At 69.2% G+C, this 112,528-nt stretch carries 109 protein-coding genes, 1 pseudogene and 2 riboswitches (2 of these 112 running past the window's edge); of the genes and pseudogenes, 60 read left to right on the top strand and 50 right to left on the bottom strand.

From position 1 onward, the window contains the following. Together nbrcactino_RS07230 and nbrcactino_RS07225 are read left to right on the top strand one after the other, a co-directional pair. On the top strand, positions 1-3,348 hold the 3' portion of the coding sequence (locus tag nbrcactino_RS07230) for a multifunctional oxoglutarate decarboxylase/oxoglutarate dehydrogenase thiamine pyrophosphate-binding subunit/dihydrolipoyllysine-residue succinyltransferase subunit (RefSeq protein WP_371864561.1). 408 nt of this gene lie to the left of the window's left edge; the window shows 3,348 of its 3,756 coding nt (coding positions 409-3,756); the start codon falls outside the window, past its left edge; it ends in the stop codon at positions 3,346-3,348. Positions 3,349-3,376: 28 nt separating this feature from the next. After that, complete coding sequence (locus nbrcactino_RS07225) at positions 3,377-4,324, top strand: MFS transporter (RefSeq protein ID WP_161926745.1); 948 nt, start codon at positions 3,377-3,379, stop codon at positions 4,322-4,324. On the opposite strand, the gene nbrcactino_RS07220 is transcribed toward nbrcactino_RS07225, so the two are convergent. Beyond that, the gene (locus nbrcactino_RS07220; protein WP_161926744.1) at positions 4,321-4,950 is read right to left on the bottom strand and encodes a TetR/AcrR family transcriptional regulator; all 630 of its coding nucleotides are present in this window, start codon (positions 4,948-4,950) and stop codon (positions 4,321-4,323) included. The genes nbrcactino_RS07225 and nbrcactino_RS07220 overlap by 4 nt on opposite strands. A 166-nt stretch (positions 4,951-5,116) precedes the next feature. Between nbrcactino_RS07220 and nbrcactino_RS07215 the strand changes: the two genes are divergently transcribed. Both nbrcactino_RS07215 and nbrcactino_RS07210 read left to right on the top strand, forming a co-directional pair. Then, on the top strand, positions 5,117-6,667 hold the full coding sequence (locus nbrcactino_RS07215) for a flavin-containing monooxygenase (RefSeq protein WP_161926743.1): 1,551 nt from the start codon (positions 5,117-5,119) through the stop codon (positions 6,665-6,667). 76 nt (positions 6,668-6,743) lie between these two features. Beyond that, complete coding sequence (locus nbrcactino_RS07210; protein WP_161926742.1) at positions 6,744-7,577, top strand: SDR family NAD(P)-dependent oxidoreductase; 834 nt, start codon at positions 6,744-6,746, stop codon at positions 7,575-7,577. A gap of 13 nt (positions 7,578-7,590) precedes the next feature. Here nbrcactino_RS07210 and nbrcactino_RS07205 read toward each other — a convergent pair whose 3' ends face one another. Continuing rightward, a complete protein-coding gene (locus nbrcactino_RS07205; protein WP_186343375.1) occupies positions 7,591-8,166 on the bottom strand; it encodes a type 2 periplasmic-binding domain-containing protein in 576 nt (191 codons plus the stop codon). Between nbrcactino_RS07205 and nbrcactino_RS07200 the strand changes: the two genes are divergently transcribed. The 3 genes from nbrcactino_RS07200 to nbrcactino_RS07190 all read left to right on the top strand — a co-directional run bounded on the left by nbrcactino_RS07200 (position 8,073) and on the right by nbrcactino_RS07190 (position 11,085). Next, positions 8,073-9,200, top strand: coding sequence for a magnesium and cobalt transport protein CorA (locus nbrcactino_RS07200; protein WP_161926740.1), 1,128 nt, complete (start codon positions 8,073-8,075; stop codon positions 9,198-9,200). The two genes, nbrcactino_RS07205 and nbrcactino_RS07200, sit on opposite strands and share 94 nt — an antisense overlap. A 2-nt stretch (positions 9,201-9,202) precedes the next feature. Continuing rightward, entirely contained in the window at positions 9,203-9,562 is a 360-nt protein-coding gene (locus nbrcactino_RS07195) for a gamma-glutamylcyclotransferase family protein (protein ID WP_161926739.1), read from the top strand. Between the two features lie 197 nt (positions 9,563-9,759). After that, a complete protein-coding gene (locus nbrcactino_RS07190; protein WP_161926738.1) occupies positions 9,760-11,085 on the top strand; it encodes an HNH endonuclease signature motif containing protein in 1,326 nt (441 codons plus the stop codon). Between the two features lie 122 nt (positions 11,086-11,207). On the opposite strand, the gene nbrcactino_RS07185 is transcribed toward nbrcactino_RS07190, so the two are convergent. Genes nbrcactino_RS07185 through nbrcactino_RS07160 form a run of 6 tightly spaced genes read right to left on the bottom strand, consistent with a single transcriptional unit; the run spans position 11,208 to position 16,655 of the window. Continuing rightward, positions 11,208-11,840 carry a suppressor of fused domain protein gene (locus nbrcactino_RS07185; RefSeq protein ID WP_161926737.1) on the bottom strand — a complete coding sequence of 211 codons (633 nt, stop codon included), beginning with the start codon at positions 11,838-11,840 and terminating at the stop codon, positions 11,208-11,210. After that, positions 11,837-12,955, bottom strand: a complete 1,119-nt coding sequence (locus tag nbrcactino_RS07180; protein WP_161926736.1) for an ABC transporter ATP-binding protein — start codon at positions 12,953-12,955, stop codon at positions 11,837-11,839. The genes nbrcactino_RS07185 and nbrcactino_RS07180 overlap by 4 nt, the downstream gene beginning before the upstream one ends. A gap of 4 nt (positions 12,956-12,959) precedes the next feature. Continuing rightward, the gene (locus nbrcactino_RS07175; RefSeq protein ID WP_161926735.1) at positions 12,960-13,772 is read right to left on the bottom strand and encodes a carbohydrate ABC transporter permease; all 813 of its coding nucleotides are present in this window, start codon (positions 13,770-13,772) and stop codon (positions 12,960-12,962) included. Between the two features lie 4 nt (positions 13,773-13,776). Further along, on the bottom strand, positions 13,777-14,658 hold the full coding sequence (locus nbrcactino_RS07170; RefSeq protein WP_161926734.1) for a carbohydrate ABC transporter permease: 882 nt from the start codon (positions 14,656-14,658) through the stop codon (positions 13,777-13,779). Continuing rightward, a complete protein-coding gene (locus tag nbrcactino_RS07165; RefSeq protein WP_161927644.1) occupies positions 14,655-16,112 on the bottom strand; it encodes an extracellular solute-binding protein in 1,458 nt (485 codons plus the stop codon). Before nbrcactino_RS07165 ends, nbrcactino_RS07170 begins: the two co-directional genes overlap by 4 nt. 57 nt (positions 16,113-16,169) lie before the next feature. Beyond that, positions 16,170-16,655 (bottom strand): YflT domain-containing protein, encoded by a 486-nt coding sequence (locus nbrcactino_RS07160; RefSeq protein WP_161926733.1) that lies wholly within the window; start codon positions 16,653-16,655, stop codon positions 16,170-16,172. A 42-nt stretch (positions 16,656-16,697) separates the two neighbouring features. Here nbrcactino_RS07160 and nbrcactino_RS07155 point away from each other — a divergent pair, with 42 nt between their 5' ends. From nbrcactino_RS07155 to nbrcactino_RS07140, 4 genes are all read left to right on the top strand, one after another. Then, positions 16,698-18,002 (top strand): magnesium transporter MgtE N-terminal domain-containing protein, encoded by a 1,305-nt coding sequence (locus tag nbrcactino_RS07155; RefSeq protein ID WP_161926732.1) that lies wholly within the window; start codon positions 16,698-16,700, stop codon positions 18,000-18,002. Next, positions 17,999-18,538, top strand: coding sequence for a DUF1003 domain-containing protein (locus tag nbrcactino_RS07150; protein WP_161926731.1), 540 nt, complete (start codon positions 17,999-18,001; stop codon positions 18,536-18,538). Before nbrcactino_RS07155 ends, nbrcactino_RS07150 begins: the two co-directional genes overlap by 4 nt. A gap of 125 nt (positions 18,539-18,663) precedes the next feature. Next, the gene (locus nbrcactino_RS07145; RefSeq protein WP_161926730.1) at positions 18,664-19,815 is read left to right on the top strand and encodes a lytic transglycosylase domain-containing protein; all 1,152 of its coding nucleotides are present in this window, start codon (positions 18,664-18,666) and stop codon (positions 19,813-19,815) included. A 42-nt stretch (positions 19,816-19,857) separates the two neighbouring features. Next, positions 19,858-20,997, top strand: a complete 1,140-nt coding sequence (locus nbrcactino_RS07140; protein ID WP_161926729.1) for an Mrp/NBP35 family ATP-binding protein — start codon at positions 19,858-19,860, stop codon at positions 20,995-20,997. Positions 20,998-21,008: 11 nt separating this feature from the next. On the opposite strand, the gene tatB is transcribed toward nbrcactino_RS07140, so the two are convergent. From tatB to sigE, 4 genes are all read right to left on the bottom strand, one after another. Continuing rightward, on the bottom strand, positions 21,009-21,425 hold the full coding sequence (tatB, locus tag nbrcactino_RS07135; protein WP_161926728.1) for a Sec-independent protein translocase protein TatB: 417 nt from the start codon (positions 21,423-21,425) through the stop codon (positions 21,009-21,011). 10 nt (positions 21,426-21,435) lie between these two features. Continuing rightward, a complete protein-coding gene (locus tag nbrcactino_RS07130) occupies positions 21,436-22,932 on the bottom strand; it encodes a S1C family serine protease (protein ID WP_161926727.1) in 1,497 nt (498 codons plus the stop codon). Then, the gene (locus tag nbrcactino_RS07125; protein ID WP_161926726.1) at positions 22,932-23,333 is read right to left on the bottom strand and encodes a hypothetical protein; all 402 of its coding nucleotides are present in this window, start codon (positions 23,331-23,333) and stop codon (positions 22,932-22,934) included. The genes nbrcactino_RS07130 and nbrcactino_RS07125 overlap by 1 nt, the downstream gene beginning before the upstream one ends. A 98-nt stretch (positions 23,334-23,431) precedes the next feature. Continuing rightward, positions 23,432-24,031: an RNA polymerase sigma factor SigE gene (gene sigE, locus nbrcactino_RS07120; RefSeq protein ID WP_161926725.1), complete on the bottom strand. Its 600-nt coding sequence runs from the start codon at positions 24,029-24,031 to the stop codon at positions 23,432-23,434. A 201-nt stretch (positions 24,032-24,232) separates the two neighbouring features. Between sigE and nbrcactino_RS07115 the strand changes: the two genes are divergently transcribed. Continuing rightward, positions 24,233-24,841 (top strand): O-methyltransferase, encoded by a 609-nt coding sequence (locus nbrcactino_RS07115; protein WP_308470337.1) that lies wholly within the window; start codon positions 24,233-24,235, stop codon positions 24,839-24,841. 13 nt (positions 24,842-24,854) lie between these two features. Here nbrcactino_RS07115 and manB read toward each other — a convergent pair whose 3' ends face one another. The 3 genes from manB to rfbD are packed head-to-tail and all read right to left on the bottom strand — an operon-like array spanning position 24,855 to position 27,686. After that, positions 24,855-25,928: a mannose-1-phosphate guanylyltransferase gene (gene manB / locus nbrcactino_RS07110; protein WP_161926724.1), complete on the bottom strand. Its 1,074-nt coding sequence runs from the start codon at positions 25,926-25,928 to the stop codon at positions 24,855-24,857. After that, positions 25,925-26,800: a glycosyltransferase family 2 protein gene (locus tag nbrcactino_RS07105; protein ID WP_186343315.1), complete on the bottom strand. Its 876-nt coding sequence runs from the start codon at positions 26,798-26,800 to the stop codon at positions 25,925-25,927. The genes manB and nbrcactino_RS07105 overlap by 4 nt, the downstream gene beginning before the upstream one ends. Positions 26,801-26,810: 10 nt before the next feature. Continuing rightward, positions 26,811-27,686, bottom strand: a complete 876-nt coding sequence (gene rfbD / locus nbrcactino_RS07100; RefSeq protein WP_161926722.1) for a dTDP-4-dehydrorhamnose reductase — start codon at positions 27,684-27,686, stop codon at positions 26,811-26,813. Between the two features lie 127 nt (positions 27,687-27,813). On the opposite strand from rfbD, the gene nbrcactino_RS07095 reads away from it, so the two are divergent. Next, entirely contained in the window at positions 27,814-29,772 is a 1,959-nt protein-coding gene (locus nbrcactino_RS07095) for an LCP family protein (RefSeq protein ID WP_161926721.1), read from the top strand. 56 nt (positions 29,773-29,828) lie between these two features. Continuing rightward, positions 29,829-30,536 carry a TIGR03089 family protein gene (locus tag nbrcactino_RS07090; RefSeq protein ID WP_161926720.1) on the top strand — a complete coding sequence of 236 codons (708 nt, stop codon included), beginning with the start codon at positions 29,829-29,831 and terminating at the stop codon, positions 30,534-30,536. Here the strand turns inward: nbrcactino_RS07090 and nbrcactino_RS07085 are convergent. Then, entirely contained in the window at positions 30,523-30,837 is a 315-nt protein-coding gene (locus nbrcactino_RS07085) for a LysR substrate-binding domain-containing protein (RefSeq protein ID WP_267130403.1), read from the bottom strand. The genes nbrcactino_RS07090 and nbrcactino_RS07085 overlap by 14 nt on opposite strands. Before the next feature lie 29 nt (positions 30,838-30,866). Here nbrcactino_RS07085 and nbrcactino_RS18150 point away from each other — a divergent pair. After that, a pseudogene (locus nbrcactino_RS18150) lies at positions 30,867-31,007 on the top strand (malate:quinone oxidoreductase); the annotation flags it as partial. A 148-nt stretch (positions 31,008-31,155) separates the two neighbouring features. Continuing rightward, on the top strand, positions 31,156-32,481 hold the full coding sequence (locus nbrcactino_RS07075) for an HNH endonuclease signature motif containing protein (protein ID WP_161926717.1): 1,326 nt from the start codon (positions 31,156-31,158) through the stop codon (positions 32,479-32,481). 163 nt (positions 32,482-32,644) lie between these two features. On the opposite strand, the gene nbrcactino_RS07070 is transcribed toward nbrcactino_RS07075, so the two are convergent. After that, positions 32,645-33,238, bottom strand: a complete 594-nt coding sequence (locus nbrcactino_RS07070; protein WP_228460724.1) for a GNAT family N-acetyltransferase — start codon at positions 33,236-33,238, stop codon at positions 32,645-32,647. A gap of 54 nt (positions 33,239-33,292) precedes the next feature. Here nbrcactino_RS07070 and nbrcactino_RS07065 point away from each other — a divergent pair, with 54 nt between their 5' ends. Beyond that, on the top strand, positions 33,293-33,982 hold the full coding sequence (locus nbrcactino_RS07065; RefSeq protein ID WP_161926715.1) for a YdcF family protein: 690 nt from the start codon (positions 33,293-33,295) through the stop codon (positions 33,980-33,982). Positions 33,983-34,080: 98 nt separating this feature from the next. Here the strand turns inward: nbrcactino_RS07065 and nbrcactino_RS07060 are convergent, their stop codons facing one another. Both nbrcactino_RS07060 and nbrcactino_RS07055 read right to left on the bottom strand, forming a co-directional pair. Further along, positions 34,081-35,241 (bottom strand): acyl-CoA dehydrogenase, encoded by a 1,161-nt coding sequence (locus nbrcactino_RS07060; protein ID WP_161926714.1) that lies wholly within the window; start codon positions 35,239-35,241, stop codon positions 34,081-34,083. Positions 35,242-35,291: 50 nt separating this feature from the next. Further along, positions 35,292-35,876: a TetR/AcrR family transcriptional regulator gene (locus nbrcactino_RS07055; protein WP_161926713.1), complete on the bottom strand. Its 585-nt coding sequence runs from the start codon at positions 35,874-35,876 to the stop codon at positions 35,292-35,294. An 87-nt stretch (positions 35,877-35,963) separates the two neighbouring features. On the opposite strand from nbrcactino_RS07055, the gene nbrcactino_RS07050 reads away from it, so the two are divergent. The 3 genes from nbrcactino_RS07050 to nbrcactino_RS07040 are packed head-to-tail and all read left to right on the top strand — an operon-like array spanning position 35,964 to position 37,880. Next, on the top strand, positions 35,964-36,341 hold the full coding sequence (locus tag nbrcactino_RS07050; protein WP_161926712.1) for a nitroreductase family deazaflavin-dependent oxidoreductase: 378 nt from the start codon (positions 35,964-35,966) through the stop codon (positions 36,339-36,341). Continuing rightward, positions 36,342-37,163, top strand: coding sequence for a dienelactone hydrolase family protein (locus nbrcactino_RS07045; protein WP_161926711.1), 822 nt, complete (start codon positions 36,342-36,344; stop codon positions 37,161-37,163). A 30-nt stretch (positions 37,164-37,193) separates the two neighbouring features. Continuing rightward, entirely contained in the window at positions 37,194-37,880 is a 687-nt protein-coding gene (locus nbrcactino_RS07040) for a GNAT family N-acetyltransferase (protein WP_161926710.1), read from the top strand. 7 nt (positions 37,881-37,887) lie between these two features. Here the strand turns inward: nbrcactino_RS07040 and nbrcactino_RS07035 are convergent, their stop codons facing one another. Genes nbrcactino_RS07035 through nbrcactino_RS07020 form a run of 4 tightly spaced genes read right to left on the bottom strand, consistent with a single transcriptional unit; the run spans position 37,888 to position 41,005 of the window. Then, positions 37,888-38,325 carry a TM2 domain-containing protein gene (locus nbrcactino_RS07035; protein WP_161926709.1) on the bottom strand — a complete coding sequence of 146 codons (438 nt, stop codon included), beginning with the start codon at positions 38,323-38,325 and terminating at the stop codon, positions 37,888-37,890. Between the two features lie 46 nt (positions 38,326-38,371). Beyond that, on the bottom strand, positions 38,372-39,307 hold the full coding sequence (locus nbrcactino_RS07030; protein ID WP_228460723.1) for an SMP-30/gluconolactonase/LRE family protein: 936 nt from the start codon (positions 39,305-39,307) through the stop codon (positions 38,372-38,374). Continuing rightward, a complete protein-coding gene (gene purE, locus nbrcactino_RS07025; RefSeq protein ID WP_161926708.1) occupies positions 39,304-39,825 on the bottom strand; it encodes a 5-(carboxyamino)imidazole ribonucleotide mutase in 522 nt (173 codons plus the stop codon). The genes nbrcactino_RS07030 and purE overlap by 4 nt, the downstream gene beginning before the upstream one ends. Beyond that, a complete protein-coding gene (locus nbrcactino_RS07020; RefSeq protein ID WP_371864560.1) occupies positions 39,809-41,005 on the bottom strand; it encodes a 5-(carboxyamino)imidazole ribonucleotide synthase in 1,197 nt (398 codons plus the stop codon). The genes purE and nbrcactino_RS07020 overlap by 17 nt, the downstream gene beginning before the upstream one ends. Before the next feature lie 141 nt (positions 41,006-41,146). On the opposite strand from nbrcactino_RS07020, the gene nbrcactino_RS07015 reads away from it, so the two are divergent. Then, positions 41,147-41,725 carry a GtrA family protein gene (locus nbrcactino_RS07015; RefSeq protein WP_161926706.1) on the top strand — a complete coding sequence of 193 codons (579 nt, stop codon included), beginning with the start codon at positions 41,147-41,149 and terminating at the stop codon, positions 41,723-41,725. Positions 41,726-41,745: 20 nt separating this feature from the next. On the opposite strand, the gene nbrcactino_RS07010 is transcribed toward nbrcactino_RS07015, so the two are convergent. The 3 genes from nbrcactino_RS07010 to nbrcactino_RS07000 are packed head-to-tail and all read right to left on the bottom strand — an operon-like array spanning position 41,746 to position 44,314. Next, positions 41,746-43,083, bottom strand: coding sequence for a sensor histidine kinase (locus tag nbrcactino_RS07010; protein WP_228460721.1), 1,338 nt, complete (start codon positions 43,081-43,083; stop codon positions 41,746-41,748). A gap of 29 nt (positions 43,084-43,112) precedes the next feature. After that, positions 43,113-43,790, bottom strand: a complete 678-nt coding sequence (locus tag nbrcactino_RS07005) for a response regulator transcription factor (protein ID WP_161926705.1) — start codon at positions 43,788-43,790, stop codon at positions 43,113-43,115. Next, entirely contained in the window at positions 43,787-44,314 is a 528-nt protein-coding gene (locus nbrcactino_RS07000; protein WP_161926704.1) for a PH domain-containing protein, read from the bottom strand. The genes nbrcactino_RS07005 and nbrcactino_RS07000 overlap by 4 nt, the downstream gene beginning before the upstream one ends. A 23-nt stretch (positions 44,315-44,337) precedes the next feature. Between nbrcactino_RS07000 and nbrcactino_RS06995 the strand changes: the two genes are divergently transcribed. Continuing rightward, a complete protein-coding gene (locus tag nbrcactino_RS06995; protein ID WP_161926703.1) occupies positions 44,338-44,955 on the top strand; it encodes a hypothetical protein in 618 nt (205 codons plus the stop codon). A 3-nt stretch (positions 44,956-44,958) separates the two neighbouring features. On the opposite strand, the gene nbrcactino_RS06990 is transcribed toward nbrcactino_RS06995, so the two are convergent. Then, positions 44,959-45,741 carry a biotin--[acetyl-CoA-carboxylase] ligase gene (locus nbrcactino_RS06990; protein ID WP_161926702.1) on the bottom strand — a complete coding sequence of 261 codons (783 nt, stop codon included), beginning with the start codon at positions 45,739-45,741 and terminating at the stop codon, positions 44,959-44,961. Positions 45,742-45,819: 78 nt separating this feature from the next. Here nbrcactino_RS06990 and nbrcactino_RS06985 point away from each other — a divergent pair, with 78 nt between their 5' ends. The 8 genes from nbrcactino_RS06985 to nbrcactino_RS06950 all read left to right on the top strand — a co-directional run bounded on the left by nbrcactino_RS06985 (position 45,820) and on the right by nbrcactino_RS06950 (position 53,415). Next, complete coding sequence (locus nbrcactino_RS06985; protein WP_161926701.1) at positions 45,820-47,442, top strand: acyl-CoA carboxylase subunit beta; 1,623 nt, start codon at positions 45,820-45,822, stop codon at positions 47,440-47,442. After that, positions 47,439-47,666 carry an acyl-CoA carboxylase subunit epsilon gene (locus tag nbrcactino_RS06980; protein WP_161926700.1) on the top strand — a complete coding sequence of 76 codons (228 nt, stop codon included), beginning with the start codon at positions 47,439-47,441 and terminating at the stop codon, positions 47,664-47,666. Before nbrcactino_RS06985 ends, nbrcactino_RS06980 begins: the two co-directional genes overlap by 4 nt. Then, positions 47,663-48,298 (top strand): Maf family protein, encoded by a 636-nt coding sequence (locus nbrcactino_RS06975; RefSeq protein WP_371864500.1) that lies wholly within the window; start codon positions 47,663-47,665, stop codon positions 48,296-48,298. Before nbrcactino_RS06980 ends, nbrcactino_RS06975 begins: the two co-directional genes overlap by 4 nt. A 50-nt stretch (positions 48,299-48,348) precedes the next feature. After that, positions 48,349-49,251, top strand: coding sequence for a sulfurtransferase (locus nbrcactino_RS06970; protein WP_161926699.1), 903 nt, complete (start codon positions 48,349-48,351; stop codon positions 49,249-49,251). Next, complete coding sequence (locus nbrcactino_RS06965) at positions 49,248-49,670, top strand: SufE family protein (RefSeq protein ID WP_161926698.1); 423 nt, start codon at positions 49,248-49,250, stop codon at positions 49,668-49,670. The genes nbrcactino_RS06970 and nbrcactino_RS06965 overlap by 4 nt, the downstream gene beginning before the upstream one ends. Positions 49,671-49,679: 9 nt before the next feature. Continuing rightward, a complete protein-coding gene (locus nbrcactino_RS06960) occupies positions 49,680-51,194 on the top strand; it encodes a condensation domain-containing protein (protein ID WP_161926697.1) in 1,515 nt (504 codons plus the stop codon). 111 nt (positions 51,195-51,305) lie between these two features. Further along, positions 51,306-53,087: an acetyl/propionyl/methylcrotonyl-CoA carboxylase subunit alpha gene (locus nbrcactino_RS06955; protein ID WP_161926696.1), complete on the top strand. Its 1,782-nt coding sequence runs from the start codon at positions 51,306-51,308 to the stop codon at positions 53,085-53,087. A gap of 16 nt (positions 53,088-53,103) precedes the next feature. Then, positions 53,104-53,415, top strand: coding sequence for a hypothetical protein (locus tag nbrcactino_RS06950; RefSeq protein ID WP_161926695.1), 312 nt, complete (start codon positions 53,104-53,106; stop codon positions 53,413-53,415). Here nbrcactino_RS06950 and nbrcactino_RS06945 read toward each other — a convergent pair. Continuing rightward, positions 53,390-54,358, bottom strand: a complete 969-nt coding sequence (locus nbrcactino_RS06945) for a hypothetical protein (RefSeq protein WP_161926694.1) — start codon at positions 54,356-54,358, stop codon at positions 53,390-53,392. The two genes, nbrcactino_RS06950 and nbrcactino_RS06945, sit on opposite strands and share 26 nt — an antisense overlap. 101 nt (positions 54,359-54,459) lie before the next feature. On the opposite strand from nbrcactino_RS06945, the gene nbrcactino_RS06940 reads away from it, so the two are divergent. Beyond that, on the top strand, positions 54,460-55,902 hold the full coding sequence (locus tag nbrcactino_RS06940; protein WP_161926693.1) for an acyltransferase family protein: 1,443 nt from the start codon (positions 54,460-54,462) through the stop codon (positions 55,900-55,902). Next, positions 55,869-56,085: riboswitch (cobalamin riboswitch) on the top strand. (Overlaps the previous gene by 34 nt.) A gap of 151 nt (positions 56,086-56,236) precedes the next feature. Then, a complete protein-coding gene (gene metE / locus nbrcactino_RS06935; RefSeq protein WP_161926692.1) occupies positions 56,237-58,546 on the top strand; it encodes a 5-methyltetrahydropteroyltriglutamate--homocysteine S-methyltransferase in 2,310 nt (769 codons plus the stop codon). Positions 58,547-58,630: 84 nt separating this feature from the next. Here the strand turns inward: metE and nbrcactino_RS06930 are convergent, their stop codons facing one another. The 5 genes from nbrcactino_RS06930 to prpD all read right to left on the bottom strand — a co-directional run bounded on the left by nbrcactino_RS06930 (position 58,631) and on the right by prpD (position 66,268). Continuing rightward, positions 58,631-59,122, bottom strand: a complete 492-nt coding sequence (locus tag nbrcactino_RS06930) for a hypothetical protein (RefSeq protein ID WP_161926691.1) — start codon at positions 59,120-59,122, stop codon at positions 58,631-58,633. Between the two features lie 222 nt (positions 59,123-59,344). Further along, positions 59,345-62,725 carry a pyruvate carboxylase gene (locus tag nbrcactino_RS06925; RefSeq protein ID WP_161927639.1) on the bottom strand — a complete coding sequence of 1,127 codons (3,381 nt, stop codon included), beginning with the start codon at positions 62,723-62,725 and terminating at the stop codon, positions 59,345-59,347. Between the two features lie 3 nt (positions 62,726-62,728). Beyond that, on the bottom strand, positions 62,729-63,853 hold the full coding sequence (locus nbrcactino_RS06920; RefSeq protein WP_161926690.1) for a bifunctional 2-methylcitrate synthase/citrate synthase: 1,125 nt from the start codon (positions 63,851-63,853) through the stop codon (positions 62,729-62,731). A gap of 4 nt (positions 63,854-63,857) precedes the next feature. Then, complete coding sequence (gene prpB / locus nbrcactino_RS06915; RefSeq protein WP_161926689.1) at positions 63,858-64,766, bottom strand: methylisocitrate lyase; 909 nt, start codon at positions 64,764-64,766, stop codon at positions 63,858-63,860. Continuing rightward, positions 64,766-66,268, bottom strand: a complete 1,503-nt coding sequence (gene prpD, locus nbrcactino_RS06910) for a 2-methylcitrate dehydratase PrpD (RefSeq protein ID WP_161926688.1) — start codon at positions 66,266-66,268, stop codon at positions 64,766-64,768. The genes prpB and prpD overlap by 1 nt, the downstream gene beginning before the upstream one ends. Positions 66,269-66,377: 109 nt before the next feature. On the opposite strand from prpD, the gene nbrcactino_RS06905 reads away from it, so the two are divergent. Together nbrcactino_RS06905 and nbrcactino_RS18145 are read left to right on the top strand one after the other, a co-directional pair. Next, on the top strand, positions 66,378-67,808 hold the full coding sequence (locus tag nbrcactino_RS06905; RefSeq protein WP_161926687.1) for a short-chain fatty acyl-CoA regulator family protein: 1,431 nt from the start codon (positions 66,378-66,380) through the stop codon (positions 67,806-67,808). Positions 67,809-68,226: 418 nt separating this feature from the next. Beyond that, complete coding sequence (locus nbrcactino_RS18145; RefSeq protein ID WP_228460719.1) at positions 68,227-68,580, top strand: DUF3887 domain-containing protein; 354 nt, start codon at positions 68,227-68,229, stop codon at positions 68,578-68,580. Here the strand turns inward: nbrcactino_RS18145 and nbrcactino_RS06895 are convergent. Continuing rightward, positions 68,566-68,724, bottom strand: coding sequence for a hypothetical protein (locus nbrcactino_RS06895; protein ID WP_161926685.1), 159 nt, complete (start codon positions 68,722-68,724; stop codon positions 68,566-68,568). The genes nbrcactino_RS18145 and nbrcactino_RS06895 overlap by 15 nt on opposite strands. Before the next feature lie 179 nt (positions 68,725-68,903). On the opposite strand from nbrcactino_RS06895, the gene nbrcactino_RS06890 reads away from it, so the two are divergent. The 3 genes from nbrcactino_RS06890 to nbrcactino_RS18500 all read left to right on the top strand — a co-directional run bounded on the left by nbrcactino_RS06890 (position 68,904) and on the right by nbrcactino_RS18500 (position 71,580). Then, positions 68,904-69,554: a lasso peptide biosynthesis B2 protein gene (locus tag nbrcactino_RS06890; RefSeq protein WP_161926684.1), complete on the top strand. Its 651-nt coding sequence runs from the start codon at positions 68,904-68,906 to the stop codon at positions 69,552-69,554. After that, positions 69,554-71,326, top strand: coding sequence for an asparagine synthase-related protein (locus nbrcactino_RS06885; RefSeq protein WP_161926683.1), 1,773 nt, complete (start codon positions 69,554-69,556; stop codon positions 71,324-71,326). The genes nbrcactino_RS06890 and nbrcactino_RS06885 overlap by 1 nt, the downstream gene beginning before the upstream one ends. Before the next feature lie 83 nt (positions 71,327-71,409). Next, positions 71,410-71,580, top strand: coding sequence for a lasso RiPP family leader peptide-containing protein (locus tag nbrcactino_RS18500; RefSeq protein ID WP_161926682.1), 171 nt, complete (start codon positions 71,410-71,412; stop codon positions 71,578-71,580). Between the two features lie 14 nt (positions 71,581-71,594). Here nbrcactino_RS18500 and nbrcactino_RS06875 read toward each other — a convergent pair whose 3' ends face one another. Both nbrcactino_RS06875 and nbrcactino_RS06870 read right to left on the bottom strand, forming a co-directional pair. Further along, the gene (locus nbrcactino_RS06875; RefSeq protein WP_228460718.1) at positions 71,595-72,029 is read right to left on the bottom strand and encodes a DUF6636 domain-containing protein; all 435 of its coding nucleotides are present in this window, start codon (positions 72,027-72,029) and stop codon (positions 71,595-71,597) included. 78 nt (positions 72,030-72,107) lie between these two features. Next, the gene (locus nbrcactino_RS06870; protein ID WP_161926681.1) at positions 72,108-73,310 is read right to left on the bottom strand and encodes a PucR family transcriptional regulator; all 1,203 of its coding nucleotides are present in this window, start codon (positions 73,308-73,310) and stop codon (positions 72,108-72,110) included. A gap of 109 nt (positions 73,311-73,419) precedes the next feature. Between nbrcactino_RS06870 and nbrcactino_RS06865 the strand changes: the two genes are divergently transcribed. Then, a complete protein-coding gene (locus nbrcactino_RS06865) occupies positions 73,420-74,919 on the top strand; it encodes a flavin-containing monooxygenase (RefSeq protein WP_161926680.1) in 1,500 nt (499 codons plus the stop codon). 13 nt (positions 74,920-74,932) lie between these two features. Here the strand turns inward: nbrcactino_RS06865 and nbrcactino_RS06860 are convergent, their stop codons facing one another. Beyond that, entirely contained in the window at positions 74,933-76,162 is a 1,230-nt protein-coding gene (locus nbrcactino_RS06860; protein WP_161926679.1) for an acyl-CoA dehydrogenase family protein, read from the bottom strand. A 101-nt stretch (positions 76,163-76,263) separates the two neighbouring features. Between nbrcactino_RS06860 and nbrcactino_RS06855 the strand changes: the two genes are divergently transcribed. From nbrcactino_RS06855 to nbrcactino_RS06845, 3 genes are read left to right on the top strand one after another with little or no spacing between them, the layout of a single operon-like run. Further along, a complete protein-coding gene (locus nbrcactino_RS06855) occupies positions 76,264-77,469 on the top strand; it encodes a serine hydrolase (protein ID WP_161926678.1) in 1,206 nt (401 codons plus the stop codon). A gap of 30 nt (positions 77,470-77,499) precedes the next feature. Then, positions 77,500-78,345 carry an SDR family NAD(P)-dependent oxidoreductase gene (locus nbrcactino_RS06850; protein WP_161926677.1) on the top strand — a complete coding sequence of 282 codons (846 nt, stop codon included), beginning with the start codon at positions 77,500-77,502 and terminating at the stop codon, positions 78,343-78,345. Positions 78,346-78,402: 57 nt separating this feature from the next. Continuing rightward, on the top strand, positions 78,403-78,819 hold the full coding sequence (locus nbrcactino_RS06845) for a globin (RefSeq protein ID WP_161926676.1): 417 nt from the start codon (positions 78,403-78,405) through the stop codon (positions 78,817-78,819). On the opposite strand, the gene nbrcactino_RS06840 is transcribed toward nbrcactino_RS06845, so the two are convergent. From nbrcactino_RS06840 to nbrcactino_RS06830, 3 genes are read right to left on the bottom strand one after another with little or no spacing between them, the layout of a single operon-like run. Beyond that, positions 78,801-79,361 carry a histidine phosphatase family protein gene (locus nbrcactino_RS06840; RefSeq protein WP_308470336.1) on the bottom strand — a complete coding sequence of 187 codons (561 nt, stop codon included), beginning with the start codon at positions 79,359-79,361 and terminating at the stop codon, positions 78,801-78,803. The two genes, nbrcactino_RS06845 and nbrcactino_RS06840, sit on opposite strands and share 19 nt — an antisense overlap. Beyond that, positions 79,336-80,130, bottom strand: coding sequence for a CbtA family protein (locus nbrcactino_RS06835; RefSeq protein WP_161926675.1), 795 nt, complete (start codon positions 80,128-80,130; stop codon positions 79,336-79,338). Before nbrcactino_RS06835 ends, nbrcactino_RS06840 begins: the two co-directional genes overlap by 26 nt. Positions 80,131-80,149: 19 nt before the next feature. Further along, positions 80,150-80,368 carry a CbtB domain-containing protein gene (locus tag nbrcactino_RS06830; RefSeq protein WP_161926674.1) on the bottom strand — a complete coding sequence of 73 codons (219 nt, stop codon included), beginning with the start codon at positions 80,366-80,368 and terminating at the stop codon, positions 80,150-80,152. Positions 80,369-80,400: 32 nt separating this feature from the next. Continuing rightward, positions 80,401-80,562, bottom strand: a riboswitch (cobalamin riboswitch). Positions 80,563-80,645: 83 nt separating this feature from the next. Between nbrcactino_RS06830 and nbrcactino_RS06825 the strand changes: the two genes are divergently transcribed. The 3 genes from nbrcactino_RS06825 (at position 80,646) to nbrcactino_RS06815 (ending at position 86,505) form a co-directional block, all read left to right on the top strand. Beyond that, positions 80,646-85,247, top strand: a complete 4,602-nt coding sequence (locus nbrcactino_RS06825) for an ATP-dependent helicase (protein WP_161926673.1) — start codon at positions 80,646-80,648, stop codon at positions 85,245-85,247. A 60-nt stretch (positions 85,248-85,307) separates the two neighbouring features. Further along, positions 85,308-86,108 carry a DNA-formamidopyrimidine glycosylase family protein gene (locus nbrcactino_RS06820; RefSeq protein ID WP_161926672.1) on the top strand — a complete coding sequence of 267 codons (801 nt, stop codon included), beginning with the start codon at positions 85,308-85,310 and terminating at the stop codon, positions 86,106-86,108. Between the two features lie 103 nt (positions 86,109-86,211). After that, positions 86,212-86,505, top strand: coding sequence for a hypothetical protein (locus tag nbrcactino_RS06815; RefSeq protein ID WP_161926671.1), 294 nt, complete (start codon positions 86,212-86,214; stop codon positions 86,503-86,505). A 77-nt stretch (positions 86,506-86,582) separates the two neighbouring features. On the opposite strand, the gene nbrcactino_RS06810 is transcribed toward nbrcactino_RS06815, so the two are convergent. The 3 genes from nbrcactino_RS06810 to nbrcactino_RS06800 form a co-directional block, all read right to left on the bottom strand. Continuing rightward, entirely contained in the window at positions 86,583-87,011 is a 429-nt protein-coding gene (locus nbrcactino_RS06810; protein ID WP_161926670.1) for a pyridoxamine 5'-phosphate oxidase family protein, read from the bottom strand. Between the two features lie 83 nt (positions 87,012-87,094). Continuing rightward, the gene (gene glpD / locus nbrcactino_RS06805; RefSeq protein WP_161926669.1) at positions 87,095-88,837 is read right to left on the bottom strand and encodes a glycerol-3-phosphate dehydrogenase; all 1,743 of its coding nucleotides are present in this window, start codon (positions 88,835-88,837) and stop codon (positions 87,095-87,097) included. 25 nt (positions 88,838-88,862) lie between these two features. Then, complete coding sequence (locus nbrcactino_RS06800) at positions 88,863-90,983, bottom strand: MMPL family transporter (protein ID WP_371864499.1); 2,121 nt, start codon at positions 90,981-90,983, stop codon at positions 88,863-88,865. Positions 90,984-91,024: 41 nt separating this feature from the next. Between nbrcactino_RS06800 and glpK the strand changes: the two genes are divergently transcribed. Beyond that, positions 91,025-92,557 carry a glycerol kinase GlpK gene (gene glpK, locus nbrcactino_RS06795; protein ID WP_228460717.1) on the top strand — a complete coding sequence of 511 codons (1,533 nt, stop codon included), beginning with the start codon at positions 91,025-91,027 and terminating at the stop codon, positions 92,555-92,557. Here the strand turns inward: glpK and nbrcactino_RS06790 are convergent. Further along, the gene (locus nbrcactino_RS06790; RefSeq protein ID WP_161926667.1) at positions 92,549-93,667 is read right to left on the bottom strand and encodes a hypothetical protein; all 1,119 of its coding nucleotides are present in this window, start codon (positions 93,665-93,667) and stop codon (positions 92,549-92,551) included. The genes glpK and nbrcactino_RS06790 overlap by 9 nt on opposite strands. A 486-nt stretch (positions 93,668-94,153) precedes the next feature. On the opposite strand from nbrcactino_RS06790, the gene nbrcactino_RS18495 reads away from it, so the two are divergent. From nbrcactino_RS18495 to nbrcactino_RS06770, 4 genes are all read left to right on the top strand, one after another. Continuing rightward, positions 94,154-94,753, top strand: a complete 600-nt coding sequence (locus tag nbrcactino_RS18495; RefSeq protein WP_371864558.1) for a DUF3558 family protein — start codon at positions 94,154-94,156, stop codon at positions 94,751-94,753. Positions 94,754-94,824: 71 nt separating this feature from the next. Continuing rightward, complete coding sequence (locus tag nbrcactino_RS06780) at positions 94,825-95,202, top strand: ArsR/SmtB family transcription factor (protein ID WP_161927635.1); 378 nt, start codon at positions 94,825-94,827, stop codon at positions 95,200-95,202. Between the two features lie 9 nt (positions 95,203-95,211). Continuing rightward, positions 95,212-95,706, top strand: a complete 495-nt coding sequence (locus nbrcactino_RS06775) for an SRPBCC family protein (RefSeq protein ID WP_161926665.1) — start codon at positions 95,212-95,214, stop codon at positions 95,704-95,706. Positions 95,707-95,739: 33 nt separating this feature from the next. Then, on the top strand, positions 95,740-96,255 hold the full coding sequence (locus tag nbrcactino_RS06770) for a glycine cleavage system transcriptional repressor (RefSeq protein ID WP_161926664.1): 516 nt from the start codon (positions 95,740-95,742) through the stop codon (positions 96,253-96,255). A 22-nt stretch (positions 96,256-96,277) separates the two neighbouring features. Here the strand turns inward: nbrcactino_RS06770 and nbrcactino_RS06765 are convergent, their stop codons facing one another. Further along, positions 96,278-97,681 carry an NAD(P)H-quinone dehydrogenase gene (locus nbrcactino_RS06765; protein WP_161926663.1) on the bottom strand — a complete coding sequence of 468 codons (1,404 nt, stop codon included), beginning with the start codon at positions 97,679-97,681 and terminating at the stop codon, positions 96,278-96,280. Between the two features lie 190 nt (positions 97,682-97,871). On the opposite strand from nbrcactino_RS06765, the gene nbrcactino_RS06760 reads away from it, so the two are divergent. Continuing rightward, positions 97,872-98,363 carry a gamma-glutamylcyclotransferase family protein gene (locus nbrcactino_RS06760; protein WP_371864498.1) on the top strand — a complete coding sequence of 164 codons (492 nt, stop codon included), beginning with the start codon at positions 97,872-97,874 and terminating at the stop codon, positions 98,361-98,363. A gap of 16 nt (positions 98,364-98,379) precedes the next feature. Here nbrcactino_RS06760 and nbrcactino_RS06755 read toward each other — a convergent pair whose 3' ends face one another. Continuing rightward, complete coding sequence (locus nbrcactino_RS06755; protein WP_161926661.1) at positions 98,380-99,087, bottom strand: enoyl-CoA hydratase/isomerase family protein; 708 nt, start codon at positions 99,085-99,087, stop codon at positions 98,380-98,382. Between the two features lie 39 nt (positions 99,088-99,126). Here nbrcactino_RS06755 and nbrcactino_RS06750 point away from each other — a divergent pair, with 39 nt between their 5' ends. Genes nbrcactino_RS06750 through nbrcactino_RS06730 form a run of 5 tightly spaced genes read left to right on the top strand, consistent with a single transcriptional unit; the run spans position 99,127 to position 103,465 of the window. Then, on the top strand, positions 99,127-99,993 hold the full coding sequence (locus nbrcactino_RS06750; RefSeq protein ID WP_161926660.1) for a purine-nucleoside phosphorylase: 867 nt from the start codon (positions 99,127-99,129) through the stop codon (positions 99,991-99,993). Beyond that, positions 99,983-101,491, top strand: coding sequence for a phospho-sugar mutase (locus tag nbrcactino_RS06745; RefSeq protein ID WP_161926659.1), 1,509 nt, complete (start codon positions 99,983-99,985; stop codon positions 101,489-101,491). Before nbrcactino_RS06750 ends, nbrcactino_RS06745 begins: the two co-directional genes overlap by 11 nt. A 10-nt stretch (positions 101,492-101,501) precedes the next feature. After that, on the top strand, positions 101,502-102,185 hold the full coding sequence (locus tag nbrcactino_RS06740; protein ID WP_161926658.1) for a hypothetical protein: 684 nt from the start codon (positions 101,502-101,504) through the stop codon (positions 102,183-102,185). 36 nt (positions 102,186-102,221) lie between these two features. Continuing rightward, a complete protein-coding gene (locus nbrcactino_RS06735) occupies positions 102,222-102,527 on the top strand; it encodes a type VII secretion target (RefSeq protein WP_161926657.1) in 306 nt (101 codons plus the stop codon). Then, the gene (locus nbrcactino_RS06730; protein WP_161926656.1) at positions 102,524-103,465 is read left to right on the top strand and encodes a C40 family peptidase; all 942 of its coding nucleotides are present in this window, start codon (positions 102,524-102,526) and stop codon (positions 103,463-103,465) included. Before nbrcactino_RS06735 ends, nbrcactino_RS06730 begins: the two co-directional genes overlap by 4 nt. A 62-nt stretch (positions 103,466-103,527) precedes the next feature. On the opposite strand, the gene nbrcactino_RS18140 is transcribed toward nbrcactino_RS06730, so the two are convergent. The 3 genes from nbrcactino_RS18140 to nbrcactino_RS06720 all read right to left on the bottom strand — a co-directional run bounded on the left by nbrcactino_RS18140 (position 103,528) and on the right by nbrcactino_RS06720 (position 106,808). After that, complete coding sequence (locus nbrcactino_RS18140) at positions 103,528-104,358, bottom strand: alkyl sulfatase dimerization domain-containing protein (RefSeq protein ID WP_228460716.1); 831 nt, start codon at positions 104,356-104,358, stop codon at positions 103,528-103,530. A 158-nt stretch (positions 104,359-104,516) separates the two neighbouring features. Continuing rightward, positions 104,517-105,566, bottom strand: a complete 1,050-nt coding sequence (locus tag nbrcactino_RS18135) for an MBL fold metallo-hydrolase (RefSeq protein WP_228460715.1) — start codon at positions 105,564-105,566, stop codon at positions 104,517-104,519. Between the two features lie 96 nt (positions 105,567-105,662). After that, complete coding sequence (locus nbrcactino_RS06720; RefSeq protein ID WP_161926655.1) at positions 105,663-106,808, bottom strand: AI-2E family transporter; 1,146 nt, start codon at positions 106,806-106,808, stop codon at positions 105,663-105,665. A 104-nt stretch (positions 106,809-106,912) separates the two neighbouring features. On the opposite strand from nbrcactino_RS06720, the gene nbrcactino_RS06715 reads away from it, so the two are divergent. Next, positions 106,913-108,235 (top strand): SatS C-terminal domain-containing protein, encoded by a 1,323-nt coding sequence (locus tag nbrcactino_RS06715; protein WP_161926654.1) that lies wholly within the window; start codon positions 106,913-106,915, stop codon positions 108,233-108,235. Positions 108,236-108,250: 15 nt separating this feature from the next. Here nbrcactino_RS06715 and nbrcactino_RS06710 read toward each other — a convergent pair whose 3' ends face one another. Beyond that, positions 108,251-109,411 (bottom strand): adenosine deaminase, encoded by a 1,161-nt coding sequence (locus tag nbrcactino_RS06710; protein ID WP_161926653.1) that lies wholly within the window; start codon positions 109,409-109,411, stop codon positions 108,251-108,253. A 257-nt stretch (positions 109,412-109,668) separates the two neighbouring features. Between nbrcactino_RS06710 and sdhC the strand changes: the two genes are divergently transcribed. The 4 genes in view from sdhC to nbrcactino_RS06690 are tightly spaced (at most 46 nt apart) and all read left to right on the top strand, a layout consistent with a single transcriptional unit that may run on beyond the window. Further along, complete coding sequence (sdhC, locus tag nbrcactino_RS06705) at positions 109,669-110,073, top strand: succinate dehydrogenase, cytochrome b556 subunit (RefSeq protein WP_161926652.1); 405 nt, start codon at positions 109,669-109,671, stop codon at positions 110,071-110,073. Between the two features lie 14 nt (positions 110,074-110,087). Further along, a complete protein-coding gene (locus nbrcactino_RS06700; RefSeq protein ID WP_161926651.1) occupies positions 110,088-110,534 on the top strand; it encodes a succinate dehydrogenase hydrophobic membrane anchor subunit in 447 nt (148 codons plus the stop codon). Between the two features lie 46 nt (positions 110,535-110,580). After that, the gene (gene sdhA / locus nbrcactino_RS06695) at positions 110,581-112,335 is read left to right on the top strand and encodes a succinate dehydrogenase flavoprotein subunit (RefSeq protein ID WP_161926650.1); all 1,755 of its coding nucleotides are present in this window, start codon (positions 110,581-110,583) and stop codon (positions 112,333-112,335) included. After that, on the top strand, positions 112,335-112,528 hold the 5' end (the start) of the coding sequence (locus nbrcactino_RS06690; RefSeq protein ID WP_161926649.1) for a succinate dehydrogenase iron-sulfur subunit. Its footprint extends 592 nt past the window's final position; only the first 194 of its 786 coding nucleotides appear in the window; it begins with the start codon at positions 112,335-112,337; its stop codon lies off the right edge, out of view. The genes sdhA and nbrcactino_RS06690 overlap by 1 nt, the downstream gene beginning before the upstream one ends.

Below are 112,528 nucleotides of genomic sequence, written 5' to 3'. Positions count from 1 at the left end.
ATGAACGCGTCCCTGACCCTGCCGACCGCCACCAGCGTGCGCGCGGTGCCGGTCAAGGCGATGATCGACAACCGGATCGTCATCAACAACCACCTGGCGCGCACGCGCGGCGGGAAGATCTCGTTCACCCACATCCTCGGGTACGCACTGGTCCAGGCGATCAAGTCGTTCCCCAACATGAACAACCACTTCGCCGAGATCGACGGCAAGCCCAACGTCGTCTCGCCCGCGCACACCAACCTCGGCCTGGCGATCGACCTGCCGGGCAAGGACGGCAGCCGCTCGCTCGTCGTCGCCGCCATCAAGGAGTGCGAGGACAAGAACTTCTACCAGTTCTGGGCCGCCTACGAGGAGATCATCCGCCGGGCCCGCGAGGGTGCCTTGACCGCCGACGACTTCTCCGGCGTCACGATGTCGCTGACCAACCCGGGCACCATCGGCACCGTTCACTCGGTACCGCGGCTCATGCCCGGCCAGGGCGCGATCATCGGCGCCGGTGCGATGGAGTACCCGGCCGAGTTCCAGGGTGCCTCCGACGAGCAGATCGCCGAGCTGGGCGTCGGCAAGCTGATGACGCTGACGTCGACCTATGACCACCGCATCATCCAGGGTGCGGAATCCGGCGACTTCCTGCGCAAGGTGCACCACCTGCTCCTCGACGACGAGTTCTGGGACTCGATCTTCACTGCGCTGCACATCCCCTACGAGCCGATCCGGTGGCGCCAGGACGTGCCGCCGGGCCTGGTCGACAAGTCGACCCGCGTCCTGGAGTTGATCGCGGCCTACCGCAGCCGCGGCCACCTCATGGCCGACATCGACCCGCTCATGATGGACAGCGACGCCCGTCGCGCCCACCCCGACCTGCGCATCGAAACCTACGGGTTGACCCTGTGGGACCTCGACCGGACGTTCCGGGTCGGCGGCTTCCACGGCAAGGAGCGCATGAAGCTGCGCGACGTGCTGTCCATCCTGCGCGACGCGTACTGCCGCCACGTCGGCGTCGAGTACACGCACATCCTCGAGCCCGAACAGCAGCGCTGGCTGCAGGACCGGGTCGAGATCAAGCACGTCAAGCCGTCGGTGGCCGAGCAGAAGTACATCGTCTCCAAGCTGAACGCGGCCGAGGCCTTCGAAACCTTCCTCGCGACGAAGTACGTCGGGCAGAAGCGCTTCTCCCTCGAAGGTGCCGAGTCGGTGATCCCGATGATGGACGCGGTCATCGACCAGAGCGCCGAGCACGAGCTGACCGAGGTTGTCATCGGGATGCCGCACCGCGGCCGCCTCAACGTGCTCGCCAACATCGTCGGCAAGCCCTACTCCAAGATCTTCACCGAGTTCGAGGGCAATCAGGACCCGTCGCAGGCGCACGGCTCCGGTGACGTCAAGTACCACCTCGGCTCGGAGGGCAAGTACTACCAAATGTTCGGCGACAACGAGATCACCGTCTCGCTGACCGCCAACCCGAGCCACCTCGAGGCCGTCGACCCGGTCCTGGAGGGCCTGGTCCGCGCCAAGCAGGACCTCCTCGGCGACACCGCCGGCGACTTCCCGGTGCTCCCGCTGATGCTGCACGGCGACGCCGCATTCGCCGGCCAGGGCGTGGTCGCCGAGACGCTCAACATGGCGCTGCTGCCCGGCTACGGCGTCGGCGGCACCGTCCACATCGTGGTGAACAACCAGGTCGGCTTCACCACCGCGCCGGAATACTCGCGGTCCACCGAGTACTGCACCGACGTCGCGAAGATGATCGGCGCGCCGATCTTCCACGTCAACGGCGATGATCCGGAGGCCTGCGTGTGGGCCGCCAAGCTCGCCGTCGACTACCGCGAGACCTATCACAAGGACGTGGTGATCGACCTCGTCTGCTACCGCCGCCGCGGACACAACGAGGGCGACGACCCGTCGATGACGCAGCCGGCGATGTACGAGGTCATCGACACGATGCGCGGCGTCCGCAAGTCCTACACCGAAGCGCTGATCGGCCGTGGCGACATCTCCACCAAGGAGGCCGAGGACGCCCTGCGCGATTACCAGGGCCAGTTGGAGCGCGTCTTCAACGAGGTGAAGGAGCTCGACCGCTACACCGCGGAGCCCAGCCCGTCGGTGGAGGCGGAGCAGACGCTGCCGTCGAAGCTGGTCACCGCGGTGTCCGAGCAGACCCTGGCCCGCATCGGCGACGCCTTCATGACCCTGCCCGACGGCTTCAACGCGCACCCGCGCGTCTTGCCGGTGCTCAAGCGCCGCCAGTCCAGCGCCCGTGATGGCGGTATCGACTGGGCCTTTGCCGAGCTGCTGGCCTTCGGCTCCCTCGTGCTGGAGGGGCGCACCGTCCGGTTGTCCGGTCAGGACTCCCGCCGCGGCACGTTCACCCAGCGCCACTCGGTGCTCATCGACCGGGAGAACGGTTCGGAGTACACGCCGCTCAACCACATCCCCGGTGAGGACGAGGACCACGCCGGCCGATTCCTGGTCTACGACTCGCCGCTCTCGGAGTATGCGGTCCTCGGCTTCGAGTACGGCTACTCGGTCGGAGACCCCGACGCGCTGGTGCTGTGGGAGGCACAGTTCGGCGACTTCGTCAACGGCGCCCAGTCCATCGTCGACGAGTTCATCAGCTCCGGCGAGGCGAAGTGGGGCCAGACCTCCGGCGTGGTCATGCTGCTCCCGCACGGCCACGAGGGCCAGGGCCCCGACCACACCTCGGGGCGCATCGAACGCTTCCTGCAGTTGTGTGCCGAGGGATCGATGACGGTGGCACTGCCGTCGACGCCGGCGAGCTACTTCCACCTGCTGCGCCGCCACACCCTCGACGGCATCGAGCGCCCGCTGGTGGTGTTCACGCCGAAGTCGATGCTGCGCAACAAGGCCGCGGTGAGCCCGGTCTCCGATTTCACCGATTCGAAGTTCCTCTCGGTCCTCGACGACCCGGCCTTCGCGTCGGGCGGTGCCGACCGGTCGAAGGTGCGCCGGGTGATCCTGGTCAGCGGCAAGCTCTACTACGAGTTGGCCGCCCGACGCGACAAGGAGAACCGCGACGACGTCGCGATCGTCCGCATCGAGCAGCTCTACCCGGTCCCGCACCGGCGGATGCGGATGACCTTGGAGCAGTACCCCAATGCCGAGGACTTCGTGTGGGTCCAGGAGGAGCCGGCGAACCAGGGTCCGTGGCCGTTCCTGGGCCTGTGGCTCCCCGAGGTGCTGCCGGACATCCTCGCCGGCCTGCGCCGGGTGTCGCGACGGGCCATGTCGGCGCCGTCGTCGGGCTCGAGCAAGGTCCACGCCGTGGAGCAGCAGGAGATCCTCGACTCGGCCTTCGGCCCGAAGTCCGAGACCCCCCTCACGTCGTAGCCGGGCGGGGCCGAATACGATCAGCCCGATGGTCTACCACCACGACGGAATCGCTCCGACGGCCCCGACGGGCGAAGCCCATATCCGGGGGGCCGCCCCCAAGAGCTGGCGGGGATACATCATCGCCGCTTCGATCGCGGGCGGTCTCCTCCTGGGGGCGGTGGTGTGTTTGGCGCTCGGTTTCATGGGCGGATTCTGGAACCTGGGCCTCTTCGGTGTGATCATCGGAATCGGCGTTGCGATCGCGGCGTTGCCGCAACTCGCGATCGTCGGGCGCATCTTCGTCACCGCCGGTCCGCAGGGCCTGCACACGCTGGTGTTCGACCTCCCCTGGGCCGACGTCAGCGCCTATGAGTTCGTCGATCAAAACTCGACTTACAACACGATCAACGCGGCGAAAACGAAGGCGGACCAGGTGCGCCGGCGCTCGATCGTGATCACCCGGAAGGCCACCGACCAGAACGGCCGACCGATCCAGTGGGGCTACACCCTGCCGGTCAACCACACGACGAACTATGACGAGTTCCATGCGGCTGTCCGCGCGTATGCGCCACAGGTGCGGGTTGGATCGGCGCTGGGGGCCGGCGCCTATCAGCAGGACCCGGGGGTGACGGCCCAGCTGCGGGCCCTCCTCGCCCAGTACGGTTACCTCGACATCAGCCGGGGCAGGGGCAAGACGGCGCTGCAAATCAGCCCGACGGGCATGGCGGTCGGCGAGAACTCCCTGCCGTGGAACGCGATCACCGCGTTGGCCGCCGTCACCGACGTGCACACCACGTCCTACAACGGCGTCAAGTCCACCGAGCGCACGCCGCGCCTCGTCGTGATCACCAATCACATCGACCCGAAGACCGGCGAACCGGTCGTCCTGCGCCCGGCCTATCCCACCCACTACCAGCCGACGATCGAACAGATCGTCCCGCTCATCGTGGAATTCGCGCCGCACGTCACCTTCGGCGACCGCCGGACCGGCTAGCGGTTCGGGGCACCGTCCCAGCGCAACCGCGGCACCGGGGCCACTGGGTCGACCGGCTGCGCCGAGACCACCGAGCCGATGGCGAACAACGACTCCACGATCAGGTCGAGCACCTCGTCGCGGGGCATCTCGGACCCGTCGAGCCAGGTCAATGCGGTTTCCTCGACGAAGGCGATCCAGCCGCGGACGGCCAGCTCGACGGCCGGCGTGCGGTCGATCCCGAAAACCTGGGTGCGGTCGAGGATTCGGTCGGCGATCACCGTGCGCGTGTCGTCGGCGACGCGGCGCATCTGCGGATCGCCCGAACCGGTTCCGCGCAGGAACGTCGTGTAGGCGTGCCGATGCTCGCTGATGAAGTCGAGGAAGCCGCTCATCGAGGAGCGGAGCACGTCGACGGCCTCGCCCAACGAATCATCGGGCGCGGTGACCGCGAGCAGTTCGTCGGCCTGGGCCTGGGCGAGCGCGACGTGGAAGTCCTGCTTCGACGAGAAGTAGTGGAACACCAGCGCGCGGGACACCCCCGCGGCCTGCGCAACCGCCTCGATCGAGACGTTGTCGATGGCCACCTTCTTGACCAGGTCGCGCCCGAGTGCGATGAACTGCTCCCGGCGCGCCGCCGGACTCATGCGCGTCCGCTTCCTCCCCGACACGGGCTTTCCACCGGACACGGATGTGCCCGGCGAATCGCCGTTCGACGCTGCCGACCTCGCTGCCATGGGACTCACCGTAGCACTATTGACTAATAGTCGAATAGCTATTGACCCATCGTCAATAGTTGGCTACCGTGCCAATATGACAATCGACACTGTCACGAAGACCGACGTCCAGATCGCCATCATCGGAGCCGGGTTCTCCGGCTTGGGCGCCGCGATCAAACTCACCCAGAACGGTTTCACCGATTACGTCGTGATCGACCGCGGCGCCGACTTCGGCGGCACGTGGCGCGACAACACCTACCCCGGCGCCGCCTGCGACGTGCCGTCGAACCTCTACTCCTACTCGTTCGCGCTGAACCCGGGCTGGACGCGCACCTACTCCCACCAGGCGGAGATCCACTCCTACATCAACGACGTGGCCAAGCGCCACGACATCGCCTCGCACACGCGGTTCGGCACCGAGGTCGTCGACGCCCGCTGGGACGAGGCGAGCCGGCGCTGGCTGGTCGACGTCGACACCTCCGGGGTCCGCACGCAGATCCGTGCCGAGATCCTCGTCGGCGCCGTCGGCCCCCTGTGCGAGCCCAACCTCCCCGACATCGAGGGCATCGACAGCTTCGGTGGGACGATCGTCCACTCGGCCCAGTGGAACCACGACTACGACTACGACGGCAAGCGCATCGCGGTCATCGGCACCGGCGCGTCGGCGATTCAGATCGTGCCCCAGATCGCCAAGATCGCCGGTCACCTCGACGTGTACCAGCGCACCGCACCCTGGATCGTGCCCCGCACCGAGCGGCCGTACACCACCGCCGAGCACCTGGCCTTCCGCTTCCTCCCCGGTTACCAGAAGCTCTCCCGCGGCCTGATCTACTCCGGCGCCGAGGCCGTCGCCTTCGGCATGACCTACGCTCCGTCGGCGCTCAAGCCGGTCGAGATGATCTGCAAGGCGAACATCGCCCGCGGGATCTCCGACCGCGAGCTGCGCCGCGCGGTCACCCCCGACTACCGGGTCGGCTGCAAGCGCATCCTCAAGTCCAACGACTGGTACCCGGCGCTGGATCGCGACAACGTCGACTTGGTGACCGATTCGATCACCTCGATCAACGAGCGCGGCATCGTCACCGCCGACGGCACCGAGCGCGAGGTCGACGTCATCGTCGTCGCCACCGGCTTCCACGTCACCGACTCCCCCGTCTTCGACCACATCGCCGGCGTCGGCGGACGCACGCTGGCCGACGTGTGGGCCGAGCGGGGCATGCAGGGCTACAAGGGTTCGTTCATCCACGGCTTCCCCAACATGATGCTCATGGTCGGACCCTCGACCGGGCTGGGCCACACCTCGATGGTCTACATGATCGAGTCGCAGTTGAACTACCTGGTCAGCTACCTCAAAACCGTTCGGGCACAGTCGATCACCCGGACCGACGTGCGACTCGACGCCCAGGACGGGTATAACGACTTCATCCAGCGCCGACTGCGCCGCAGCGTCTGGCTCGGCGGCGGGTGTGCGTCGTGGTACCAGGACTCCCACGGCAACGTGACCACGCTGTGGCCGGGCTTCACCTTCGACTTCCGCCGCCGCACGCGCCACTTCGACGTCGCCGCCTACGACATCAGCCGGGCACTGCCCGAGCCCGCCGGCACCGACACGCGGCCGCGGGCCGACGAGTCGGCGACCGTCTGACCGCCCCCCGGACAACCACCACAGCGATACACCACACCTACACCTACAGAAACACCACCTACAAAGGGACACAGCCATGAAGGATTTCCGCAACAAGGTCGTCGTCGTCACCGGCGCCGCCTCGGGCATGGGCCGCGAGCTGGCGATCAAGCTGGGTCAGCGCGGCGCCAAGGTCGCGATCAGCGACGTCGACCCCAACGGGCTCGCCGAGACCGAGCGCCTGGTGAAGGCGACCGGCGCCGACGTCCACTCCCAGCTGCTCAACGTCGCCGAGCGCGAGGCGGTGCTCGAGTACGCCGAGACCGTGGCCAAGCACTTCGGCCAGGTGAACGCGATCTTCAACAACGCCGGTATCGCCCACCACGGCGAGGTCGAGAACATGGAGTTCAAAGACATCGACCGCGTCATGGACATCGACTTCTGGGGCGTCGTCAACGGCACCAAGGCGTTCCTGCCGCACATCATCGCCTCCGGTGACGGCCACATCGTGAACACCTCGTCGCTGTTCGGCCTGCTTTCCGAGCCCGGCCAATCCGCCTACAACTCGGCCAAGTTCGCCGTCCGCGGGTTCACCGAGGCGCTCAATCAGGAGATGATCGTCGCCAAGCACCCGGTCAAGGTCACCTGTGTGCACCCCGGCGGCGTCAAGACGGCCATCGCCCGCAACGCGACCATCTCCGGCGACAACGACGACCGGTCGCTGACCGAGGCGTTCGAGAAGTACTTCCTGCGCATGAGCCCGGAGAAGGCGGCCGACATCATCCTGCGGGGCGTCGAGCGCAACCGGGCCCGCGTCCTCGTCGGCAACGACGCCAAGTTCCTCGATCTCTGGGTCCGGTTGGTCGCCTCCGGCTACCAGGGCATCGCCGCCCGCGCGACCGGAGCCGCGATGAAACGCTTCGGCGGCTGACCGACGACTCTCGTCACCCCAGGCCGTGCTGGCTGAGCCAATCGCTCACCAGCGCGGCCTGGTCTTTTCCGCCCTGCCAGGCCCGCGTGAGGGCCGCCAGGTCGGGCAGGCTCAGCTCGCCGGCCACCTTGTTGAGCGCCTTGACGTCGTTCCGGCCGAACCGCAGCGCGCGGTAGACCGGCACCAGCTGCTCACCCGAGACCGGGTCGCCGACCGCCGCGCCGACCGGGAGCGAACGACTCAGCAACGTGTAGGCGGCGTCGCCGAACTCGGTCGGCTCGCCGTTGGCCGTCTCCGTCGCAATCCGGCCCTCCGGGAGGACCACGGCGAGGAGGACCGGGACCGTCGACGGGAACAGATCGATGTCGTCGGCGCTCATCGCATCCAACTGGGCACGCTCCCCGGCGATGCGGATCGGCGTTTCCACCGCCATCCCCTGGGCACGCAGCGCACCCCGGTACAGGGCGGCGGCCATCTGCATCTGCGGATCCGACGATGCACCGATCCGGACCGGGTCTGGACCGGCCTGAGCCGAGCATCCACAGAGGATCAGACCAACCACGCCGATCACCGTCAGCCATCGCACCATGCCCACACGGTAACAATGACCTAGTATCTGCAGTCGTGTCCGTTGATCCGGTGGTCGATTGTGGTGTCTACGTCAACGGCGTCCGCGACCCCGCACACCGCCACTACACCGACGCCTTGGCCCACGTCCGATCGACGGGGCAGGGGTTCGTCTGGCTGGGCCTGCATGCTCCGGACGACGCCCAGATGGCTGCCGTCGCCTCGGTCTTCGACCTGCACGAGCTCGCCGTCGAAGACGCCGTCGTCGCCCACCAGCGCCCCAAACTCGAGGTGTACGGGGATTCGCTGTTCATGGTGTTCCGCACGGTCGCCTACGTCGATCACCTGTCCATCGCGGAGACGGCCGAGGTCGTGTCCACCGGTGAGATCATGGTGTTCGTCGGTGCCGACTACGTCATCACGGTCCGCCACGGCGACCAGACCGAACTCTCGTCGCTGCGCCACCGCATGGAGGCCTCCCCCGACCTGCTGGCCCTCGGCCCCACGGTCGTGCTGCACGCGGTGGCCGACCGCGTCGTCGACAGCTACCTCGTCGTCGTCGACGAGATCGACACCGACATCGAGGAAATCGAGGAAGACGTCTTCGGCGGAAGCACCGTCGCCATCGACCCCGTCTACCTCCTCAAGCGCGAGGTGATCGAATTCCGACGCGCCGCCACGCCGCTCGCGGCGCCGTTGGCACGCCTGACCGCACCCAACCCATGGTTGTCCGACGAGGTCCGCACCTACCTGCGGGATGTCGCCGACCACCTGACCACCGTCAACGAGCGCGTCATCGACTACGACAACCTGCTCTCCTCGATGCTCGACGCCGCAACGGCGAAGGTCGGCATCCAGCAGAACACCGACATGCGCAAGATCACCGCCTGGGCCGCCATGGCCGCCGCGCCCACCATGATCGCCGGCATCTACGGGATGAACTTCGACCACATGCCCGAATTACACTGGCGCTACGGATATTTCGTCGTCATCGGAGTGATGGTCGCCATCAGCCTCACGTTGTGGCGGACCTTCAGAAAGCACGGATGGTTGTGACCATGGCAAAGCCCTCGCCCGCCCACAAGCTGTTCTCCTACGGCACGCTCCAACTGCCCGAGGTGCAGCGTGCCACCTTCGGCCGGCTGATCCCCGGCCAAGCCGACGCCATCGTCGGCTACCGCAGCGAGATGCTGACCATCACCGAACCGATGGTGATCGAACGCAGCGGCACCGACCAACACCCGGTCTTGGTACCCGGTGCCGAGACGGACACCGTCGAGGGCACCACCTTCCTCATCGACGACGCCGAGCTGGCGGCCGCCGACGAGTACGAAGTCGACGACTACACCCGCATCGAGGTGCCGTTGCGCTCCGGTGGATCCGGGTGGGTCTATGTGCTCGCCGACGGCGCACACTGACCCCCAGATTTTCGACGATACTCCATAGCCCCGCCTCGACAGACGGGGCGCCCTGTCACATCATTTCCGCAGGTCAAGCTGCCAATTCGCGGATGTCAGACCCCTGATCTAGTGTAGGATGTAGATAGAAGGTCAGCAGCACATAGTTTCTATTCGGGTCCGCGCACCACGATGCGAACCCGGGCCTGGGGGGCTACATGAACCACGACGAACTCGTCGGAATCGTCGCCGAGCTGGCCGACGACCTGGCGCCGACGGCGGTCGGATCTGGCACCGGCGTGGGTGCGTTGTTGGCCTCGGCGGAAGCGATCGCCGATGACAAGGCTCTGTTGGGGGTGATGGTCACCGCGGTGCGGATGGGCAATATCGCCTCCTATCTCTTGGCTGCTGCGACCGCCCGGGCCGAGGCCATCGGTATCCCGGTTCGGAATCGGTTGAAGAACGGGCGAGACCTGTTGCGGGAGTTGCCGTTGGCGCCGGCCACCGTCAACCGGGTGGCCCGGTTGGCCCAGCATCTGAATGATCTGCCGAACGTGGTGCGCGAGGTCCGTGACGGTGACTTGGGTATCGAGCATGCGGATGCGGTGATCCGGGGCCTGGACCACATTGCCACCCGCATGGGGGCTGATGGATTCACCGAGGTGCGCGACAAGACTGCGACGATGTTGTTGGCGCATGCCCGGATCGATCAACCCGCCCAAGTCCTGGAGAAGGCCCGCGAACTCGGCCACGAGTTGGCGCCACTCGATCCACCATCCACTCCCGCGGCCGACAATCCGTCGTTGAACCAGGCGGCAATCAACCGCACTGACGAAGGGCGTGTGACGCTCGAAGCCGATCTGGATCAATTGTCTGGGGAGAAGCTCCACACCGCCCTGGATGCCCTGGCGAAGCCCATCCCCGCTCCCGACGGCTCCCCGGATCCACGCCCCCGGGCGCAACGCACCGCCGATGCCCTGGTCAGCGTGATCACCGCATACCTGGCATCACGCAACCGTCCGACCGTGGGTGGGATCGTCCCGCACATCACCATGACCGTGCCACTACCGACGCTGGTATCTGACAGCCCCCTGGGGGAGGCTCATGCCGCACGCCTGGGGTTCACCGGCTCGGTATCAGCGAAGACGGCCCGTGAAATCGCCTGCGGCAGCACTGAAGTCGCGGCCCTGCTCACTGCGGACTCGGTGCCGTTAGATGCCAAACGCACCCAGCGGTTTGTCACCGGCACCCTGCGCAAAGCACTTGAAGCCCGCGACGGCGGATGCCAATTCCCCGGATGTGGCAGACCACCAGCCCGGTGCGAAGGCCACCATATTCAACATTGGGCTGACGGCGGGGAGACAAACCTCAAAAACACCGTGTTGCTCTGCTCGCTGCATCACCACACCTACATCCACGGCAAAGGCTGGAACATCCAGATCGGGTTCGACGGACACCCCTGGTTCCAACCACCTGAAGGAGGTGACTGGATCCGCTGCCACAACCGACGCACCCTCACCCTCACCGACCACGCCGCCGCCTAACCACAGCCGCCGCCTGAGCCGCAGGCACCGTCCAGAACTAGTCCGCTAACCCAGCGCAGCACATTCGGCCCCCGGGCCACACACGTACCTTGAGAACTTCATATCGGCGCTCCCCGGAACCGTCAGCCGCCCAGGGTCGCGGCCACGCGCCGCGGATCTGCGGGGTCGATATCGGCCTCGGTCCAGGCCTCGCGCAGCGCCGGCGCACCTCGCAGACGGACCCAGGCCGCCTCGTTGGCGGTAATCGGGACCGCGCGCAGGAACACCACCGGATCGGCCGGCTCGGGCAGCGGCATCGGCTCGAGGTCGTCGCCGTCCAGCAGGACCGCGGTGAACGGGGCACCATCCCAGAGCGGGGTCCCCAGGTCGACGAGCGCATCGGCGCCCAGCACCAGCCCCTCCACCATCGGTGTCGCGGCCAACATCGCCATCGACCGGTGCAGGTTGCGCAACTGCTCGTCGGGTGCCGTGACGGTCAGCCGCACGACCAACTCCGCTCGCGGCCCCCGCACCGGGGCGGGGTTCAGGTCGGCCGGGTCGGCCATCGGGTGGCGCGAGGCACCGGCGGTCACGAATACCAACCGGCTGCCACCCCCATCACTCGCGGCCCCATCACTCACACCCGCACCGGCGAAGCGCAGCACGTCGATCGGCTCGGCACCGAGAAACGTGACCGACGCCCGCTGGGGATCGACGCCGATCGCCGCCGCGGCGTGCGCCGCCACCGCATCGGTCGACCAGGCCGCCGTGCTCACCGTGACAGGTTGACGCCGGTCCGGGCGTCGAAGACGGCAATGTCGGTGGTGTCGAAGCACAGGGTGGCACGGTCGCCCCGTCGGATGTGCGACCGCGGCGAGAGTCGGGCGACGATCTCCCCGCCCGGCAACTGCAGGTGCGCGTAATTGTCTGACCCCAACGACTCCAGGACGTCGACGGTGGCCAGAATCTCCTGGCGGCCGCCCGGCCCGCTCGCCGGCGACACCAGCGCGGCGTCGTGCAGGTGCTCGGGACGGATGCCGACGACCACGTCACCGTCGCCGTGCACCCTCGTCGCGTTGCGCCCGACGAGACCGGCATCGGGCAGCGCCAACATCCCAAAGTCCGTCTGCACCCCGTCAGCCGTGAGCCGACCGGTGAGCGTGTTCATCGCCGGCGATCCGATGAAGCCGGCGACGAAGAGGTTCGCCGGATTGTTGTACAGATCGTCGGGGGTACCGACCTGCTGGACGTGGCCGTCGCGCATGACCACGACCCGGTCGCCCAAGGTCATCGCCTCGGTCTGGTCGTGGGTCACGTACACCGTCGTCGTCCCCAACCGCGCCTGCAACCGGGCGATCTCGACCCGCATCGCGCCGCGCAGCTTGGCGTCGAGGTTGCTCAGCGGCTCATCCATCAAGAACGCCTTGGGCGACCGGACGATCGCGCGCCCCATCGCCACGCGCTGACGCTGCCCGCCGGAGAGCTGGGCCGGCTTGCGGTCGAGGTAGTCGTCGAGCCCGAGGATCTCCGACACCTGGGCCACCTTGGCGTCGATCTCCTCGCGGCTGGGCTTGGGGCGCATCAACGTCAGCGGGAACTCGATGTTTCCGCGGACGGTCATATGCGGGTACAGCGCGTAGTTCTGGAACACCATCGCGATATCGCGGTCCCGCGGCGCCTTCTCGTTGACCCGCTCGCCATCGATGCGCAGTTCGCCGTCGGAGATCTCCTCGAGTCCGGCGATCATGTTCAGCGTCGTGGACTTGCCGCAGCCCGACGGCCCGACGAGGATGACGAACTCCCCGTCGGCGATCGTCAGATCCAGCTCGGCGACGGCGACCGCCCCGTCCGGGTATCGCTTGGTGATGCCGTCGGCGACGATTTCTGCCATGGGGCTACCCCTTCACCGCGCCGGAGGTCAGCCCGGCCACGATTCGACGTTGGAAGATGAGGACGAAGATGATGATCGGGATCGTGATGACCACGGCGGCCGCGGCGATCTGCCCGGTCGGCTCGGTGAACTCGGACACCCCGGTGAAGTTGGTGATCGCCACCGGCGCGGTGATCGCCCGTTCGCTCGACGTCAGCGACAGGGCCAGCAGCAGCTCGTTCCACGAGAAGATGAAGACCAAGATCGCCGCGGTGACCACACCCGGCGCCGCGAGCGGCACGATGACGCGGCGGAAGGCCTGCGCGCTGGTGGCCCCGTCGAGCTTGGCGGCCTTCTCCAGGTCCCACGGGATCTCGCGGAAGAACGCCGACAACGTGTACACCGCCAGCGGCAGGGCGAAGGTGATGTAGGGCAGGATCAGCCCCGGCCAGGTGTCGAACAGACCGAGGCGCCGCTCGATGTTGAACAGCGGGGTGACCAGGGAGATCTGCGGGAACATCGCGATCAGCAGCGTCGCGCCGACGAGCAGCTTCTTCCCGCGGAAGTCCAGCCGCGCAATCGCGTAGGCGGCCATCGTCCCGATGACGACGGCGATCACCGTCGTGATGAGTCCGATCCCGATCGAGTTCACCAACGCGCTGGTGAATCCCCGGTAGGCGAAGGCGTCGCGGTAGTTGGCCAACGTCGGGTCGGCCGGAAACAGCCGTCCATCAGTCGGATTCGACTTGAACGACAGGCTCAAGATCCACAGCAGCGGGATGAGGGCATAGCAGATCACCACCAGGTTGATGACCGACCAGGTCAGCTTCTTGTTCACGCCGTCACCGCCCCTCGTCTGCGGCACCCGGGGCCGACGCGCCGAAACCCTTGATGAACAACGCCGCAATCAACGCCACGCAGAGAAACACCAGCACGCTGATCGCCGAACCGGTACCGAGGTTGAACGCCTTGAACAGGTTGTCATAGCCCAAGATCGACACCGAACCGGTGCCGCTGGCGCCCTTGGTCAGCACGTAGATGTTGTCGAAGATCCGGAAGGCGTCCAGCGTGCGGAACAACAACGCCACCAGGATCGCCGGCTTCATCAGCGGAATCGTGATGCGCCACAACCGGGTCCATGCGCCGGCGCCGTCGACCTGCGCGGCGCGCAGCAGCTCGTCGGGCACCAGCGCCAATCCGGCGAGCAGCAGCAACGCCATGAACGGCGTCGTCTTCCACACCTCGGCGAGGACGATGATCCCCAGCGCCGGGATCTGCTGGGTCAGCGGGGCCGAACCGTCGGGCAACAGGTTGGCGAGGTAGCCGGTACCCGGCGTCCACGCGTAGTACCAGGACATCGCCGCCACCACGGTCACCACGCCGTAGGGCAACAACACCATCGTGCGGACGGTGCCGCGCCCCACGATGGTGCGGTGCATCACCAACGCGATCGCCATCCCCAAGACGAGCTCGAGGACGACGGAGACGATGGTGATCGCCAGCGTCACCGCCAGTGCGCTCCACCAGTACCCGTCACCCAGGACGGTCAGATAGTTCGAGAGCCCGACGAACTCGGTGTGATCGGGCTCGGTCAGCGACGCCTTGTTCAGCGAGAGCCAGAAGGCATAGCCGATCGGATAGGCGGTGACCAGCGCCATCAACACGGCCGCCGGGGTGATGAGCAGGTAGGCCAACCGGCGGTCGCCGGCAGCGCGTGCGGTCACGGAACGAGCCCCTCTCCGGCGAGCGCCTTGCGGGCGGCCTCGGCGAGTTCATCGGCCAGCTTCTCCGGATCCCACGCACCGACCGGGTGCAGCTTCGCCGCCAACATGGTCGACAGCGTCGAGTACACCGGCGTCGCCGGCCGCGGCGCGGCATGCTCGTCGCCGAGCTGGCGTCGCAACAGATCGGCCATCGGGAAGGCGGAGCGCAGGTCGGCATCGTCGTACAACGCCGCGAGCGCCGGCGCCTGGGAGGCCTTCAACGCGTACTGCCGCTGGGCGGCCGCGCTCGTCAGGCACCGCACCGCGCGCCACGCGCGATCAGTCTTGTGGGAACGGGTCGACACCGCGAGGTTCATCCCGCCCAGCGTCGAGCGGGCCGGCAGCGCCGTCTCCACGCCCGGATAGGGCGCGAACGCGAAACGCTTCGCCAACACCCGGTTGGCGCGGGCCAACTGGTCCGCGCTCGGCGCCGGCGCCCCCTCGGCGAACAGCCCGGCGAACCGCCGCATCTCCGGGAAGAAGGGCACCTGCTGGTTCTCGTCGGTGCCGGTGGAAGCATTGGACCGCATCGACGAGTACACATACGGCCAATTCACCGCGAAGGTGGCCTGGCCGCGTTCCATCCCCAGTCGCGCCGGATCCTCGGTGTTGTTGGACAGCGACGGATCGGCGCCGGGCGCGGTCGCCACCGCTTTGAGGACGCGCAGCGCGCGCACGGTCGCCGCCCGGTGCTCGGGGGTGTCGGTCAGGGTCACCCGCGTCGGGTCGGCCGGGTCGAGTACCGAGCCCCCGGCGCTGGCGAGCACCGAGTTGAACCAGACGACCAACCCCTCGTACTGGGCACCCTGGACCATGATGTAGCTCGGCACCGCGATGCGCTGGGCCCGCGGGAGCGTGGCATTGTGCGCGGCCACCCCGCGGGCGACCTCGGCGTTGTCGGCGAGCAGCTGGTCCCACGTCCGCGGTGCTGTCCCACGCTTGACATAGCGGCGCAGCAGGTCGCTGCGGTACCAGAGCAACTGCGTGTTGGTCCACGTCGGCACCGCATACGGCCGGGGTTCCCGGTCGCCGTCCCGGCGCCAGGTCGCGGTCTTCAACGGCCCGCCCAACGTGGTCGTGCGCAGCGCGGCCGCCAGGTCTTCGGGCACGGGGGCCGCCCACCCGGCGTCGGCGAACTCTGCGGTCCAGGTGACGTCCATCGTGAACACGTCGACCGACGCGTCCCCGCCGGCCAGCCGCCGGGCCAGTTGGAGGCGTTGTCCGTCGGCATCCTTGGGCAGGCGCACCACCGAGATCCGGTAGCCGTCGGAGCACCCGGCGGCCACCGCCTCGATGGCGGCGGCATCGTTGCCCGGCACATACGCGGTGACGGTGTCGGCCGGAACCGACGACCCGCAGGCGGCCGCCAGCGGCGCCACTGCGACGAGCACGGCCGCGAGCGCGGCACGGCGCATGACCACCGGTGAACCTCCTCGGACTTCCCCTCGACGATGCCGCCTGCTCGACAACCGCTACAGAGACAGCCGCGCCAGCATATCCCGCCCCTGTTCGGCGGTCGTCGGCTCACACAGGACGTCGTAACGCCCGGCGACGAGCTGCATCGTCGACGCGAAGTCGCGCTGGCCGCGCATCATCGCGTACGGGACAGCCGAGGAGACCACGCCGAACACGATGCCGAACGCCACACCCACCAGCAGCGCCGTCGAGGCCGGGGTGAGGACGAAGGAGGCGATCAAGCCGATGAACAGGCCCAACATGGCGCCGCCCGCGACACCCTGGGCGAGCACACGACCCCAGGTCAGGCGCCCGGTGACCCGCTCGACCTGCATCAGGTCCACCCCGACGATGGTCACGTTCTGGACCGGAAACCCCTCGTCGGACAGGTAGTCCACCGCCTTCTGCGCCTGGGCATAGGTCGGGTAGGAACCGATCGGCCACCCCGACGGCGGCGTCGGCAGACCGGGGGTGGTCGCACGGTTGGGTTGCTGCGGCTGCATGGCTTGCCCTTTCTCCGCCCACCCGCCCATTAGGCTTGACCCATGTCGGTGAGCAAGGTCTTCGTAGCCAGACTAGTAGGACTGGCCGTCCTTGGCCCCGATGGTGAATCAATCGGGCGGGTCCGCGATGTCGTGATCTCCATCCGGCTCTCCGGTCTGCCGCCGCGCGTACTCGGCCTGGCCGTCGAGCTGACGACGCGGCGCCGCATCTTCGTCCCCATCCTGCGGGTCACCGCCATCGACCCGCACAAGGTCACCCTCACCACCGGAACCGTGAGTCTGCGCCGGCTGCACCTGCGCCCGGGCGAGGCCCTGGCCGTGGGCCAGGTCCTCGACACCCACGTCCGCATCACCGACCCCGACCTGGCCGAACTGCACGGCGAGGACCTGACCGTGGTCGACCTCGGGATCGAGCAGGGCCGTACCCGCGACTGGCTGGTCAACCGGGTCGCGGTGCGCGCCAACCGCCTGCGGCTGGCCCGGCGCGGCGACGTCCACGTCGTCGACTGGGGCCACGTGCAAGGGCTCACCCAAACGGCACTGAACCTGCCCGGCCAGGGCGTGGCGGCGGTCCTGCTGCAACTCGACGGGATGCGCCCGGCCGACGCGGCGACCGTGTTGCGCGAACTCCCGGCCAAGCGCCGCGAGGAGATCGCCGCCGCGCTGGACGAGGAGCGGCTGGCCGACATCCTCCAGGAGATGCCCAGCGACGACGCACAGTCACTGATCGCGGTGATGGGCACCAGCCGGGCCCGCAACGTGCTCGGCGCGATGGAGCCCGACGACGTCGCCGACCTCGTCGGCGAGTTGCCCCCGGGCGAGGCCGAACGGCTGCTCTCACTGATGGACCCCGAGGAGTCTGAGCCGGTGCGCCGCCTGCTCACCCACTCCCCCGACACCGCCGGCGGCATGATGACGCCCGAACCATTGATCGTCACCGCGGCGACCACGGTCTCCGAGGCCCTGGCCCGCGCCCGCGACCCCGAGGTCACCCCGGCCGCGGCCAGCATCGTGTTCGTCGTCCGGCCGCCCACCCAGACACCGACCGGCAAGTACCTCGGCTGCGTCCACCTGCAGGTCCTGTTGCGCAACCCCCCGGCGACACTCGTCGGCGACCTCCTCGACACCGACCTGGGCCACCTGCGCCCGGAGGACTCGGTGGAGTCGGTGACCCGGTACTTCGCCACCTACAATCTCGTGTGCGGTCCCGTCGTCGACGAGGACGGGCACTTGATCGGCGCGGTCAGCGTCGACGACCTGCTCGACGAGATCCTCCCCGACGACTGGCGCGAAACCGAACCGGAGGCCGACGAGCCTCTCAACCTCACGGCGGGGGGCGATCGTTGAGCAACAAGGGACGCGGACGTCGGCTCGACCAGCCGTCCGACCGGCGTCGGCCGTCGTTCTTCAGCCTCGACGCAGACGTGGTCGGCGTCTACAGCGAACGCCTCGCCCGCTTCCTGGGCACCGGGCGGTACCTGGCGATCCAGACCGTCGTCGTCGTCGTGTGGATCATCCTGAACCTGGTCAGCTTCATCAGCCACTGGGACCCGTACCCGTTCATCCTGCTCAACCTGGCCTTCTCCACCCAGGCCGCCTACGCCGCGCCGCTGATCCTGTTGGCACAGAACCGCCAGGAGAACCGTGACCGAGTGGCATTGGAGGAGGACCGCGTCCGAGCCGCCGAGACCAAGGCCGACACCGAGTTCCTGGCGCGCGAACTCGCGGCGGTCCGGCTGGCCGTCGGCGAGACCGTCACCCGCGATTACCTGCGCAAAGAGCTCGACGACCTCCTCGACGAGTTGACCCAGCGCCTCCGCGAATCCCCGGACGACGCCGCGGAAGCGGCCCGCGACACCGACGGCGGCGGGCGGCGCGCCTGACGCTCGGCCGGTACCCAATCTCGGGTTCACCACCATCAACTTTTTCCACCTCGGTATGCTGCAGTGGTATTGGACACACCGGTTGACATTTGACCGGTGGTCACCACGGGGTGAGGAATCGTCATATGAGTGGCATCGCGTTTTGGCGACGCGCGCAGGGGCCCACGCGCCCGCGCCGCATCGTCGGCCGCGTCATGGCCGCGGGGTTCGGCACGACGGTGCTGGGGGCAATGGTGCTGGGAACCACCTCCTCGAGTGCTATCGCGGGGGACCGGCCGACCGACGCGACCGCTGATGCGCCGGTCAGTGTGACCAGTGTCGTCGGCGTGGCACCGGCCGAATACAACACCGCGGCGTGGTTCGTCCCGCCGAAGCCGGTGGGCAACCCCATGGTCTCGCCGCAGTTCCGCCTCGCAGCCGGAATCCCCTCGGGTCCCCTCGGGATTCCCGGCGTCGTCCTGCAGGCCTACAAACTCGCCGCGACCCGGGTCGGCGCCGAGACGCCGAACTGCAAACTGCCCTGGAACCTGTTGGCCGGGATCGGCCGCATCGAATCCGGCCACGCCGGCAACGGCAACGTCGACGAGTACGGCAACACCCGCAGCCAGATCCTCGGCCCCGCCCTGGACGGCAGCCTGCCGGGCAATGCCATCATCCACGACGCCAGCGGCAACGCGGCCCGGGCCATGGGGCCGATGCAGTTCATCCCCAGCACGTGGGCCTCGTGGGGCTCGGACGCCAACGGCGACGGCAAGGCCGACCCCCACAACATCTTCGACGCGACCTACTCGGCGGGACGCTACCTGTGCGCCGGGGTCACCGACATCACGGCGGGCAACAACGCCGTCTCCGCGGTCTTCCGGTACAACCACTCGATGGCCTACGTCACCAACGTGCTGGCCTGGTCGGCGGCCTACGCCGTCGGCGTGATGCCGACCCAGGGCATCCCGGAAATGCACTCGACGCCGGCCGACGAGAAGACCAAGAAGGACAAGGACGACAAGGACAAGGCGGACAAGGACCGCAAGGACGGCAAGGACGACGACCGGCCCGGCACCGAGCGCGATCCGAACGGCACCAAGCCCGAACGCACCGACCGCAAACCCAAGGCGAGCCAGCCCCAGTGCTTCATCGTGTGCCTTCCGCCGCAGCTCGGCGGGCCCCAGCGCGCCCCGGCCGCCCCGAAGAAGCCGGCGCCGAATCGGGCACCGCAACAGCCCCAACAGGCACCGAACCAACCCCAGCAGGCACCGAACCGGCCGAGCACGGCGCGCTGAGCGGGCGAGAGGCTCCCAACGCACCGGACTAAGGTGGAGGTTGTGAATGTCGCAGCCCCCTCCGAATCCGCCATTCGCTCGGCGTTGAGCAAGGTCGACGACCCCGAGATCGGCAAACCCATCACCGACCTGGGCATGGTCAAATCGATCGACATCGGCGACGCCGGCGAGGTCGACGTCATCGTCTACCTGACCACCTCCGGATGCCCGATGCGCACCGAGATCAGCGACCGGGTGCGGACCGCCGTCGCCGACGTCCCCGGCGTCGGGGCGATCACCGTCGGCCTCGACGTGATGAACGACGAACAGCGGACCGAGTTGCGCAAGAAGCTGCGCGGCGATCGTTCCGAGCCGGTCATCCCCTTCGCCCAACCCGGGTCGCTCACCCGCGTCTACGCGGTCGCCTCCGGCAAGGGTGGCGTCGGCAAGTCCAGCGTCACCGTCAACCTGGCCGCCGCGCTCGCCCAGCGCGGCCTGTCGGTCGGGGTGCTCGACGCCGACATCTACGGCCACTCGGTGCCGCGGATGCTGGGCAACGGCGCCAAGCCGACCCAGGTCGACCAGATGATCATGCCGCCGATCGCCCACAACGTCCGCTTCATCTCGATCGGGCAGTTCACCGATGGGAACACGCCGGTGACGTGGCGCGGGCCGATGCTGCACCGGGCGCTGCAGCAATTCCTCGCCGACGTCTATTGGGGCGACCTGGACATCCTGTTGCTCGACCTACCGCCCGGCACCGGTGACGTCGCCATCTCGATCGCCCAGTTGATCCCCGGTGCGGAGATCCTGGTCGTGACCACCCCGCAGCAGGCCGCGGCCGAGGTCGCCGAGCGAGCCGGTTCCATCGCCCTGCAGACGCGGCAGAAGGTTCTCGGCGTGGTGGAGAACATGTCGTGGCTCGAACTGCCCGACGGTACCCGGATGACCCCGTTCGGCGAAGGCGGCGGGGCGCAGGTCGCCGAGCGGCTCAGCCGGGCGATCGGCGCGAATGTCGAACTGCTGGGCCAGGTTCCGCTGGAACCGTCGGTCCGCGAGGGTGGCGACGCGGGCGTTCCGGTCGTCCTGTCGGCGCCGGAGTCGGCAGCCGGCTCAGCACTGCGCGCGATCGCCGACAAGCTGGCCGTCCAGCGGCGCGGCTTGGCCGGGATGAGTCTGACCATCGACCCGGCGGGACGCTAAGCCGTTCGGTACTACGTGGCGTCCCAGTCGGTGACGTTGTGCCGCGTGCCGCCACTCGACGGCCGCGGCGCACCGCCCTCATCATCGTCGGGGATCGCCGACCCGAGCGGCGGGTCCTCGCGACCCGGCAGCGCGGTATAGGTCTTCGGGTCCAACAGCGAGTCGTCACCGCCGAGAAGGTGCTTGGTCACCAGGGCGCGCGGCGAGGTCGAGCGCAGCTCGTTGAGCTGCTGCAACGGCTCGCGGAACTCGTCGAAATCCGAGCCGAGCTCCTCGCGCAGTTCGGCGGTGGCCCCGGTCGCGTACTCGCGCGCCTGCTTCAGCCACCGCATCGAGCTGGAGATGGCCCCGGGGAGCCGCTCCGGCCCCAAGATGATCAGGGCGGCGGCCACCAGCACCAAGATCTCGCCCCAACCAAGGTTGAACATGGTCCGCAGTCTAGTCGCCGGCGGGCACGATCGACCCGGAGAAGGTCCGGCCGTCGCGCCAATACGAGTAGTCGACCTTTTCGCCAATCTTGGTGCCGCGGATCGCCACCGCCAGTTCGTCGGAGGACTCGATCGGCCGACCGTTGAACTTGGTGATCACGTCGCCCTCGCGGACCCCGGCTTTTTCCGCCGGACTGCCGGCGACCACGTTCGCGACGCGGGCGCCCAGGACCTTCTGGTTGCGCACGGAGACCGCGTTCAACCCGATCGACGGGTGGACGATCTTGCCGTGCGCGATGATCGTCTGGGCGATCGGCCGGACCTGGTTCACCGGGATCGCGAACCCGAGGCCCATCGAGCCGCCGCTGGTCGTCTGGATCATGGTGTTGATCCCGATGATCCTGGCCTGCGAATCGACCAGCGGACCACCGGAGTTACCCGGGTTGATGGCCGCGTCGGTCTGAATGGCGTCGATGACCGCGTCGGTGTCGGACTCGTCGCCCGGCGGCAGGGCCAGCGCACGGTTCACGGCGCTGACGATGCCGCTGGTGACGGTGCGGTCCAGACCCAGCGGCGACCCGAACGCCACCACGTTCTCGCCGATCTGCACCTTGTCCGAGTCCCCCAGGGTCGCGACGGTGATGTTCTTGACGTTGTCGACCTTCACCACGGCCAGGTCGCTTTTCGGGTCGCGTCCGACGATGCGCGCCGGAACACGGGTGCGGTCGTAGAAGACGACCTCGGTGGTGGCGTTCTTGTCCTGGGCGGCCATCGCAACGACGTGGTTGTTGGTGACGATGTAGCCGGACTTGTCGATGATCACGCCCGAACCGGTGCCGGCCGCAGTCTCGGTGCGGATGTCGATGGCGACCACGGACTTCTCGACGGCGCGGACGACCCGGGCCACCATCGACCGCGGCTCCTCGCCCCCCTTGCCCTTGTCGACCGGAAGGGTCACCGTCTGCCCGGTGCTCGACGAGCCGTTCCCGGTGAGGAAGGCGCCGAGGAGTGCGCCGAGCAGTCCGATGGTGACCGCGACAGCGGCCAGCGACAGCAGCGCCGTCCAGGAGATCCGATGGCCCAGAAGTACTTCGCGCACCCCGAGCTTGGGGCCCGGCTCCACCGGGTCGACGGATTCGGGCCGCGACTTCGCCGGCGCCGACAGGTGCGCCGGGCTCTCGGGGTCGCGCCACGGATCGTTCGGCTCCTCGGCCTCTTCAACCTCGCCGTAGCGGGCGTCGGGATCGCGGGACAGCGTTTCGGTCGACCCGGTCGGCCGGCTGAACGCCTCGGCGAGGACGGGGTCGGGAGCCGCCACCGTCGGCTGCGGCCGATGGGCCGTCGCCGCGGCCGAGGCCGCGGCGGACTCGAAGGATCCGGCGACCCCCTCCGGGCGCCCGAATACCGCGGTCGTCTCCGGTGACACCGGGGCGTGTCGGGGGGCGGGCAGCGGCGCGGGGGTGCGCGGCGGGATCGCCGTGTGGGCGGCCCAATCTTCGTTGGTCACTAACGGCCTCGTCGAAAGAATCCTCGCGGGCGCGGCGGCGATTGCTCGGCGCGCGCCGCGACCTGGTTGACATCGAACTCGCGGGTCGGGATCTGCGAGAGCTGCCCGAGCAGATCGAGCGGTGCGGTGATCGCCGAACCACTCCCGCGCAGCGCGGCACGGGCGGCCTTCTGCGCCTCGACGGCGGTCGAACAGGGTCCGCACACCTTCAGATGAGAGTTGGCCCGCGATACCGCGGTGTCGCCGAGCTCGCCGTCGGCATAGGCCGCGACCGCCTCGGGAGACAGATGCTCGGTGGAGGCGAACGGCCGTCCGCCCAGCGTGCCCGGAGGCCGGTAGTCGGTGTTGGGACGCAACGACGACGTCGTCGGGGTCCAACGACCCGGATCCAGAAAGTTCACCACCGCTCCTACCTGTGCCTCACCTGCTCACTGCAGCTTATCCGAAGCTACAACGATTACCGGTGCGGCGCGGTTCCCGGGTCAGCCGAACGATGGGTTCACCGGGATGGCGCGCACTCGGCCTGGTTGGCGACGAGGTAGTCGCGAATACTCTGCCGACCACGGTGGATGCGGCTGCGCACGGTGCCCAGCTTCACATCGAGGGTGGCGGCGATCTCCTCATAAGACAGCCCCTCGATGTCACAGAGGACCACCGCGGCACGGAACTCCGGGGCCAGCCGGTCCAGCGCGGCCTGCAGCACCGGGTCCAGATTCGCGTCCGCGTAGATCTGCTGCGGGTCCGGGGTGTCGCCGGGAACCCGGTCATAGTCCTCGGGCAGCGCCTCCATCCGGATCTTGGCGCGGCGGCGCACCATGTCGAGGAAGAGGTTGGTGGTGATGCGGTGCAGCCAGCCCTCGAAGGTGCCCGGCTGGTAGCTCGACAGCGAACGGAACACCCGGATGAACGTCTCCTGGGTCAGGTCCTCGGCGTCGTGCTGGTTGCCGGACAAACGGAAGGCCAGTCGGTAGACGCGATCGGCGTGCTCGGCGACCAATTCCTCCCATGAGGGCATCAAGGCCGCATCCCCGGTGGCGTCGAAGCGCGCGGTGCCGGTGATGTTCTCGTCGGTGGAGTAGTCCGCGGACGGGATCGTCATCGTGTGGCTCGTGTCCCCTCTTGGCTGCCGGTGGGCCCGGTCTGCCTCGTCGAGTTCCAACACCGCCACCCGGAACAGGTATTCCGGACTTCTCGTCGGCGTTGGTTCCCCCTTACCTTTGCCGACCCGATTGTGGTGGCTGTATGAGCGGCCTGAGTGTTGTCTAAGGATCGTCGAACGCGGTGGCCTACCCTCATAGGCGTGACGGACAACACCTACGTCGAATCGGCGATCGTCGAGGACGACGCCCTGGTCGCCGCCCGGGGCCGGGCCGAGGAATTGGGCGCCCCCACCATCTCCCCCGCAGTCGGGGCACTGTTGGCGCTGCTGGCCCGCGCGACCGGGGCCAAATCGGTCGTGGAGGTCGGCACCGGGGTCGGCGTGTCCGGGTTGTGGTTGCTGGCCGGCATGGCCGAGGACGGCGTCTTGACCACCATCGACCCGGAGTTCGAGTACCAGCAGGCCGCACGCGAATCCTTCGCGGCCGCCGACATCCCGATCGGCCGCGCCCGGTTGATCAACGGATCCCCCATCGAGGTTTTGCCCCGGCTGGCCGACGCCTCCTATGAACTGGTCTTCCTCGACGGCGAGATCCTCGACCACCCCCGCTACCTGACCGACGCGATCCGCATCCTGCGTCCGGGCGGCGTGGTCGTCCTCCACCATGCCGAAGGTCTGGATCCGAGCCAGTCGGGACCGGTCGCCGAGGCCGTGCGGCAGGCCGCGCTCATCGTTGCCGACGACGACCGCTTCCTACCCGTGGTGATCCCGCTGGGCGCCGGGGTGCTGGCCGCCGCGAAAGCCGGATAACCCGCGCCGCCGCTTACACGTCGGTGGAGAAACGCACCCCACCGTCGGGGATCTGCACGCCGGGCCACACCCGCGCCCCGCGCAACAGCTCGCAGTCCGCGCCGATTCGCGCGTTGTCACCGATGACGGTGTCGCGCACGAGCGCGCGGCGGCCGATGCGCGCGCCGCGGCCGATGATGCTGCGTTCGACAACGGCTCCGTCGTCGATCACCGCGTCGTCGAACACGACCGCGCCGTCGAGCCGGGCCCGACGGCCGACCGAGGCGCCGGCGCCGACGACGGTCCCGCCGATCAACACCGCACCCGGCCCGACCGAGGCGCCGTCTTGCACCAGCGACTCGCCGTGTCGGTCACCCAGTGCCGGCGAGGGCGCGATACCGCGGACCAGGTCCGCCGATCCCCGGACGAAGTCTTCCGGCGTCCCCATGTCGCGCCAGTAAGACTGGTCGACGTGGCCCTGGACGTGGCGCCCACGGGCCAGCAGTTCGGGGAACACCTCGCGCTCGACCGACACCGGCCGCCCGGCCGGGATGGCCTCGATGACCTCGCGCCGGAACACGTAGGTGCCGGCGTTGATCTGGTCGGTCGGCGGGTCCTGCGTCTTCTCCAGGAAGGCCGTGACCCGGCCGGTCTCGTCGGTCGGCACGCAGCCGAAGGCGCGCGGATCGCCGACGCGGACGAGGTGCAGGGTCACGTCGGCGCCGGATTCGCGGTGGGTGGTCAAGACGTCGCCGACGTCGGTCCCGCCGAGGACGTCGCCGTTGAACACGAGGATGTCCGGCGCGCTCAGCTCCGGCAGGACGTTGCGGATACCGCCGCCGGTCCCCAGCGGCTCGACCTCGGTCACGTACCGCAGGTTCATGCCGAGTGATTCACCCGAGCCGTAATAGTCCTCGAAGACCTCGGCCTGGAACGACGTGCCGAGCACGACGTCATCGATCCCGGCCGCCTTGATCCGCGACAGCAGGTGGGTCAGGAAGGGCTTGCCCGCCGTGGGCAGCATCGGCTTGGGCGCCGACAGGGTCAGCGGACGCAGCCGCGTGCCCTTGCCGCCGACGAGGATGACGGCCTGCACGTCCTTGCTCACGATTGCCTCCTGTTGAGTTCGCGTCGCGCCGCTTTGACCGCGACGCGGGACCGGACTGCCAACCCGGCCCGCAGGGCCCAGCGCAGCGGCGCACGCAGGGCACCGGGGTTGCGGTCGGCCTGGAAGCGGTAGGCGCTGCGGTGGTGGGCCGGCAACATCAGCTCGGGGTTCTTGCTGGCCGCATGGCCCTTGGTGTGCAGGATCTCCGCGGTGGGCACGAAGACGTTCTGCCAGCCGGCCTTGCCCAGGCGGTCGCCAAGGTCGACGTCCTCCATGTACATGAAGTAGCGCGAGTCGAAGCCGTCGATCTCGTCGAAGGCCGTGCGCCGCAGCAGCAGGCAGGACCCGGACAGCCAGCCGACCGGGCGCTCGAGGTCGGCGCGGTCGGCGTCGAGGTAGGCCCGGGTGAACGGGTTGTTCTTCCACACCGCACCAAGAACCGCGTGGCCGGTGCCCGCGACGAGCCTCGGCACCTGCCGGGCGGAGGGGTAGACCGAACCGTCGGGCTCGCGGATCAGCGGCCCCAACGATCCCGCCTGCGGCCACCGCGCCGCGGCCGCCAACAGTTCGTCGAGGGAGCCGGGGCCCCATGCGACGTCGGGATTGGCGACGACGATGAACTCGACCGCCGGGTCGATCTCGGCGACGGCGCGGTTGATCGCCCCGCCGTAGCCGAGGTTGGCCCCGGTGTGGACCAGGGTGACCCGGTCGTAGTCGCGCTCGGCCGCCTCGGGGGCGCCGTCGTCGGATCCGTTGTCGGCGATGACGACGCGCGGCGCCGCCTCGGTGGCGAGGGCCAGGGTGTCGAGAAACGACTTCAAGTAGTCGCCTGACGAATAGGTCACCGTCACGACTGCGAGCTGATCAGTCACGCCGGACAGCCTAACGAACCAACGCTTCACCGACGGCATCACGCCACTGCCGGAGTGGCGTGAGTCGCAGGTCGCGCCAGGAACGCGTCGACAGCACCGAGTACGCGGGGCGCGGCGCGGGACGCGGGAAGTCGGCCGTACTGCAGGGTTCCACCCGCGTGGCGTCGAGCCCGAGCTCCTCGAATACGGCCTTGGCCAAGCCGCACCACGTCGTCTCCCCGCCGTTGGCCGCGTGGACCGTCGCCGCACGACCGGCGTCGGTGACGACCATCTCCCAGAGGCCGCGCGCCAGATCGGGCGCGTAGGTCGGCGAGCCGTGTTGGTCGTCGACGACGGTGAGCCGGTCCCGCTCGCCGGCGAGCCGGCGCATGGTCGAGACGAAGTCGACGTCGTCGGTGCCGCCGGTGTACAGCCACGACGTGCGCACGACGGTGGCCGACGGGTCGGCTTCGCGCAGGCGGCGTTCGCCGTCGAGCTTGGTCCGCCCGTACACGCTGGGCGGTTCGCCGCCGGTCTCGTCGGGTTCGTAGGGGGTGGTCCGCGTCGGCGGTTCGGGTGCGGCGGGACCGTCGAAGACGTAGTCGGTGGACAGGTGGATCAGGCGTGCGCCTGCCGAGGCTGTTTGCGCGGCGAGCAGTGCCGGGCCGGTGGCGTTCACCGCGGCCGCCCGCTCCGGTTCGCGTTGCGCGTCGTCGACGCGCGTATAGGCCGCACAGTTGAGGACCACATCATTCCCGGTCAGCCGACTCCCCCAGGCGGCCACCGCCGCGGCGTCGGAGATATCGAGATCAGCCGAGGTCAAGCCGATGATTCCGAGCCCATCGGGCCGGGTCGACGCCAAGGCGCGGCCCAGCTGACCGCCCGAGCCGGTGACGAAGACTGTCATTCCCCCATCATGACCGATCCGCGTCGCCCGGCGTTGCGCTCCCCCGCTATACCCATTCGCATCAGTAAAGTGTTTTGAGACCACCAGTCACAATTGCCACTGGAGAAACAAGGAGAACGGGTCAGTCGTGGACAAAGCCACCCCGACGCGCCGTGCCGATCGGCAGCGCGAATCGCAGCGCCGCGACGACCGGCAGCGAGGCGAACGGCGTCCACAGGAGCGGCAGCGCGGCGAACGGCACCCCCAGGACGGACAACGCACCGAGCCCCGCCCCGAGGCGCGCGAGGGCCGTCGGCGTCCCGCTCCCCAGACGGTTCCCGGCCGCCGAGAGCGTCCGACGCGGACCTCCTCCGGTGAGATCCACACCCCCGAACGCCGGCCCGGACCCGCCAAGCGCGCCGCGCCACCGGCGAAAAAGGCCCGCGGTGCGCAAGCCCCCGCTCCGAAGCGGCCAGGTTCGAAGCGTCCGGGTCCGCAGCGTCCGGGTCCGCGCCCGCCGAAGGCCCAGTCTTCGAAAGCCCAGTCGTCGAAGGCCCAGCCGTCGAAGGCCCAGCCGGAGACCGACGGTTCGACGCCACCGCCGACCAGTCCGCCGCGATCGCTGCGCAGCTACTTCGGCGGCGGCCCGAGCCGCAAGGCGCTGCACCGCGTCGGGCAAGTCGTGGTGACCCTGATCTCGGTGGCGGTCCTGGTCGTCGGCGGCTACTCGTGGCGGTCGGCCACCGGGGTGACCGGATCGATCACCCAGCTTGCCGGCTTGAACCTCGGCGGCGGCAACGACGGCGCGGTCGACCTCCTGCTCGTCGGCACCGACTCCCGCACCGACGCCAAGGGCGTGCCGCTCACCCCGCGGGAGTTGCGCTGGCTCCGCTCCGGGGATGAGACCGCGATGAACACCGACACGATCCTGCTCATCCGCATTCCCAACAACGGCTCGTCGGCCACCGCCATCTCCATCCCGCGCGACGCGTACGTCAACGTGCCGGGATTGGGCATGAGCAAGATCAACGCCGCCTACGGCGCCACCAAGGAACGCGTGCGCCGCACCCAGGTGGAGCGCGGCGGAAATCCGGATAAAGCCGAGCGGGACGGCACCCAGGCCGGCCGCAAGGCCCTCATCGACACCGTCGCCACCCTGACCGGCGTCGAGGTCGACCACTATGCCGAGGTCGGACTGCTGGGGTTCGCGCTGCTGACCAACGCCGTCGGCGGCGTCGACGTCTGCCTGAAAGCACCTGTGCGGGAACGGTATTCAGGAGCCAAGTTCCGCAAGGGCCGTCAGACGCTGAACGGGCCGCAGGCGTTGAGTTTCGTGCGCCAACGCCATGGCCTGCCCCGCGGCGACCTTGACCGCATCACCCGTCAGCAGGTCTTCATGGCTTCCCTGGCGCAGAAGATGCTCTCCGCCAAGGTGCTCACCGACCCGAAGACGATGGGCAAGCTCGAGACCGCCGTCTCCCGCTCGGTGGTCATCGACGACAACTGGGACGTGCTCTCCTTCGCCGAGAAGCTCCGCGACCTGTCCGGCGGCAAGGTCCGCTTCGCCACCATCCCGATCGTCACCGAGGAGGGCTGGAGCGAAGAGGGCCAATCGATCGTCAAGGTCGACCCGCGGGCCGTCCACACCTTCACCGACCAGTTGCTCTCCGGCGACGAGCCCAAGAAGCAGCGGGCCGGCAAGGAGTCCTACACCGTCGACGTAGTCAACGCGGGAACCATCGACGGGATGGCGGCGAACGTGTCGAACATCCTGACCGCCAAGGGCTTTGGGCCGGGCAAGACGTCCACGAAGCCGATGAACGAGCGGGACTCGATCATCTTCGCCCGCAATGCCGACGACGCCACGGTCAAGCAGCTCTCGCAGGACCTGGGCGGCGTCGCGATCCGCGCCGACAGTTCGCTGTCCGACCGCCAGGTGCGCGTCGTGTTGACCAACACCTACTACGGCCCCGGATCGATCATGGACACCGGCCCGCAGCCCGACGCCCAGCGCGTCGCGGACAACAAACGGCGTGCCGCTGCACGCGCCGGTTCCGCCCGGGCGCCGATCACCGCGGCGACCAATGGCCCCATGTGCGTGAACTGACGTCGGCGTCGGCTGCCCGCTGACCTGCGTTGAGCGGATCGCGCTACCCTGCCAGCGTGGCCTCGATTACCGCTGCGGTCCTGACCGCGACCCCCGACCCGACGCGCCCGATGCTGACCTTCTACGACGACGAGACCGGCGAACGCACCGAGCTTTCCGCGCTCACGCTGGGCAACTGGGCGGCGAAGACGGCCAACTTCTTCCGCGACGAACTGGGACTGGCGAGCGGCGACACGATTCTCGTCGACCTCCCCGAGCACTGGCAGACGGTGGCCATCCTGTTGGGCGCGTGGTGGGCCGGGGTCGGTGTGGTCACCCCCGGTGCCGACGCCGATGACGTCCGCGCCGTCGTCACCTCGTCGGCACGCGTCGACGACTATCCCGACGCGGAAGAGACGGTCGTCGCCTCGTTGGACCCGTTCGGCATCGGCGTACCCGGACTCCCCGTCGGGGTGATCGACTATGGCCCGTCGGTCCGAATCCACAGCGACAACTTCACCCCCGGTGCCGACGCCCCGCACCCGTTGCCCGGGCGCACCACCGGACAGGTGCTCGACGCGGCACGAGACGCGGCGGCCGACGCCGGCATCACGTCGGGTTCGCGCGTGCTGACGACGCTGGGCTGGCACGACGCCGACGGCATCGCGGTGAACCTCGTCGCACCCCTCGCCGTCGGTGCGAGCCTGATCGTCGTCGCCCATCCCGACGAGTCCAAGCTCGAGTCCCGAGCCGCCACCGAGCGAGCCGACGTCATTCGACGCTGAGCCCCGATATCCCCCGTTCGACGACGAAGTCCCGGAACCTGCGCGCGATAGGCGAGAGTGACGGCATGGTGGTCGCCAAGGCAACAGTCCGCGCGTAGCCATCACCGCGCAACGGCACGTCGACGACGCCCGGGAAACGGCGCGCGGGCAATGGCAGTAGTGCAACGCCCAGGTCACGACTGACGAAGTCCCTCGCCGTTCCGAACTCCGTGACTTCGATGGCGATCGACGGCTCGAAACCCGCTGTTGCACACCACTCCTCGGTACGTCGGCGGAGGTCGTACGACGACGGGTTGGCGATGAACCGCTCCCCTTCGAGATCGGCCAGGTATCGGGCGCTTGGAGCAAGGGGCCGAGATGGTTGTCTCAGCGGACCGCACCAACGCCGGCCTACTCGGGGCTTCACCGGGAGCATCGACAGCGGCGCCGATCATGAGCGATCTCATCGAGCAGTGCTTTAGCGACGAGTAGCGCTGAACTACCCATCTGCGCAGTTCAGCGAGTCTTCTGACGCTTGTCAGACGATCGGCGTACACTGGTCATTAGATATAAAACCACAGCACACAGTTTCTAACAGCGGTCCGCACAACATGATGCGAACCCGGACCTGGGGGGTCTCATGAACCACGACGAACTCACCACATTCGTCACCGAACTGGCCGACGACCTGGCGCCGACGGCGGTCGGATCTGGCACCGGCGTGGGTGCGTTGTTGGCCTCGGCGGAGGCGATCGCCGATGACAAGGCGGTGTTGGGGGTGATGGTCACCGCGGTCCGGATGGGCAACATCGCCTCCTATCTCTTGGCCGCCGCGACGGCGCGCGCCGAGGCCATCGGTATCCCGGTGCGGCACCGGTTGAAGAACGGCCGTGACCTGTTGCGGGAATTGCCGCTGGCGCCTGCCACCATCAACCGGGTGGCCCGGTTGGCCCAGCACCTGGATGATCTGCCGAACCTGGTGCGTGACGTCCGCGACGGCGACCTCACCGTCGAGCATGCGGATGCGGTGATCCGCGGTCTCGACCACATTGCCACCCGCATGGGTGCCGATGGATTCACCGAGGTGCGGGACAAGACCGCATCAACCTTGTTGGCGCATGCCCGGATCGATCAACCCGCCCAAGTCATGGAGAAAGCCCGCGAACTCGGCCACGAGTTGGCGCCCCTGGATCCACCCAGCACACCACCGGCCGACAACCCGTCCTTGAACCAGGCGTCGATCAGCCGCACCGATGAAGGGCGCGTGACGGTGGAGGCCGATCTGGATCAGCTGTCCGGGGAGAAACTCCACACCGCCCTGGATGCCCTGGCGAAGCCCACGCCGGCACCCGACGGCTCCCCCGATCCGCGTCCCAGGGCCCAACGCACCGCCGACGCCCTGGTCAGCGTGATCACCGCATACTTGGCATCACGGAATCGTCCGACCGTCGGCGGGATCGTCCCCCACATCACCATGACCGTGCCCTTGCCTGTCCTGGTACCCGACAGCCCTCTCGGCGAGGCTCACGCCGCACGCCTGGGATTCACCGGATCGGTATCAGCCGACACCGCACGGGAAATCGCCTGCGGCAGTGCTGAAGTCGCCGCGTTGATCACTGCGGACTCGGTGCCGCTGGATGCCAAACGCACCCAACGCTTCGTCACCGGCACCCTCCGCCGCGCCCTGGAGGCACGCGACGGTGGCTGCCAATTCCCCGGATGCGGCAGACCACCAGCCTGGTGCGAAGGGCATCACATCAAGCATTGGGCTGATGGGGGCGAGACGAACCTCAAGAACACCGTGCTGCTCTGTTCGCTGCATCACCACACGTATGTCCACGGCAAAGGCTGGAACATCCAGATCGGCTTCGACGGCCACCCCTGGTTCCAGAGTCCCGAAGGAGGTGACTGGATCCGCTGCCACAACCGACGCAGCCTCACCCTCGCCGACCACGCCGCCGCCTAACCCCGGCCACACCCACCTGAAAATTCCACCAGCGCAGCACCTTCGGCCCCCGGGCCACCCACGTACCTTGAGAACTTCATAACGAAAACGGCCCCGGTCGGGGCCGGTCCACTACCCCGGCAGCCGATGCCTGGTGCACGAACGGCCCCGACCACACGGCGCGCTACACGTCCGGCCAGATCTGCGGAATGCGCTCATCACCGGCGTGTAGTTCCGCGGTGACCACTTGCTCGTCGCGGCCGCCGGCGGTCTCCGTCCGCACGCCGGTGTACCGAAACCCGGCCCGAGCTGCGAGTCGCGCGGATAGCAGGTTGGCGGGCAATGCCGACCAGGTCAGCCTCGTGAGACCGAGTCCGTCGGAGCTCAACGCCTCGTCGACCACGGCAGCCAAGGCCTCGGTCATGTAGCCGCGCCCGCGGTGTTCGGGCACGCTCCAGTAGCCGACCGATCCGCCGGCGTCGCGCAGCGCGACGCCGATACATCCGACGAGGACGTCGTCAGCCGTCGTGATCACCCGCGTCACCGAATCGGGGGACGGCGCCGTGACGCGGACGAATTGCTCCGCGTCAGACCGCCGATACGGAACTGGGACGAGAGTGAACCGCTGGATGTCAGGGTCTTGGCAGGCTCGGTACACAGCATCGACATCGTGCTCCCCTGGAGGCCGGAGAAGTAGCCGCGCGGTGCGCAATGTCGAGGTCACCGCCCCAGCCTGGCAGCACTCCGGCCGCCTCACAAACGGATTACGCCGCCGCATCGATTGACCATCGCCCCTCGCCGCGGCCCGTGACGCCTGGTTACGTTGGGACTCGTGTTGTTCAGAGTGAAGCTCGGGATCGCCTGTCTGGCCACCGCAGCCTCCGTTGCGGGCATCGGCGCCAGTGCCGACGTCGCACCGCAAGCGCGCGCGGATGGGCCGGTGCTCTACAACGGCCTGTTGTCCACGACGGGCTGCCTGATCCCGAACTACCAGGTGATCAAGACCTGTTCCAGCCTCGAAGTCCTGAGTCCCCGCGCACCGGTCATCTTGAACATCAACCCGGTCGGCACCCGCCTGGTCGTGCTCGGCGCACGGCTCAACAACAACGGCAGCGTCCCCCGCGTACTCGTGCCTCGCCTCCAGGCCGCGCTCGCCCTGGCCCGCGGCTTCCCCACCGCCGGCATCATCACCACGGGCGGCGTCACCAATCGCCGCGCGCGCAAGAGCGAGGCTCAGGCGATGAAGAACTGGCTGGTCAAGCACGGCGTCGCCCCCAATCGGATCGCGACGGAGAACCGCTCCCGGTCCACCGCGGAGAACGCCAAGTTCGTCGCACCGATGCTGTTCCGCGGCGGCGCCACCGGTGTCGTCGTGGTGACCAGTCACAACCACCTGCGTCGCGCGATGATCAACTTCCGCTCAGCGGTGCACGGCGGAATGCCGGTTGCCGGGGTCGTCCCCGGGCCGGGCAATGGCAGCGGGTCGAGCTCCGGTGGGCTCGGCTCGATGGGCTCGAGTTAACCTTCAGCACACCCGACTGACTCGAGCAGACAACGGCCGCCGCGAATTCCTTCGCGACGGCCGTTGTCGATTGCGTCTATAGCGGAGAGCGCCGGGAATCAGCGCAGCAGCGCGCGGCTCATCACGACGCGCTGGATCTGGTTGGTGCCCTCGTAGATCTGGGTGATCTTCGCGTCGCGCATCATGCGCTCGACCGGGAAGTCGGTGGTGTAGCCGGCACCGCCGAACAACTGGACGGCATCGGTGGTCACCTCCATGGCGACGTCGGAGGCCATGCACTTCGACGCGGAGCTGATGAAGCCGAGGTTGGGCTCACCGCGCTCGGCGCGCGCCGCAGCGGTGTAGACCATGAGGCGCGCAGCCTCCACCTTCATCGCCATGTCGGCGATCATGAACTCGACGCCCTGGAACTGGCTGATCGTCTTGCCGAACTGCTTGCGGTCCTTGACGTAGGCGATGGCGGCGTCGAGGGCGCCCTGCGCAACGCCGACGGCCTGGGCGCCGATGGTCGGACGCGTGTGGTCGAGCGTGGCGAGCGCGGTCTTGAAGCCGGTGCCCTCGTCGCCGATGATCCGGTCCTCGGGAATCGTGCAGTTCTCGAAGTACAGCTCCGCCGTCGGGCTGCCCTTGATGCCGAGCTTGTGCTCGAGGGGGCCGACGGTGAAGCCGGGGTCGTCCTTGTGGACCATGAAGGCCGAGATGCCGTTGGCACCCTTCTCCGGATCGGTCACCGCCATGACGGTGTACCAGGTCGACTGGCCGCCGTTGGTGATCCAACACTTGGACCCGTTGATGACCCAGGTGTCGCCGTCCTTGCGGGCGCGCGTCTTCATCGACGCGGCGTCGGAGCCGGCTTCGCGCTCGGACAGCGCGTAGGAGGCCATCGCCTCACCGGAAGCGATCGACGGCAGCACCTTGGACTTGAGTGCGTCGTCGCCGGACAGGATGAGCCCCATCGTGCCGAGCTTGTTCACGGCCGGGATGAGCGAGGCCGACACGTCGACGCGGGCAACCTCTTCGATGACGATGCACGCGGCAACCGAGTCGCCGCCCTGGCCGTCGAACTGCTCCGGGACGTGAATGGCGTTGAACCCGCTCTCAACGAGGGCCTTGCGCGCCTCCTCGGGGAAACGCGCGTTCTCGTCGACGTCCTTGGCGTAGGGGGCGATCTCCTTCTCGGAGAGGGCGCGAATCGCCTCACGCAGCGCTTGGTGCTCCTCGGGCAGCTGGAACAGGTCGAAATCCGGGTTGCCGGCCATCTTCTCACTCCTTCTTGGCACTGAGTGCCAGCTTGTGTGTTACCAGTTCATCACGGGACCAGCGCATCGCACAACAACCGCAGTTCCGCGTCGAGGTGGTCGGCGGTGGCACCGGGCTCGCCGCGCAGCAACGAACGCAGCAGGAAGTTGTGGACGGCGATCACGGCGGCCGAGAACGCAATGATCCGCTCATGGGCGGCGTCGGGCAGCCGATCGCGCAGAAAATCCTCGAACAACCGCTGGTAGCGGTAGGTGGTGACCAACTCGCGGTCGCGCAGCGCAGGGGTCTGAGACACGACGAGGTAGCGCTGCACCGCCAGTTCCCGGTGCCGGTCGTAGTGGGCGAAGACGAGTTCGGCCCCGTTGCAGACCGACCGCCACGGATCGACACTCGACGCCGCCAGCAGCCGGTCCACCTCGGTCAGCAGCAGCTCGTGGTCGACGAAGATCAGGTCTTCCTTGGAGTGGAACATCCGGAAGAGCGTCCGGCGCGACGTACCGGCCGCGTGGGCCACCTCGTCGACCGTCGTCGCGTCATAGCCCTGCGCGGCGAACAAGCGGGTCGATTCCGCCACCACGTGCATCCGGAAGTCGACGTCGGTGCTTGCCTGCGGTCCCGAGTCGGTCGCGGTCATGCGACCAGTATCGCGCATCGGCCGCAAACCGCGTCCATCGCGACACCTTCCCGCACCTCCACAAGCGACATGGGTCACACTGGGTCCATGAGACTGCCGAACTCGCTTGCCCGCCTCAACAAAGTGGTGACCAATCCGATCCAGCGCCTGTGGGCGCCCCATTTCGCTCCATTCATCATGCTCGAACACGTCGGCCGCAAGTCGGGGAAGCGCTACTCCATCCCCGTGGTGGCGTTCGTCGACGGGGACAAGCTGTCCATCGTCCTGACGTACGGACCCAAGACCGACTGGGTCCGCAACGTCCAAGCGGCCGGACGGTTCGACATGGTCCGCAAGAACAAGCGCTACACCGTCGTCGGACCGCGGCTCGTCCCGTCGGACTCCCCCGACATCGTGAAGGCCGCACGGATCCCGGCGCGGGCCTTCGACTACGTCCTCAACGGCACGATTCGAGAGGGCGACTGAATGCCCCGCGACGCGCTCGCCGATTTCGCCACCGAGGAGTTCACCGCCGAGGGCAAGACGCACCTCGTTTACACCAAAGGGACCGGCCCGGCGGTGATCGTGATCTCCGAGATCCCCGGCATCACCCCGCTGGTCGCCGACTTCGCCCGCCGCGTCGCCGACGCCGGGTGCACCGTGTTCATGCCGTCGCTGTTCGGCCTGGACGGCCAATCGATGGTGCCGGGCAGCGCGGCCGACGTCGCCGCCGGGGCCCGGGTGGCCGGCAACCTGGTCCGCAAGGTGTGCGTCAGCCGCGAGTTCACCATCCTCGCGACCGGCCGCAGCTCCCCCGTCGTCACCTGGTTGCGGGCACTCGCCCGCGAGGCCCACGCGCGCTGCGGTGGCCCCGGGGTCGGGGCCATCGGCATGTGCCTGACCGGCGGATTCGCCCTCGCCATGGCCGTCGACGACACGATGATCGCACCGGTGCTGTCCCAGCCGTCGCTGCCACTGCGCCCGATCGGCAATTCCCGCAACATCGACATCTCCGACGACGATCTGGCCCGGGTCAAGACCCGCTGCGCCGCCGGTCTCCAGGTGTTGGGACTTCGATTCGAGGGCGACCGACTGTCCCCGCCCGACCGGTTCGCCTTCCTCCGCGAGCAACTCGGCGACGCGTTCATCGGCGTCGAGCTCCCCGACTCCGCGGCCAACCCGAAGCCGGTCAACCCGCCGCACTCGGTGGTGACCGAGCACCTCATCGACGAGCCGGGCCAACCCACCAGACAGGCTCTGGACCAAGTGCTCGCGTTCTTCACCGACAAGCTGGACGTGGCGCGCTGACTGCCGACCAGATACGAGCCACGCTGGGTCATGCGTTCTGATCACCCGCCCCTCACCACCGACCCGGTGGGGGCGTCGTTGACCGGCGCGCACGCCGGGTACGCGCTGCGCCGCGGCCGGATCAGCCGATACGACCCGGAGGTCTCGGTCTTCTATGCCCACCCGGCCGAACTGACCGAAGACGACTGGGCCGACCTCGCCGAGCTCGCCGGGACCGGCGCCACCGTCGGGCTGCGGGGTCGGCGAACCCCGCTCCCCGACGGGTGGACGGTGCTGCGCACCTTCGAGCTCGTGATGTACTCCGGCGCCGGGTTGGTGACGCGACCCGACGACGAGGCCGTCGTACTCGGACCCGATGACGTCGACGACATGCTGGACCTCGTCGCCGCGGCGCAGCCCGGACCGTTCGCGCGGCGCACCGTCGAACTCGGCCGGTACCTCGGATTCCGCGACGACGACGGCCGACTCATCGCCATGGCCGGCGAACGAATGCGGCCACCGGGGTGGGGCGAGATCAGCGCGGTGGCCACGGCGCCGCACGCACGCGGAAAGGGCTTGGCGCAACGGCTGATCCGGGCGGTCGGCGCCCATATCGTGCAGCGCGGGGACCTGCCGTTCCTCCACACCTCCGCCGACAACCCGGCCCGCGCACTCTACGAGCGGCTGGGGTTCGAGTTGGTCGACGAGGTGGACTTGGAGATCGTCCAGGTTCCCTGACGCGCGATCAGTCGCGCAGCTTGCGCCCGTCGGAGTCGGGGACGTTGCCGATGAAGATCAGGATCGCATCGATCAGCGGCCAGATACCGCAGGTGAGCCAGGACAACAGCAACATCGCGACGCCCATCCCGGTGTAACCGAGGTAGAACCGACCGATGCCGAACGAGCCGAGGAAGAGTTGCAGGAGGCCGGCCACCAACTTGCTCTTGTCCGACAGCGGGTTGCCCCACTCGTCGACCTGGGGAGGACCGTAGGCATACCCCTGCTGCGGATAGCCCTGCTGGTAGCCGCCCTGTTGGTAGCCGCCCTGCGGGGGGTAGCCACCTTGCTGGGGGTAGCCACCCGGCTGCGGGTAGCCGCCCACCTGAGGCTGTCCCGGGCCGGGCGGGGTTGCCCCGGGCTGGCCGGCGTCGGACGGGTTGGCGAACGGATCAGGCGTGGTCACGGCGCCAGCCTATACGGGTCGCGCCCCGACGGCGAGGGGGCCGCGGCTACAGGTCGACGACCCCGACCGCGTCGGTTTCCAGGCTGCCGAGCCACACCCGGCCGCCGTGTTCGCGCACCCCGGTCACGAGGTGGAACTCGGCCGAGTCGCCGTGGACGTCGTGGCGCAACACGCCCTGCTCGTCGAAGGCCTGCACCCGGACCGTCCGCTTCGGCTTCGGCTGCAAAAACCCCGGTACCCGTCCCGCAGCCCGGCGCACCAGCATCGGCGCGTGGTGGACGCCGGACATGACGGGTTCGGTCGGCGAGGCGATCGCCACCCAGATCAACCCGTCGCTGCCGCGGGAAATGTTGTCCGGGTAGCCGGGCAGGTCGGTGGCCAGGAAGTCGCGGGTACCCGCCTTCGGGCCGGTCAACCACCACCGCACCAGCGTGCGGGCGGTCGTCTCGGCGACGCAGACGAACGACTCGTCGGCCGCCAACGCCACCCCGTTGGAGAACGCCAACCCGTCCAGCACCACCGTGACGGTGCCGTCCGGGGATCGCCGCAGCAGCTTGCCGGTGCGGGTGTCTTCGATCATGTCGTTTTTCCAGCGCTCGATCGGGTGCACCGTCGACGAGTCACTGAACCAGATGTCCCCGCCCGCGGAGACCGCTGCGTTGTTGCAGAACACCATCGGCCGCCCGCCGACCTCGGTGACCAGTTCCTCGACCTCGCCGGTCGCCGGGTCCACCGCCAACACCCCGCGGTGCGCGTCGCAGACCAGGAGCCGGCCGTCGGGGAGCAGTTCGATGCCCAACGGCCGCCCGCCGGTGTGACCGATCCGGGTCACCGCGCCGGTGGCGGGATCGACCGACAACAGGGTGCCGTCCTCCAGCCCGGTGTACACCGTCCCGTCCTCGCCGACGACGACGTCCTCGGGCCCGCGACCACCGAGGTCGATGAGCCGAACCGGCCGCACCGCCACGCCCGCCACCGTCACTCCCCCATCAGCGTGCGACGCAGGGCCGCGTCCTTGTCGGCGACCATGGCCGCCAAGTCCGCCTGGAACGCGGTCATCCGTTGCTGCAGCGCCGGATCGGCGGCCGCGAGGATCCGCACCGCGAGCAGCCCGGCGTTGCGCGCGCCGCCGATCGAGACCGTCGCCACCGGCACCCCGGCCGGCATCTGGACGATGGAGAGCAGCGAATCCATTCCGTCGAGGTGCTTGAGCGGCACGGGCACACCGATCACCGGCAGCGGCGTGGCCGAGGCCACCATCCCGGGCAGGTGGGCCGCGCCGCCGGCGCCGGCGATGATGACCGAGATGCCGCGACCGGCGGCCTCCTGCGCGTAGTCGAGCATCAGCTGGGGGGTGCGGTGGGCCGAGACGACCCCGACCTCGAAGGGCACGTCGAATTCGGCGAGCGCCTCCGCGGCTGCCGTCATCGTCGGCCAATCAGAATCGCTGCCCATGATGAGGCCGACCCGCGGCCCCGCATTCTCACTCACCGTGCTCATCCCATCCGTCGGTCCAGGTCGCGGTCGACAGCCAGGTCGCCGCCCGCTCGGCGCGCTCGCGCACCTCGTCGATCGAGGCCCCCGGCACCCCCACGATATTGACATGTCCGACCTTGCGATCGGGTCGTTCGGACTTCCCGTACAGGTGGATCTTCGCCTCGGGGATCCGGCCCATCAGATGGTGGATGCGTTCATCCATCGACATCGACGGTGCCTGCGCGGCACCCAGGACGTTCGCCATGACCACCGGGCCGGCGACCGCGTCGGTCGCCCCCAGCGGGTAGTCGAGCACCGCGCGCAGGTGCTGCTCGAACTGCGAGGTGATCGCGCCGTCCATCGACCAGTGCCCGCTGTTGTGGGGACGCATCGCCAGCTCGTTCACCACCAGCTCGCCGTCTGAGGTCTCGAACAGCTCCATCGCCATCACCCCGACGACGCCGAGTTCGTCGGCCAGCCGCAGCGCCATCTGTTGGGCTCGCTCGGCGACCTCGGCGGACAGCCCCGGTGCCGGCGCGAGAACCACCGCGCATTGCCCGTGGCGCTGGATCGTCTCGACCACCGGCCAGGCCGCCCCCTGGCCGAAGGGCGAGCGCGCGATCAACGCCGACAGCTCACGCCGCATCGGCACCTTCGCCTCGGCCATGAGCTGGGTCGCATCGTCGGCGCCGTCGATCACCGCCAGGGCCGCCGCCTCGTCGTCGAGCAACCACACCCCTCGGCCGTCGTAGCCGCCGCGCACCGCCTTGACGACGATCTGCCAGTCGTGGCGCGCCCCGAACTCGCGCAACGCGGCGCGGGCGGCGACCCGGTCGCCGGACAGGTCGACGAAGTCGGGTACCGGCAATCCCAGCGCCGAGAGCCGCGTCCGCATGGCCAGTTTGTCCTGCGCGAAGTGCAGTGCCTTCGACGGCGGGTGCACGGTCACCCCCTCGGCTTCGAGGGCCTGCAGGTGCGCCAACGGCACCCCTTCGTGGTCGAAGGTGAGCGCGTTGGCCCCCGCCGCGGCGCGGCGCAGGTCATCGAGGCTGTCATGCGATCCGATGACCACGTCGGCGCTCACCGTCGCAGCCGGATCGTCGGTGTTCGAGGCCAGGACTCGGAGGCATTGTCCCAGTTCAATAGCTGATTGATGGGTCATCCGGGCGAGCTGTCCGCCCCCGATCATGGTGACCACCGGCATCGTCGTACTGCGTCTGTGCACGTCGTCCATCCTGCCGTATGTTTTTTGACTCGCTCATCGAGCCCGTACACTAGATCTTCGTGCCCTGTGCCGGTGCAGCGTTGTGAATGCTCGGCACCCGGGGCGGAGAAGGGACCACCCATGTTGACCAACCTGTACGACCGCTACGCGAACACACTGCGCCAGCTGGTCAAGTTCGGTGCGGTCGGCGGCTCCGGCGTCCTGGTGAACATGGTGGTCACCGTCATCATGAACAAGCTCAACGGCGGCTCCATCAACGCCCAGAACGTGTTGTGGAGCATCCCCGGGACCGACTTCAACGTGCGCTTCACCGCGCTGGTCTGGATCGTCGCCTTCTTCGTCGCCAACCTGTACAACTTCCAGCTGAACCGCTCCTGGACGTTCCAGTCCAGCAAGCACGCCACCTGGTGGGGAGAGTTCTGGCCGTTCCTCGCGGTCGGTTCGGTGGCCGCCGCCGTCGGCCTGGTCATCAAGATCGCGCTCACCAACCCGTCGAGCCCGCTGTTCCTCCCCGACCCCTACTTCCACGAGGCGGCCGGGCTCAACTCACGCGAGTACTGGGCACAGCTGATCGCGATCCTCATCACGATGCCGATCAACTTCGTCGTCAACAAGCTGTGGACCTTCCGCGCGGTTCGGTCGAGCCGGCTGCACGCGCTCGCCGACGAGCCCGTCGCCGAACCCGCCGACGCGGCCTGACCGACCCCTCCCGGCGAACCTCACCGGTGCGGCGCGCGGTCGCGTGCCACCGTCTCGACGGGGGCACTCGCCGGCACCACGATCGAGAACACCGGCGGGCGCCGTGAACTGAGTTCTAATCGCCCACCGTCGGCCTCCACCAGCGCCCGGGCGAGTGACAGCCCCACCCCGGTCCCGGTGGCCACCCCTCCGGTGAAGCCCCGTCGGAAGATCTTGTCGACGAGTTCGTCGGGGACACCGTCCCCCTCGTCGGTCACCTCCAGGCGCAGCATCCCGGTGGCCGGCAGGGTGTCCAAGACCACGGTTGCCGTTCCCCGACCGTGGTGCAACGCGTTGTCCACCAACACCGCCACCGCCTCGCGCAGCCGACTGGGCTGCGCGGTCCACGCCATCGCCGGCATGCCGCCTTGCGTGACGATCCGCAGTTGGCGGTCGGAGGCGATGAACGCCGGGGCGAAATCGGCGACCAGCGTCCGCACCATGGTGTCCACGCGCACCGCTTTGGCCGGCGCGCCCTGGCTCACCCGCGATGCGACGACCATCTGGTCCAGGTCCCGGGTGAGCCGCTCCACCTGACCGGCCGCCGCCTCCGCCTCGGCCACCACGTTCTCATCGGGGTACATCGCGAGCTCGTCCAGGCGCAGCTGGATCGCCGTCATCCGGCTGCGCAGCTGGTGCGAGACCTCTCCGACTATTCCGGCCTCGCGGTCGAGCCGAGTGGCGATCTCGGTGTTCGCCGCCCCGAGCGCGCGCGACACCCGGTCCAACTCCGGGATGCCGTACTCCGGCCATTCGGAGCGGAAATCGCCGCGCGCCATCGCCGTTGCCCGATCGGCGACGCGGGTCAGCGGGTCGGCCAGGCGCCGCGCGGTCACCGTGGCCACCGCGACTCCCCCGCCGACCGAGCCCAGTACGACGACGGCGACGATCATCACCCCCAACCACTGGTCGCGCCGGACCTGGCCGAGCGGGACGGCCAGTTCAACGGCGCCGGCCTCGCCGAGGTTGATCGAGTCGGTGAACTCGCGGCCGCCGATCGGCGGCCCCAGCTTCGTCGTCACGACGGTGGGGGTACCGCCCACCCCCGCGCGCGACGGCACATGATGGGTGACGCGCAGCACGCCCCCCTCCGGGATGAGCATCCCGAACCGCTCCTCTGTGATGGCAACGGAATCGAGCTCGCCGCCCGGGCCCTCCATCTGGATCAGTTCGCTGGCGATGTGCTTGAGCCGCAGGTCCAAGTCTTGGTGGGCGTTGTCGGCCGTCCACCACCAGGCGATCACCGACAGCGGGGCACCGAGCAGGATCCCGACGACCAGCAGCATGCCGATCATCGAGGTGCGGATCCGGCGACGCATCTCAGCCCGCCGGGCGGGCGGTCATCGGTTCACGCATCGAACCGGAAACCCATCCCGCGCACGGTGACGATGTGGCGCGGCCGATCGGTGCGGTCGTCGCCGATCTTGCGGCGCAGCCACGACACGTGCATGTCGAGGGTCTTCGACGAGCGCAGGTCGACCGATCCCCACACCTGCGAGACCAGTTCCTCGCGGCTGACGACCTGCCCCGGCCGCTCCATCAGGAACTGCAACAGGTCGAACTCGCGGTTGGCGAGGACGACGTCCTCGCCGGCGACCAACACCCGCCGGGCCCGGGTGTCGAGAACGATCTCCCCGCCCACCAGGACCTCTTCGGCGACCGCAGGTTTGCGCCGCAACAGCGCGCGCACCCGCGCCAAGAGCTCGGCGAGGCGGAACGGCTTGCCGACATAGTCGTCGGCCCCGGCGTCGAGTCCGACGACGAAGTCGACCTCGTCGGTCCGCGCGGTGAGCATCAACACCGGAAGATCGGGGCGCAGGTTGCGCAACTCCCGGCAAACCTCGAGCCCGTCCATCTTCGGCAGCCCCAGGTCGAGCACCAGCAGTTCGAACCGAGGGTCGACCGCCTGCTCGAGGGCCGCCGCCCCGTCGTCGACGACGACGCAGCCGTAGCCCTCCCGGATCAGCGCCCGGGCCAGCGGCTCGGCAATCGCCGAGTCGTCCTCGGCGAGCAACACCTCGGTCATGAGGTCGGCGCCTCGTCGTGCTCGTCGAGCACTTCTTCGTAGAGCAGCGCATGAACCCGCTCGACGTCGGGGATGTTGTGGAAGGTCAACGGATCATCAGAGGCCGACTCGATCACCAGGTTGCCGGTGCGCAGCATCCGGTCGAGGAGTCCGTGCCGGAACTCGACGGTGTTGATGCGCGAGAGCGGGATGTCGATGCCCGAGCGCGTGACGACGCCGTTGCGGTAGATCACGCGGCGATCGGTGACCACGAAATGCGTGGTGGCCCAGCTGACCAACGGGCGCACGAAGCACCAGAAGAAGGCGAGCGCCCAGAACACCGCGATGGCGATGAAGGCCGCACTGCGGCCGGCCCCGGTCAGGGTGGACCCGCTGACGATGCCGATCAGCACCCCCGCGAGCAGGGAGACGACCGCGAACAGCAGGAACGGCCCGATCAGCAGCTTCCAATGCGGGTGGCGGTGCAGCACGACGGTCTCACCGGGCGCCAGGTTGTGTGCGCGATAGCCCATGCCGATGAGCATATGCCGCGCCTAGACTGGGGGCCATGACCTACCGAGACCCGCGTGACGAGTTTCCCGGTACCAGGGCCTATACCCGCCCCAACCCGCTGGACGACCCGCCCCTGTACCCGCGGGAAGAGCTGTACCCCCGTGAGGACGCCTACCGCGGCCGTACCGAGCCACAACCGGCTCCGGCGCCCCAGCCGGCGCCCGCGCCGCGGCGCCAGCCGTCGGTGACCGCGCCCGACGTGAACCCCGTGATGTTCGTGGGTGGCGTGGTGATGACCGGGGTGGTGGTCGCCCTGGCCGTGTGGCTGGTCGCATGGATCATGCGCACCGTCGCCAGCCGGGTGAACGAGACCGGCACCCTGGGCGTCTGGAATCCGCTGGAGCAGTCCGAGGTGTGGTTCGCCCTGGTCGGCTTCCTGTGCGCCCTGCTCGCCGCCGCTCTGTGGCACGTCCTGCAGTTGATCACCCCGGCGCCCGGGAGCTTTTTCGCCTGGATCGTCGGGCTGCTGATCGTCGCCGCCGTCGTCGTCCCGCTGCTCCTGACGACCCACGACCTGGTCGCGGGCATCTGCACGTCGTTGCTGCACCTGGTGATCGGACTCCCGATCCTGGCGCTGATCCCGATGGTGGGCAATCAGTCCAAACGCCGCTGAGGCTCAGCTCTGCGGATGGGTCCGCAGGTGGGTGACGTCGCCGGCGGCGATGGCCGTCGTCGACCCGCCGTCCGCGGCCACCAGCAGTCGGCCCTGGGTGTCGACCTCGACCGCGGTGCCGATGAGTTCGCGGTCGCCGGGCAGCACCAGGCGCACCCGCTGGCCCAACGTGACGCACTTGCGGCGGTACTCCTGGGCCAGTTCGTCGAGCCGCGCCGGCCACAGTGCCAGCTCCGCATCGAGCTCCCGGAGGATGTCGACCACCAGCTCGTCGTCGTCGATCACGCGGCCGGTCTCGACGAACACCGACGTCGCCTGCGGAACCGGCAGTTCGTCGGGGCGCATCGACGTGTTGACCCCGATCCCGATGATCGCCTGGCCCCCGGCCGCCCCGGTGGTGTATTCCGACAGCACGCCGGCCACCTTGCGCTCACCGATCAGCACGTCGTTGGGCCACTTCACCCCGGGCGCCGCGTCGAACTTGATCGTCCGGGCCAACGCATCGGCCACCGCGACACCGGCGAGCAGCGAGAGCCAGCCCATCGACTCGGTCGCCTCGCCCACCGACACCCCGACGGAGAAGGTCAACGCGCCCGACGGGCCCGTCGTCCACTCGCGTTCGTGGCGGCCCCGCCCCGCGGTCTGGTGCCGTGCGATCAGCACCCGACCGTCGATATCCTCGGTCGCGGCCGCCGCGGCGAGATCGGCATTGGTCGATCCGGTTGCCGCCACGACATCGGCCCGGTGCCACCGGGTTCCGCCCAGCTGATCCACGAGGCTGCTCATGCCACCGACTCTAACCGCTGATCGCCGCGGTCGGGGGTGGTGGCGCCGCGGCACGAACGCTCGTTAGCATGAATCCCCATGACCACCGCATCGCAGGATTCGTCGACTCCCGACCTCCACACGACAGCCGGCAAGCTCGCCGATCTGCGCACCCGCCTCGAGGAGGCCCAGCACCCAGTCGGCCAGGCCGCGGTGGAAAAGGTCCACGCCAAGAACAAGCTGACCGCCCGCGAGCGCATTACCCACCTGCTCGACGAGGGTTCCTTCGTGGAGATCGATGCGCTGGCGCGGCACCGGTCGACCAACTTCGGCCTCGGCGAGAACCGTCCCCTCGGCGACGGCGTCGTCACCGGCTACGGCACCATCGACGGCCGCGAGGTCTGCGTGTTCTCGCAGGACTTCACCGTCTTCGGCGGCAGCCTCGGCGAGGTCTACGGCGAGAAGATCGTCAAGGTCATGGACCTGGCGCTCAAGACCGGCCGCCCGCTCATCGGCATCAACGACGGCGCCGGTGCCCGCATCCAGGAAGGCGTCGTCTCGCTGGCCCTCTACGGCGAGATCTTCCACCGCAACGTCCGCAACTCGGGCGTCATCCCCCAGATCTCGCTCATCATGGGCGCGGCCGCGGGCGGACACGTCTACTCCCCCGCCCTGACCGACTTCGTCGTCATGGTGGACCAGACCAGCCAGATGTTCGTCACCGGCCCCGACGTGATCAAAACCGTCACCGGCGAGGACGTCACCATGGAGGACCTCGGCGGCGCGCACACCCACATGGTGCGGTCGGGTGCGGCCCACTACGTCGCCCCCGACGAGGAGGACGCGCTCGAGTACGTCAAGGAACTCCTCTCCTACCTGCCGAGCAACAACCGCGCCGAGCCGCCGCGCATCCCGGTGCCCGTCCCCACCGGATCCATCGAGGACAACCTGACTCCCGAGGACCTCGAACTCGACGTGCTGATCCCCGACTCGGCGAACCAGCCCTACGACATGCACGAGGTCATCCGGCGCATCCTCGACGACGACGAGTTCCTCGAGGTCCAGGCCGAGCGCGCGATGAACGTCATCGTCGGGTTCGGCCGGGTCGACGGCATGAGCGTCGGCATCGTCGCGAACCAGCCGACCCAGTTCGCCGGCTGTCTGGACATCGACGCCTCGGAGAAGGCGGCCCGCTTCGTCCGCACCTGCGACGCCTTCAACGTGCCCATCGTGACGCTGGTGGACGTCCCCGGCTTCCTGCCCGGCACCGAGCAGGAATACAACGGCATCATCCGCCGCGGCGCCAAGCTCCTCTACGCCTACGGTGAGGCGACGGTCGGCAAGATCACCGTCATCACCCGCAAGGCCTACGGCGGCGCGTATGACGTCATGGGCTCCAAGCACATGGGCGCCGACGTGAACCTGGCTTGGCCGACCGCCCAGATCGCGGTCATGGGCGCCTCCGGAGCCGTCGGCTTCGTCTACCGCAAGGAGATCAAGGAGGCCAAGGCCAACGGCGAGGACGTCGACGCCTTGATGCTGCAGTTGCAGGACCAGTACGAGCAGACGCTGGTCAACCCGTACGTCGCGGCCGAGCGCGGATACGTCGACGCCGTCATCCCGCCGAGCCACACCCGCGGCCAGATCGCCACCGCCCTGCGCCTGCTCGAGCGCAAGGTCGTGGCGACGCCGCCGCGCAAGCATGGGAACATTCCGCTATGAGTGACGCCGCCAAGAACGATGCCGAGAAGAAGCCGCTGCTGACGGTGGTCAAGGGCAACCCGACGGCCACCGAGCTCGCCGCTCTCACCGCCGTCGTGGTCGCGCGCGCCTCCGGCGGCGCCGGCGAATCCCGCCCGGCGGTCCGCAACGACTGGGGCCGCCCGGTCGACCGGCTGCGCCGCAACTGGGCCTCGCCGACCAGCTTCTACCACGAACTCTGGTGACCGGCGCCCCGGCGGTCATCCTCGGTTCCGCCTCGCCGGCCCGGCTGCGCGTCCTGCGGCAAGCCGGCGTGCACCCCGACGTCCTCGTCGCCGACATCGACGAGGATGCGTTGGCCGAGAAGCTGGCCGCCGCCCCGCCGACCGAGATCGTCACCCGGCTCGCCGTCGCCAAAGCCGACGCCCTGATCCCCCGGGTGACGGCATCCGACGCAGTCCTGCTGACCTGCGACTCGATGCTGCACATCAACGGCACCCTCGTCGGCAAGCCGCACACCGCCGAGGTGGCCCGAGCGCGGTGGCAGGAGATGTCGGGCGGATCGGGCGTGCTGCTGACCGGGCACTGCGTGACGCGCGTCGTCGACGGGGCACCGGTGGCGCAGGCAGTGGACTGCGAGTCGACGCAGATCCGATTCGGCACCGTCGACTCCGCCGCCGTCGACGCCTATGTGGCGACCGGGGAGCCCCTCGCCGTCGCCGGATCGTTCACCCTCGACGGCTATGGCGGTTGGTTCGTCGACGGCATTGACGGGGACCCCTCGTCGGTGATCGGGATCAGCCTTCCCCTCACCCGCCGCTTGCTCGCGCGGATCGACGTCGACGTCACCGCGCTGTGGTCGTCGCCGTCGCGGTAGTCTCGCAATCACTCCCCTCGCCACTCCTTCGCGATGAAAGGCTCCCCATCATGGGTGTTGAACTCGACCCGAATCTGGCTTTCGCCGACTACGCCCACCCGGAGCGGTTGGTCAGCACCGCATGGCTCGCGTCGCGGCTCGGAACCCCCGGCCTGAAGGTCATCGAGTCCGACGAGGACGTGCTGCTCTACGACATCGGCCACATCCCGACGGCGCAGAAGGTCGACTGGCACCTCCACCTCAACGACCCGGTCACCCGCGACTACATCAACGGCGAGCAGTTCGCCGAACTGATGCGGTCCAAGGGCATCAGCCGCGACGACACCGTCGTCATCTACGGCGACAAGTCCAACTGGTGGGCCGCCTATGCCCTGTGGGTGTTCACGCTGTTCGGCCATCCCGACGTCCGCCTGCTCGACGGCGGCCGCGACGCCTGGTTCGCCGAGGACCGCGACACCTCCTTCGACGTCCCGGAGTTCCCGCGCAGCGATTACCCGGTCGTCGAGCGCCACGACTCGGCGATCCGCGCCTATGCCGACCAGGTGCTCGACATCCTCGGCCGGCAGCCGCTCATCGACGTCCGATCGCCGCAGGAGTACACCGGCGAGCGCACGCACATGCCCGACTACCCCGAAGAGGGCGCGCTGCGCGGCGGACACATCCCGACGGCGGTCTCCATCCCGTGGGCCAAGGCCGCCGCGCCCGACGGCCGGTTCCGGTCGCGCGCCGAGCTGGAGGAGGTCTACGCCGGCTTCGACCCGGCGACCCCGACGGTCGCCTACTGCCGCATCGGCGAGCGCTCGAGCCACACGTGGTTCGTGCTCACCCACCTCCTCGGCTTCGACAAGGTCCGCAACTACGACGGTTCTTGGACCGAGTGGGGCAACCGGGTGCGCGTGCCGATCGCCGTCGGCGAGGAGCCGGGCACGATCGGCGGGTCTGGCGCCCCGTGACCGGTCTGCCCGCGCCGCTCGCCGAGATCGTCGACGACTTCACCGCCCTGTCCGAGTCGGACCGGGCGACGCTGCTGCTGGAGTTCGCCGACGACTTGCCGCCGCTGCCCGAGCACCTGGCGCCCGAGGCGATGGAACCGGTGCCCGAGTGCCAGTCGCCGATCTTCCTCTCGGTCGATGCGTCTGACCGCGGCGCGGTGCGGCTCTATTTCAGTGCCCCCCGCGAGGCCCCGACGACGCGCGGTTTCGCGGCGATCCTGCACCAGGGCCTCGACGGCCAGCCCGCCGAGGTGATCACCGCGGTGCCGGCCGACTTCGGCCACGAGCTCGGGCTCGCATCGGTGGTGTCGCCGCTGCGACTGCGCGGCCTGGCCGGGATGTTGGCGCGCATCAAGGCCGCCATCGCCCGCGCCGGGTAACGCGGGGCGATGGATTTCCTCCAGATCCTCGATCTGCCGCTGGCCCCGGGCGGACTCGTGGAGTGGACCCCGAAGCTGCCGGGCCCGTCGTCGTTGCACGCCGATCCACGGCCGACCTCGCACAACCACGAACGCCACCTGTGCGAGGCCGTGGCCTACCAGCGGGAGACCGGGCACACCGGCGGTCGCGAGTCCTGGCTCGGGGTGGCGATCGAATTCGACGAGCCGCTGTCCATCCCGGCCATCCGGTCGGCACTCACCGCGTGGATCGACCGGCATGAGGTGCTGCGCTCCCACGTCCTGATCTCCGGCGACCTGGAGCACCCGCAGCTGCGCCGCTACACCGCCGATCCGGGCTCGGTGTCGCTGAAGATGAGCCGGATCGGCTGGTATCACGACCCGACGCTGCTGGTGGAGCAGATCGCGGGTTGGTTCGACCGCAGCACCGCCCCGGTGCGGTGGCCGGCGTACTGCTTCGCCACGGTGGGCCGGGAACACTCGTTCACCCTGCTGTTCGCGGGCGACCACTCACTCCTTGACGGCTATTCGCTGATCATGCTGGTGTCGCAACTGCGCGCCCACTACCACGCGGCCGTCGTGGAGCTGGGCCGCACCACGCGGACCGCCGCCACCCCGCTCATCCCGGCCGCGACCGTCGGCAGCTACATCGACTTCAGCGCCACCGAACGCGACGAGGCCGACGGGTCCGACGCCTCCCACCCGGCCGTCGACGCGTGGGCCTCCTTCCTCGCCGAGGGGATGCCGCGCTATCCGACGCTGCCCCTCGACGATCCGGCCGCCCACCCCGCCCGGGCGCACGAGCAAGTCCACGGATTCGCCGTCGGCGGCTACGAGGAAGGATCGGAGGCCGCCGCCGAGGCGCAACCCCAGCAGTCCCTCTACGCGCTGCTGGCCGACGACACGACGACCAACGAGTTCACCGCGGTCTGCGCCGAGGCGGGGACGACGCTGTTCGCCGGGGTGATGGCCGCGCTGGCCTTCGCCTCCTACGAGCGCACCGGGTCGACCCGGTTCCGCGCGGTCTTGCCCCGACACACCCGGCACGAACCGCAATGGCAAACCGCACTGGGCTGGTTCGTGTCGTTGTCGCCGTTCGAGTTGGACCTCACCGGCGTGACGACCTTCGCCCAACTCTCGATCCGCGCCTCGGCAGAGTTGCGCCGCGGACGGATCGCCGCGTCACTCCCGCTGCTGCGGGTGGCGCAGATCGTCCACGCGGTGGACTCGCCCCAGTTCGTCATCTCTTTCCTCGACAGCCGCGGGGCACCGGGTGCCGCGGCCGACGACGCCGGTGCGGCCCGAGTCCTGCGCTCGCACCGCTACGCCGACGACGAGGTGTACCTCTGGGTCAACCGCACCCCGGCCGGATTGCGGTTGTCGGCGCGCTACCCCGCCGACCTCGATGCGGATGTCCGCGGATTCGCCTCTGCCATTTCCGATCTCATCGCCGATGTCGCGGCGCGCAGCTCGTGGCACGACCGAGGGTTCGCTCTGGACCGCTAGGGTGTTGTCAGCGCTCCCGGTCTCACGCCGGGGTCCGGTGTGAAGCCCGATACGATCGCGTTTAGAATCCGATGAGCGCTCACCCCAGCGTCCGCAGCCACAGGAGACTACGTGCCCACTAACGCCAGGATCACCAAAGTCCTCATCGCCAACCGCGGCGAGATCGCTGTCCGAGTCATTCGCGCAGCGCGCGACGCCGGAATCACCAGCGTCGCCGTCTACGCCGAACCGGATGCGGACGCGATGTTCGTCCAGCTCGCCGACGAGGCGTTCGCGCTGGGCGGGCAGACTTCGGCCGAGTCCTACCTGGTGTTCGACAAGCTCCTCGACGCCGCGAAGAAGTCGGGCGCCGACGCTATCCACCCGGGCTACGGCTTCCTCTCCGAGAACGCCGAGTTCGCGCAGGCCGTCATCGACGCCGGGCTCATCTGGATCGGCCCGTCGCCCGAGTCGATCCGCAACCTCGGTGACAAGGTGACCGCGCGCCACATCGCCGAACGGGCGAAGGCCCCGATGGCCGCGGGCACCAAGGACCCGGTGAAGGACGCCGGCGAGGTGGTCGCATTCGCGCAGGAGTACGGCGTGCCGGTGGCCATCAAGGCGGCCTTCGGCGGTGGTGGCCGCGGCATGAAGGTCGCCCACACCATCGAGGAGATCCCCGAACTCTTCGAGTCGGCGACCCGCGAAGCGGTGGCCGCCTTCGGCCGCGGCGAGTGCTTCGTCGAGCAGTACCTCGACAAGGCCCGCCACGTGGAGGCCCAGGTCATCGCCGACCAGCACGGCAACGTCGTCGTCGCCGGCACCCGCGACTGTTCGTTGCAGCGCCGCTTCCAGAAGCTCGTCGAGGAGGCCCCCGCGCCGTTCCTCACCGACGACCAGCGCAACCGCATCCACTCCTCGGCCAAGGCCATCTGCCGTGAGGCCGGCTACTACGGCGCCGGCACCGTCGAGTACCTCGTCCAGGGGGACACCGTCTCCTTCCTCGAGGTCAACACCCGCCTGCAGGTCGAGCACCCGGTCACCGAGGAGACCGCCGGGATCGACCTGGTCCGCCAGCAGTTCCGCATCGCCGAGGGCGAGGAACTGAGCATCACCGAGGATCCGACCCCCCGCGGCCACTCCTTCGAGTTCCGCATCAACGGCGAGGACGCCGGCCGCGGCTTCCTCCCCGCCCCCGGCCCGATCAGCACCTACCGCGAGCCCTCCGGGCCGGGTGTGCGCGTGGACTCCGGCGTGCGGCAGGGCGACGTCATTGGCGGCCAGTTCGACTCGATGCTCGCCAAGCTGATCGTCACCGGCGAGAACCGCACGCAGGCCCTCGAGCGCGCCCGCCGCGCCCTCGACGAGTTCGAGGTCGACGGCTTGGCGACGGTCATCCCGTTCCACCGCCACATCGTCAGCAACCCCGCCTTCATCGGCGACGGGGAGTCCTTCGAGGTCTACACCAAGTGGATCGAGACCGAGTGGGACAACCCGATCGAGGCATTCGGCGGCAACGCAGCCCTCGACGAGGACGATTCCCTGCCGCGCCAGAAGGTCGTCGTCGAGATCGACGGCCGCCGCGTGGAGGTGTCGCTGCCCGGCGACCTCGCCATCGGCGAGAACGGCGTCCGGACCGGCGCCGTGCGCCGCAAGCCCAAGTCGCGCACCCGCACCAAGGGCGGCGCGAGCGGCCAGTCCGGCGACACGATCTCCGCGCCGATGCAGGGCACCGTCGTCAAGGTCGCCGTCGAGGAGGGCCAGGAGGTCGCCGAAGGCGATCTGGTCGTCGTGCTCGAGGCGATGAAGATGGAGAACCCGGTCAACGCACACAAGTCGGGGACCGTCACCGGACTCTCGGTCAGCGCCGGCGACGCCGTCACCCAGGGCACCCTCCTGCTCGAGATCAAGTAGCCGGTCCCGAACGCCCGTGGAGGCCGTCGAGATCAACGCCGGCGCGTGGTATCTGCGCGCGCTGCGCAATGACGACCGGGTCAGCGACGTACCCGCCCTGGCCGATCTCGGGATCGCCGATCCGGCCGGCTTCGTCACCGCCGCCGACGCCGGGTGGGCCGAGGAGACCCGCTTCAGTTGGGCCGTGTGCGAGCCGACGACCGGCGAGCTGATGTCGCTCATCACCGCCGAAGCCGGGCAGGCACCCCTCGGGCGGGCCCGCGACGGCCAGCAGGCCAGCCTCGAGGACTCCCTGCCCGTCGTCACGCGGTTCTTGCAGTCGCTGTAGGCATCGGCCCTGTCGGCATCTGCGCTGTCGGCACCAGGCCGGCCCGCCGCAGCGCGTAGCGGCACGCGGCCGCCACATCGTGGCGTTCGAGGTCGGCCCAGGTGAAGCGCAGCACCCGGATGCCGCGGCGGCGCAGTTCCTCGTCGCGCAGAATCGTCCGCCACACCGCCGAGATCATCGAGTCCCCGGGAACCCGCACCCGCTGGCGCCGCGACGCGCCGTCGAACTCGGCGAGCACGACGCCGTTCCAATCCATGTCGGGCTCGGCGAGGACCACGCCGCCGAGGGTGCACACCGGCGTCTTCAGCCGTGGCCGGGGCAGGCCGTCGAGCAGCATCTGGGCGCGGCACCACGACTCCCCCACCCCGTCCGCACACGGCGACGAGTGGCGCAGGGCGGCGCGCACGACGGCGGCCGAGCCGATCCGGCGCCCGGCGATGGCGGCAAGGACGTCGGGTTGGGCCCCCATCCGCAGCGCCGCGTCGAAGACGGCCAGCGCACCGGCGAATCCCATCGACGTGGTGGCCGCGACATCGACGGCGGTACGCTCCAGCGTCGTCACCCAGCGGTCGTCGACCTGGACCACCTCGTCGCGCGACAGCGGCTCGACGTGACTGCAACGAAACTCGCCGCGCAGCCGCGCGGACGGCGACGGCACCGTCAGATGGACGTCGCCCAGGTGTGGCCGCAGCATCGGCAGACCGTGCAGCACCGCGGCCGACACGTGGCTGAACACCGCGTCGGGCGAGCTGTCCACCTCGCCGATCATCAGCCGCTGCCGGTGGTCGGGGCGAGCCGACGCGGCGGGGACGAACAGCCCGGAGCCGATGCGGATCAGCTCTCCGTCGGCGAGGGCCCGGTACAGCGCGCCCACCGGCACGCCCCGGGCCACGAGGGAACTGCGGCGGACGGCACCGTCGGCGTCGATGGGAATTGTCGTCATACTTCTTGGACGCACGGGCGGCCCAATCGGTTGCAACCCCCCACCCCGGCTGAGTAGAACCACACATCTGTGTGCGCCGCCGAATCCGCAGGATGGAGGGCATGAGTGCGTCCACCAGCCCCCGCCCCACCCTTCTGTCCCGTGTCTGTGCGTACACGGCCGCGGTGTTCCCGTCGGCGAACCGCGTCGCCCGGGACACCCCCACCGAACGCGACCGCGCCGTCGACGTCGCCCGCATCGCGAGCCTGCTCGTCGTGATGTTCGGCCACTGCTTCCTGGTGCTGGCCACCCTCACCGGGTCGTCACTCTGGGTCGGCAACGTTCTCGGCGAGATGCCCGCGTTGCGCCCGATCACCTGGATCCTCCAGGTCATGCCGCTGTTCTTCCTCGCCGGCGCGACGTCGGCCGCTTACGGGCTGGACCGGGCCGCGCCCCGGCGCCAACCCTGGGGCCTGTGGTTGTTCACCCGCGCCCAGCGGTTGTGCCGCCCGGTGTTCGTGTACCTGGCGCTGTGGAGCCTCGCGCTGGCCGCCACCCGGGTGATCCTCGGCCCGACCGCGGGCGCCCAGCTCGGCGAGCAGTGCGTGGCGCTGTTGTGGTTCATCGGCGTCTACCTGGCCGTCCTCGCCTTCGTCCCGGCGCTGACCCGGTTGTCGTCGCCGAGGTCCTTCGCCGTGCTGGTCGTGGCCCTGCTCGGGCTCGCCGCGGTGGCCGATGCCGCCCGCATCCGTTTCGACAGCCTGGTGCCCGGGATGCCCAACTTCTTGATCGTGTGGCTGATTCCGGTCGTCATCGGCGTGGCCTACTCGCGCCGCTACCTGACCACCGCGACGGCCCTGGTGATGGCGGCCGCCGCGTTCGTCGCCACCATCGTGCTGGTGGCGGCCGGCCCCTACGAGCTCGCGCTGGTCGTCACCGGCAACGAGACCATGTCCAACGTCACCCCGCCCACCCTGGTGCTGGGTCTGCACTGCGTGTGGATGAGCCTGCTGTTCGTCGCGGCGGCCGACCGGATCGGCCGGTGGGCGCAGCGCCCGCACGTCTGGCGATGGGTGGCGATCGGCAACGGCGGCGCGATGACGCTGTACCTGTGGCACATCCCCGCGATCGTCGCGGCAATCCTGATCCTGCACACCGCCGGGTTGGACGTCTACTCCCCCGAGCAAGCCGGGTTCTGGCCGTTGATGGCACTGCGCGCCCTGGTGTTCGCGGTCGTCATGACCCTGGTCTTCGCCGCACTGCTGCCGGTCGAACACCGCCGCCTGCCTTGGTGGGACGACCGCGTCACCGCCGCCGGCGGCCGTGCCGTCGCCATGGGCGCGCTGGTCTGCGCCGGTGGCGTGGCCATCCTGCTGATGGCCAAGCAGAGCCTGGGCGACCCGGTGGGCTGGGCCGCGCTCGTCGTCTTCGTCGTCACGCTGGGTTCGGCACGGGCCGTGGCGTCGGCTAGGATGGAACCGCAATTGGTCCGCGATGACCGCGAGTATGAGGAGCCCCTGGCCCGCGCGTCATCCGCCGAGTCGTCACCGGTCCCCGCCGAGTAGATCCCCGGGGTACCGACGACGACGAGAGGGAATCCGGTGCGAATCCGGAACTGACCCCGCAGCGGTGAATCGGAAGCGACCACTGTCAATGCACTGGGCCTCGTCCTGGGAAGCGACAGTCAGTAGGTGTGGCCCCGCCACGTGCCGATCAGTCCGAAGACCTGCCAGTTGTGCCGGGCACGCCGTGCCCGGTGGCTCATCGCCTCGAGGATCTGGGCGCACGGGTCGACGACACCGGCAGTACCGGCTCCTATCCCTGGCGCCGCCGCCGCGCCGTTGCTCCGCGCCCGTCGGGTGGTGAACCATCGGATTTCACCCACAGGAGCAACTACACATGTCCTCGGACACCACGAAAGCACCCGATTTCACCGCGACCGTCGGCGGTACCGCGCGGATCGGAGCCAACCGCGAACTCAAGCGGGCCGTCGAAGGCTATTGGAAGGGCCAGACCGACCGGTCGTCGCTGGAGGCCGTGGCCGCCTCGCTGCGCGGCGAGACGTCGCGCCAGCTGCGCGACGCCGGTTTCGACTCGGTCCCGGTCAACACCTTCTCCTACTACGACCAGATGCTCGACACCGCGATCATGCTCGGCGCCCTGGCGCCGCGGTTCGCCGCCGTCGAGGACGACCTGGACCGCTACTTCGCGGCCGCGCGCGGCACCGCCGAGCTCACCCCGCTGGAGATGACCAAGTGGTTCGACACGAACTACCACTACCTGGTCCCCGAGCTCTCGGCGCAAACGCAGTTCTCCCTCGATGCGACCAAGGTGCTGGCCGAGTACGCCGAGGCCGCCAACCTCGGAGTGGCCGCCCGTCCGGTGGTCATCGGCCCGATCACGTTCCTGGCCCTGGCGAAGTCCACCGACGACACCGACCCGCTGGGCCGGATCGACGACCTGCTGCCGGTGTACGAGGAACTGCTGGGCGCGTTGGCCCAGGCCGGTGCCGAGTGGGTGCAGATCGACGAGCCGGTCCTGGTCACCGACATCATCGGCGATGACGCCGAGACGTCCACCGCGGCCGAGGTCGCCGGGTCGGTCTACGCACGCCTGTCGGCCGCCGCACAGCGCCCGGCCCTGTTCGTCAACACCTACTTCGGCGATCCGGGTGCCGACGTGCTCGCCGCCGTGGCCGGGACCGGCGTCGAGGCAATCGGCGTCGACCTCGTCTACGGCAGCGCCGACACGGTTGCCGCGGTTCCCGCGCTGGCCGACAAGCTGCTCGTCGCCGGCGTCGTCAACGGGCGCAACATCTGGCGCACCGACCTGGACAAGGCGCTGGCCACGCTGGGCACCCTGCTCGGGTCGGCCCGCGCGGTGGCGGTGTCCACGTCGTGCTCGACCCTGCACGTGCCGTACTCGCTGGCACCGGAAACCGAGCTGGACGACAACCTGCGCGGCTGGCTCGCCTTCGCCGCGGAGAAGTTCGCCGAGGTGGCCACCCTCGCCGCGGCCCTGCACCGTGGCCGCGACACCGTCGCCGACGCCTTCGAGGCCTCCGCCGCGGCACTGGCCACGCGGGCGACCGATCCCCGCGTGCACGTCGACGCCGTGCGCGAGCGCCTGGCGGCGATCACCGACGACCAGCTGAGCCGCGGCGAGAGCGCTGGCCGTCTGGCCGCGCAGCAGGACCGCCTCGGGCTGCCCCTGCTGCCGACGACGACCATCGGGTCCTACCCGCAGACGTCGGCGATCCGCAACGCGCGCGCCGCGCTGCGCAAGGGGGAGATCGACGAGGCCGAGTACAACTCGCGCATGCGGGCCGAGATCGACGCGGTGATCACCCTGCAGGAGGAACTCGGCCTGGACGTGCTGGTGCACGGCGAGCCCGAGCGCAACGACATGGTGCAGTACTTCGCCGAGCAGCTCGACGGGTTCTTCGCCACCCAGAACGGCTGGGTGCAGTCCTATGGCACCCGCTGCGTGCGACCGCCGATCCTGTTCGGCGACGTCGTCCGCCAGGCGCCGATGACCGTCGACTGGATCACCTATGCGCAGTCCAAGACCGAGAAGCCGGTCAAGGGCATGCTCACCGGCCCGGTGACGATCCTGGCATGGTCCTTCGTCCGCGACGACCAGCCGGAGAAGGACTCGGCGAACCAGATCGCGCTGGCCATCCGCGACGAGACCGTCGACCTCGAGGCGGCCGGCATCGGCATCATCCAGGTCGACGAGCCGGCACTGCGCGAGCTCCTTCCGCTGCGCGACGCCGACAAGCCCGCCTACCTGCGCTGGGCGGTGGACGCGTTCCGCCTCTCGACGGCCGGTATCGAGGACACCACGCAGATCCACACGCACCTGTGCTACTCGGAGTTCGGCGAGGTCATCGGTGCCATCGCCGACCTGGACGCGGATGTCACCTCGATCGAGGCGGCCCGTTCGGCGATGGAGGTCCTCGACGACCTCAACGCCATCGGCTTCGCCAACGGCGTCGGGCCGGGTGTGTATGACATCCACTCCCCGCGCGTCCCGTCCACCGACGAGATCACCGCGTCGCTGCAGGCCGCCCTCAAGGCCGTGCCCGCCCAGCGCCTGTGGGTCAACCCGGACTGCGGTTTGAAGACCCGCGGCAACGAGGAGGTCACCGCCTCGCTGCGCAACCTGGTCGAAGCCGCGAAGGCCGTTCGCCCCGCCGCAAACGCCTGACCCGGCTGACGAACCGGACCGCCCCGCATGGCTCGTGCCGTGCGGGGCGGTCCGTTTTCTCGGTCGTCTAGTGCGACATCAAGCCTATTGCGACATCAAGCAGAGCGGACCCAGCGCCAACGCCGGGGCCACGGTCACCTGCAGCGCGGTGGACCAGCCCTTCTGATGGGCCCAAACCGCGCGGCCGCCGGTGGTGCGCGGCGTCCAGTTGAGGACCGCGACACCCTTGTCGTTGGGCTTGGCGCTCCCGATCCGCACACTGCTGCGGGCACCGGGCTTCGCGGTGGCCGCGGTCTCCCAGAAGACCACCCGCCCGGTCCCGTCGTCGGCCTTGGCCTTGGGCGCCGCCGGCTGCTCGGTCGCCCGACCCGGCCGGGCCGGTTTCGCCGGCCCCACCCGCACCCCGATGGTGTAGGTGCACCCGTTGCCGAGCACCGCATTCCCGCCGGCGACGATCGGTGCGCCCTGGGGCTTGGCAGAGGCGACGGGCACGACGAACAGCGACGTCGTCACGGCTAGGCCGGCGCAGGCCACGGCGGTCCCGAGGCGCAGGCGGCGGAGGGGCGAAACGGTCATGTCGAATCCTTCACTCGGTTCGGCGGCGTCGGTCGCCGAATCTACCGCACCTCGCACTACCTCGCCGGATGCGCGAGGTGTTACCGCGCCGGAGGCGCGAAGTGTCACCGCGCCGGATGCGCGAAGTGTCACCGCGCCGGATGCGCGAAGTGTCACCGCGCCGGATGCGCGAAGTGTCACCGCGCCGGATGCGCGAAGTGTCACCGCGCCGGAGCTGGCCGGCTAAGCGAGTTCGACGATGAGGTCGCCGCCGTGGGTGTCTGCCTGCGAACCCAGCGGCAGCCCCGCCACCGTCCCGGCCCGCGGCGCGGTGATCGTCGACTCCATCTTCATCGCCTCGATGGTGCCGAGCGGGTCCCCCGCCGCAACCTTGTCCCCGACGCTCACCTTGAGCGAGATCACCCCGTCGAAGGGGGCGCCGACGTGGCGCGGGTTGGCGGGATCGGCCTTGGCGGCGGCCGTCGGCGCATCGGCGACCGACCGGTCGCGCACCAGCACCGAACGGAGTTGGCCGTTGACCGTGCACATCACCGTGCGCTGGCCGTTCTCGTCGACGTCGCTGACCGCGGCCAGCCCGATGGTGCGCTCCACGCCCGGTTCCAGCTCGACGTGCTCCTCGACACCGGCGCGCAGGCCGTAGAGGAAGGCGTTGGCCGAGAGCCGGGAGGTATCGCCGAACGTGGCCCGATGCTCGGCCAGGTCCTTGGTCGGCCCCGGGAAGAGCAGCCGGTTGAGCACTTCGCGCCGGGCCGTCCCCGGTTGGGCGAGTACCGCACGGTCATCGTCGGCGACCGGCGTCGGTTCCGGCGCCTCACCCCGGCCGCGCAGCACCTCGCTGCGCAACGGCTCGACCCAGCCCGCGGCCGGTTCCCCCAACTCACCGCGGAAGAAGCCGATCACCGACTCCGGGATGTCGAAGGCATCCGGATTCGCGGCGAACTCGTCGGCGGTGATGCCCTTGGCCACCAGCGTCAGCGCCAGGTCGCCCACCACCTTTGACGACGGGGTCACCTTCACCAGGCGGCCGAGCATCCGGTCGGCGCCGGCGTACGCGTCCTCGATGAGTTCAAAGCGGTCGGCCAAACCGAGGGCGCTGGCCTGCTGGTACAGGTTCGACAGCTGCCCGCCCGGGATCTCGTGCCGGTACACCCGGCCGGTCGGCGGGTGCTGGCCGACGTCGAACGGCGCGTACACCTTGCGCAGCGCCTCCCAATAGGGCTCCAGGGAGCACACGGCGTCCAGGTCGAGGCCGGTCGCGCGCTCGGTCCCGTCGAAGGCGGCGACGATGGCCGACAGCGACGGCTGGCTGGTCGAGCCCGACAGCGGGGCGGTCGCCCCGTCGATGGCGTCGGCGCCGGCCTGGACCGCCGCCAGGTAGGTGGCCAACTGGCCGCCGGCGGTGTCGTGGGTGTGCACGTGCACGGGGAGGTCGAAGTTCTCCCGCAGCGCCGTCACCAGTGTCGCCGCGGCCGGCGGGCGCAGCAGCCCCGCCATGTCCTTGATGGCGAGGATGTGCGCACCGGCCTCGACGATCCGTTCGGCCAGCCGCAGGTAGTAGTCGAGGGTGTAAAGGTCCTCGGCCGGGTTGCTCAGGTCGCCGGTGTAGCAGAGGGCCACCTCGGCGACGGTGCGGCCTTCTTCGCGGACCGCGTCGATCGCCGGGCGCATCGCCTCGACGCTGTTGAGGGCGTCGAAGATCCGGAAGATGTCGACTCCGGTCCGGGCCGCCTCCTCCACGAACGAGGTGGTGACGACCGTCGGATAGGGCGTGTACCCGACGGTGTTCGCGCCGCGCAGCAGCATCTGCAGACAAATGTTGGGGATGGCTTCGCGCAGCTTCTCCAACCTCTCCCACGGATCCTCTTTGCAGAAGCGCAGTGCGGTGTCGAAGGTCGCGCCGCCCCAGCACTCGACCGAGAACAACTGCGGGGTGAGCGCCGAGACATAGGGCGCCACCCGCACCAGTCCGCTGGTCCGCAGACGAGTGGCCAGCAACGACTGGTGGGCGTCGCGGAAGCTGGTGTCGGTCACCGCCACCGCGTCCTGCTGGCGCAGCACCGCGGCGAAACCGGTCGGACCGAGGTCGCGCAGCCGCTCGGCGCTGCCGCCGGACACCTCGGGCAGGTCGAGGTGGGCGAGCTTCACCCGCGGGCGGATCACCGTGGCCGGGCGCTCGTACTCCCGGTTGATGGTCACGTCGGCGAGGAAGTCCAGGAGCCGGGCCCACCGCGCATCCGAGGCGGTCGACACCAGCAGCTCGGGGTGCTCGGCGATGAATCCGGTGGTCACCGCACCGGCGGTGAAGTCATCGTCGGAGAGCAGTGACAGCAGGAACTCGATGTTCGTCGACACCCCGCCGATCCGGAACTCGCCCAGCGCGCGACGGGCGCGGGTCAGGGCGGCGGCGCGCGTCTTACCGCGGCAGGTCACCTTGACCAGCATCGAGTCGAAGTAGCCGGAGATCTCCGCACCGAGGTAGGTACCGCCGTCGATGCGCACGCCGGCCCCGCCCGGCGAGCGGTAGGTCGTGATGGTCCCGGTGTCGGGCCGGAAGTCGTTGGCCGGGTCCTCGGTCGTCACGCGGCACTGCACGGCGAACCCGTGGATCTCGATCCGATCCTGGGTGATGCCGAGGTCGGGCAGCCGCGCCCCGGCGGCCACCTGCAGCTGGGCCGCGACCAGGTCGATGTCGGTGACCTCCTCGGTCACCGTGTGCTCCACCTGGATCCGCGGGTTCATCTCGATGAACACGTAGTGCCCGTCGGGCGCGAGCAAGAACTCCACGGTGCCGGCCCCGCGGTAGCCGATCGCCTTGGCGAAGGCCACCGCATCGGCGCAGATGGCGTCGCGCAGCTCGGGATCGAGATCCGGCGCGGGGGCCTGTTCGACGACCTTCTGGTGGCGCCGCTGCACGCTGCAGTCGCGCTCATAGAGGTGGACGACGTTGCCCACCCCGTCGCCGAGGATCTGCACCTCGATGTGGCGCGGGGACGGCACCGCCTGCTCGATGAACACGGTTCCGTCACCGAAGGCCGACTCGGCCTCTCTGGACGCCGCGGCCAGAGCATCGCGCAGCCCCGACGCGTCGTCGACGTGGCGCATCCCCCGCCCGCCGCCGCCGGCCACCGCCTTGACGAACAGCGGGAAGCGCATGGCCTCCCCCGCCGTGGCCAACGCGTCAAGGTCGGTGCTCGGCTCGGTGGACTCGAGAACGGGAACGCCCGCCTTGCGGGCGGTGGCGATCGCCGTCGCCTTGTTTCCGGTCCAGTCCAACACGTCTGCCGGCGGACCGATAAAGGTCAGCCCCGCCTCCTCGCAGGCCCGGGCCAGGCCCGGGTTCTCGGAGAGAAAGCCGTATCCGGGGTACACCGCGTCGGCGCCGCACTCGCGCGCCACCTCGACGATCGCGTCGATGTCGAGATAGGCGCGTACCGGGTGTCCCCGCTCGCCGATCTGATACGACTCGTCGGCCGCGTTGCGGTGCAACGAATTCCGATCCTCGTACGGGTAGATGGATACGGTCTGCAGACCGAGTTCGCGGCACGCGCGGATGGCGCGCACCGCAATCTCGGAGCGGTTGGCAATGAGAACCTTTTGCACCAGTGATCAGGCCTTTACCGGGCGTTGGGGCGACCCGTTGTACGCGCTCAGCGGGCGGATCAGCGCGTTGTCGCCGGTCTGCTCGATGATATGCGCGGTCCAGCCGGTCACCCGGGCCATCACGAAAATCGGCGTGAACGAGCCGATGTCGAAACCCATCAGGTGGTAGGCCGGGCCGGTGGGGAAATCGAGGTTGGGCTTGATGCCGGTGCGCTCGTCCATCTGCCTGGCCAGCTCGTCGTAGATCGCCAGCCACTTGGGCTCGCCGAGGTGGTCGGAGACGCGGACGAGGGCCTCGTGCATCGTCGGGACCCGCGAGTCGCCGTTCTTGTACACGCGGTGGCCGAAGCCCATGATCTTCTCTTTGCGCTCCCGCATCCCGTCGAGCCACTCGGTGACCCGCTCCGGGCGGTCGATGTCGATCATGTCGTGCATGACCGCCTCATTGGCGCCGCCGTGCAGCGAGCCCTTCAACGCACCGATCGCCGCGGTGACCGCGCTGTAGATGTCCGACGTCGTGGACGTGACGACGCGCGCGGCGAAGGTCGAGGCGTTGAAGCTGTGCTCGGCGTAGAGGATCAACGACTGCTCGAAGGCCTTGACGATGACCGGGTCGGGCACCGAGCCGAAGCACATGTTGAGGAAGTTCTCGGCATAGCCGTAGCCGTGGTGCGGCGCGATCGGCTCCAGGCCGCGGCGCCGCCGCATGTCGGCGGCGACGATCGTCGGCAGCACCGCGAACATCCGTTGCGCCTTCGCCAGATTCGCCTGCGGCGTGGGCACGTCCTCGTCGGGATCGGTGGTGCCCAGGAAGCTGATCATCGTGCGGCAGACATCCATCGGATGGCAGTTGTCCGGGATGCGGGTCAGGACCGACTCCCCCGCACGGTCGAGCCGGCGGCTGGCCCGCTCCTTCTGGCTGAACTGCTGCAATTGCGACGGGGTCGGCAGCTCACCGTGCCACAGCAGGTAGGCCACCTCCTCGAAGCTGCAGTGGGCGGCGAGGTCCTGGACCGCGTAGCCGCGGTAGGTCAGCGAGTTGGTCTCGGGCACCACCTTGGAGATGGCGGTGTTGTCGACGACGACGCCGGCCAGTCCCTTGCGAATCTCGGGGGCTTCGGTGCTGGTCATGGCTTCACGCTCCTGGAATCGTGAAATTGAAAGTGGCCGTGTCGAACTCGTTGTATTCCGAGTACCGCAGCAGCTCGTAAAGACGGGAGCGGTGCTGCATACCGTCGAGAAGGCCGGCCTGGGTTCCCTTCTCGGAGATCTCGCGCAACCCGGCCTCGACCGCGCCCATCGCAATGCGCAGGGTGGTCACCGGGTAGATCACGGCGTTGTAGCCGAGATCGCCCAACTGCTGGGCGGTGAGCAGTTCGGACTTGCCGAACTCGGTCATGTTCGCCAACAGCGGGATGTCGACGGCGGCCCGGAACTTCTCGAATTCGCCGGCGTCGGCAAGCGCCTCGGTGAAGATGAGGTCGGCGCCCGCGTCGGCGTAAGCCTTGGCGCGGTCGATCGCCGCGTCGAGGCCCTCGAGGGCGCGCGCATCGGTCCGGGCACAGATGACGAAGTTCTCGTCGCGCCGCCCGGCCACCGCAGCGCGCAGCCGCTTGACCATTTCGCCGGTCTCCACGACCGCCTTGCCGTCGAGGTGGCCGCACCGCTTCGGGTTGACCTGGTCCTCGAGGTGGCAGCCGGACAACCCGGCATCCTCGAGGGCCGCGATGGTCCGCGCGGCACTCATCGGCTCGCCGAATCCGGTGTCGGCGTCGATGAGCGACGGCAGGTTCGTCGCCCGGGCGATCTGTCCGCCGCGGGCGGTGACCTCGGTCAGGGTGGTCAGCCCGATGTCGGGCAGGCCGAGATCGGCGGACAGGACCGCGCCGGAGACGTAGACGCCCTCGAACCCGATGTCCTCGATCAGTTTGGCGACCAGCGGCGAGAACGCCCCCGGCCAGCGCTGCAACACCCCGGAGTTCAGTCCGGCGCGCAGCGCCTTGCGCTTGTCGGTGTCGGTGACCGCAGAGGAGAAGAGGTCCATCAGAAGATCCCCCCGCCGATCGCCGGAGCACCGTCGAGGACCGACTTCTCGACGACGATGTTGAGCGCGCTCAGACCACCGCCGGCGATCGAGTCGAGGCCTTCGGCCGCGGTCAGGAAACGCTCCTGCTCGGCCGGGGCGATGACCCCGTTGGCGAGCTTGGTGAACTTCTCCTTGTACTGCTCGCGGGCGAACGGGCGGGCGCCGAGCGGGTGGGCGTCGGCGACGGCCAGCTCGTCGGTGATCACGGTGCCGTCCTTCAGCGTGATGACCGCCCGGGCGCCGAACGCCTTCTCGTCGGGGTCTTCGCTGTGGTAGCGCCGGGTCCACTCCGGGTCCTCGACGGTGGAGATCTTCCGCCACAGTTCGACGGTGTCGGGGCGGGCGGCGCGCTCGGGCGCGTAGGACTCCACGTGGTCCCAGGTGCCGTCCTGCAGGGCGACGGCGAAGATGTACATCACCGAGTGGTCCAGCGTCTCGCGGCTGGCCGTCGGGTCGAACTTCTGCGGGTCGTTCGACCCGGTGCCGATGACGACGTGGGTGTGGTTGGACGTGTGCAGGACGATCGATTCGATGTCCTCGAGGTTGTCGATGCGCGAGCGCATGCGGCGCGCGAGGTCGATCGGCGCCTGGCTCTGGTACTCCGCGGAGTGCTCCTTGGTGTAGCTGTCGAGGATCGCCCGCTTCGGCTCGCCCGGCCCGGGCAGCGGAACGGTGTACTCCGCGTCGGGTCCGTCGAGGAGCCACGCGATGACGCCGTCCTCGCCCTCCCAGATCGGCGACGGGGCGCCCTCGCCGCGCATGGCCCGATCCACGGCTTCGATGGCGACCTTGCCGGCCAGTGCCGGGGCGTAGGCCTTCCAGCTGGAGATCTGGCCCTTGCGCGACTGCCGCGTCGCGGTGGTGAGGTGCAGTGCCTGGCCGACGGCCTGGTAGATCGTGTCGATGTCGAGGCCCAGCATGGTGCCGATGCCGGCTGCCGCCGACGGGCCGAGGTGGGCGACGTGGTCGATCTTGTGCTTGTGCAGGGAGATGCCGCGCACCAGGTCGATCTGGACCTCGTAGGCGGTGGCCAGGCCGCGGATCAGGTCGTGGCCGGACACCCCCTTGTGTTGGGCGACGGCCACCAGCGGCGGAATGTTGTCACCGGGGTGGGAGTACTCCGCGGCCAGGAAGGTGTCGTGGAAGTCGAGTTCGCGCACGGCCACGCCGTTGGCCCAGGCGGCCCACTCCGGCGAGTAGTTGCCGTTGACGCCGAAGACCTGCGCACCCGGCTTGGCGGGGTGGCTGACGGCCTGCGCGCGGGCGGTCGTGACCGGGCGGCGGGTGACCGAGGCGGCGCTGACGGAGGCGTTGTCGATGACGCGGTTGATGATCATCTCGGCGGTCTCGGCCGGCACCTCGACGGGGTCGACGGCGATCTGCGCGATCTTGTAGGCGAGGTGCTCCTCGATCGGGAAGTCCTCGGCGCTGCGGTGGGTGCGTACCTTGTGATTGATCATGTTTCGCACCATACGCACACCCCGATTGACCTGTAAAGTCCCAGGTCATGCGTACTTTTGCGTACTCCTGTGACGGTATTTGCGAACCTTGTGTAAGAATGGGGGCATCATGTCTGGTCACGCCGGGAAACCACAGTCGGGCGCCCGCCTGCGTCGGCTCCGCGACGAGCAGAAGATTTCCCAAGTGGCGTTGGCGAGGCGGCTCGGACTCTCGACGAGCTACGTCAACCAGTTGGAGAACGACCGCCGGCCGCTGACCGTCCCGGTGCTGATGGCCCTCCAGCGCGAATTCGACCTGGCCGCGGACTACTTCGCCACCGACACCGACGCCAGACTCGTCGGGGACCTGTCCGAGGCCGCCGGGCACACCGAATTCGACGGCATCAGCCAGACCGAGATCGAGGAGTTGGTGGCGCGGATGCCCGGCGTCGGCAGGGCGATGGTCGGGTTGCACCGGCGCCTCGTCGCCGCCACCACGGAACTGGAAACCTACCGCGCGACGGTCAACCGCGACGAGGACGCGGCCCCGCGGGTGTCGACACCGTTCGAGCAGGTCCGCGACTTCTTCTACGACCGGAAGAACTACATCCACGCCCTCGACGTCGCCGCGGAGGAGATGTTCGACGACTTGGGGCTGCGCATCGGCGGTCTCGACGAGCAGCTTGCCGTCGTGCTGGAACGCGATCACGGAATCCGCGTGACCCTCGCCGACCCGTCAGACCGGCGCCCACCCAAGCGCGTCTTCGACCCGGCGACCAAGGTCATCACGTTGGCCCGGCAATTGCGCCCCGGGCAACGGGCGTTCCAACTGGCGACGCAGCTCGCCTTCCTCAGGCAGGGGCCGCAGATCGACGCGATCGCAGCCACCGCCGAGTTGGGTGCAGAGTCCGTGCCGGTGGCCCGAGTCGGGTTGGCCAACTACTTCGCCGGCGCCCTGGTCCTGCCCTACACGCGGTTCCACAACGCGGCCGAGGAGGTCCGGTACGACATCGAGGTCCTCGGCCTGCGCTTCGAGGTCGGTTTCGAGACGGTCTGCCACCGCCTCTCGACGCTGCAACGCCCCCAGCAGCGCGGCGTTCCGTTCATCTTCGTACGCACCGACCGGGCGGGGAACATCTCCAAACGGCAGTCGGCCACCGCCTTTCACTTCTCCCGGGTGGGTGGCAGCTGCCCGTTGTGGGTCGTCCACGACGCCTTCACGACACCGGGGCGAATCGTGACCCAGGTGTCCTCGATGCCCGACGGCCGCTCCTACTTCTGGTTGGGTCGCACCACCGACGAGCCGATGCAGGGCTACCTCGGCGCTCGCAGCAGTTTCGCGATCGGCCTCGGCTGCGACTTGGCCCATGCCGACCGCCTGGTCTACTCCACCGGCATCGACCTCGACGACCCGCGCCGCATCGTGCCCATCGGCGCCGGCTGCAAGGTCTGCGACCGACCCAACTGCGCCCAGCGCGCCTTTCCCCAGCTGGGTCGTCCGATTCTCGTCGACGACAACGTCGCCGAGACCGCCCCCTACCGCTCGCCGACTGGGCCCTAAATTCCGCCGACTGGGCCCTCATCCTCGCCGACTGGGCCCTAAACTCCGCCGACTGGGCCCTCGATCCCGCCGACTGGGCCCTCATCCTCGCCGACTGGGCCCTCATTCCCGTCGAGTGGGCCCTCGATCTCGCCGACTGGACCCCTGTTCGTAAAGTTCCTTGTCTCGCGCCCTCGAGCAGCGCACAGCCAGCCTCCGAGCCGCCGCCTCGGCACTCGACTCACGCGAGAAGGCGATCACCTTCCTGCGGGACGCCCACTCGTTGGTCGGCGAGTCAGATCAATTCCTCGGCGAAGCCGCCCGAGCAGCACGGCATGCGGGGTGCACCTGGCAAGACGTCGGTGACTTTGTCGGCACTACCCGACAAGCGGCATTCCAACGATTCGGCAAACCCATCGACCCGCGAACAGGAGACCCAATGACCGTCACCCCACTGACCGGCGCCGACGACAAGGCCCGCACCCTCTTCGAACTGTGGCCGGCCCACGACTGGGCTGGGATCTTCGCGACCTTCGCCCCCCGCATGGCCGCAGCATTCCCCGAGGCGGAAATCCCCAACGCGTGGGCTCAGATTATTGCGCAAGTCGGGGAACTCGAGACGATCGCCGACGATGCCTACGTCCGGGTGCACGACATCCACACCGTCGTCGACGTCCCGCTCGAGTTCGAGGCCGGCGAGATGGTCGGGCGAGTAACCTTCGACGAGAGCGGTCACGTCGCAGGCCTATTCTTCCTGAACCCTGACGCAGCGTCGGAGTCAGAGTCGCAATAGCCCACGCCCCTGGGTCCACTCGACGGGATTTAGGGTCCACTCGACGAGATCGAGGGCCCAGTCGACGGGGATGAGGGCCCAGTCGACGAGGATCAGGGCCCACTCGACGAGGATCAGGGCCCACTCGGCGGGATTGAGGACCATCCGCAATCCGAAATACCGGAACCATCCGCGCAAAACGGAAAATGGGGCACCATTGGACTACTTGCAGATTCGACCTTCTCCTCGCATTCCACCCCCGCCGCGCACGACGGCCCACACAGGAGTCGAGCACAGTGCACCCGGTAGCCCCGTTCCCGCCGCAGTTGTTCTGCTCGCCGACCATGCGGTGCGTCGAGGTGTCCGGCCGCCTGGTGGTGCTCGATCTGTCAGCCGGTGTCTACGACGTGGTGGACGAGGTCGGCACGGCCATGTGGGGACTGCTCACCCAGCCCCCGGCGGCCCGCGACCTGCCCCGTCTGGCCGCCGATTTCGGTGCCAGCCCGTCGCTGGTGGAGGCGGACTTCAGCGACTTCGCGACGGCGCAGCTGACCGCCGGCCGCCTCGTCGCCGAGCATCAAGCCATGTCGGCGCAGCCGGCACCCAAGGCCGTCCGACGTCGACCCTCACTGCTGCGCGCCCTGCGTGAACGCGCGAGCGCCACCCGCGATCTACAGCGAGACTTCGCGACCGCCTACCAGGACCGCGTCGACGCGATGGCCGACACTCGCGAGCCCCGCGTCGATCCACATCGCCTGGTCAAGCGCTTCCGATCCGCTGAAAGTCTCTACCAGTCTCAGGAAGCCCCGCTGGACTGCCTGCCGCGCTCGCTGGCGCTGCTCCGTTATCTCCGCATCGCGGGCTGGCCGGCCCGTCACGTGATCGGAGTCGCCCTGTATCCGTTCGAAGCCCATGCGTGGGTGGAGTTGGACGGCGATCCGGTCAACGAGAGCGCCGCCTATCTGCGCCGATTTACCGTCATCCAGCAGGCGTGATGGACCCGGTCGACGCACCCCACGGCTTCCTGGTCGTCCTGCCCGCCGACCCGACGACCGGCGCGCGCGGATGGCCCCGGCCCGACGCCATCGGTGAATCCTCGGTGTGGTTCCACGGCCACCTCACCGGCGCCGCACGGTTGCAGACCGACTTGGGCCTGGACACCGACGCGTCATCCGCCCGGATCGTCGAGGTGGGTCTGCGACGATGGCCAGACGGCACGGCCGAACACATCACCGGCGAGTATGCGGCGGTGGTCGTCCGCGGATCGACCGCGACACTGATCGGCGACCGGATGGGATTGCGCCCGCTGTACATCGCGTCGCTACCGGGCGGCACCGTCGTGGTGTCGACGGATCTCGGTGCGCTGGCACGGGAAACGCGTGCCTGGCACGACCTCGACGAGGACTATCTCGCGGATATGTTCAGCAGTGGTCTGCACCTGGGCGCCCACACCCCCTATTCCTCGATCCGCCGGCTGCGGATCGGCGAGTACGCCGAGTTCGCGGCGGGCCGATTGCGGGTGCGCGGCGGGTGGCGGCCCCGGATCGACCCGATCGACGGATCGTTCGACGATCACCAACGCGCGCTTCGTACCACCGTCGAGAACGCCGTCGCCGAATCCTTGTCGTCGACGAGGGTGCCGGCGGCGGAACTGTCGGGCGGGTTGGACACCTCGACCGTGCTGGCAGTCAGCACCGGAATCACCCCCATGCACGCGGTGAGCTTCGTCCACCCCGAGCATCCCGGGAGCGACGAGACGGCGTGGATGCGGGCGGCCCTCGACACCACCCCGGCGGTGTGGCACCCGATCAACGCCTCGGCGCAGGGAACGTTTGCCGCCGGGCCGGAACTGGGCTGCTTCCTGCCCACCCCGTCGCGCCGGATTCTGAATTGGGCGCCGGCGGCCGCCGAGGAGGAGGTCGCCCGGCAAGCGGGCATCTCCACCCTACTGACCGGCGAGGGCGGCGACGCCGTGTTCTTCGCCGGTCTGCTCCCCTGGTATCTGGCAGATCTGCTGCGCGCCGGACGGATGCGGGAGCTACGACGACAGGCGGCGCAGTGGGGCGAGCACTCAGAACTGGGACGGTCCCCCGCGTTCTGGGTTCGGCGGGCCGCCGTCGACGGGGTGCGGCGGTGGCGCAACGGGGAGACGCTGACCCTCGAGCCACCACGGCCCTTCACCACGTCGGCGCCGTGGCTCAACCCGGCCTACGTCGACGCCAGTCACCTCTCCGACCGGGCGCAGCGCACGACGCCGATTCGGGTGGGAACCGTTCACGGCCAAGCCGTCGTGGAGAACATCCTGCGCGGAGCCGAGTTCGCACGGAGCCGCCACATCTTCGGATCTGCCGGTCCAGAACTGCGCCACCCGCTCCTCGCCCCCGCCGTTGTCGACCTTGCGATGGGCACCCCCTGGCACATCGCGACCGATCCGCGGATCGACCGGGCCGTCCAACGCTATGCGTTTGCCGGATTGGTCAGTGAGACCGTGCTTCGCCGACGGTCAAAACCGATCGCCGACGAGGCCATCCTCCAGGGCTTTGAGCGATACCCGCGGTGGGCGGACTATCTGGGGACCGATCCACAGGTCGTCGAACGCGGCTACGTCGACGTCGGCGTCTGGCGCGATGCGCTGCGCGCCATCGGTCGGATCGGGCGGGTGACCCAGCTGTACACCGCCATTCAGATCGAGGTCTGGCTGCGCCACCTGCCCCATGCCGGCGCTCCTGCGCTGTTGACCGACGACGACGTCGCGACGGCGCGGTGATTTCGGCGAATCGGGCTTATCGCCGATCCCGGCAGAATAGAATCAACAGGGCACCACGATAGTGACTAGACGGAGGTATTGTGATGCCCAGCTACTCATCACCCCAGGTCGTACGCGTCGGCGACGTTCGCGCCACCACGCAAGGCAGCGAGAACTACCTGTCCGACAGCACCACGGGCTACGGCTACCAGGGTTGGTATCACCGACACTACGACACCCCTGAAACGGTGCTTCCGCTTCCAGTCAAGAAGTAGGCGAACACCCGCGATCAAAAGAGCCGGTAGGCCTCGCGGCTGATCGTGAATCCATTTCCACTGCCGTTACGACAGGTGACGCCGGTCGGTTCGCTGGTGCAGCTGTACCCCATCCGGACGGCTCGCTCGCCGTACTGCAGGACTCGGCCGGCGGCGCCGAAGGTGGTGTCGCCCGCGCACACGAACTGCGGCTTGCCGCTCGTCCGCAGCGCGATTCCCTGCCCGTACCCGGTCTGGCTCGGGCAGTCCGCCGGCCGCGGCGGTGGCGCCCAGGAGCGGTCCCGGATATCGCAGCGGACCGAGTCCTCGGCCGACAAGCAGGCGACGTTCCCGCTCGGCGACGTGAATGACTGCAAGGCCGGCTCCGCGCCGGCCATTGGCGCCCCAAAAAGAGACACCGAGGTCAGTGCCGCCGCCGCAACCGTCGCCATACCTGTTGGAACCTTCATAGATCGACGATAGGCCGGTCGCTCAGGTTCGGGGTGCCAACCGCAGAAACCGCCAAAACGGACGTCGACCGGTGGGGTTCACTGCCGCCACCGCTGCACCTCCAGCGCGGTCGCGACGGCGATCGCGTTGCGGCCGAGCGCCATGGGCAACAACTCCTCGGCGCGGGCCAGGCGTCGCACCACCGTGTTGCGGTGGGTGAACAGCCGCGCGGCCGTCGAGGTCGAGTTGCACTTCTCCGCGAACCAGACCCACATGCACTCCCGCAGTTCCGGGTCGGCCCCCGCGAGATCACCCAGTGTCCGGGCGACGAACTCGTCGACGGTCCGCGGGTCATCACTCATCGCCCCGATCAGCGCGAGTTCCTCGGCATGGACGACGGTCCGCGACGACCCCAGTCGGATCAACACCTGCTCGGCACCCAAGGCTTGAAAGTGACTGTTGCGGAACCCTTCTCGTCCGTGTCCGGCCGACCCGACGATGACGCGGATCCCCTCGGGGACGTCCGGCTCCCCGACGACCAGGCTGTCCACCGGAAACCACACCCACAGCCGGTCCGCACCGGCCAGCACGGTGAGTCGACGGTCCAACCGGTTGGCCGCCATGATGGCGTCGCATACGGCCTCGAGCCGGCTCGTCGACGAGTCGGAACCGCTGAGCACCACCGCGGTCTGGGGGCCCGACAGCCGGTAGCGCAGTTGGGATTCGGCCCGCGAGTCGGTGATCGGCGCCCCCTCCAACACCAGGGCCACCGCGGCGCGACGCTCCGCGTGGGTGTCACCGGCGAGTTGCGCGCGGGCCACCGAGATCTGCTCGGCCAGCGCCTCGACCGTGTCGTCGACGAAGGCGGCCGCCGACTGCGAGGTCACGTCCAACACCTCGCGCAGCACCTCGGCGTCGTCGGTCACCGAGAAGCACACGTCCATCCACCGGCGCCAAGCGACGGACTGGGCGGTGCGGAAGGCGTCGAGCATTCCGGCATCGAGTCCCCGTCGAACCATCTCCCGGGTCATGTCGGCGCGTTCCTCGACGTCGCGCACCGGAACCCGCCGCCCCGGCGCGACGCGGTTGGAGCCGATCCACTGGGCGAGGTTGGCCTCATTCGTGTACCGCAGCGCTTCGGCCAGCACCCGGTCGTCGGCGATCTCCATCAGCCGCACCCCGCGCAACGCGGCGGCGTTGTACTCGTCGACCCAGTCTTGCGGCAGCACCGCCACCACGTTGATCGCCGCGAGGATGACCTCGGCGGCTTCCGGCGACGGCGGTGGCCAGTCTTCGGTCATGAGGTTGATTATGCACCAGCAGGACCCTGCTATTGGTTCAAATCACCATTGCTCATGCCCACCGAACAGGCGCACGCTTGTCATACGGTTCACACCCCCAGGAGTAGACATGACCTCGACCACCTCCATCCCCGACTATGACGTCGTGATCATCGGCGCCGGAATCTCCGGCATCGGTGCCGCGCACTACCTGCGCACCGAGCATCCGACGAAGTCCTTCGCGATCCTCGAGTCGCGCGAGCGGATCGGCGGCACCTGGGACCTGTTCCGCTACCCGGGCATCCGCTCCGACAGCGACCTCTACACCTTCGGCTACGAGTTCAAGCCGTGGACCGACCCGCAGACCATCGCCGACGCACCGCGCATCCTCGAGTACCTGCACGAGGCCGTCGCCGACGACAACCTGGCCGACACCATCGCGTTCAACCGCCGGGTCACCGCCGCGGACTGGTCGGAGGCCGAACAGCTCTGGCGGCTGACCGTCGCCCACACCGACAAGACCGGTCGCAAGAAGCCCGACACCGTCACCGCGCGCTGGATCTTCTCCGGCACCGGCTACTACAACTACGACGAGGGCTACGCACCCGAATTCCCCGGCCAGGACTCCTTCGAGGGGCAGATCATCCACCCCCAGCACTGGCCCGAGGACCTCGACTACAAGGGCAAGAAGGTCGTGATCATCGGCAGCGGCGCCACCGCCGTCACCCTCATGCCGTCCATGGCGCCCGACACCGAGCACATCACGATGCTCCAGCGCACACCGTCCTACATCATGTCGGTGCCCCGTGAGGATCCCATCGCAAAGGCCACCATGCGCCTGCTCGGCGATGACCGCGGCTTCCGCGTGAACCGCCAGCGCGCCATCCTCCAGCAGAAGGCCCTCTACCAGTTCTGCCAGCGGTTCCCGAAGGCCGCCCGCAAGGCGATCCGCAAGGTCAACGCCATGCAGCTCCCCGACGGCTACGACGTCGACACCCACTTCAACCCGCCCTACGACCCGTGGGACCAGCGCCTGTGCGCCGTCCCCGACGGGGACATGTATCGGGAGATCCGGCACGGCCACGCGTCGATCGCCACGGGCAAAATCGCGACCTTCGACACCACCGGCATCCAGCTCGAGAGCGGCGAGCACCTCGACGCCGACATCATCATCACCGCGACGGGGCTGAACCTGCAGTTGTTCGGCGGGATGGCCCTGTCGATCGACGGCGAGCCGGTCGACCCGGCGTCGACGATCGTCTACCGCGGCGCGATGATGTCGGGGGTACCGAACTTCATCATCGCGATCGGCTACACCAACTCGTCGTGGACGCTGAAGATCGGCCTGCTGTGCGAGTGGTTCTGCCGCGTGCTGAGCCACATGGACGGCGGCGGTTACACGTCGGTGCGCCCCGTCGCCCCCGCGGGAATGGGGACGCGACCGATGCTCGACTTCGACGCCGGCTACGTCAAGCGGGCCCTGCACCTGCTCCCCAAGCAGGGCGTCGAAGAACCGTGGAAGACGACGATGGCGGTCTCCCACGACGTCAAGAACCTCCGCAAGGGCGCCGTCGACGACGGGTTCTTGAGCTACGAGAAGGCGGAGGCGCCGCTGCGCGCCCCCGCCTGATCAGCCCGTCGGGTCAGCCGCGCAACAGGCCCTTCGCCACGTGCGTCACCTGGATCTCGTTGGAGCCGGCGTAGATCATCAGCGACTTGGCGTCGCGCGCGAGCTGCTCGACCCGGTACTCGGCCATGTAGCCGTTGCCGCCGAACAGCTGGACGGCCTCCATGGCGACCTCGGTGGCCGCGCGTGAGGAGTACAGCTTCATCGCCGAGGCCTGCGCCAGCGTCGGCGGCTTGCCCGCCTTCATCGCCTCCATCGCGACGAAGAGCATGTTCTGCACGTTGAGACGGGCGACCTCCATCTCGGCGAGCTTGAGCTGGATGAGCTGGAACTGGGCGATCTCCTGTCCCCACAGCTTGCGGTTCTTGGCGTAGTCGAGCGACAGCCGCAGACACTCGTTGATGATGCCCAGGCTCAGCGCCGCGATGCCGACGCGCTCGGCGGTGAAGCCCGCCTTCGCGCCCTCGCCGCCGCGCTTGTCCGACCCGGTGTCCTCAGTCTCGCCCAGGAGGCGGTCGGCGGACAGCTTGACGTCGTCGAAGAACAACTCGCCGGTGGGCGAGCTCATCATGCCCATCTTCTTGAACGGCTTGCCCTGGGTGAGGCCCTCCATCCCCTTGTCGAGGACGAAGGTCAGCACCTTGCGGTCCCGGATGGGGGTGTCGTCGCCTTCGTCGAGCTTGGCGAACACGACGATGGTGTCGGCGTAGGGGCCGTTGGTGATGAAGGTCTTCTGCCCCTTGAGGAGGTAGCCGCCGTCGCCGTCGCGGCGCACGGTGGTCTTCATGCCGCCCAAGGCGTCCGACCCGCTGTCGGGCTCGGTGATGGCCCAGGCGCCGACCTTCTCCATGGTGACCAGTTCGGGCAGCCACCGCCGTTTCTGGGCCAGCGTCCCGCGCGAGCGGATCGTCGAGACGGTCAGCCCCATGCTGACGCCCATCGACCCCACCAGGCCCAGGCTCACGCCGGCGAGTTCCATGTTCAGGATCAGTGCCATCGACGACGACAGGGTGCCGCCACCGCCGCCCTTCGACTTGGTTTCGCCGGCCTCCTCGGCGGCCAGCTCCTTCTCCAGCTGTTCGCGGTTCATCGCGTCGACGCCGAAGGTGGCCAACAGCTTCCGGGTGATGTCATAGGGCGGCAGCTGCCCGGTTTCGAGTTCGTCGATGTGCGGCCGGATCTCCTTGTCGATGAACGAGCGCAACGCATCGCGCACCATGAGATCTTCGTCGGACCATTCGAACATTGCGCCTCCCGGTGTGGATGTCCCCTCCCGGCCACGGCGGCCCGGGTAGAACATGTTTCAGTTTCGGCTCATTGTGCCAGGCGTCACTATCGTTGGCGATCATGGATGACCTAACGGCGGTGACCGACGTCGGCGACGAGGAGCCGACCAGCGCCGAACGGGGCGCAATCGAGGCGATCTGGTCGTCGGCGTTGGACTGGTACCGCGCCGGTCAGCAACCCGCCATCCAGGTCTGCGTGCGCCGACGCGGGCGCGTGGTGCTCAACCGCGCCGTCGGCCACGCCTGGGGCGCCGGTCCCCTCGACCCGCCCGACGCGGAGCAGATCCCGGTCACCGTCGACACGCCGTTTTGCTGCTACTCGGCCGGCAAGGGGTTGGCCGCCACCATCGTGTTGCACCTGCGCGATCAAGGCGTGTGGCGGCTCTCCGACCGGGTCACCGACTATCTGCCGGAGTACGGCGCCCACGGCAAGGGCCGCACCACCATCGACCACGTCCTGACCCATCGGGCCGGGGTCCCCCTGCTCACCGGCCCCCGACCCGATCCGCGCCGGATGCGGGAAAGCGACTACGCGCGCGCCATGCTGCGCAACCTGCGCCCGATCTACCCGCCCGGCACCCTGCACATGTACCACGGGTTGACGTGGGGTCCGTTGATCCGCGAGTTGGTGCTCGCCGCCACCGGCACCGGCATCCGCGACATCGCCGCACAGACCTTCCTCGACCCGTTCGGCTTCCGCTGGACCAACTTCGGGGTCGACGCCGCCGACGTGGGGCTCGTCGCGCCCAGCCACGTCACCGGGCATGCCGAACCCGGCCCCGTCGACGCGGTGTTCCGCAAGGCGGTCGGCGGGACGATGGCCGACATCATCCCCGTCTCCAACAGCGCCGCCTACCTCACCGACGTGGTCCCGTCGTCGAACCTCGTGTCCACCGCCGTCGAACTGTCCCGCTTCGCGGAGTTCCTGCGCCTCGGCGGCGAGCTCGACGGCACCCGGGTGTTGGCGCCGACGACGATTCCCGACGCGGTGCGCCAACGGCGCCGGTTGCGGCCCGACGTCGCCGTCGGCGGCGCCCCCCTGCGCTGGGGTACCGGGTTCATGCTCGGCGACAAGCGGTACGGCCCATTCGGCGCCGACGCCGAGCACGCCTTCGGCAACGCCGGTCTGACCCAGGTGGTCACGTGGGCCGACCCGTCGCGCGAGCTCGCCGTCGGCATCGTCAGCAGCGGTAAGCCCGTCAGCGGGTACGACTCGGCCCGCTACCGCTCCCTCACGACGACGATCAACCACTCGCTCCCGGCGTAGGGGTCGGCGCACCCCGCTAGGCTCCACGTCATGGCGGACAAAGCGGCAATAGTCACCGGCGGCGCACGCGGAATGGGATTGGCGACGGCCATGATCCTGGCGGCCGATCACCACATCGTCCTGACCGACGTCGACGAGACGTCGCTCGGGCAGGCCGTCGCCCAGATCGAGGCGAACGGCGGCTCGGCCGAATTCGTCGTCGCCGACATCACCAGCCGCGACCAGGTCGACGCGGTCTTTGCCGTGGCGGCCGCGGCCGGCGGCTTGCGCGCGGTGGTGCACGCCGCCGGGGTGAGTCCGCACATGGCGTCGGCGGAAAAGCTTATCGAGATCAACGCGGTCGGCACAATCCACATCGGCGAGGCCGCGCTGGCCGTCGCGAACGAGGGCTTCGCCCTGGTCAACGTGGCATCGATCGCCGCCCAAATGGTCCCCGGCTTCCTGATCCCCACCCGCGCCTTCCGCTACGCCTCCACCGACGTCGCGAAGTTCCGGCGCAAGCTCGTCGCGGCGGCCACCCGGACCGGGCGGAAGATGGCGGCCGCGCAGGCCTACCCGATCTCGAAGGCGTTCGTCGTCTGGTACTCCGCCGACCGCGCGGCCGCCTTCGGCGCCAAGGGCGCACGGATCCTGTCGGTGTCGCCGGGGTCCTTCGACACCGAGATGGGCCGGATCGAAAATGACGGCGGGGCCGGCAAACTCACCGAGTTCGCCGCCCTCAAACGCTTCGGCCGGCCGGAGGAGATCGCCGAGTTGCTCGCCTTCTGCGCGAGCGAGAAACCCGGCTACCTCACCGGCGTCGACATCCTGTGCGACGGCGGCACCAAGGCCGGCATGGGCCTGCGCGAGATGGTCCAACTCGCCCGCCAGGCCTGACCGGGTACAAAGTCCCTCACCCTTCGGTTACCCGCCCGTGCGTGCCACGATGACGCCATGGCATGCCCGGTCCCCGACGACACCGCGGTGGCCCGTTCCCTGATGCGGTACGAAGAAGCGCACGGCGATCCGGCACCGGCGATCTACACCCGCTTCTACGCGGCCCACCCCGACGCCGAGGAACTCTTCGCCGGCGACGCCCTGATCCCCCGGCGGATGATGTCGAGCATCTTCGGCATCCTCATCGACCTCGCCGACGGCACCCTGTCCCCGGGCAACTCCACCTCGTGGGTGATGGACCACATCGCTTACGAGGTGACCCGGCCGATGATCGAAACGATGTTCGGTGTGATCGTCGACGAGATCCGCAGCGGACTGGGCGAGCAGTGGTCTCCGGCGATGGAATCGCAGTGGGCCGAGGTGATCGCGCAGTGGGCCGACGCGGCCCTGGCCACCTACGACGCCGACGTCTGACTCAGCCGGTACTGCGCGCCGGGCACCACGTCGACGGCGAAGAACGACGCCGCATCCTCGCAGATCAGCGCCTGCGCCACCGGTCCCGCGACAACCAGGCACGACGCCGACGACGAGACGGCCCACGCCTGGATCCGACCGACGAATGCCGTGAGGGACTCCCCGCCGTGCGGCCGGGCCGTCGGGTCGGCGAACCAGGCCGCCATCTGCGCCCCCGGGATCTCCTCGGGCAGCAGGCCGGTCCACCGGCCGACGTCCAGGCTGGCCAACCCCGCGTCGACGATGACTGCGCTCGAGAGCAGCGACGCCGTTTCCCGCGTGGCCCGCTCCGGGCCGCTGATCACCGGTCCGGGCGGCGCGGCCAACGCGGTGATGTCGGCACTTCCGCGCTCGTCCAGCGCGGTGTCGGTCTCGCCGAAGCGCACCCGGTGGTTGGGCCCGGTGCGCCCGGCGACGACCACGATCAGCGGGCCGGCCGCTACCGGCGCGTCCTCGCGGTCCGACTCGTCCCTGGGCTCAGCGGGCGGCGGTGACCAGGTCACCGGCGGCCTGCTCGGTGCGCCGGGTGAACGCCGAGATCGCGGCGGCGAAGACGAGGGTCAGCACCGTCCACAGCACGACCTGGTTGGCGATGGCATACACCCGGAAGTCTCCGATCACCGCGGCCGGGAAGCCGGCCGGCACCTCGTGGAACTCCGGCAGCAGTTCCTTGGCGACCCCGATCACGACGAGATAGCCGATCCCGGCGATCGTCGCCCCGGCCAGACCGCCGATCCGGTCGCGCAATTGCAGCGCGACGACCACCGCGATGATCATCGCGATGACCGAGACCAGGGTGATGATCAGGAAGGACCCGGAGCGCTCACCGATGGTGGCGTCGTCGCCGACGGCCGGCGGGTTGGCCGGATAGACGAAGAACGGCACCCCGAATGCGGCGACGAAGCCGAGCAGCCCCAGCGCACCGACGACGGCACGCGGGTCGGTCGACGGCCAGCGGCGCCCGACATAGGCCCACAGGACGGTGAAGGCAACGGCGAAGAAGGCGCCCATCGCCAAGGCGAAGACGACGGTACCGACGCCGGCACCGAAGTTCTCCTGGATCGTGCGGCTGAAGACCTCCACCTCACCGTGGTGGTCCTGCTCGGCGGCATGCTCGGCGGCGTGGGCCATCTCCTCGGCCTTGCTCTGACTCTCCTCGAAGGCGATCGCCTTGGCGACCTGCGGCTCGATGAAGATCCGGGCGAAAACGAATGACACGATTCCGGCTACCAGGCCAGCAAAAAGCCCGGCGCCGATGAATTTGCGCTCCATGGTTGTCGTCTACCGCCCGTCAGTGGCAGGGGAAGCCGAGGAAGTGGCGGGCGTCGTGGACGAACTCGTGGACGTGGGTGTCGGACCCGAACACCGACACCGCCCCCTGGTCGTAGCCCAAGAAGTAGTAGGCCAGCGCGGCGATCAGCACCGTCGCGGTCAGCAGCAGCGCGGCGCTGAGCGCGGACAGGTCGGGGACGGCGAGCGCGCGCGGAGCGGCGGCTTTCACCTGGGTCATGGCGGTCCTTTCGTCGGCGGATCTCGCGTCCGCTTTGCTCACATCGATCAGCACGGTGTCCTGACTCGCCCGCGGCCGAGGCGACCGGTGACTCACAGTGGCGCGACCGTCCCGGATTCACACCGGGTTGCCCGCATTGCTGACGGGCTCAACTCTAGCCCTGCGACCCCCGCACCGGTCGAGGTCGGGGGCATTGCTCCCCGACCCTGGCCGACCGGCCACCGTAGACGCCCACCGGAAGACGCACGGTGTCCGACTGGTCGGACACAATGGAGCGGTGCCCGCCACCGACGCACTCGCCCGCTTCTCGACGCCGACCCGCGACTGGTTCGCCGGCGCCTTCGAGGCGCCCACCCCGGCGCAGGCGGGCGCGTGGGACTCGATCGCCGACGGCAACCACACCCTGGTCATCGCACCCACCGGCTCGGGCAAGACGCTCTCGGCCTTCCTCTGGGCGATCGACCGGCTCGCCACGACCGAGCGCGGCACCCCACGACGCACCAAGGTCGTCTACCTCTCGCCGCTGAAGGCGCTGGCCGTCGACGTCGAGCGCAACCTGCGCGCACCGTTGGCCGGTATCGCCGCCACGGCCACCGCCGCCGGCGTCGCCCCACCCGAGATCACCGTCGGCATCCGCTCCGGCGACACCCCGGCGGCCGCCCGCCGCCAGCTCGTGCGGAACCCGCCCGACATCCTCATCACCACCCCGGAATCGCTGTACCTCATGCTGACCTCGTCGGCGCGCGAGACGCTCGCCGACGTCGAGACGGTCATCGTCGACGAGGTGCACGCCGTCGCCGGGACCAAGCGCGGCACCCACCTGGCGCTCTCGCTGGAGCGACTCGACTCGCTGCTGGACTCCCCCGCCCAGCGCATCGGCCTGTCCGCGACGGTCCGCCCTCCCGAGGCGGTGGCGTCTTTCCTCGGCGGTGCCGCGCCGTGCCGGATCGTCGCACCCCCTGCCGCCAAGACCTTCGAACTGCAGATCGCCGTCCCCGTCGAGGACATGGCCAACATCGGTCCCGGCGACGATGCCGACCCGCTGCCCGGCGATGACGCCTTCTCGCCGACCGCGGGGTCGATCTGGCCGGCGATCGAACGGTCGATGGCCGAGGCGATCCTGGCAAACCGCTCCACCATCGTCTTCGCCAATTCCCGCCGCCTGGCCGAACGGCTGACCGCCGCGCTCAACGAGTTGTACGCCAGGCAGCTCGGTTTCACCGCCGACGAGCAGCGCAACGACCACAACCCCGGCGGCATGCCGTCGGCCCTGTCCACCGCCGACACCCCGGCGATCCCCCTCGACGCCCCAGTCTTGGCCCGCGCCCACCACGGGTCGGTCAGCAAGGAACAACGGGCGCAGATCGAGGACGACCTCAAGACCGGGCGGCTGCGCTGCGTCGTGGCCACCAGTTCGCTGGAACTCGGCATCGACATGGGAGCCGTCGACCTGGTGATCCAGGTCGAGTCGCCGCCGTCGGTCGCCAGTGGGCTGCAGCGGGTGGGGCGCGCCGGGCACCAGGTGGGCGAGATCAGCCGCGGCGTCCTGTACCCGAAACACCGCACCGACCTGATCCACACCACCGTCGCCGCCAGTCGGATGCGCGACGGGTTGATCGAGGAACTCCGCATCCCGGCCAACCCGCTCGACGTGCTGGCCCAGCAGACGATCGCCGCGGCCGCCGTCGACGACCTCGACGTCGACGAGTGGTACGCGACCGTCCGCCGCGCCGCGCCCTACCGCGACCTGGGCCGCGACGTCTTCGAGGCCACCCTCGACCTCGTCGCCGGGCGCTTCCCCTCCGACGAATTCGCCGAGCTGCGGCCGCGGGTGACCTGGGACCGGGCCGCCGGCACCCTGACCGGGCGGCGCGGGGCACTCCGGTTGGCGGTGACCTCCGGCGGCACGATCCCCGACCGCGGACTGTTCGGGGTCTTCCTCGTCGGCGACGAGGAGGGGCCGCGCCGCGTCGGCGAACTCGACGAGGAGATGGTCTACGAATCCCGCGTCGGCGACGTCTTCGCCCTCGGTGCCTCGAGCTGGCGCATCGCCGAGATCACCCACGACCGCGTGCTCGTGACCCCCGCCCCCGGCCAACCGGGCCGGTTGCCGTTCTGGATCGGCGACGCGGTGGGCCGGCCGGCCGAGTTGGGCGCGGCCATCGGCGAGTTCACCGGCCGGGTGGCCAACGCCGCCTCGGCCGAGGAAGCCCTGGCCGAGCTCACCGCGGCCGACGACACCCTGCAGCTCACCGACTTCGCCCGCACCAACCTGACGGCGCTGCTGGCCGAGCAGCGCGAGGCCACCGGCGCGGTACCCACCGACCGGACCCTGGTCGTCGAACGGTTCCGCGACGAGCTCGGCGACTGGCGGGTCGTGCTGCACTCCCCGTACGGTCTGCGCGTACACGCGCCGTGGGCCAGTGCGATCGGCAACCGGTTGAAGGCCGAGTTGGGCCTCGACGGGGCGGTGAGTGCCGCCGACGACGGCATCGTCGTGCGCCTGCCCGACACCGACGACGCACCGCCCGGCCCCGAGGTGTTCCTCATCGACCCCGACGACATCGAGCCGATGGTCACCGACGCGCTGGGCGATTCCCCGCTGTTCGCTGCGCGGTTCCGCGAATGTGCCGCGCGCGCCCTCTTGCTGCCCCGGCGCGACCCCGGACGGCGCTCGCCGCTGTGGCAGCAGCGGCAGCGCAGCGCCCAGCTCCTCGGTGTCGCGGCGCGCTACCCGGATTTCCCGATCGTCCTCGAAGCCGTCCGCGAATGCCTGCAGGACGTGTACGACCTGCCCGCCCTGCACGACCTGCTGACCCGGATCGCCCGCCGCCAGGTCCGGTTGACGGCGGTGGAGACGCCGAGCGCCTCACCGTTCGCCGCGGCCCTGCTCTTCGACTACATCGGCGCGTTCATGTACGCCGACGACATCCCGGTCGCCGAACGCCGCGCCGCGGCACTGTCCCTGGACACCGCACTGCTGGCCCAGTTGTTGGGCCGGCTGGACCTGCGCGAACTGCTCGACGACGAGGTGATCGCCGACGTCGTGCGCCGGCTGCAGCGCCTCGACCCGGCCCGCCAGGCCCGCGACGCCCAAGACGTCGGCGACCTCCTGCGCTGGCTCGGCCCGCTGACCGACGACGAGATCGCGCAGCGCTACCGCAGCACCGAGCCACTCGACGCCGTCCTCGCCGAGTTGCGCGGGCAGGTCGTGGCGATCACGCTGCGCGGGCGGTCGTGCCGGGCGGCCGTCGAGGATGCCGCCCGCCTGCGCGACGGGCTCGGCGTCGCACTCCCGCCGGGTATCCCGGCCGCCTTCACCGAGCCGGTCGACGACCCGCTGGGCGACCTCGTGTCGCGCTACGCCCGCACCCATGGGCCGTTCACCGCCGGGGCGGCGGCCGACCGGTTGGGGCTGCCCGTCGCCGTCGTCGCCGACGTCCTGACCCGGCTCGCCACCGCCCGGCGCGTCGTCGAGGGCGAGTTCGTCCCCGCCGACACCCTCCCGGTGCCGGACTCGGTCCAGTGGTGCCATCCCGACGTCCTCGGGCAGATCCGGCGCGGCTCGCTGGCGGCGACCCGATCGGCGATCGCACCGGTCGACCACGCGAGCTTCACCCGGTTCCTCCTCGACTGGCAGCACGTCACCGGATCGCGCCATCCCCGCGGCGCCGACGGGGTCGCCACCGTCCTCGACCAACTCGCCGGGGTGCCCATCCCGGCGTCGGCCTGGGAGTCGCTGGTCCTACCCGCCCGGGTCGACGGCTACGTCCCGGCGATGCTCGACGAACTGTTGTCGTCGGGTGAATTCGTCTGGTCGGGCCACGGTGCGATCGGCGCCGCCGACGGCTGGATCGCCTTCCATCCCGCCGATCTGGCCGCCGCCACCCTCGCGCCGCCCGACGAGGTCGAGATGTCCGCCACCATCACGGTCATCGTCGACGCGCTGGGCGCCGGCGGCGCACTCCGTCTCCCGGAGCTGGTCGCGGGCCTCGATGCCCCCGGCGACGTACACGACGCGGTGTGGGCGCTGGTCTGGGCGGGCCTGGTGGCCAACGATGGTTTCGCCCCGGTCCGGGCGCTGTTGTCCGGGCGCGGCGGCCCGGCGAAACGGAGCGCCCCGAGCCACCGGTCTCGCCGCGCTCCCCGCCTGCGCGGGGCCCGCCTGTCCGGGGCCTATCTCGCCGGGGCCACCTCTCCCACCCCGGCGGTGCCGGCCGCGCTGAGCGGGCGCTGGTTGCTGCTGGACCGGCCCGACGTCGATCCGACGGCCGCCACCTCCGCGACCTGCGAGGTGCTGCTGGAACGCCACGGGGTGGTGACGAAGGGCGCGGTCCACAGCGAGGGGGTGAGCGGCGGGTTCTCCCGCATCTACCGGGCGTTGACCGTCTTCGAGGACAGCGGCAAGGTGCGGCGCGGCTACTACGTCGACCGACTCGGCGGCGCCCAGTTCGCCGCACCGGCCACCGTCGACGTGCTGCGCGACCACACGCCGATCCCCCGCGACCGGGCCGGCGGCGCCGTGGTCCTGGCCGCCACCGATCCCGCGAATCCCTACGGCGCCGCGCTGGAGTGGCCGGCAGGAGCCGCCGGCGGGCACCGACCCGGACGCAAGGCCGGGGCGCTGGTCGTCCTCGTCGACGGGGAACTCGCCTGCTTCGTCGAACGCGGCGGCAAGACCGTGCTCACCTTCGCTCGCGCCGATGAGGCGGCCGGACCACTCGCCGACGTCGTCCGGTCCGGCCGGGTGGAGCGCCTCTCGATCGACACCGTCGACGGCGAACCCGTCGTCACCACCGGTTTCGGGCGGCTGCTCGTCGACGCCGGCTTCGCCACCACCCCGCGCGGCATCCGGCTGCGCTACGGCGCCCATGCGTGACAGCAGGTTGTCCCGCGCCCCGGGCCTCGGCGTCACCCTGACGGTGCTCGGGTAGGCGCCATGCCCGAAGGCGACACCCTCTTCGCTTTGGCGGCCCAGTTGCGGCCGGTCCTGGCCGGAAAGACGTTGTCCCGAACCGACTTCCGCGTTCCCCGCCTCGCGACGGCCGACTTGTCCGGCTGGCGGGTCGACGAGGTGCGTTCGGTCGGCAAACACCTCCTCGTCGAGGTGTCCGACGGCGATCGGCGGGCGGTGATCCGCTCCCACCTCGGCATGGACGGCTCGTGGCGGGTATTCGAACCGGGCCGGCGCTGGACCAAACCCGGCCACACCGCACGGGCGGTCCTGCGGGTCGACGGTGCCGAGGTGGTCGGCTTCGCCTTGCGCGAGTTGCACGTCGACCGCGTCGGGCCGGGGCGGCCCGATCCACTCGCCCATCTCGGTCCCGACCTCCTCGGCGCCGACTGGGACCCCGCGCGGGCGCTGGCGCACATGGCCGACGCGGTGGCCCGCGATCCGTCGGTCACCGTGTCGCGGGTACTGCTCGATCAACGGGTCATGGCCGGCGTCGGCAACATCTACCGCAATGAGATCTGCTTTTTGCTCGGCGTCCACCCGACCACCCCGATGCGGGTCGTCGACGCAGAAGAAGCAGTGTCGCTCGCACGAAGACTGCTGTGGCACAACCGCCTCCGACCGGTGCGCACCACCACCGGGCTCCCCGGCCGCGCCGACCTGTGGGTCTACGGACGGGCCGATCGCCCGTGTCGGCGGTGCGGCACGCCGATCCGCCGGGTGCCCGACGAGGATCGCGACCGCATCGCCTTTTACTGCCCGTCGTGTCAGCCGCCCGACCGCTGATGACACCCTCGGACGGGAATTGTCGGACATCTCCGCCATAACCGGCGTGACGTCGGTCATTGCCGCCGCACGAAGCCCAATCACGTTGGGTAGCCTGCCCTTCATGACCACGGTTTCCATCACCGGTCGCAACTTCTCCGGCGCCTTCCCCGGCATCTACGTCGGCCTCGCCCAGGACAACAAGTACGGCCCGTCGGCGCAGGACTCGTTCGGCGAGACCACCTGGCTCCAGCCGACCCAGATCCAGGGCGGCCACTTCTCGGTCAAGCTCAAGGTCAAGGCCGTCGCCGGCAAGATCAACTGCAAGACGAACTCCCGCTCGATCCGCACCCAGGCCGCCCACGGCTCGCCCGACCGCAGCCAGGACACCCGCACGCCGGTCTCCTTCAAGAACTAGGCGGCCTTCCTCCCGCACCGATTCGCATTTCCCGACGTAGTTTCGTCGGGAAATGCGAATTCGTGCGGGAAGAGGGGTCAGTCGATCCCGTAGCGGTCCGGCTCGGGACCGAAGGTGAACCTGCGCGCCGAGATCTCCTCGACGGTCAACTCGACATAGTCGTACTTGAGCGTGGGCACCCAGCTGTGCAGCGGCAGCTCGTCGGCCGCCTCTATGTCCCTGGTCGAGACCAGGATTCGCGCCCGCCCCTTGGCGATGACGCTCCACCCGCCGGCGTTGTCGGTCTCATCGGCCTCAAACGCCAGGCGGTTGTTGACCGCGATCTCCGAGAGCTTCGTACCGGCGGCGGTCCGGAAGACGATCTTGCCGTCCCCTGCGTAGAAGTTGATCGGGAAAATCTCCGGCTGGTCGCCGACGCTGGTGGCGACCCGGCCGAGTTGGCGGGTCGCCAACAGTTCCCAGGCCTGGTCCTCGGAGAGGACTTCGACTGCACTTCCGACGACCATGACGACCTCCGATCGAACGCCTGCTGTCACCCCAGGTTACGGCAGCGCAGGTGGGCGCACATGGGCCAAAGGACCCTGGTCGGTTACTCGGGAACGGGGACCGGCTCGAGGATCTCGGTGCGCGACTCGGGCGCGGCCGCGCGCAGGGCATCGGCCGACTCGTCGTCGGGCTGCTGCTGCGAGGCGATCTCCGCCTCGACCCGGGCCACGTAGTTGGCCACCTCGAAGGCCGCCGTCGCCTCATCCCACCCGAGGATGGGCGCCACCAACTCCGCCACCTCGCCGGCGCAATCGACACCGCGGTGCGAGTACTCGATCGCGATGCGGGTCCGCCGCGCCAGCAGATCCTCCAGGTGCAGTGCGGCCTCGTTGCGGACCGCGTAGACGATCTCCACCCGCAGGTATTGCGGCGCCGCAGCCAACGGCTCCAACAGCGACGGGTCGTCCTGGGCCCAGCCCAGCACGTCGTCGATCAGTGACCCATACCGGTTCAGCAACCGCCGGACGCGATACGGGTGCAGGCCATACCGCTGCCCCAGACCCTCGCACTGGTTGATCAGCGCGAAGTACCCGTCCGCCCCGAGCAGCGGCACCCGTTCGGTGATCGACGGGGCGACCCGCGTCGGGATGAAGTCGTTGCAGGCGTCCACCGCGTCGGCGCCCATCACCCGGTAGGTGGTGTATTTGCCGCCCGCGATCGACACGAGGCCCGGGGCGACGGTGGCCACGGCGTGCTCGCGCGACAGGCTCGACGTCGACTCGTCCTCCCCCGCCAGCAGCGGGCGCAGACCGGCGTAGACACCCTCGATGTCGTCGTGGGTCAGCGGCGAGACGAGGACCTCGTTGACCCGGTCGAGGATGTAGTCGATGTCCTTGTGGGTCGCCGCCGGATGCGCGAGGTCGAGGTTCCAGTCGGTGTCGGTGGTCCCGATGATCCAATGCGTCTCCCACGGGATCACGAACAACACCGAGTTGGCGGTCCGCAGGATGATCGCCGTCTCGCTGACGATCCGGTCCCGCGGCACGACGATGTGGACGCCTTTGGACGCCCGCACCTTGAAGTGGCCGCGCTCCTTCGACAGGGCCTGCACCTCGTCGGTCCACACCCCGGCGGCGTTGATGACACAGTGCGCGCGCACCTCGGTCACCTCGCCGGTATCGGAGTCGCGGACGCGCACGCCGTTGACCCGGTCGGCCTCCCGGAGGAACCCGACCACCTGCGTCGAGGTGCGGATCACCGCGCCGTAGTTGGCGGCGGTGCGTGCGACGGTCAGACTGTGGCGGGCGTCGTCGACGACGGTGTCGTAGTAGCGGATCCCGCCGATGAGCGAATTGCGCTTGAGCGCCGGGGCGACGCGCAGCGCCCCCGACCGTGTCACGTGGCTTTGGCCGGGCACCGACTTCGACCCGCCCATCTGGTCGTAGAGCACCAGCCCGGCGCCGACGTAGGGCCGCTCCCAGAACCGCTTGGTCAGCGGGTACAGGAACGGCAGCGGTCGCACCAGGTGCGGCGCGATGAGGCGCAGGGACAACTCGCGCTCGCGCAACGCCTCCCGGACGAGGCCGAACTCCAGTTGTTCGAGGTAGCGCAGCCCACCGTGGAACATCTTCGACGAGCGGCTCGACGTGCCCGACGCGATGTCGCGCGCCTCCACGAGCGCCACCCGCAATCCGCGGGTCGCCGCGTCGAGGGCGGCACCCACCCCGACGACGCCACCGCCGACGACGACGATGTCGAACTGCTCGGAACCCAATCGTTCCCAAGCACGGGCGTGGTACTCCGGGCCCAGCGCGGCCGGGCGGTCGGAACTGAAGTCGGTCGCCATGGCTCCGACCCTACCGCCAGGCCGCCTATCCGGCGCGTTGGCGCGCAGGGGCGGGCTCGAGGTCGCTGGGCCACCACATTCGTGGCCCCACCAGCGCGAACAATGCCGGAATCACCGTCGCACGCACCAAGAAGGTGTCGATCACGATACCGAGCGCGACGATGATCCCGAGCTGGGTCAACGTGATCAACGGCAGGATGCCCAGCACCACGAAGACCGCGGCCAGCACCACCCCGGCGCTGGTGATCACCCCGCCGGTCACCGAGACGGCGCGGACCATCCCCGCGCGCGTGCCCAGCGCGGGGGTTTCCTCCCGCGCCCGCAAGACCAGGAAGTAGGTGTAGTCGACGCCGAGCGCGACGAGGAACAGGAAGGAGAACAGGACGACGTTGGTGTCGAGCGCCCCGAAGCCGAAGACGTGCTCGCTGAGCCACGTGCCGGCGCCGATCGCGGTCAGGGCGCTCAATGCGGTGACCGCGACCAGGATCAGCGGGGCCACCACGGCCCGCAACAAGACCATCAGGATCAGGGCCACGACGATGAGGATCAGCGGGACGACGATGTCGACGCTGCGCCTGGCCTCCTGTCGGGTGTCGAGTTCCTTGGCGTCGGCTCCGCCGACGAGGGCGTCGGCGCCCGCCACCTGGGACACCGTCGACCGCAGGTCACGCACCGTGTCGAACGACCGGTCCGACGCGGGCGCGGAGTCGAGCACGACGTTGATCCGCGTGTAGCCGTTGGGCGCGGCCTCGGCGATCCGGGCGGACTCGACGCCGCCGACACCGGTGACCGCGCGCAGCACCGTCTCGGCCTGCGGGGTTCGCGCCAGGACGACCGTCGGATCGGCCACGCCCTTGGAGAAGTGCGCGGACACCGCGTCGTAGCCGTCGACCGAATCGGCGGAGACCCGGAACTGCTCGGTCTGGGTCAGCCCGACCCGCAGCCCGATCATGCCCGACGCGCAGACCGCCATCCCGATCAACGCGGCCGTCAGGACCACCGCCGGCCGGGCCGCCACCCCCGACGCGATCCGGTGCCAGAACCCCTGCCCGGTGGTGTCGGAGTCGCCGACGGCGGGCACCACCGGCCAGAACAGCCGGCGCCCGCACAGCGCGAGGGCGGGCGGCAGGACGAACAAGACGAAGACCGCGGCGATCACGATGCCGCAGGAGGCGAGCGCGCCGAGGCTCCGGATGCTCGGCAGCGACGACACGAGGAGCAACAGCAGGGCGATGACGACGGTCAGGTTGCTCGCCACAATCGCCGGGGCGGCCCGGCGCCACGCCTCCCGCAACGCCTCGCGGTGATCGGAGTGCACGCGCAATTCCTCGCGATAGCGGGAGATCAACAGCAACGCGTAGTTGGTGCCGGCCCCGAAGACCAGGACGCTGGTGATCCCCGAGGTCGACCCGTCGAAGGTCAGCCCGAACCAGTCGGCGAGCACGCCACCGGCGACCGTGGCCACCCGGTCGGCGATGGCCACGACGATCAGCGGCACCAGCCACAGGATCGGCGAGCGATACGTGATGATCAGCAGGACTGCGACGACCAGCGCGGTGACCAGCAGCAGCATCACATTGGCGCCGGAGAAGGAGTTGGCCAGGTCGGCGCCGAAGGCCGGACCACCGGTGACGTGGCTGATCAGACCCGACGGCAAGTCCGTCGCCGCCGAGGCCCGCAACGCCTTGACCGTGTCGTTCAGGGTGAAACCGGAGATCGTCGAATCGACGAAGACGGTGGCCAGCGCCGCCTTTCCGTCGTCGGAGACGGTCACCGGCGGCGCGGCCGCCCCCGCCGGGCCGACCGAACCGCGGTCGACGGCGAGCATCCGTCGCTGCGCCGCACCCACCGCGTCGATATCGGCGCGGGTGAGTGGGGCACCGTCGGCGCGGGTCACCACCAGGATGGCCGGGGCCACCCCGGCCGACGGGAATTCCTCGAGCATCGCCGCGACCCGGGCCGACTCCGCGCCCGGGGGCAGGGAGTCCGGCGCCGACTCGGCTGCCGAGTTCTTCGGCGCCAATGACATCAACGCCCCGACCGCCACCAGCATGAGGAGCAGGATCCACCAGGACCGCTTCCCCGTCACCCGCTCGGCGATGGTCGATGCCACCGCCGACATTCCCGTCTCCGAAGTCTTCGCCACGCTCTCACCGTAGCGAGCGCCGACATGTAAAGATGGGCGGCGTGACAGCAAGCGGCTCCGGTCAGAAGCAAAGCGGACGGCAGTTCGTCGTCGCCATCGACCAGGGAACCACGTCGACCCGTGCGATCATCTTCGACCGCAACGGCCGCGTGGTGAACTCCGAGCAGATCGAGCACCGGCAGATCTTCCCCCGACCCGGCTGGGTCGAACACGACGCCGCCGAGATCTGGCGCAACGCCCGGCGCGTGACGGCGGCCGCGATGGCGTCGGCGCAGCTGACCACGGCGAACATCGTCGCCTGCGGTATCACCAATCAGCGCGAGACGACCGTCGTGTGGGACCGCGCGACCGGCACGCCGGTGCACAACGCGATCGTGTGGCAGGACACGCGGACCGCCGAGCTGTGTGAACGCCTGGCCGACGGCCAGGGCCCCGACCGCTACCGGTCCCGCACCGGCCTGCCGTTGTCGACCTACTTCGCCGGCCCCAAACTGTTGTGGCTGTTGGAGAACGTCGACGGGCTGCGCGAGCGCGCCGAGGCCGGCGAACTGTGCTTCGGGACGATGGACTCGTGGTTGGCCTGGAACATGACCGGCGGGGTCAACGGCGGCCTGCACATCACCGACGTCACCAATGCGTCGCGCACGATGCTGATGGATCTGCAGACTCTGGACTGGGACCCTGAGATCTGCGCCGACTTCGGGATCCCGATGTCGATGCTCCCCGAGATCCGCAGCAGCTCGGAGGTGTACGGGCATCTCACCTCCCCCGGCGTCCCCGAAGGGGTCCCGCTCGCCGGCATCCTCGGCGACCAGCAGGCCGCGACCTTCGGCCAGGCCTGCCTGGCACCGGGCCATGCGAAGAACACCTACGGCACCGGCAACTTCCTGCTGCTCAACACCGGGACCGAACCGGTCTTCTCCGACCACGGCCTGCTGACCACCGTCTGCTACCGGATCGGCGACGCGCCTGCCTGCTACGCGCTCGAAGGCTCGATCGCGGTCACCGGATCGCTCGTCCAGTGGCTGCGCGACAACATCGGGCTCATCTCGTCGGCGGCGGAGATCGAGGAACTCGCCACCTCCGTCGACGACAACGGCGGCGCCTATATCGTCCCGGCCTTCTCCGGCCTGTTCGCCCCCCGCTGGCGACCGGATGCGCGGGGCGTCATCATCGGGCTCACCCGCTTCATCAACCGCGGCCACCTCGCCCGGGCGGCGCTGGAGGCCAGCGCTTTCCAAACCCGCGAGGTGATCGAGGCGATGGAGGCCGACTCCGGCGTCGCGCTCACCACCCTCAAGGTCGACGGCGGAATGGTGGTCAACGACCTCCTCATGCAGTTCCAGGCCGACCTGCTCGGCGTACCGGTGGTGCGCCCCGTCGTCAACGAGACCACCGCCCTCGGCGCCGCCTATGCCGCCGGACTCGCCGTCGGGTATTGGCTCGGGGCCGATGACATCTACGCCAACTGGGCCGAGGACAAGCGCTGGCATCCGCATATGCCCGACGAGGAGCGCGCCCGCCTCTACGCCGAGTGGAACCGCGCGGTGGAGCACAGCCTCGACCTAGCCTGACCCGGCGGTTCCGGTCGCAGTCTCGTTCTCCGGCAACGGTTCCGGTTCACCGATCACCGCCGGCCCGACCAGCGGCAGTTCGCCGACGAGGGCCTCGACGTTGGCCTGGTCGTGCAGATAGTCCGCCGCCCGGCGGTCCGACGACTCCTCGGACCGACTCGCCCGCGGGGCGTACGGCACGCCGCCGCGCGGTCCGGTACCCGCCAACGGCGCGGCCGGCGGCCCCACCGGCGGCCCGATGGGGATGGCACCGAGGAACCGGGGCGGCCGCAACACCGGTTTCGCCACCGCCGACGTGCCGCCCGGGCGCGGTCCCGAGCCGCCGGGTGGGCGTCCCGCGCCTGCCGGCACGGGTACGACTCCGCCGGGCACCCGGCCCGACGGATCCCCGCGTCCGTGGCCCGGGTTGTTGCCGCCGGGCGATGGACCCGACTTGTTCGGGTCGCCCGATTGCCCACCCCCCGTCGGCGCAGCCGAGGCGGCCGACGGCGCCGCGGTGGTCGCCGACGTCGGGGTCGGGGCACCGGCCGCGCCCGCCGGGACAACAGACGGCGACGACCCGGACGGCGACGTCCCGCCGGGTACACCGATGGCACCGTCACCCTGGTCGGCGCGAGCGGTATCGGGACCCGACGCATCGTCGGGCGCGACCGCCGCGGCATACCCCGTCTCGCCGGGCGCGTCGCCGACCGGCGTCGTCGTCGCGAGCATCGGGTCGCTATAGGCGGCATTCATCGCCTCGGCGACCACCGCTCGGACCTGGGCAACCTGGTCGCTCGTCAGATCGGTGCTCGCCAGTTCCTGCGCCGCGGCCCGCAGCGCCGGCGACTTCGCCTTCGTCAGGGCCAGCGTGTTCGCCACGCCGCGCAGGCCAAAACTCGCCGAGCGGGCGACTGCCGCAGACCGCGACACGTCGGCCGCCACCCGACTCGCCTTCGCCACCGCGGCATCGGCCGCGGCGCCGCGCAACGACGCTGCCGTCGAGGCGAACACCGCCTCGACGCGGCGGGCCGCCGCCTCGGCCCGGTCGATCGCCGCCGTGAGCGCGGCGAGGTCGGCCGCAGCCTGCTCCGCGCCCATCGAGTCCGCCATGTCCGCGATGGTCGACATGTCGATCGCCGACCACGGCGTCCGTCCCCCAGGAGCCATGTCTACTTAGACGCAGTGCACCGGCGAACGGTTCCCTGCGGCGACGGATTGGCCTGAGAAGTTTCGGCGCGAATGGAACCGATCGGCCCGCGGATGCGTCCAAGTATGGAGAGGATGTTCGTGATGACGGCGTCGCGTTGGGAGGTCTTGTGAGTCCGGAGCCGTGCACCACCGTTCGCTGCGAAGCCGAAGCCTGGGCCGAACGGGCCAAAGTCGCGAAGTGGGCGGCGGAGGAGCTCGACGCGTGTGGACAGATCATCGGCAGGATCCTGGCATCAAACTACTTTGGAACGGGTTGCGCGGAAGCTCCACCGGTCTATTTGGAGTTAGCCGCAGCAGTATCAACGGGTTCCTCAAGCTGGCGCGAAGCCTTAGCAGTTCAGGCAAGTTCGATGGCCTCGTTGAGTGCAGGATGCGGCTCAGCCGCAACAGAATTCGGACGGGAAGATGCTGTCGGCGCGCAGAGTATTGAAAGCTAACCGAGTCAAGATTTGTGTCGCTGTCATACTCGCCTTTTCACTCTCAAGCTGCGCGGATCACGATTCAGCTGAGGGTCCAGAGCACCGCGAACGTGCGAGTCATGTCTGGGAAACCTTCCCGCACAGGCTAAACCCCGGCAACGACGGGACACCCTATGAGCCATGCGACGAAGTCAATCGCGAAGCCGTCGTCCAACACGGGTGGGACTGGAGTTCACTCCAAGATGCGGCATCAGTCGATGGACAGACTGCAAGGGGTTGCGCATGGAAGGACTCCGAGGTTGGTTCGGTCTGGGGAATGTCGCAGATCGTCGGCAACAGCCCGAGCCTCGATGCCTACCGGCACGCAAACCAGGCCTTTACGTGGTTCGCTGATCGATCTATTCAGGGACGCCAAGTAATCGTCTTCGCTACCAGCACAGGCACCTGCGCAACGCGAGTCCAAAGCAGGCGAGCCGGCGTCAGCACGATAGTCGATTACGCCCGCAGGCCGTCCCCTCCCCTCTCCGAAATCTGCGATCGGGCAATCGCTTTCACCAAGGCGACGATTTCCCGCATGCCGGTCTGACCCCACCCCAGACTTCCACCCCTTGACAACCTACAACCGTTTAGTTGTATATTGAGCACGTGACCACCACGATGCTCTCCGACGACGAGGTCGACGCGCTCTTCCACGCCCTCGCCGACCGCACCCGGCGCGACATCCTGCGCCGGTCGCTGGCCGGGGAGTTCTCGGTGAGCGCCCTCGCCGCGCAGTACGACATGAGCTTTGCCGCCGTGCAGAAACATGTGGCGGTGCTCGAGCGGGCCGGGCTGGTCACCAAACGGCGCCAAGGCCGGGAGGCCTTGGCGTCGGGAGACGTCCAGGCCATCCGCCGCGCGGGCGCATTGCTGGACGATCTCGAACAGGTCTGGCGCGGCCGCGTCGCGCGCATCGATGCGCTCCTGGCCGCAGATCACGACGCCGCACACCCCGACACCAACCCCGGTGCCGACGAACCACCACCACAGCCGTAGGAGGCAGTCATGCCCGTCATCGACGTCCACCAGGACCCCGCCAACCGCACGCTGCAGATCATCGCCCGATTCGACGCCGCCCCGTCGCGCGTGTGGCAGATCTATGCCGACCCCCGCCAACTGGAACAGGTCTGGGGCCCGCCGTCGCACCCCGCCACCTTCGTCCAGCACGAACTGCGGCCCGGCTCCCGCACCCACTACTTCATGACCGGCCCCGACGGCGAGAAGTACGCGGGCTTTTGGGACGTCACGGCTGTCGACGCGGAGAACTCCTTCGACTTCGACGACGGCTTTGCGCTCAACGCCGACGACTTCACCCCCGATCCGAACCTGCCGGTCTCGAAGAACACCTATCGGTTCGCCGCCGACGGCGACGGCACCCGCGCCGAGTTCACGAGTGTCTATGACACCGAGGAGGCCCTCACCAAGGTCCTCGAGATGGGCGTCGTCGAGGGTGCGACGGCGGCGATCAACCAGATCGACGGTCTGCTCGGCGCAGACTGATCGCCGAGCACAGCGTCGCGCTACCATTCGGCTGTGCGCCATCTCGTACTGACCGTCATCGGTGACGACCGCCCCGGGCTCGTCGCCGCCCTCGCCGACACCGTCACCGCCCACGGCGGCAACTGGGAGCGCAGTCAGCTCGCCCGGTTGGAGGGCAAGTTCGCCGGCATCGTCGTCGTCGGGGTCCCCGACGACCAGGCCGACGAGCTACTCGCCGCCACCCGCACCGTCGCCGACCTCGAGATCGCCATCCACCGCGCCTCGGACGATACCGCCGACGACGCCGAGGCCACCCACCTGACCATCGGGGTGCTCGGCAACGACCGGCCCGGCATCGTGCGCGAGTTGTCCTCGGTCCTGGGCGCCAACGGGTTGAGCATCGAATCGATGACCACCGGCACGCGGGAGGCCCCGATGGCCGGCGGCCTGCTGTTCGAGGCGCACTTCGAGGTTCGAGTACCTGCGGGAACCGACCTGGTCACCGTCCGCGCCGAGCTGGAACGGCTGGCCGCCGAACTCCTCGTCGACCTCGGGATTGACGAAAACTAGGGGATCGACGAGAGCTAGGGGCTCAGTCCAGGTCGTCGTGGCGGACGAGTTGGCGGGCCGCCTCGGTGATCGACCCGGACAGTGACGGGTAGACCGAGAAGGTCTGCGCCAGATCGCTCACCGTCAGCTTGTTCTGCACGGCGATCGCGATCGGCAGGATCAACTCCGACGCGGTCGGTGCGACGACGACCCCGCCGATCACCACCCCGGTGGCCGGGCGGCAGAAGATCTTCACAAAACCGCGTCGCAGCCCGCTCATCTTGGCCCGCGCGTTGGTCGCCAGCGGCAGCATCACGGTGCGCGCCGGGTACTCCCCGGCGTCGATCGCGTTCTGCGACACACCCACGGTGGCGATCTCGGGGCGGGTGAAGATCGCCGAGGCGACCGTCTTCAACTTGATCGGCACGACTCCCTCGCCCAGCGCGTGGTACATCGCGATCCGGCCCTGCATCGCCGCGACCGACGCCAGCGGGAACAGGCCGGTACAGTCGCCGGCCGCATAAATCCCCGGCACCGAGGTGCGCGAGACGCGGTCGACCGTGATGTAGCCGCCCTTGTCGGTGGCCACCCCGGCCTTCTCCAGGCCACACTTGCCGGTGTTGGGAACCGATCCGACGGTCATCAGCACATGCGATCCGGTGACGGTCTGACCGTCGGCGAGGAACACGGTGACGGTGTCGCCGTCGCGGGTGACCTTGTCCGCACGGGCGTGTTTGATCAGGGTGACGCCGCGCTCGGCCAGCGCGTCCTCGAGCACAAGGGCGGCATCCTCGTCCTCGCCGGGCAGCACCCGGTCGCGGCTGGACACCAGCGTCACCTTCACACCCAACTCGGTGTAGGCGTGGACGAATTCGGCGCCGGTCACACCGGAGCCGACGACGACGAGGTGCGTCGGCAGTTCCTCCAGGTCGTAGATGTGGCGCCAGGTGAGGATGCGCTCGCCGTCGGGTTGCGCGTCGGGGAGGATGCGCGGGCGCGCGCCGGTGGCGATGAGGACGACGTCGGCGGGGAGGAGTTCCTCGCTGCCGTCGGTCCCGCGGGCCAGCACCTGGTGGGTCGCGGCACCGGGCACCGGGTCGGCGAGCTCGCCGACACCATCGATGATGCGCACCCCTTCGCTGAGCAGTCGCGCCTTGATGTCGGCCGACTGCGCGAACGCCAACTCCTTCACGCGGCGGTTGATGCCGGGCAGGCTGACCACGGCGTCGCCGAAGTCCAAGTCGATGCCCAGGTCGTTGGCGCGGCGCGTCTCGGTGCGAATCCCCGTCGACGCGATGAACGTCTTCGACGGGACACAGTCGTACAGGACGCAGGCCCCGCCGACCCCGTCCGCGTCGACGATGGTGATGTCGGATCCGTAGGCCGCGGCGGCCAGGGCCGCCTCGTATCCCGCCGGTCCGCCACCGATGATCACGATCTTGGTCACTGCGCGCTCCTGCCTCGCCGTCGACGATGGGCTGATGATCGACTGCCGCTCCCCATTGTGTCGCACGCGGGCTCCGTCTGCGCACCACCCCGCCATCGGATCGGCGGGTGGCACAGACCCCCGGGGGCGGCGCTACTCTTATGTCGCTGCCCGCGCAGCACCGTTGTCAGCCACTCCCGAGGAGATGCCCGTGGCGCTCTACGCCGCATATGGCTCGAACATGGATCCCGAGCAGATGGCGATGCGCGCACCCCACTCCCCCATGTCGGCCACCGGCTGGTTGTCCGGCTGGCGGCTGACCTTCGCCGGTGAGGACATCGGCTGGGAGGGGTCGCTGGCCACCGTCGTCGAAGACCGCGACAACCCCGACGCCCGCGTCTTCGTCGTCCTCTACGACGTGACCGGCGAGGACGAGCAGGCCCTCGACCGCTGGGAGGGCTCCGAACTCGGCGTCCACCGCAAGCTGCGCGCCCGCATCGAGACGACCGAGGGCGCGGCGCTGGCCTGGCTCTACGTCGTCGACGCCTTTGAGGGCGGCCTGCCGTCGGCGCGCTACCTCGGCGTCATGTCCGACGCGGCCGAGAAGGCCGGCGCCCCCGACGACTACGTCCAGGCGCTGCGCCTGCACGAGTCGCGCAACGTCGGCCCGGGCCCGGGAGCCGGCGCCGACTCCGCCCTCTAGGCCCCGGCCCGCCCGATCAGAGCAGCGACGGCGGGACCTGGGTGGCCAGCGTCGCCAGCAACGGCTGGCGCAGTCCCTTCTTGATGATGGCGAGGGTCGGGCCGGCCATCGCCGCCCGCTCCCCGGCGACCGCGCGGGCGCGGGCCACCAGATCGTCGGCGGGCACCGCCTCGTCGACGATCGCCGCGGCCACCGCGTCGTCCGCGCCGTAGCGGCGCGAGGTCAGCATCGCCTCGGTCGCCGTGGCGTCGGTGAGTCGGGTGCGCAGCAGTGCGGCCATCCCGGCGGTGAACGGCATGCTCAGCGCCGCCTCGGGCAGCGACCAGAAACCGCGCTCGGTGCGCATCACCCGGTAGTCCGCGCACAGCGCGAGCATCGCCCCGGCGCCGAATGCGTGCCCGTTGATCGCGGCCACCGTGGCCACCGGCAGCGTCAACACCTTGGTGTACACGGCGTGCACCGAGTCGAGGTAGCCGGGCAGCTTGTCACCGTGGGCGAAGATGTAGTCGGTGTCGAGGCCGTTGGTGAAGAACTTGCCGGTGGCGGTGATCACCAGCCCCTTCTTCGACGACTCGCCGGCCGCCGCCACCTCGTCGAGGGCGGCGTTGACCTGGTCGAGCCAGGTCAGGGCGAAACGGTTCTCGGGGTTGGTCTCGTCGAGTTCGACGCCCTCGGTGCCAAGGTAGAGTTCGTAGACGTCATCGGATTCACGGAGAAAAGGCATGGGGGCAACTCTACGACCGATGCCCGTTACCGTGTACACATGCACTCCAGTACCGACGCAGCCGTCGTCGCCGCCGAGGCCGCCGCGCACATCGCCGCGGAGTCCGACTGCCCCCGCCACGACACCGCGATCATCCTCGGTTCGGGCTGGTCGTCGGCGGCGGAGGCGATCGGTTCGGCCGTCGCCGAGCTCCCGATGGCGCAGGTGCCGGGCTTTGCCCAACCGACCGCCGCGGGCCACGGCGGAACGATCACGTCGGTGCACGTCGACGACCAACGGGTCCTGGTGTTCGCCGGACGGGCCCATGCCTACGAGGGCCACGACCTGGCCCGGGTGGTGCACCCGGTGCGGACCGCGGCGGCCGCCGGTTGCCGCCGGATCATCCTCACCAATGCCGCGGGCGCGCTGAACCGCTCCTACACCGTCGGCAGCCCCGTCCTGATCCGCGACCAGATCAACCTGACCGGGCGCTCGCCGCTGGTCGGGCCGCAGTTCGTCAACATGGTCGACGCCTACTCCCCCGAACTGCGCGACACCGCACAGCGCCTGCACGACGCCCTCGACGGCGGCACCGCCCGCAACACCCTGGCCGAGGGGGTGTACGCCGGCCTGCCGGGACCGCAGTACGAGACCCCGGCCGAGATCGCGATGCTCGCCACCCTGGGCGCAGACCTGGTCGGGATGTCCACGGTCCACGAGACGATCGCGGCGCGCGCGGCCGGGATGGACGTGCTGGGCATCTCACTGGTCACCAACCTGGCCGCCGGGATCACCAGTGACCCGCTGAGCCACGACGAGGTGCTGGAGTCGGGCCGGGCGGCGGCCGGGCGGATCGGCGACCTGCTCGCCGCGATCTGCCACTCGTTTGCGACGACGGTCGGCCCCAACCCCTACCGTGACCGTTGACGATCTGAGGTTCGGCACCGCCGGCCTGCGCGGGCCGGTGCGCCCCGGGCCGGGTGGGATGAACGTCGAACTCGTCACCCGGGCCACCTGGGCCGTCGCGGAATGGTTGCGCATTAACGGTTCCGGGCGCACCGTCGTCGTCGGGCGCGATGCCCGCCATGGGTCGGCCGAGTTCTTCGCCGCCACCACCGAGGTGTTCGCCGCGGCCGGATTCGACGTCGTCGCACTGCCCGGCCACTCGCCGACACCGCTGGTGGCCTTCGCGTGCCGCGACTTGGGCGCGGCGGCGGCCGTGCAAATCACCGCGTCGCACAACCCGGCCGGCGACAACGGGTACAAGCTCTACGGCGGGCGGGGCACCGATGTGCCCGGTGCCCAGATCGTCGGCCCGGTCGACGAGCAGATCGAGGCCCTGATGTCCCGCGCCCCTGCCGGCATCCCCCGGACCCCGGTGGGCGTCGAGGACCGGGCCCGCACCGCCCGGTCGCGGTACCTGGCGCGACTGGTCGAGCGCTTCGGCGAGTCGGCCCTGCCGCTGCGCGTGGCGTTGACGCCGATGCACGGGGTCGGCGGACCGTTGGCGCTCGAGGCGCTGGCCGGCGCCGGGGTGTCCGACGTGCACGTCGTCGACGAGCAGTTCGACCCCGATCCCGACTTCCCCACCGTCGCGTTCCCGAACCCGGAAGAACCCGGCGCGCTGGACCGCCTCCTGGCCGTCGCCGCGCGGGTCGATGCCGACCTCGCCGTGGCCCTCGACCCCGACGCCGACCGATGCGCCCTGGCCATCCCGCACGACGGCGGATGGCGCCCGCTCACCGGCGACGAGGTCGGGGCGCTGCTGTGCCACGAGATCGCCGGCCCGGGCGGGGTGGTCGCGAGCAGCATCGTCTCCGGCACCCTGGCCGCCGCCGTCGCCGAGTCCGCCGGTGCCCGGTCGGTGCGGACCCTGACCGGGTTCAAATGGCTTGTGCGCGCGGGAGATCCGCTGTGGTACGCCTACGAGGAGGCGATCGGCCATTGCGTCGATCCCGATGCGGTCCGCGACAAGGACGGCATCAGCGCCGCGGTGTTGGCGGCACAGACCGCCGCGCGGCTGCGGGCCGCCGGATCCTCGATCGGCGCCCTGCTCGACGAGTTGTCGGTCCGCCACGGCGTCCACGCCACCGTCGGGCGCTCGGTGCGCTTGAGCGGCACGACGACGGCCGCCGAACTGATGGCCGGATTGCGGTCGAATCCACCGGCCTCGGCCGCCGGAATCCCCCTCGCCCTCGCCGACTTCGCGACGCGCACCGACGGTCTGCGCACCGACGCAGTCGAATTCACCGGGGCGCGCGGGGATCTCGCGGTGCGGGCACTCGTCCGCCCGTCGGGCACCGAGCCGAAGGTGAAGGTCTACGTGGAGGTCGTCACCCCGGTTGGATCGACCGCCGAGGTCTCCCGCACCTGCCGCGAGGCCAGCGATCTCGCCAGTCGCGTCGCTGTCGGACTACTCGCCTAAAGTTCTCGCCATGACCTCGCAGAGTCCGTGGGAGTCGCCGACGGCACCGAACCTTCCGATGTACCCGATCGCGCCGGGCGGGACCCTGCCGCCGGCGAGTCCCCCGACTCCGCCACGAGCGCCGTCGTCCAGGAACACCGTGTCGGTCATCCTCGTCGCGGGGCTCGCCGGTGCGCTGCTCGTCGTGGGCGGGGCCCTCGGCGCGGTCCTGTACGGCAAGTCGCGCGACGGTGGATCTCCCGCTGCGGTGACCGCCGCCCCTTATTCGGGTGACGGCGCGACAACGGCACCAACGACAACTGCGACCACGACCACCACGACGACGACCACCGAAACCGCGGCACCGCCGCGGTATGCACCGCCCACCCCGTCGGCCGCGCCCTTCACCGGCACCGACTGGCAGGGCTTCACCGGCAACGGTGCGCGGTGCAATGTCGACGACCCGGCGGTGTTCATCGGACAGACGAATCGATCGTCGGTGGTCGTGTGCCGCGCCGGCGAAACCGGCGGCCTCTATTACGCGGGATATGCCGACGGCCACCGGTCCCCCGACGTCAGCTGGCCGCAAATGCGCGGCTCAACCTACGTTTTCCGGGCCGGATCGACGGTCTACGAGGTGGGTCCCGACGCGCTGGTCATCACCACGCCGAGCGCCACGGTGACCGAACCGTGGACCGCGGTCTGGCCGGGCTGAGGGAACCAGCCGGGACCGCGGTGCGTCCAAGTGGACATGACGGTCACACTGCACCCACCCACGGCCCACCGTTTCGCCGATCACCACCGCGCCAGTGCCGAACAGGCCGCCCTGTCGACGGCCGGCCTCAGAGCCGACCTGGCCCCACTGCTGCCCGCGTTCGGCCTCATCGGCGCCGAGTTTCTGGGCGCGCTCGCCCAGGTCCTCGACCGTTCCGCCGCGCACCTCGACGATCTGGCCGGCCACCACGGCTCGATCACCGCCGCCGCCCGCGGCGGCGTCCACGCCTACGAATCCACCGATGCGGCCGCGGCCGCCCACACCGGTCAGGTGGCACGATGACCGGCGCCGACGCCCTCGTCGAACCGCTGCGGGTCCTGCTCACCACGCTCGGTACCGGTGAGCTGCCGCCCGGCGGGCCGCTGGCCGGGCTGCGCCACGCCTCCACCACCTCGGCCCGGACCGCCGCGGACACCCAGCGCAACGCGCACTCGCTCACCGGCGCGTGGACCGGCAACGGCGGGACGGCCGCCTCCCGCGCCGCCGACTCGACCGCGCGGCGCCATCACCGCTCGGCGACGGCGAACTCGTCGTCGGCCGCGATCGTGGTCGCGGCCAGCGCCAAAGTCGGCCAAGCGGCGGCGGAGGTCCGCCGTCTTCTCGATTCCTTTGCGCGGGCGGCGAATTCGCTCGGCCCGGCGCTCTACAGCATCGAGGGCCTGCTGGCCCTCCTCCCGGTCGCCCTCGATCACGTCGCGCGCGGGGCCGCGATCGTCGCGAAGGCCCAACACGACCTCCACGCCGACGCCGCAAAACTCCTTGCCGAGAACAAGCACCTCGCGCCCAAACGCATGCCGGCGCCCGGGCATCGCGGCGACGCCGCCGACGGATCCCTCGCCATCACCCTGCCCAACGGCAAGGTCGTGCACGCGCCCAACGCGCGGGCCGCCAAAGCCGTGCGCGCCGCACTCAGCCAGCGCGGCGTCCCCTACCTGTGGGGCGGCACGACGACGAAAGGCTTCGACTGCAGCGGGCTGACCCAGTGGGCCTACCGCCAGGCCGGGCTGGAAATCCCCCGTCTCGCCCAAGACCAGGACAACGCGGGCTTCCCCATCAGTCGGGCCCAAGTGCAACCCGGCGACCTCGCCGTCTGGGACGGCCACGTCGCGATGATCATCGGTGACGGCCTCATGGTCGAGGCCGGAGATCCCGTGCAGGTCAACCCGATCCGCACCACCAACCTGAACCAAGGATTCCAAGGCTTCTACCGACCGCGGTAGTTCCTGCTGACCGTCATCCGATTACCCTCTGGCCGACGATGGACGACCCGGGCACCGCCCGATCAGGGCGTGACGATGTTGAACCAGAAGGGGAAGTCGTCGAGGAGGCCGAAGAACTCCGTCACCGAACCTTGGTTCCCGCTGACCCGCACCGACCCGTTGCCGACCGCCTGATCGATCGTGACCTTGCCCAGCTGGATCTCGTTCATCGCCTGCTTGGTCAGCGTGACCGTGGCATTCGGGTCGGGCAGCGGCTTTTCGCGGTGGTTCAGCACGCCGTTGAGCACGTGCAGGCCGTAGGTCTTGCCCAAGTCGCTGAAGGTCCAGTTCAACCGGATGTCCTTGCCCGCGGCCTTGGGACCGTTGAGGCGGACCGACAGGTAGTCGAAGACCATCTCCGGCGGCATGGCGGCGATGGTGTCCGGGCTGGCCGCCGACGCGGCTTCGACGTTCGGCACGCCGTTGCGCAACTCGTTGGCGCCCTGCAGGTACACCGACCGCCACGGGCCCGACTCTGCTTGATAGGCCATCTGCTCGAAAGCGTCGGCCAGCAGGTTCTTCCCGTTGACGCTGTCCGGGTTGGCAAACACGATGTGCTTGAGAACCATGGCCGCCCAACGGTATTCACCCTTGTCGTAGTCGGCCTTGGCGCGCTTGAGGACCTCGGCCTCGCCGCCCATGTACTCGACGTACTTCTTTGCCGCGGCCACCGGCGGCAGCACGTCGAGGTCGGCCGGATTGCCCGTGTACCAGCCCAGGTAGCGCTGGTAGACCGCGCGCGAATTGTGCTTGACCGTCCCGTAGTACCCGCGGTTGGGCCAGAAGTCCTCGAGCTCGTCGGGGAAGGTGATCTCCTCGGCGATCTCCTCCCCGGTGAGGCCGGTGTTCATCATCCGGACGCTCTGGTCGTGCAGGTACTTGTAGCTTGCGGAAGTAGTCCAGGATCTTCGCGTTGCCCCACATCGGCCAGTGGTGGCTCTGGAACTTGACCTCGGTGTCGGCCCCGTAGGTGTCGATCGTCTCGTCGATGAACCCCGCCCACACGCGGGCATCACGGACCTGCGCCCCGCGCAGGGTGAGGATGTTGTGCATCGTGTTGGTGGTGTTCTCCGCCATCCACATGGCCTTGAACTGGGGGAAGAAGGTATTCATCTCCGCCGGCGCCTCGGTGCCCGGCGTCATCTGGAACACCATCTGCACGCCGTCGATCGTCAGCTCGGTGCCGGTCGTGGAGATCTCCTCGGTCGGCAGCATCAGGCTGGCCGTGCCCGTTCGAGAGGGTCTGCCCCAAACCGGCGTTCACCCCGCCCTGCGGCCCGCGCGGCAGCAGCGCGCCGTACATGTAGACGGCGCGGCGCGACATCACGTTGCCGGCGATGACGTTCTCGCTGACCGCGTGCTCGAGGAAGCCCTGCGGCACCACGATCCGCGCCTTCCCCGCATCGACGTCGGCTTGGCTGACCACGCCGCGGATGCCGCCGTAGTGGTCGGTGTGCGGGTGGCTGATGATGACCGCGGTGACCGGCCGCGCGCCGAGTTCGGCGTTGATGAGATCCAGGGCGGCCTTGGCGGTTTCGGTTGAGACGAGCGGGTCGAAGACGATCCACTCCAGATCACCCTGGATGAAGCTGATGTTGGACAGGTCATAACCGCGCACCTGGTAGATCCGGTCGGTGACCTTGTAGAGCCCGTAGTGCATGTTCAGCTTTGCGTTGCGCCACAGGCTCGGGTTGACGGTGTCCGGGGACTCGGCGTCGTCGTTGATGAACTTCTTGTACGACTCCATGTCCCAGGCGATCCGACCGTCGGCGGTCTTGATGATCAGGGTGTCGGGTCGCTTGACGAGACCGCGCGAGGCGTCGGCGAAGTCGTCGCGGTTCGCGAACGGGAGCGAGTCGCGAACCTTCTTGTTGGCGGCCTTGGTCGCCTCGGAGGCCGGCTTGGGCTTGGCGTCGGTGGTGAAGCCGCCGGAATCATCGCCGCACGCGGTCAGCGCGACCCCGCCGACCGCGGTGGCCGCACCGGCCCAGGCGACGTTGCGCAGAATCGTTCTGCGGGAGATCCTTCCGCGTTCATCGGCCGGATCGGTGCGGTCGTTCATGGTTGCTCCCGGGGAGAGGCGGACGGGTCCCGGGATCGTAGGTCGACGGGGCGCCGGCCGTGTCGGAAAACTCCCGAATGCCTGTTCTCGGCGTGCTCACACCTCAACGCGGCGGTGGCGCAGCCGCCGCCACCACGGAGGCGTCGGCGCCTCGGCCGGGTCGGGCTCGTCGTCGATCCACTCCACCCCCTTGTAGACGGCGCGGTACATGTTGACCGTCGTCACGATGACGATCATCAGCACCGGCCCGAACACGATGCCGGCGAAGCCGAACATCTGCATCCCGGCGAAAACGGCCAGCAGCATCAGGGCCGGCGCCAGATGGGCGCTCTTGGGCACGAGCATCGGCCGCAGCACGTTGTCGATGTTGGTGATGACGATCAGGTGGAACAGGAAGACGAACAGGCCTCCGACGACGTTGCCCGTCAGCGCCATCCCAATGCCCAGGGGCATGGTCACGATGCCGCTGCCCAGCGGGATCACCGAGAGCACCGTCAAGAAGATGACGAACATGAAGAAGCCTTGGTGGATACCGCCGATGTAGACCGAGATCGCGCCGGCGAGGCCCTGGACGAAGGCGATGACGAACTGGCCGCGCACCGTCGCGGTGACCATGGCGCCGATCTTGCCCAGGTAGATGTTGGACACCTCCGGCCCGAGCGGGTTGAGGTCCTTGACCACCTCGACGACCTTGTTGCCGTTGGTCAGCAGCGCCAGGAACACATACAGGAAGATGATCGACATCGTCACCGTGGTGGCCAGCCCGCCGGCCGAGTCGCGCGCCACCTCCAGCGCGTACTTGCCGGCCGCCTCGGCGATGTTGGACACCGAACCGCGCACCCGGTTCATCGTCAACGGCTCGACGTGGACCAACGGGATCTTGGCGAGGAACTGGTTCACCGAGTCCAACAGCCTCGTGCCGAACTCGTTGAGGTCGGTCTTGCCCAGCCACTGCCGGATGCTGTCGACCATCTGCGCGATCTGCACGCCGGCCATCGTGATGATCCCGGCCAGCGGGATCCCGACGATCGCAATCGCGCTCAGCACCGTCAACGTCGACGCCAGACCGGAACTCATCCGCCGCGCCAGCCGCCGGTACAGCGGGACGAACAGGTAGGCCAGTACCGCGGCGAGACCCATCAAGACCAGGTAGCGGCGCAGGAAGTACGCGCCGAACAACAGCGCGATGACGGTCATGACCGCCAGCGCGGTGCGCTCTTTGGGGCTGAATTCTGCCAGCACCTTGTCATCGTAGGCAGGGACGTGCCGCCGCGGCGGACAAGAGCGATACCCGCCTGCGACGGCCCAGGTTCGTGCAGGCGCGCCACCTTGGTTACGCTTTCCCCATGGCCGGAGACATCGTCCCCATTGAGCTGGGTTTGACCGACGGAAACGCCTACACCCTTTGGGCCCCGCAATGGCGCGAGGACGACGAGGAGTGGGAGGCGTTCCTCGGGCTCGGTGAAGACCTGTACGGATTCGACGACGTCGCCCACCTCGTCGGGTACATCCGCGGCACCGACGACGAGCACGACCTGGTCGACCACCCGGCGTGGTCGACCGTCGTCGAACTGTCCGGCGACGAACTGGTCCCCGACAAGCGCCACACCTATGACCTCATCGGCGTCCCCGAACTGGCGGCCGACGACCCCACCCCGGAGAACATCGCCGACCTCGAGGACGCGCTGGAGATCGTGCGCATCCTCGGCGAGGTGTGCGAGCTGCCGACCATCACCAAGTTCTTCAACGGCAACCCGATTCTCGGCGCCGTCACCGTGGGCACCCGCAACTTCGTCGGGCGCGACGGCCAGGACCTCTGGGTCCGTATCGGCCGGCTGATCGCCAAGCACTGGGACAACGTGATCGACGCCCTCGACGACGTGCTGGCCACCCCCGACGTCGACGAGGCCGCCGTCGCCGCAGCCGAGGCGGAGCTGGCCGCCGCCGCGTCCGCCGAGGATGAGGACGAGCCCGACGACGACGATCTGGACCTGGTCGGCGACGAAGACAGCGGCGACGAGGGGGGCAAGGCCCTCGTCGACGACGAGGACGACGACGACCTCGACGAGGACGAAGACACCGAGGCCGCCGAACTGCTCGACGGCGACATCGACGAAGAAGACTTCTGGGTCAACGTCGGCATCGACCCGATCCAGATCACGACGAGCGATGGCGAGTACCTCTCGCTGCGCTGCTACCTCGACGACGATCCGGTCTTCCTCGGCAAGCGCGGTTCAATCTTCGTCTTCCCCTCGGTCCGGTCGATCACCCGGTTCCTGGCCGAGGACGACGACCATGACTTGGCGAAGCTGACCACCTTCGACGACGTGCGCGCCGCGGCGACCGACGGCTCGCTGGAGTTCGAGATCTACGAGGACAACGTCTACGTGCTCCCCGGTCTCGCCGAGGACATCGCCGACGGGCCGCGCCGCATCGATCGCGAACAGCTCGACCTCGCCGTCGAACTGCTCCTCGACGCGGGCGACTACGCCGACGACGACGCCGTCGGGGAGGCCCTCAGCTCGACGACCCCGCTGGGCTGGTTCATCGACTACGCGACCAATCCGGATCCCAAGCGTCTCGCCCCGAGCCCGCCGTTCGACAACGAGTCGGAGGCCTTCCGCGCCCTCGTCCACGATTTCGAGGACCGGATCGAGCGCAAGTCGTAGCGGTTTCGTCGGTGCTCAGCCGATGAGTACCGCGTAACCGGGCTTGATCACCCCGTCGATCAATTCCATCCGCTTATCGAAGGGGATGAAGGCGGACTTCATCGCGTTGACCGCGAATCGTTCGAAATCTGCCCATCCGTAACCGAATTGCTCGGCCAGTAGGGCACATTCACGGCTCATGGTGGTGTCCCCCATCAACCGGTTGTCGGTATTCACCGTGACCCGGAACCGCAGGCGCGCCAGGATGTTGAACGGGTGCGACGCGAGATTCGCCACGGCCCCGGTCTGCACGTTCGACGACGGGCACATCTCCAGCGGGATCCGCTTGTCGCGGACGTAGTTGGCCACATCGCCCAGCTGCGCCCCGGCGAAGGAGGTGGCGGCGGGATCGGCGCCGGGCGGCAGGACGACGTCGTCGATGACGCGCACGCCGTGGCCCAACCGATCTGCACCGCAGTAACCGATGGCCTCGGTGATCGACGGAAGACCGAAGGCCTCGCCGGCATGGATCGTGTAGCGCATGGTGTTGGCCCGCAGATAGTCGAAGGCGTCGAGGTGGCGCGTCGGCGGGTTGCCCGCCTCCGCGCCGGCGATGTCGAAGCCGACCACCCCGTCGCGGCGGAACCGGACCGCCAGCTCGGCGATCTCGGTCGACCGCGCGGCATGGCGCATCGCGGTGACCAGGCATCCGACGACGATCGGGCGACCGGCGGCGGCTGCGGCGCGCTGGCCGTCGGCGAATCCGGCCAGCACCGCCGACACCACCTCGTCGAGGCTCAACCCCTTCTCCAGGTGCAGCTCGGGGGCGAACCGCACCTCGGCGTAGACGACCCCGTCGGCGGCCAGGTCCTCGACGCACTCGAAGGCGACGCGTCGCAGCGCCGACGCGGTCTGCATCACCGCGACGGTGTGTCCGAACGTCCGCAGGTACCGCACCAGCGAGCCCGCGTTCGCGTTGTCGACGAACCACCGGCCCAGTTGCACCGGGTCTTCGGTGGGCAAGTCGGGGTATCCCGACTCACGGGCGAGATCGACGATCGTGGCGGGGCGCAGACCGCCGTCGAGGTGATCGTGCAGGAGCACCTTCGGCGCGAGCCCGAGCGTCGTCGGAGAGACCGGGACGGATGACTCGTCGGCGGAACCGGCGGGAGTGACGTAGGCGGAGTCGGGGCTCATGTATTGAGCGTGACACAGATTTCAGGTGAGACATTGTGCACACTCTGTTTCCGGCCGAAACGCTGCCTTAACAGCTAGAGAACGCCGTGACCGCGTTATTTCCGGCTCTTTACCAGAGCTTCCATTGGTAAGGCAAACCTTAGTTCCGATCGGTTGGATCGGAAAACCTTTCGGGTCGTTTTCAAGGACCGATCACCAGGGTTTAAAGTCAGATCATCGGGTCCTATGGAAACCACGTTCGGAGGCCGAATTCCGTCATGAGCACACCCACGACTGCGCCCGCTCCGCGGCGCAAGGTATCGATCTACCGAGGTGATCCGGGGATGTGGGCGTGGGTCCTGCACCGCATCACCGGCGTGACGATCTTCTTCTTCCTGTTCGTCCACGTCCTGGACACCGCCGTGATCCGGATCAACAAGGACGAGTACGACGCGATCATCAACACCTACAAGACGCCGATCATCGGTCTCATGGAGATCGCCCTGGTCCTCTGCGTGTTGTTCCACGCCTTCAACGGCCTGCGCGTCATCCTCATCGACTTCTGGTCGAAGGGGGCCCGCTACCAGCGTCAGATGCTCTGGGTGGTCCTCGGGGTGTTCCTCGTCGTCTTCGGCGCCGCCGCCGTCCGCCTGCTGCAGCTCATCATCACTCACGCGTTCTAAGAGGACCTGACACCATGACTACCGCCGCTCCGCAGACCGCGAAGACCCTCCTCGTCTCCCACGACCGACCGCCGTCGCTGGACTCCCCCCGCTCGCCGCGCATGCGCAAGGGCGGCAACTTCGAGAAGTACGCCTGGCTGTTCATGCGCTTCTCCGGCATCGTGCTGATCTTCCTGGTGATCGGCCACATGGCGATCATGCTCACCTGGGACACCGGCGTGCACCGCATCAGCTCCGAGTTCGTCACCCAGCGCTGGTCCAGCCCGTTCTGGCAGATCTGGGACCTCACCATGCTCTGGCTCGCCCAGCTGCACGGCGGAAACGGCGTGCGCACCGTCATCGGCGACTACACGCGCAAGGACTCCACCCGCTTCTGGCTCAACGTCCTGCTGGCGGTGTCGATGATCCTCACCCTGGCCCTGGGCAGCTACGCGCTGCTGACCTTCAACACCGGCAGCTAACCGCGCCGACGCCCACTGCCGCGCCTTCCCAAGGAGACCATCAACTATGCAGGAACACCGTTACGACGTGGTGATCGTCGGCGCCGGCGGCGCCGGAATGCGGGCGGCCATCGAGGCCGCGCCCCGGGCTCGTACCGCCGTGTTGACCAAGCTCTACCCGACGCGCAGCCACACCGGCGCGGCCCAGGGCGGCATGTGCGCCGCCCTGGCCAACGTCGAGGAGGACAACTGGGAGTGGCACACCTTTGACACCGTCAAGGGCGGCGACTACCTCGCCGACCAGGACGCCGTCGAGATCATGGCCAAGGAGGCCATCGACGCGGTCATCGACCTGGAGAAGATGGGCCTGCCCTTCAACCGCACTCCCGAGGGCAAGATCGACCAGCGCCGCTTCGGCGGGCACACCCGCGACCACGGCAAGAGCCCGGTCCGCCGCGCGTGTTACGCCGCCGACCGCACCGGCCACATGATCCTGCAGACCCTGTACCAGAACTGCGTCAAGCACGACGTCGAGTTCTACAACGAGTTCTACGCCCTCGACATCGCCCTCTCGGAGAACGAGGACGGCGAGAAGGTCGCGACCGGCGTCGTCGCCTACGAGCTCGCCACCGGCGAGATCCACGTCTTCCACGCCAAGTCGATCGTGTTCGCCACCGGCGGCTCGGGCCGCATGTACAAGACCACGTCCAACGCGCACACCCTCACCGGTGACGGCATGGGCATCATCTTCCGCAAGGGCCTGCCCCTCGAGGACATGGAGTTCCACCAGTTCCACCCGACCGGGCTCGCCGGACTGGGCATCCTCATCTCCGAGGCGGTCCGCGGCGAAGGCGGCATCTTGCGCAACGTCGACGGCGAGCGCTTCATGGAGCGCTACGCCCCCACCATCAAAGACCTCGCCCCCCGCGACATCGTCGCCCGGTCGATGGTTCTCGAGGTGCTCGAGGGCCGCGGCGCCGGCCCCAACAAGGACTACGTCTACATCGACGTGACCCACCTCGGTGAAGACGTCCTCAACGAGAAGCTCCCCGACATCACCGAGTTCGCCCGCACCTACCTCGGTGTGGACCCGGTGACCGAGTACGTGCCGGTCTACCCGACCTGCCACTACGTCATGGGCGGCATCCCGACCACCATCGAGGGCCAGGTCCTGGCCAACAACGACCAGGTCGTCCACGGCCTGTACGCGGCGGGCGAATGCGCCTGCGTGTCGGTGCACGGCGCCAACCGCCTCGGCACCAACTCGCTGCTGGACATCAACGTCTTCGGCCGCCGGGCCGGGATCGCGGCCGCCGAGTACGCGAACACCCACGAGTTCGTCGAGATGCCGGAGAACCCGACCGAGATGGTCGACGACTGGCTCGAGGTCGTCCTGTCCGAGCACGGCAACGAGCGGGTCGCCGATATCCGCACCGAGCTGCAGCAGACCATGGACAACAACGCGTCGGTGTTCCGCACCGAGGAGACGCTGACCCGCGCCCTGTCCGACGTCCGGGCACTCAAGGAGCGCTACAACCACGTCCGCGTCCACGACAAGGGCAAGCGGTTCAACAGCGACCTGCTCGAGGCGATCGAGCTCGGCTTCCTGCTGGAGATGGCCGAGGTCACCGTCGTCGGTGCCCTGAACCGCAAGGAGTCGCGCGGCGGCCACGCCCGCGAGGACTACCCCAACCGCGACGACGAGAACTTCATGCGGCACACGATGGCCTACAAGCAGGGCCCGGGCCTGATTGCCGACATCGAACTGGACTACAAGCCCGTGGTCCAGACCCGCTACGAGCCGATGGAGCGTAAGTACTGATGACCGCAACCGTCGAAGATCCCGCTATCTCCGCCGAGCCGCCGCTCCCCCCGGTGCCGCCCGAGGCCCGGATGGTGAACCTCAAGATCTACCGGTTCAACCCGGAAGACCCCGACGCCGCCGGCTTCGAGACCTTCCGCGTCCCGGCGCTGCCGACCGACCGTCTGCTCAACCTGCTCCTCTACGTGAAGGG

The sequence above is a fragment of the Gordonia crocea genome (genome assembly GCF_009932435.1).
Lineage (GTDB): Bacteria > Actinomycetota > Actinomycetes > Mycobacteriales > Mycobacteriaceae > Gordonia > Gordonia crocea.
Note: the sequence above shows the minus strand (reverse complement) of the source record. Positions and strands in the feature narration are given on the sequence as shown.

Excerpts from the sequence above, each read along its gene's own strand:
- nbrcactino_RS07225 (WP_161926745.1), top strand. The coding sequence starts at position 3,377 with ATGGTCTACCACCACGACGGAATCGCTCCGACGGCCCCGACGGGCGAA.
- nbrcactino_RS07220 (WP_161926744.1), bottom strand. The coding sequence starts at position 4,950 with ATGAGTCCGGCGGCGCGCCGGGAGCAGTTCATCGCACTCGGGCGCGAC.
- nbrcactino_RS07215 (WP_161926743.1), top strand. The coding sequence starts at position 5,117 with ATGACAATCGACACTGTCACGAAGACCGACGTCCAGATCGCCATCATC.
- nbrcactino_RS07210 (WP_161926742.1), top strand. The coding sequence starts at position 6,744 with ATGAAGGATTTCCGCAACAAGGTCGTCGTCGTCACCGGCGCCGCCTCG.
- nbrcactino_RS07200 (WP_161926740.1), top strand. The coding sequence starts at position 8,073 with ATGCACCGATCCGGACCGGGTCTGGACCGGCCTGAGCCGAGCATCCAC.
- nbrcactino_RS07205 (WP_186343375.1), bottom strand. The coding sequence starts at position 8,166 with ATGGTGCGATGGCTGACGGTGATCGGCGTGGTTGGTCTGATCCTCTGT.
- nbrcactino_RS07195 (WP_161926739.1), top strand. The coding sequence starts at position 9,203 with ATGGCAAAGCCCTCGCCCGCCCACAAGCTGTTCTCCTACGGCACGCTC.
- nbrcactino_RS07190 (WP_161926738.1), top strand. The coding sequence starts at position 9,760 with ATGAACCACGACGAACTCGTCGGAATCGTCGCCGAGCTGGCCGACGAC.
- nbrcactino_RS07180 (WP_161926736.1), bottom strand. The coding sequence starts at position 12,955 with ATGGCAGAAATCGTCGCCGACGGCATCACCAAGCGATACCCGGACGGG.
- nbrcactino_RS07165 (WP_161927644.1), bottom strand. The coding sequence starts at position 16,112 with ATGCGCCGTGCCGCGCTCGCGGCCGTGCTCGTCGCAGTGGCGCCGCTG.
- nbrcactino_RS07160 (WP_161926733.1), bottom strand. The coding sequence starts at position 16,655 with ATGCAGCCGCAGCAACCCAACCGTGCGACCACCCCCGGTCTGCCGACG.
- nbrcactino_RS07155 (WP_161926732.1), top strand. The coding sequence starts at position 16,698 with ATGTCGGTGAGCAAGGTCTTCGTAGCCAGACTAGTAGGACTGGCCGTC.
- nbrcactino_RS07145 (WP_161926730.1), top strand. The coding sequence starts at position 18,664 with ATGAGTGGCATCGCGTTTTGGCGACGCGCGCAGGGGCCCACGCGCCCG.
- tatB (WP_161926728.1), bottom strand. The coding sequence starts at position 21,425 with ATGTTCAACCTTGGTTGGGGCGAGATCTTGGTGCTGGTGGCCGCCGCC.
- sigE (WP_161926725.1), bottom strand. The coding sequence starts at position 24,031 with ATGACGATCCCGTCCGCGGACTACTCCACCGACGAGAACATCACCGGC.
- rfbD (WP_161926722.1), bottom strand. The coding sequence starts at position 27,686 with ATGACAGTCTTCGTCACCGGCTCGGGCGGTCAGCTGGGCCGCGCCTTG.
- nbrcactino_RS07075 (WP_161926717.1), top strand. The coding sequence starts at position 31,156 with ATGAACCACGACGAACTCACCACATTCGTCACCGAACTGGCCGACGAC.
- nbrcactino_RS07070 (WP_228460724.1), bottom strand. The coding sequence starts at position 33,238 with ATGCGGCGGCGTAATCCGTTTGTGAGGCGGCCGGAGTGCTGCCAGGCT.
- nbrcactino_RS07060 (WP_161926714.1), bottom strand. The coding sequence starts at position 35,241 with ATGGCCGGCAACCCGGATTTCGACCTGTTCCAGCTGCCCGAGGAGCAC.
- nbrcactino_RS07055 (WP_161926713.1), bottom strand. The coding sequence starts at position 35,876 with ATGACCGCGACCGACTCGGGACCGCAGGCAAGCACCGACGTCGACTTC.
- nbrcactino_RS07050 (WP_161926712.1), top strand. The coding sequence starts at position 35,964 with ATGAGACTGCCGAACTCGCTTGCCCGCCTCAACAAAGTGGTGACCAAT.
- nbrcactino_RS07045 (WP_161926711.1), top strand. The coding sequence starts at position 36,342 with ATGCCCCGCGACGCGCTCGCCGATTTCGCCACCGAGGAGTTCACCGCC.
- nbrcactino_RS07040 (WP_161926710.1), top strand. The coding sequence starts at position 37,194 with ATGCGTTCTGATCACCCGCCCCTCACCACCGACCCGGTGGGGGCGTCG.
- purE (WP_161926708.1), bottom strand. The coding sequence starts at position 39,825 with ATGAGCACGGTGAGTGAGAATGCGGGGCCGCGGGTCGGCCTCATCATG.
- nbrcactino_RS07020 (WP_371864560.1), bottom strand. The coding sequence starts at position 41,005 with ATGCCGGTGGTCACCATGATCGGGGGCGGACAGCTCGCCCGGATGACC.
- nbrcactino_RS07015 (WP_161926706.1), top strand. The coding sequence starts at position 41,147 with ATGTTGACCAACCTGTACGACCGCTACGCGAACACACTGCGCCAGCTG.
- nbrcactino_RS07010 (WP_228460721.1), bottom strand. The coding sequence starts at position 43,083 with ATGCGTCGCCGGATCCGCACCTCGATGATCGGCATGCTGCTGGTCGTC.
- nbrcactino_RS07005 (WP_161926705.1), bottom strand. The coding sequence starts at position 43,790 with ATGACCGAGGTGTTGCTCGCCGAGGACGACTCGGCGATTGCCGAGCCG.
- nbrcactino_RS07000 (WP_161926704.1), bottom strand. The coding sequence starts at position 44,314 with ATGCTCATCGGCATGGGCTATCGCGCACACAACCTGGCGCCCGGTGAG.
- nbrcactino_RS06995 (WP_161926703.1), top strand. The coding sequence starts at position 44,338 with ATGACCTACCGAGACCCGCGTGACGAGTTTCCCGGTACCAGGGCCTAT.
- nbrcactino_RS06990 (WP_161926702.1), bottom strand. The coding sequence starts at position 45,741 with ATGAGCAGCCTCGTGGATCAGCTGGGCGGAACCCGGTGGCACCGGGCC.
- nbrcactino_RS06985 (WP_161926701.1), top strand. The coding sequence starts at position 45,820 with ATGACCACCGCATCGCAGGATTCGTCGACTCCCGACCTCCACACGACA.
- nbrcactino_RS06980 (WP_161926700.1), top strand. The coding sequence starts at position 47,439 with ATGAGTGACGCCGCCAAGAACGATGCCGAGAAGAAGCCGCTGCTGACG.
- nbrcactino_RS06970 (WP_161926699.1), top strand. The coding sequence starts at position 48,349 with ATGGGTGTTGAACTCGACCCGAATCTGGCTTTCGCCGACTACGCCCAC.
- nbrcactino_RS06960 (WP_161926697.1), top strand. The coding sequence starts at position 49,680 with ATGGATTTCCTCCAGATCCTCGATCTGCCGCTGGCCCCGGGCGGACTC.
- nbrcactino_RS06945 (WP_161926694.1), bottom strand. The coding sequence starts at position 54,358 with ATGACGACAATTCCCATCGACGCCGACGGTGCCGTCCGCCGCAGTTCC.
- nbrcactino_RS06940 (WP_161926693.1), top strand. The coding sequence starts at position 54,460 with ATGAGTGCGTCCACCAGCCCCCGCCCCACCCTTCTGTCCCGTGTCTGT.
- metE (WP_161926692.1), top strand. The coding sequence starts at position 56,237 with ATGTCCTCGGACACCACGAAAGCACCCGATTTCACCGCGACCGTCGGC.
- nbrcactino_RS06930 (WP_161926691.1), bottom strand. The coding sequence starts at position 59,122 with ATGACCGTTTCGCCCCTCCGCCGCCTGCGCCTCGGGACCGCCGTGGCC.
- nbrcactino_RS06920 (WP_161926690.1), bottom strand. The coding sequence starts at position 63,853 with ATGACCAGCACCGAAGCCCCCGAGATTCGCAAGGGACTGGCCGGCGTC.
- prpB (WP_161926689.1), bottom strand. The coding sequence starts at position 64,766 with ATGGACCTCTTCTCCTCTGCGGTCACCGACACCGACAAGCGCAAGGCG.
- prpD (WP_161926688.1), bottom strand. The coding sequence starts at position 66,268 with ATGATCAATCACAAGGTACGCACCCACCGCAGCGCCGAGGACTTCCCG.
- nbrcactino_RS06905 (WP_161926687.1), top strand. The coding sequence starts at position 66,378 with ATGTCTGGTCACGCCGGGAAACCACAGTCGGGCGCCCGCCTGCGTCGG.
- nbrcactino_RS18145 (WP_228460719.1), top strand. The coding sequence starts at position 68,227 with ATGACCGTCACCCCACTGACCGGCGCCGACGACAAGGCCCGCACCCTC.
- nbrcactino_RS06895 (WP_161926685.1), bottom strand. The coding sequence starts at position 68,724 with ATGGTCCTCAATCCCGCCGAGTGGGCCCTGATCCTCGTCGAGTGGGCC.
- nbrcactino_RS06890 (WP_161926684.1), top strand. The coding sequence starts at position 68,904 with ATGCGGTGCGTCGAGGTGTCCGGCCGCCTGGTGGTGCTCGATCTGTCA.
- nbrcactino_RS06885 (WP_161926683.1), top strand. The coding sequence starts at position 69,554 with ATGGACCCGGTCGACGCACCCCACGGCTTCCTGGTCGTCCTGCCCGCC.
- nbrcactino_RS18500 (WP_161926682.1), top strand. The coding sequence starts at position 71,410 with ATGCCCAGCTACTCATCACCCCAGGTCGTACGCGTCGGCGACGTTCGC.
- nbrcactino_RS06875 (WP_228460718.1), bottom strand. The coding sequence starts at position 72,029 with ATGAAGGTTCCAACAGGTATGGCGACGGTTGCGGCGGCGGCACTGACC.
- nbrcactino_RS06870 (WP_161926681.1), bottom strand. The coding sequence starts at position 73,310 with ATGACCGAAGACTGGCCACCGCCGTCGCCGGAAGCCGCCGAGGTCATC.
- nbrcactino_RS06865 (WP_161926680.1), top strand. The coding sequence starts at position 73,420 with ATGACCTCGACCACCTCCATCCCCGACTATGACGTCGTGATCATCGGC.
- nbrcactino_RS06860 (WP_161926679.1), bottom strand. The coding sequence starts at position 76,162 with ATGTTCGAATGGTCCGACGAAGATCTCATGGTGCGCGATGCGTTGCGC.
- nbrcactino_RS06855 (WP_161926678.1), top strand. The coding sequence starts at position 76,264 with ATGGATGACCTAACGGCGGTGACCGACGTCGGCGACGAGGAGCCGACC.
- nbrcactino_RS06850 (WP_161926677.1), top strand. The coding sequence starts at position 77,500 with ATGGCGGACAAAGCGGCAATAGTCACCGGCGGCGCACGCGGAATGGGA.
- nbrcactino_RS06845 (WP_161926676.1), top strand. The coding sequence starts at position 78,403 with ATGGCATGCCCGGTCCCCGACGACACCGCGGTGGCCCGTTCCCTGATG.
- nbrcactino_RS06835 (WP_161926675.1), bottom strand. The coding sequence starts at position 80,130 with ATGGAGCGCAAATTCATCGGCGCCGGGCTTTTTGCTGGCCTGGTAGCC.
- nbrcactino_RS06830 (WP_161926674.1), bottom strand. The coding sequence starts at position 80,368 with ATGACCCAGGTGAAAGCCGCCGCTCCGCGCGCGCTCGCCGTCCCCGAC.
- nbrcactino_RS06820 (WP_161926672.1), top strand. The coding sequence starts at position 85,308 with ATGCCCGAAGGCGACACCCTCTTCGCTTTGGCGGCCCAGTTGCGGCCG.
- nbrcactino_RS06815 (WP_161926671.1), top strand. The coding sequence starts at position 86,212 with ATGACCACGGTTTCCATCACCGGTCGCAACTTCTCCGGCGCCTTCCCC.
- nbrcactino_RS06810 (WP_161926670.1), bottom strand. The coding sequence starts at position 87,011 with ATGGTCGTCGGAAGTGCAGTCGAAGTCCTCTCCGAGGACCAGGCCTGG.
- glpD (WP_161926669.1), bottom strand. The coding sequence starts at position 88,837 with ATGGCGACCGACTTCAGTTCCGACCGCCCGGCCGCGCTGGGCCCGGAG.
- nbrcactino_RS06790 (WP_161926667.1), bottom strand. The coding sequence starts at position 93,667 with ATGTCGACCATCGCGGACATGGCGGACTCGATGGGCGCGGAGCAGGCT.
- nbrcactino_RS18495 (WP_371864558.1), top strand. The coding sequence starts at position 94,154 with ATGCTGTCGGCGCGCAGAGTATTGAAAGCTAACCGAGTCAAGATTTGT.
- nbrcactino_RS06780 (WP_161927635.1), top strand. The coding sequence starts at position 94,825 with ATGCTCTCCGACGACGAGGTCGACGCGCTCTTCCACGCCCTCGCCGAC.
- nbrcactino_RS06775 (WP_161926665.1), top strand. The coding sequence starts at position 95,212 with ATGCCCGTCATCGACGTCCACCAGGACCCCGCCAACCGCACGCTGCAG.
- nbrcactino_RS06755 (WP_161926661.1), bottom strand. The coding sequence starts at position 99,087 with ATGCCTTTTCTCCGTGAATCCGATGACGTCTACGAACTCTACCTTGGC.
- nbrcactino_RS06750 (WP_161926660.1), top strand. The coding sequence starts at position 99,127 with ATGCACTCCAGTACCGACGCAGCCGTCGTCGCCGCCGAGGCCGCCGCG.
- nbrcactino_RS06740 (WP_161926658.1), top strand. The coding sequence starts at position 101,502 with ATGACCTCGCAGAGTCCGTGGGAGTCGCCGACGGCACCGAACCTTCCG.
- nbrcactino_RS06735 (WP_161926657.1), top strand. The coding sequence starts at position 102,222 with ATGACGGTCACACTGCACCCACCCACGGCCCACCGTTTCGCCGATCAC.
- nbrcactino_RS06730 (WP_161926656.1), top strand. The coding sequence starts at position 102,524 with ATGACCGGCGCCGACGCCCTCGTCGAACCGCTGCGGGTCCTGCTCACC.
- nbrcactino_RS18140 (WP_228460716.1), bottom strand. The coding sequence starts at position 104,358 with ATGATGAACACCGGCCTCACCGGGGAGGAGATCGCCGAGGAGATCACC.
- nbrcactino_RS18135 (WP_228460715.1), bottom strand. The coding sequence starts at position 105,566 with ATGAACGACCGCACCGATCCGGCCGATGAACGCGGAAGGATCTCCCGC.
- nbrcactino_RS06715 (WP_161926654.1), top strand. The coding sequence starts at position 106,913 with ATGGCCGGAGACATCGTCCCCATTGAGCTGGGTTTGACCGACGGAAAC.
- nbrcactino_RS06710 (WP_161926653.1), bottom strand. The coding sequence starts at position 109,411 with ATGAGCCCCGACTCCGCCTACGTCACTCCCGCCGGTTCCGCCGACGAG.
- sdhC (WP_161926652.1), top strand. The coding sequence starts at position 109,669 with ATGAGCACACCCACGACTGCGCCCGCTCCGCGGCGCAAGGTATCGATC.
- nbrcactino_RS06700 (WP_161926651.1), top strand. The coding sequence starts at position 110,088 with ATGACTACCGCCGCTCCGCAGACCGCGAAGACCCTCCTCGTCTCCCAC.
- sdhA (WP_161926650.1), top strand. The coding sequence starts at position 110,581 with ATGCAGGAACACCGTTACGACGTGGTGATCGTCGGCGCCGGCGGCGCC.